The 115,343-nt window shown below is 59.7% G+C and carries 101 protein-coding genes and 2 pseudogenes (2 of these 103 cut by a window edge); 25 read left to right on the top strand and 78 right to left on the bottom strand.

Translation table 11 applies throughout. From position 1 onward, the window contains the following. The 12 genes from CIC07_RS05385 to CIC07_RS05330 all read right to left on the bottom strand — a co-directional run. Nucleotides 1–301, bottom strand: the 5' portion of a protein-coding gene (locus CIC07_RS05385) for an ABC transporter substrate-binding protein (RefSeq protein ID WP_076359737.1). 1,373 nt of this gene lie to the left of the window's left edge; 301 of the gene's 1,674 nt are visible here — the first part of the coding sequence; the start codon lies at nucleotides 299–301; its stop codon lies beyond the left edge, outside the window. A gap of 70 nt (nucleotides 302–371) precedes the next feature. Then, a complete protein-coding gene (locus tag CIC07_RS05380; RefSeq protein ID WP_076359884.1) occupies nucleotides 372–1,316 on the bottom strand; it encodes an ABC transporter ATP-binding protein in 945 nt (314 codons plus the stop codon). Nucleotides 1,317–1,366: 50 nt separating this feature from the next. After that, complete coding sequence (locus tag CIC07_RS05375; protein ID WP_094248345.1) at nucleotides 1,367–2,356, bottom strand: ABC transporter ATP-binding protein; 990 nt, start codon at nucleotides 2,354–2,356, stop codon at nucleotides 1,367–1,369. A gap of 482 nt (nucleotides 2,357–2,838) precedes the next feature. Beyond that, nucleotides 2,839–3,321, bottom strand: coding sequence for a hypothetical protein (locus tag CIC07_RS05370; RefSeq protein WP_076359733.1), 483 nt, complete (start codon nucleotides 3,319–3,321; stop codon nucleotides 2,839–2,841). A gap of 18 nt (nucleotides 3,322–3,339) precedes the next feature. After that, nucleotides 3,340–4,335 (bottom strand): Gfo/Idh/MocA family protein, encoded by a 996-nt coding sequence (locus tag CIC07_RS05365; protein WP_234993113.1) that lies wholly within the window; start codon nucleotides 4,333–4,335, stop codon nucleotides 3,340–3,342. Nucleotides 4,336–4,509: 174 nt separating this feature from the next. Further along, nucleotides 4,510–5,388, bottom strand: coding sequence for a hypothetical protein (locus tag CIC07_RS05360; RefSeq protein WP_076359731.1), 879 nt, complete (start codon nucleotides 5,386–5,388; stop codon nucleotides 4,510–4,512). Between the two features lie 24 nt (nucleotides 5,389–5,412). Further along, nucleotides 5,413–6,381 carry a TIGR03943 family putative permease subunit gene (locus CIC07_RS05355; RefSeq protein WP_076359729.1) on the bottom strand — a complete coding sequence of 323 codons (969 nt, stop codon included), beginning with the start codon at nucleotides 6,379–6,381 and terminating at the stop codon, nucleotides 5,413–5,415. A 14-nt stretch (nucleotides 6,382–6,395) separates the two neighbouring features. After that, nucleotides 6,396–7,589, bottom strand: coding sequence for a permease (locus CIC07_RS05350; RefSeq protein WP_076359727.1), 1,194 nt, complete (start codon nucleotides 7,587–7,589; stop codon nucleotides 6,396–6,398). Between the two features lie 20 nt (nucleotides 7,590–7,609). Then, on the bottom strand, nucleotides 7,610–8,827 hold the full coding sequence (locus CIC07_RS05345) for a HupE/UreJ family protein (protein WP_076359725.1): 1,218 nt from the start codon (nucleotides 8,825–8,827) through the stop codon (nucleotides 7,610–7,612). Nucleotides 8,828–8,911: 84 nt separating this feature from the next. Continuing rightward, the gene (locus CIC07_RS05340; protein ID WP_076359723.1) at nucleotides 8,912–16,891 is read right to left on the bottom strand and encodes an S-layer homology domain-containing protein; all 7,980 of its coding nucleotides are present in this window, start codon (nucleotides 16,889–16,891) and stop codon (nucleotides 8,912–8,914) included. 481 nt (nucleotides 16,892–17,372) lie between these two features. Continuing rightward, a complete protein-coding gene (locus tag CIC07_RS05335) occupies nucleotides 17,373–18,587 on the bottom strand; it encodes an MFS transporter (protein WP_076359721.1) in 1,215 nt (404 codons plus the stop codon). Continuing rightward, nucleotides 18,587–19,060, bottom strand: coding sequence for a MarR family winged helix-turn-helix transcriptional regulator (locus CIC07_RS05330; RefSeq protein ID WP_076359719.1), 474 nt, complete (start codon nucleotides 19,058–19,060; stop codon nucleotides 18,587–18,589). The genes CIC07_RS05335 and CIC07_RS05330 overlap by 1 nt, the downstream gene beginning before the upstream one ends. A gap of 152 nt (nucleotides 19,061–19,212) precedes the next feature. On the opposite strand from CIC07_RS05330, the gene CIC07_RS05325 reads away from it, so the two are divergent. Further along, complete coding sequence (locus CIC07_RS05325; RefSeq protein WP_076359880.1) at nucleotides 19,213–19,878, top strand: DUF2306 domain-containing protein; 666 nt, start codon at nucleotides 19,213–19,215, stop codon at nucleotides 19,876–19,878. 159 nt (nucleotides 19,879–20,037) lie between these two features. On the opposite strand, the gene CIC07_RS05320 is transcribed toward CIC07_RS05325, so the two are convergent. From CIC07_RS05320 to CIC07_RS05250, 15 genes are all read right to left on the bottom strand, one after another. Further along, entirely contained in the window at nucleotides 20,038–20,676 is a 639-nt protein-coding gene (locus CIC07_RS05320; RefSeq protein ID WP_076359717.1) for a ThuA domain-containing protein, read from the bottom strand. 43 nt (nucleotides 20,677–20,719) lie between these two features. Beyond that, the gene (locus CIC07_RS05315) at nucleotides 20,720–21,445 is read right to left on the bottom strand and encodes an SDR family oxidoreductase (RefSeq protein WP_076359715.1); all 726 of its coding nucleotides are present in this window, start codon (nucleotides 21,443–21,445) and stop codon (nucleotides 20,720–20,722) included. A 67-nt stretch (nucleotides 21,446–21,512) separates the two neighbouring features. Next, complete coding sequence (locus CIC07_RS05310) at nucleotides 21,513–22,307, bottom strand: alpha/beta hydrolase (protein WP_076359713.1); 795 nt, start codon at nucleotides 22,305–22,307, stop codon at nucleotides 21,513–21,515. A gap of 100 nt (nucleotides 22,308–22,407) precedes the next feature. Continuing rightward, a complete protein-coding gene (locus CIC07_RS05305) occupies nucleotides 22,408–23,286 on the bottom strand; it encodes a carbohydrate ABC transporter permease (protein WP_076359711.1) in 879 nt (292 codons plus the stop codon). Nucleotides 23,287–23,299: 13 nt separating this feature from the next. Continuing rightward, nucleotides 23,300–24,256, bottom strand: coding sequence for an ABC transporter permease (locus tag CIC07_RS05300; RefSeq protein WP_083688711.1), 957 nt, complete (start codon nucleotides 24,254–24,256; stop codon nucleotides 23,300–23,302). Nucleotides 24,257–24,280: 24 nt separating this feature from the next. Next, nucleotides 24,281–25,918 carry a type 2 periplasmic-binding domain-containing protein gene (locus tag CIC07_RS05295; RefSeq protein WP_076359709.1) on the bottom strand — a complete coding sequence of 546 codons (1,638 nt, stop codon included), beginning with the start codon at nucleotides 25,916–25,918 and terminating at the stop codon, nucleotides 24,281–24,283. A 547-nt stretch (nucleotides 25,919–26,465) separates the two neighbouring features. After that, nucleotides 26,466–27,425, bottom strand: a complete 960-nt coding sequence (locus tag CIC07_RS05290) for an alpha/beta fold hydrolase (RefSeq protein ID WP_076359707.1) — start codon at nucleotides 27,423–27,425, stop codon at nucleotides 26,466–26,468. A gap of 115 nt (nucleotides 27,426–27,540) precedes the next feature. After that, nucleotides 27,541–27,900 (bottom strand): YidH family protein, encoded by a 360-nt coding sequence (locus tag CIC07_RS05285; RefSeq protein ID WP_076359705.1) that lies wholly within the window; start codon nucleotides 27,898–27,900, stop codon nucleotides 27,541–27,543. 85 nt (nucleotides 27,901–27,985) lie between these two features. Continuing rightward, nucleotides 27,986–28,846: a hypothetical protein gene (locus CIC07_RS05280; protein WP_076359703.1), complete on the bottom strand. Its 861-nt coding sequence runs from the start codon at nucleotides 28,844–28,846 to the stop codon at nucleotides 27,986–27,988. A 128-nt stretch (nucleotides 28,847–28,974) separates the two neighbouring features. Further along, on the bottom strand, nucleotides 28,975–29,868 hold the full coding sequence (locus CIC07_RS05275; RefSeq protein ID WP_076359702.1) for a LysR substrate-binding domain-containing protein: 894 nt from the start codon (nucleotides 29,866–29,868) through the stop codon (nucleotides 28,975–28,977). A 76-nt stretch (nucleotides 29,869–29,944) separates the two neighbouring features. Next, complete coding sequence (locus CIC07_RS05270; RefSeq protein ID WP_076359700.1) at nucleotides 29,945–30,625, bottom strand: metallophosphoesterase; 681 nt, start codon at nucleotides 30,623–30,625, stop codon at nucleotides 29,945–29,947. 5 nt (nucleotides 30,626–30,630) lie between these two features. After that, complete coding sequence (locus CIC07_RS05265) at nucleotides 30,631–31,764, bottom strand: ABC transporter ATP-binding protein (RefSeq protein WP_076359698.1); 1,134 nt, start codon at nucleotides 31,762–31,764, stop codon at nucleotides 30,631–30,633. After that, nucleotides 31,761–33,452: an ABC transporter permease gene (locus CIC07_RS05260; protein WP_076359696.1), complete on the bottom strand. Its 1,692-nt coding sequence runs from the start codon at nucleotides 33,450–33,452 to the stop codon at nucleotides 31,761–31,763. Before CIC07_RS05260 ends, CIC07_RS05265 begins: the two co-directional genes overlap by 4 nt. Before the next feature lie 4 nt (nucleotides 33,453–33,456). Then, the gene (locus tag CIC07_RS05255; RefSeq protein WP_076359694.1) at nucleotides 33,457–34,575 is read right to left on the bottom strand and encodes an extracellular solute-binding protein; all 1,119 of its coding nucleotides are present in this window, start codon (nucleotides 34,573–34,575) and stop codon (nucleotides 33,457–33,459) included. Nucleotides 34,576–34,838: 263 nt separating this feature from the next. Further along, entirely contained in the window at nucleotides 34,839–35,753 is a 915-nt protein-coding gene (locus CIC07_RS05250; RefSeq protein ID WP_083688710.1) for a M15 family metallopeptidase, read from the bottom strand. Nucleotides 35,754–35,939: 186 nt separating this feature from the next. Here CIC07_RS05250 and CIC07_RS05245 point away from each other — a divergent pair, with 186 nt between their 5' ends. From CIC07_RS05245 to CIC07_RS05235, 3 genes are all read left to right on the top strand, one after another. After that, entirely contained in the window at nucleotides 35,940–36,425 is a 486-nt protein-coding gene (locus CIC07_RS05245; RefSeq protein WP_076359692.1) for a tetratricopeptide repeat protein, read from the top strand. A gap of 36 nt (nucleotides 36,426–36,461) precedes the next feature. Then, a complete protein-coding gene (locus tag CIC07_RS05240; protein ID WP_076359690.1) occupies nucleotides 36,462–36,872 on the top strand; it encodes a GNAT family N-acetyltransferase in 411 nt (136 codons plus the stop codon). 98 nt (nucleotides 36,873–36,970) lie between these two features. Beyond that, the gene (locus tag CIC07_RS05235; RefSeq protein ID WP_165895307.1) at nucleotides 36,971–37,123 is read left to right on the top strand and encodes a hypothetical protein; all 153 of its coding nucleotides are present in this window, start codon (nucleotides 36,971–36,973) and stop codon (nucleotides 37,121–37,123) included. Nucleotides 37,124–37,417: 294 nt separating this feature from the next. On the opposite strand, the gene CIC07_RS05230 is transcribed toward CIC07_RS05235, so the two are convergent. The 8 genes from CIC07_RS05230 to CIC07_RS05195 form a co-directional block, all read right to left on the bottom strand. Then, nucleotides 37,418–37,690 (bottom strand): TlpA family protein disulfide reductase, encoded by a 273-nt coding sequence (locus CIC07_RS05230; RefSeq protein WP_076359688.1) that lies wholly within the window; start codon nucleotides 37,688–37,690, stop codon nucleotides 37,418–37,420. 31 nt (nucleotides 37,691–37,721) lie between these two features. Next, on the bottom strand, nucleotides 37,722–38,054 hold the full coding sequence (locus CIC07_RS05225; protein WP_076359686.1) for a hypothetical protein: 333 nt from the start codon (nucleotides 38,052–38,054) through the stop codon (nucleotides 37,722–37,724). Nucleotides 38,055–38,548: 494 nt separating this feature from the next. After that, nucleotides 38,549–39,532: a 3-oxoacyl-[acyl-carrier-protein] synthase III C-terminal domain-containing protein gene (locus tag CIC07_RS05220; RefSeq protein WP_076359684.1), complete on the bottom strand. Its 984-nt coding sequence runs from the start codon at nucleotides 39,530–39,532 to the stop codon at nucleotides 38,549–38,551. 25 nt (nucleotides 39,533–39,557) lie between these two features. Beyond that, a complete protein-coding gene (locus CIC07_RS05215) occupies nucleotides 39,558–39,899 on the bottom strand; it encodes a hypothetical protein (protein ID WP_076359682.1) in 342 nt (113 codons plus the stop codon). 36 nt (nucleotides 39,900–39,935) lie between these two features. Beyond that, nucleotides 39,936–41,564: a thiamine pyrophosphate-binding protein gene (locus tag CIC07_RS05210; RefSeq protein WP_076359680.1), complete on the bottom strand. Its 1,629-nt coding sequence runs from the start codon at nucleotides 41,562–41,564 to the stop codon at nucleotides 39,936–39,938. A 180-nt stretch (nucleotides 41,565–41,744) separates the two neighbouring features. Beyond that, nucleotides 41,745–42,974, bottom strand: coding sequence for a methyl-accepting chemotaxis protein (locus CIC07_RS05205; RefSeq protein ID WP_157742020.1), 1,230 nt, complete (start codon nucleotides 42,972–42,974; stop codon nucleotides 41,745–41,747). Between the two features lie 301 nt (nucleotides 42,975–43,275). Continuing rightward, entirely contained in the window at nucleotides 43,276–44,226 is a 951-nt protein-coding gene (locus CIC07_RS05200) for an iron-hydroxamate ABC transporter substrate-binding protein (RefSeq protein ID WP_076359674.1), read from the bottom strand. 168 nt (nucleotides 44,227–44,394) lie between these two features. Next, entirely contained in the window at nucleotides 44,395–46,038 is a 1,644-nt protein-coding gene (locus CIC07_RS05195; protein WP_076359672.1) for a helix-turn-helix domain-containing protein, read from the bottom strand. A gap of 133 nt (nucleotides 46,039–46,171) precedes the next feature. Between CIC07_RS05195 and CIC07_RS05190 the strand changes: the two genes are divergently transcribed. Further along, entirely contained in the window at nucleotides 46,172–47,803 is a 1,632-nt protein-coding gene (locus CIC07_RS05190; RefSeq protein WP_076359670.1) for a sensor domain-containing diguanylate cyclase, read from the top strand. Between the two features lie 147 nt (nucleotides 47,804–47,950). Here the strand turns inward: CIC07_RS05190 and CIC07_RS05185 are convergent, their stop codons facing one another. The 6 genes from CIC07_RS05185 to CIC07_RS05160 all read right to left on the bottom strand — a co-directional run bounded on the left by CIC07_RS05185 (nucleotide 47,951) and on the right by CIC07_RS05160 (nucleotide 55,754). Beyond that, on the bottom strand, nucleotides 47,951–51,037 hold the full coding sequence (locus CIC07_RS05185; protein ID WP_165895297.1) for an S-layer homology domain-containing protein: 3,087 nt from the start codon (nucleotides 51,035–51,037) through the stop codon (nucleotides 47,951–47,953). A gap of 310 nt (nucleotides 51,038–51,347) precedes the next feature. After that, complete coding sequence (locus tag CIC07_RS05180) at nucleotides 51,348–52,667, bottom strand: ABC transporter permease (protein ID WP_076358842.1); 1,320 nt, start codon at nucleotides 52,665–52,667, stop codon at nucleotides 51,348–51,350. Further along, entirely contained in the window at nucleotides 52,660–53,562 is a 903-nt protein-coding gene (locus CIC07_RS05175) for an ABC transporter ATP-binding protein (RefSeq protein ID WP_076358841.1), read from the bottom strand. The genes CIC07_RS05180 and CIC07_RS05175 overlap by 8 nt, the downstream gene beginning before the upstream one ends. 49 nt (nucleotides 53,563–53,611) lie before the next feature. Continuing rightward, nucleotides 53,612–54,613, bottom strand: coding sequence for an ABC transporter ATP-binding protein (locus tag CIC07_RS05170; protein ID WP_234993043.1), 1,002 nt, complete (start codon nucleotides 54,611–54,613; stop codon nucleotides 53,612–53,614). After that, nucleotides 54,610–54,999 carry a GntR family transcriptional regulator gene (locus CIC07_RS05165; RefSeq protein WP_076358840.1) on the bottom strand — a complete coding sequence of 130 codons (390 nt, stop codon included), beginning with the start codon at nucleotides 54,997–54,999 and terminating at the stop codon, nucleotides 54,610–54,612. The genes CIC07_RS05170 and CIC07_RS05165 overlap by 4 nt, the downstream gene beginning before the upstream one ends. Nucleotides 55,000–55,037: 38 nt before the next feature. Further along, nucleotides 55,038–55,754 carry a hypothetical protein gene (locus tag CIC07_RS05160; RefSeq protein ID WP_076358839.1) on the bottom strand — a complete coding sequence of 239 codons (717 nt, stop codon included), beginning with the start codon at nucleotides 55,752–55,754 and terminating at the stop codon, nucleotides 55,038–55,040. Between the two features lie 235 nt (nucleotides 55,755–55,989). Here CIC07_RS05160 and CIC07_RS05155 point away from each other — a divergent pair, with 235 nt between their 5' ends. After that, entirely contained in the window at nucleotides 55,990–57,651 is a 1,662-nt protein-coding gene (locus tag CIC07_RS05155) for an alpha-keto acid decarboxylase family protein (protein WP_076358838.1), read from the top strand. Between the two features lie 150 nt (nucleotides 57,652–57,801). Here the strand turns inward: CIC07_RS05155 and CIC07_RS05150 are convergent, their stop codons facing one another. From CIC07_RS05150 to coxB, 7 genes are all read right to left on the bottom strand, one after another. After that, entirely contained in the window at nucleotides 57,802–58,761 is a 960-nt protein-coding gene (locus CIC07_RS05150) for a carbohydrate kinase family protein (protein ID WP_076358837.1), read from the bottom strand. Between the two features lie 24 nt (nucleotides 58,762–58,785). Continuing rightward, complete coding sequence (locus CIC07_RS05145; protein WP_076358836.1) at nucleotides 58,786–59,250, bottom strand: DUF420 domain-containing protein; 465 nt, start codon at nucleotides 59,248–59,250, stop codon at nucleotides 58,786–58,788. Between the two features lie 48 nt (nucleotides 59,251–59,298). After that, entirely contained in the window at nucleotides 59,299–60,204 is a 906-nt protein-coding gene (ctaG, locus tag CIC07_RS05140; protein ID WP_076358835.1) for a cytochrome c oxidase assembly factor CtaG, read from the bottom strand. 239 nt (nucleotides 60,205–60,443) lie between these two features. Further along, the gene (locus CIC07_RS05135; RefSeq protein ID WP_076358834.1) at nucleotides 60,444–60,761 is read right to left on the bottom strand and encodes a cytochrome C oxidase subunit IV family protein; all 318 of its coding nucleotides are present in this window, start codon (nucleotides 60,759–60,761) and stop codon (nucleotides 60,444–60,446) included. Nucleotides 60,762–60,764: 3 nt separating this feature from the next. Continuing rightward, complete coding sequence (locus CIC07_RS05130; RefSeq protein ID WP_076358833.1) at nucleotides 60,765–61,385, bottom strand: cytochrome (ubi)quinol oxidase subunit III; 621 nt, start codon at nucleotides 61,383–61,385, stop codon at nucleotides 60,765–60,767. Further along, nucleotides 61,382–63,271: a cytochrome c oxidase subunit I gene (ctaD, locus tag CIC07_RS05125; protein ID WP_076358832.1), complete on the bottom strand. Its 1,890-nt coding sequence runs from the start codon at nucleotides 63,269–63,271 to the stop codon at nucleotides 61,382–61,384. Before ctaD ends, CIC07_RS05130 begins: the two co-directional genes overlap by 4 nt. A 34-nt stretch (nucleotides 63,272–63,305) precedes the next feature. After that, entirely contained in the window at nucleotides 63,306–64,346 is a 1,041-nt protein-coding gene (gene coxB, locus CIC07_RS05120; protein ID WP_076358831.1) for a cytochrome c oxidase subunit II, read from the bottom strand. A gap of 456 nt (nucleotides 64,347–64,802) precedes the next feature. On the opposite strand from coxB, the gene CIC07_RS05115 reads away from it, so the two are divergent. Continuing rightward, on the top strand, nucleotides 64,803–65,618 hold the full coding sequence (locus tag CIC07_RS05115; protein ID WP_069202510.1) for a YhcN/YlaJ family sporulation lipoprotein: 816 nt from the start codon (nucleotides 64,803–64,805) through the stop codon (nucleotides 65,616–65,618). Between the two features lie 37 nt (nucleotides 65,619–65,655). Here the strand turns inward: CIC07_RS05115 and CIC07_RS05110 are convergent, their stop codons facing one another. Further along, nucleotides 65,656–66,519, bottom strand: a complete 864-nt coding sequence (locus CIC07_RS05110; RefSeq protein WP_076358830.1) for a DUF421 domain-containing protein — start codon at nucleotides 66,517–66,519, stop codon at nucleotides 65,656–65,658. Nucleotides 66,520–66,690: 171 nt separating this feature from the next. On the opposite strand from CIC07_RS05110, the gene CIC07_RS05105 reads away from it, so the two are divergent. The 4 genes from CIC07_RS05105 (at nucleotide 66,691) to CIC07_RS05090 (ending at nucleotide 70,080) form a co-directional block, all read left to right on the top strand. Next, entirely contained in the window at nucleotides 66,691–67,464 is a 774-nt protein-coding gene (locus CIC07_RS05105; protein ID WP_076358829.1) for an ABC transporter permease, read from the top strand. Beyond that, the gene (locus CIC07_RS05100; protein ID WP_076358828.1) at nucleotides 67,461–68,270 is read left to right on the top strand and encodes an ABC transporter permease; all 810 of its coding nucleotides are present in this window, start codon (nucleotides 67,461–67,463) and stop codon (nucleotides 68,268–68,270) included. Before CIC07_RS05105 ends, CIC07_RS05100 begins: the two co-directional genes overlap by 4 nt. Before the next feature lie 16 nt (nucleotides 68,271–68,286). Continuing rightward, complete coding sequence (locus CIC07_RS05095) at nucleotides 68,287–69,327, top strand: ABC transporter ATP-binding protein (protein WP_076358827.1); 1,041 nt, start codon at nucleotides 68,287–68,289, stop codon at nucleotides 69,325–69,327. A 264-nt stretch (nucleotides 69,328–69,591) separates the two neighbouring features. Beyond that, nucleotides 69,592–70,080 carry a C40 family peptidase gene (locus CIC07_RS05090; RefSeq protein ID WP_076358826.1) on the top strand — a complete coding sequence of 163 codons (489 nt, stop codon included), beginning with the start codon at nucleotides 69,592–69,594 and terminating at the stop codon, nucleotides 70,078–70,080. Between the two features lie 199 nt (nucleotides 70,081–70,279). Here CIC07_RS05090 and CIC07_RS05085 read toward each other — a convergent pair whose 3' ends face one another. From CIC07_RS05085 to CIC07_RS05040, 10 genes and pseudogenes are all read right to left on the bottom strand, one after another. Beyond that, nucleotides 70,280–71,077 (bottom strand): alpha/beta hydrolase, encoded by a 798-nt coding sequence (locus tag CIC07_RS05085; protein WP_076358825.1) that lies wholly within the window; start codon nucleotides 71,075–71,077, stop codon nucleotides 70,280–70,282. Between the two features lie 26 nt (nucleotides 71,078–71,103). After that, nucleotides 71,104–71,865, bottom strand: a complete 762-nt coding sequence (locus CIC07_RS05080) for a sulfite exporter TauE/SafE family protein (protein WP_076358824.1) — start codon at nucleotides 71,863–71,865, stop codon at nucleotides 71,104–71,106. Between the two features lie 176 nt (nucleotides 71,866–72,041). After that, nucleotides 72,042–72,680 (bottom strand): annotated as a pseudogene (locus CIC07_RS05075) (amino acid ABC transporter permease); the annotation flags it as partial. Between the two features lie 18 nt (nucleotides 72,681–72,698). After that, a complete protein-coding gene (locus tag CIC07_RS05070; protein ID WP_076358822.1) occupies nucleotides 72,699–73,352 on the bottom strand; it encodes an amino acid ABC transporter permease in 654 nt (217 codons plus the stop codon). A gap of 4 nt (nucleotides 73,353–73,356) precedes the next feature. Beyond that, the gene (locus CIC07_RS05065) at nucleotides 73,357–74,214 is read right to left on the bottom strand and encodes a transporter substrate-binding domain-containing protein (RefSeq protein ID WP_076358821.1); all 858 of its coding nucleotides are present in this window, start codon (nucleotides 74,212–74,214) and stop codon (nucleotides 73,357–73,359) included. A 28-nt stretch (nucleotides 74,215–74,242) separates the two neighbouring features. Then, a complete protein-coding gene (locus CIC07_RS05060; protein ID WP_049869078.1) occupies nucleotides 74,243–74,971 on the bottom strand; it encodes an amino acid ABC transporter ATP-binding protein in 729 nt (242 codons plus the stop codon). Nucleotides 74,972–75,225: 254 nt separating this feature from the next. After that, complete coding sequence (locus CIC07_RS05055; protein ID WP_083688559.1) at nucleotides 75,226–75,549, bottom strand: thioredoxin family protein; 324 nt, start codon at nucleotides 75,547–75,549, stop codon at nucleotides 75,226–75,228. A 34-nt stretch (nucleotides 75,550–75,583) separates the two neighbouring features. Next, nucleotides 75,584–76,069, bottom strand: a complete 486-nt coding sequence (locus CIC07_RS05050) for a DUF4385 domain-containing protein (RefSeq protein ID WP_076358820.1) — start codon at nucleotides 76,067–76,069, stop codon at nucleotides 75,584–75,586. Continuing rightward, nucleotides 76,041–76,760 (bottom strand): TrkA C-terminal domain-containing protein, encoded by a 720-nt coding sequence (locus CIC07_RS05045; RefSeq protein ID WP_076358819.1) that lies wholly within the window; start codon nucleotides 76,758–76,760, stop codon nucleotides 76,041–76,043. Before CIC07_RS05045 ends, CIC07_RS05050 begins: the two co-directional genes overlap by 29 nt. Before the next feature lie 118 nt (nucleotides 76,761–76,878). Next, complete coding sequence (locus tag CIC07_RS05040) at nucleotides 76,879–77,496, bottom strand: TVP38/TMEM64 family protein (RefSeq protein ID WP_076358818.1); 618 nt, start codon at nucleotides 77,494–77,496, stop codon at nucleotides 76,879–76,881. 153 nt (nucleotides 77,497–77,649) lie between these two features. Between CIC07_RS05040 and CIC07_RS05035 the strand changes: the two genes are divergently transcribed. Beyond that, entirely contained in the window at nucleotides 77,650–78,786 is a 1,137-nt protein-coding gene (locus CIC07_RS05035; protein WP_076358817.1) for a zinc-dependent alcohol dehydrogenase, read from the top strand. A gap of 85 nt (nucleotides 78,787–78,871) precedes the next feature. On the opposite strand, the gene CIC07_RS05030 is transcribed toward CIC07_RS05035, so the two are convergent. Next, nucleotides 78,872–79,372, bottom strand: a complete 501-nt coding sequence (locus CIC07_RS05030; RefSeq protein ID WP_083688557.1) for a GNAT family N-acetyltransferase — start codon at nucleotides 79,370–79,372, stop codon at nucleotides 78,872–78,874. Nucleotides 79,373–79,555: 183 nt separating this feature from the next. On the opposite strand from CIC07_RS05030, the gene CIC07_RS05025 reads away from it, so the two are divergent. Then, on the top strand, nucleotides 79,556–80,380 hold the full coding sequence (locus CIC07_RS05025) for an alpha/beta fold hydrolase (RefSeq protein ID WP_076358816.1): 825 nt from the start codon (nucleotides 79,556–79,558) through the stop codon (nucleotides 80,378–80,380). A 193-nt stretch (nucleotides 80,381–80,573) separates the two neighbouring features. Here the strand turns inward: CIC07_RS05025 and CIC07_RS05020 are convergent, their stop codons facing one another. The 3 genes from CIC07_RS05020 to CIC07_RS05010 all read right to left on the bottom strand — a co-directional run bounded on the left by CIC07_RS05020 (nucleotide 80,574) and on the right by CIC07_RS05010 (nucleotide 84,780). After that, nucleotides 80,574–81,446 carry an SDR family oxidoreductase gene (locus tag CIC07_RS05020; RefSeq protein WP_076358815.1) on the bottom strand — a complete coding sequence of 291 codons (873 nt, stop codon included), beginning with the start codon at nucleotides 81,444–81,446 and terminating at the stop codon, nucleotides 80,574–80,576. A gap of 317 nt (nucleotides 81,447–81,763) precedes the next feature. After that, nucleotides 81,764–83,041 (bottom strand): GIY-YIG nuclease family protein, encoded by a 1,278-nt coding sequence (locus tag CIC07_RS25315; RefSeq protein WP_234993042.1) that lies wholly within the window; start codon nucleotides 83,039–83,041, stop codon nucleotides 81,764–81,766. A gap of 788 nt (nucleotides 83,042–83,829) precedes the next feature. Beyond that, complete coding sequence (locus CIC07_RS05010) at nucleotides 83,830–84,780, bottom strand: NAD(P)/FAD-dependent oxidoreductase (RefSeq protein ID WP_076358814.1); 951 nt, start codon at nucleotides 84,778–84,780, stop codon at nucleotides 83,830–83,832. 261 nt (nucleotides 84,781–85,041) lie between these two features. Here CIC07_RS05010 and CIC07_RS05005 point away from each other — a divergent pair, with 261 nt between their 5' ends. Continuing rightward, nucleotides 85,042–86,256 (top strand): MFS transporter, encoded by a 1,215-nt coding sequence (locus CIC07_RS05005; RefSeq protein WP_076358813.1) that lies wholly within the window; start codon nucleotides 85,042–85,044, stop codon nucleotides 86,254–86,256. 255 nt (nucleotides 86,257–86,511) lie between these two features. On the opposite strand, the gene CIC07_RS05000 is transcribed toward CIC07_RS05005, so the two are convergent. From CIC07_RS05000 to CIC07_RS04950, 11 genes and pseudogenes are all read right to left on the bottom strand, one after another. Then, nucleotides 86,512–87,291, bottom strand: coding sequence for a Cof-type HAD-IIB family hydrolase (locus tag CIC07_RS05000; RefSeq protein ID WP_076358812.1), 780 nt, complete (start codon nucleotides 87,289–87,291; stop codon nucleotides 86,512–86,514). 46 nt (nucleotides 87,292–87,337) lie between these two features. After that, nucleotides 87,338–87,742: an acyl-CoA thioesterase gene (locus CIC07_RS04995; RefSeq protein ID WP_076358880.1), complete on the bottom strand. Its 405-nt coding sequence runs from the start codon at nucleotides 87,740–87,742 to the stop codon at nucleotides 87,338–87,340. Nucleotides 87,743–87,840: 98 nt separating this feature from the next. Then, the gene (locus CIC07_RS04990) at nucleotides 87,841–88,029 is read right to left on the bottom strand and encodes a hypothetical protein (protein ID WP_021881857.1); all 189 of its coding nucleotides are present in this window, start codon (nucleotides 88,027–88,029) and stop codon (nucleotides 87,841–87,843) included. Next, entirely contained in the window at nucleotides 88,026–89,180 is a 1,155-nt protein-coding gene (locus tag CIC07_RS04985; protein WP_076358811.1) for a DUF4062 domain-containing protein, read from the bottom strand. The genes CIC07_RS04990 and CIC07_RS04985 overlap by 4 nt, the downstream gene beginning before the upstream one ends. Before the next feature lie 440 nt (nucleotides 89,181–89,620). Continuing rightward, nucleotides 89,621–90,922: a multidrug effflux MFS transporter gene (locus CIC07_RS04980; RefSeq protein WP_234993041.1), complete on the bottom strand. Its 1,302-nt coding sequence runs from the start codon at nucleotides 90,920–90,922 to the stop codon at nucleotides 89,621–89,623. Between the two features lie 421 nt (nucleotides 90,923–91,343). Continuing rightward, nucleotides 91,344–92,693 carry an outer membrane protein assembly factor BamB family protein gene (locus CIC07_RS04975; protein ID WP_076358808.1) on the bottom strand — a complete coding sequence of 450 codons (1,350 nt, stop codon included), beginning with the start codon at nucleotides 92,691–92,693 and terminating at the stop codon, nucleotides 91,344–91,346. 168 nt (nucleotides 92,694–92,861) lie between these two features. After that, the gene (locus CIC07_RS04970; protein ID WP_094248456.1) at nucleotides 92,862–93,533 is read right to left on the bottom strand and encodes an HAD family hydrolase; all 672 of its coding nucleotides are present in this window, start codon (nucleotides 93,531–93,533) and stop codon (nucleotides 92,862–92,864) included. A gap of 199 nt (nucleotides 93,534–93,732) precedes the next feature. After that, a pseudogene (locus CIC07_RS04965) lies at nucleotides 93,733–94,809 on the bottom strand (ABC transporter substrate-binding protein). Then, nucleotides 94,806–95,591, bottom strand: coding sequence for an ABC transporter permease (locus CIC07_RS04960; RefSeq protein WP_076358877.1), 786 nt, complete (start codon nucleotides 95,589–95,591; stop codon nucleotides 94,806–94,808). The pseudogene CIC07_RS04965 and the gene CIC07_RS04960 overlap by 4 nt, the downstream one beginning before the upstream one ends. Nucleotides 95,592–95,653: 62 nt before the next feature. Further along, on the bottom strand, nucleotides 95,654–96,454 hold the full coding sequence (locus tag CIC07_RS04955) for an ABC transporter permease (RefSeq protein ID WP_076358806.1): 801 nt from the start codon (nucleotides 96,452–96,454) through the stop codon (nucleotides 95,654–95,656). Continuing rightward, the gene (locus tag CIC07_RS04950) at nucleotides 96,454–97,689 is read right to left on the bottom strand and encodes an ABC transporter ATP-binding protein (RefSeq protein ID WP_094248341.1); all 1,236 of its coding nucleotides are present in this window, start codon (nucleotides 97,687–97,689) and stop codon (nucleotides 96,454–96,456) included. The genes CIC07_RS04955 and CIC07_RS04950 overlap by 1 nt, the downstream gene beginning before the upstream one ends. Before the next feature lie 379 nt (nucleotides 97,690–98,068). Here CIC07_RS04950 and CIC07_RS04945 point away from each other — a divergent pair, with 379 nt between their 5' ends. Further along, nucleotides 98,069–99,922 carry a C40 family peptidase gene (locus CIC07_RS04945; RefSeq protein WP_076358805.1) on the top strand — a complete coding sequence of 618 codons (1,854 nt, stop codon included), beginning with the start codon at nucleotides 98,069–98,071 and terminating at the stop codon, nucleotides 99,920–99,922. Nucleotides 99,923–100,129: 207 nt separating this feature from the next. Next, on the top strand, nucleotides 100,130–101,491 hold the full coding sequence (locus CIC07_RS04940; protein ID WP_076358804.1) for a hypothetical protein: 1,362 nt from the start codon (nucleotides 100,130–100,132) through the stop codon (nucleotides 101,489–101,491). 13 nt (nucleotides 101,492–101,504) lie between these two features. Here CIC07_RS04940 and CIC07_RS04935 read toward each other — a convergent pair whose 3' ends face one another. Beyond that, the gene (locus tag CIC07_RS04935; protein WP_076358803.1) at nucleotides 101,505–102,101 is read right to left on the bottom strand and encodes a hypothetical protein; all 597 of its coding nucleotides are present in this window, start codon (nucleotides 102,099–102,101) and stop codon (nucleotides 101,505–101,507) included. 132 nt (nucleotides 102,102–102,233) lie between these two features. Between CIC07_RS04935 and CIC07_RS04930 the strand changes: the two genes are divergently transcribed. Both CIC07_RS04930 and CIC07_RS04925 read left to right on the top strand, forming a co-directional pair. Continuing rightward, complete coding sequence (locus CIC07_RS04930; RefSeq protein WP_076358802.1) at nucleotides 102,234–103,205, top strand: aldo/keto reductase; 972 nt, start codon at nucleotides 102,234–102,236, stop codon at nucleotides 103,203–103,205. Between the two features lie 133 nt (nucleotides 103,206–103,338). Continuing rightward, nucleotides 103,339–103,761 carry a DoxX family protein gene (locus CIC07_RS04925; RefSeq protein ID WP_234993040.1) on the top strand — a complete coding sequence of 141 codons (423 nt, stop codon included), beginning with the start codon at nucleotides 103,339–103,341 and terminating at the stop codon, nucleotides 103,759–103,761. A gap of 157 nt (nucleotides 103,762–103,918) precedes the next feature. Here CIC07_RS04925 and CIC07_RS04920 read toward each other — a convergent pair whose 3' ends face one another. Further along, a complete protein-coding gene (locus CIC07_RS04920; protein WP_076358875.1) occupies nucleotides 103,919–105,358 on the bottom strand; it encodes an MDR family MFS transporter in 1,440 nt (479 codons plus the stop codon). A gap of 258 nt (nucleotides 105,359–105,616) precedes the next feature. Here CIC07_RS04920 and CIC07_RS04915 point away from each other — a divergent pair, with 258 nt between their 5' ends. Then, the gene (locus tag CIC07_RS04915; protein WP_076358801.1) at nucleotides 105,617–106,234 is read left to right on the top strand and encodes a TetR/AcrR family transcriptional regulator; all 618 of its coding nucleotides are present in this window, start codon (nucleotides 105,617–105,619) and stop codon (nucleotides 106,232–106,234) included. 331 nt (nucleotides 106,235–106,565) lie between these two features. Then, a complete protein-coding gene (locus tag CIC07_RS04910; protein WP_076358800.1) occupies nucleotides 106,566–107,216 on the top strand; it encodes a transcriptional regulator in 651 nt (216 codons plus the stop codon). A 906-nt stretch (nucleotides 107,217–108,122) separates the two neighbouring features. On the opposite strand, the gene rbsK is transcribed toward CIC07_RS04910, so the two are convergent. Further along, nucleotides 108,123–109,097 (bottom strand): ribokinase, encoded by a 975-nt coding sequence (gene rbsK, locus CIC07_RS04905; protein ID WP_076358799.1) that lies wholly within the window; start codon nucleotides 109,095–109,097, stop codon nucleotides 108,123–108,125. A 202-nt stretch (nucleotides 109,098–109,299) separates the two neighbouring features. Between rbsK and CIC07_RS04900 the strand changes: the two genes are divergently transcribed. The 5 genes from CIC07_RS04900 to CIC07_RS04880 all read left to right on the top strand — a co-directional run bounded on the left by CIC07_RS04900 (nucleotide 109,300) and on the right by CIC07_RS04880 (nucleotide 115,083). Then, nucleotides 109,300–111,000, top strand: coding sequence for a M3 family oligoendopeptidase (locus CIC07_RS04900; protein ID WP_076358798.1), 1,701 nt, complete (start codon nucleotides 109,300–109,302; stop codon nucleotides 110,998–111,000). Nucleotides 111,001–111,137: 137 nt separating this feature from the next. Next, nucleotides 111,138–111,521, top strand: a complete 384-nt coding sequence (locus CIC07_RS04895; protein WP_076358797.1) for a hypothetical protein — start codon at nucleotides 111,138–111,140, stop codon at nucleotides 111,519–111,521. Between the two features lie 243 nt (nucleotides 111,522–111,764). After that, a complete protein-coding gene (locus CIC07_RS04890) occupies nucleotides 111,765–112,256 on the top strand; it encodes a cation:proton antiporter regulatory subunit (RefSeq protein ID WP_048748754.1) in 492 nt (163 codons plus the stop codon). A gap of 2 nt (nucleotides 112,257–112,258) precedes the next feature. After that, nucleotides 112,259–113,491: a cation:proton antiporter gene (locus CIC07_RS04885; RefSeq protein ID WP_076358796.1), complete on the top strand. Its 1,233-nt coding sequence runs from the start codon at nucleotides 112,259–112,261 to the stop codon at nucleotides 113,489–113,491. A 263-nt stretch (nucleotides 113,492–113,754) separates the two neighbouring features. Then, nucleotides 113,755–115,083 (top strand): GNAT family N-acetyltransferase, encoded by a 1,329-nt coding sequence (locus CIC07_RS04880; protein WP_076358795.1) that lies wholly within the window; start codon nucleotides 113,755–113,757, stop codon nucleotides 115,081–115,083. 105 nt (nucleotides 115,084–115,188) lie between these two features. Here CIC07_RS04880 and CIC07_RS04875 read toward each other — a convergent pair whose 3' ends face one another. After that, nucleotides 115,189–115,343, bottom strand: the final stretch of a protein-coding gene (locus CIC07_RS04875; protein WP_076358794.1) for an ornithine--oxo-acid transaminase. Its footprint extends 1,057 nt past the window's final position; 155 of the gene's 1,212 nt are visible here — the last part of the coding sequence; its start codon lies off the right edge, out of view; its stop codon occupies nucleotides 115,189–115,191.

Here is a 115,343-nt window from a genome sequence, read left to right as displayed (position 1 = left end):
CGGTCGTACCCGGCTTGTAGTCGAGCAGGCCTTCGAAAATCTGCTGCGTAACCTTGAGGGATTCGCCATCGGTTACGATGGACGCGTCGAGAGCGGCGGAATCGCCGCCGCGGGCGGTGATCAGCGTATCCTGCGTGGTGGCGGAGGAATCCGCCGGAGTTCCGCTCGGAGCGGGGCTGCCGGTGCTCGATGCGGTATTGCTGCCGCTGCTGCCGTTGTTGCCGTTGTTGCCGCTGCAGCCTGCCAGGGCGAGGACGGACGCCAGGACGAGCGCCGCTCCGGGTTTATACCATTTGTTCAACTAATTCTCCTCCTCTTGATCTCTCTTTTTCGGAATCCCTATGGCTTTTTGAATCTATGATTGAAATCCGTTACGGCTCCATGGAGACGTACAGATGACAAGCTGTCCTATGGCCTTCCGACGTCTGCTGAAGCGCCGGCCGCTGCTGCCTGCATATGTCCATGACGTGCGGACAGCGGGTGTTGAAGACGCAGCCCTGCGGGACATTGGCCGGACTCGGGACCTCGCCCTGCAGGATGATCCTCTCGCTGGCCGCATTGGGATCCGGCTTCGGCACGGCGGACAGCAGCGCCTGCGTATAGGGATGCTTGGGATCCCGGTAAAGGGAATGCTTGTCCGCCAGCTCCACGATCCTCCCCAGATACATGACCGCGACCCGGTCGCAAAAATGCTTCACCACGCTGAGATCGTGAGCGATGAACACATAGGTCAGACCGAACTCTTCCTTGAGATCCTGCATCAGGTTGAGGATTTGAGACTGGATCGACACATCCAGCGCCGATACCGGCTCATCCGCGACGATCAGCTTCGGCTGCAGCATGAGCGCCCGCGCGATCGCGATCCGCTGCCGCTGTCCGCCGGAGAACTGATGAGGGAACCGGTCCAGCTGCCAGGAGCTGAGGCCTACCGTCTCCATCACCCGCTCCACCTTGCTGCGGCGCTCCTCGGCGTTCCCGATGCCGTGCACGATCAGCGGCTCCTCGAGAATCTTGCGGACCTTGTGGCGCGGATTGAGAGAGGCGAACGGATCCTGGAAAATCATCCCCATGTCCCTGCGGATCTCTCTCATGCGGCTGTCGGAAAACTCCGTCACGTTGTGGCCGTCGAACATGACCTCGCCGCCGGTCGGCTCGATGAGCCTCAGTAGCGAGCGGCCCGTCGTCGACTTGCCGCAGCCGCTTTCGCCGACGATGCCGAACGATTCGCCTTTCTTCACCTGAAAGCTGACGTCGTCGACCGCTTTGACCTGCCCGACCTCGCGCTGGAACAGCCCTTTGCGGATCGGGAAATACATCTTGAGGGAGCGGACCTCCAGCAGGCAGTCCTCATGTAATTGGTTCGGGCTCAATTCGCCACCTCCTCGATCGCATTCAGCCAACAGCGGGAGCGGTGGCCCGGGCTTGTCGTCGACACGAGCTCCGGAAGGTGACGCAGGCACTTGTCCATCACATGCTCGCAGCGCGCCGCGAAACGGCAGCCTTCCTTGACCGTGCCCGGCTTCGGCACGTTGTCGGGGATCGAATAGAGCCGCTTCACGTCCTCCTCGATCTTCGGAATGGAACGGATCAGCCCCTGCGTGTAGGGATGCCGCGGCTTCTCGAATATCTCGCGCACCGTTCCTTCCTCTACGACCTTGCCGGCGTACATGACGACGACCCGGTGGCATACTTCGGCGACGACGCCCAGATCATGCGTGATCATCATGATCGCCGTCCCGGTCTCTTCATTGAGCTTTTTCATGAGATCCAGAATCTGCGCCTGGATCGTCACGTCCAGCGCCGTCGTCGGCTCGTCGGCGATCAGCAGCTCCGGCTCGCAGCAGAGGGCGATCGCGATCATGACCCGCTGCCGCATGCCGCCGGACAGCTGATGCGGGTAGCCCCTTAGAATCGTCTCCGCCCTGGCGATGCCGACCTTCTTCAGCATTTCCAGCGCTTGCGAGTACGCTTCCTTGCGGCTCATGCTGCGGTGGACCCTCAGCGTCTCGACGATCTGATCCCCGATCGTAAGCAGCGGGTTCAGGGATGTCATCGGCTCCTGGAAGATCATCGAGATCTCGTCGCCGCGGATCTGCTTCATCCGCTTCTCCTTGGCCTGGACGAGGTCCTCGCCCTTGAACAGGATCGATCCTCCGGCGTATTTGCCGGGCGGCTGCGGAATCAGCCGCATGACCGACAGGGAGGTGACGCTTTTGCCGCAGCCCGACTCTCCGACCACGCCTACGATCTCGCCTTTGTGTATGAGCAGATCCATGCCGTCGACCGCGGGAATCTCGCCCTGGTCCGTTACGAAATGAGTGCGCAAATCCCTTATCTCCAGCAGCGTCGAACCCATGCGCCCGGTCTCCTTTTCATTCTATTTCTCGCTTTAATGCATTAATGTATTATTATTCAAAAGCAAATACCCACTATTTTCCTGAAGACTGCCGAATGCTTGATTTAATATCCATCGAAAATAAACACCGATTGTTCTGGCAATTCCAATAATTAGATGCAAACTTAGTTAACACAGATTGTAATACAGAGATGTGCGGTTCGTAAATACGAATTAAAAATAAATTTTCTCACATAAAAATTTAAATGGAAACGTTGCCAAAAAGGAGACGCCGCCACAAGGCAGCACCTCCTTCCATTTACAGGTTATTGGTGGCACTTTATCTAACTTCATTTCCAGGAGGGAAAGAATTTGTTTTCCAGAAAATTGGGAGTCTGGAGAAATGGATACATATTCAATCCTCATGCATGTGGAAGAAAATTTTTCTTTTCATCGATTTTTTCATGCCCGCCGAACTCTACCGGGATGAATAGGGCTGAGCCCTAATTCAATATTCGCCCGCTTAGCCAAATCGCGGCAGCGAGCACCAGGACCGGTGAAGCCAGCGCAGCCGCCAGCTTGCCCGGACTTGCCTGCCAATTGTGCAGATGCAGGTCCATTCCGGCCAACAGCGCTCCGGCGAGGCATCCCAGCAGCCCCTGCATCCATGCCGCGCCGCCGGAGGCTGGCAGCAGCAGCATGCCGAGCCCTGCGCCGCATGCCATATGGAGAAGAAGATACGGCTTCTTTTTTCCCGGCAGCCATGTCCTGCACAACCACTCCAGAAAGAAGGAGACCGGCGTGCCGCATACAGCCAGGACCGTCCCTCCATACAGAAGGAACAGGAAGACCCATCCCGCCAGCTCGAATCCCCCCGCCGCCTCTACTCCGTATACCGGAACGAGCAGGCTGAGCGATGCTGCAAGCAGCGTGGCCGCATAAGCGGATAGAAGCTTGCGGAAAACCGCGCCGATTACGGCATTCATCCCGCCTGCTCCTTGCTTTTAAAAGCCGCCATGCTCCAGCCCCCATTGGACGCGAATCGCGTCCAGCGTCCCCATGATCTCCACGCTTTCCTTCAAGGGCATGATATCGCTGGCTGTCCGGCAGCGGCGGATGCAATCCATCGCTTCAATCGCCTGGTAGGCATGTCCGGAAAAACCGCGGTTGTCCTCGGCGATCAGAGGCTCCTGTCCGTCGATATGGAGCTCCGCCCGGCGGGTCCACAGAAATCCCGGAATATGGATGCGGCCCTTCGTGCCGTAAATCCAGGCATCGTTGTTCATGCCCAGACGGATAGACGCATGCAGGGAAGCGGCCGCTCCTCCCTCGTAATCGAACAGGAGCGAGAACCTCTCGTCTACGCCCGTTTCTCCGATATCGACCGTGCTTTGAATCCGCGAAGGCTGCGCTCCGAAAACGAGGGAAGCGAAGGAAACCGGGTATATGCCGGCATCCAGCAGAGCGCCTCCGCCAAGCTGCTTGTTCAGCAGCCTGCCTTCCGGGTTCCAGCCCGCGTCGAATCCGAATTCAGCCTTGAGCAGCTTGATCTCGCCGATTGCGCCGTCGGCCAGCCACTTCCGGACGGCGGCAATCGGAGGCAGGAAGCGGGTCCACATGGCCTCCATGACGAAAAGCCCTTTGCCAGCAGCGGCTGCCTCGATCTCCTGCGCCTCGTCCGCGTTCATCGTGAACGGCTTCTCGCACAGCACATGCTTGCCGCCCGCCAGGCATTCCAGCACATTTTCCTTGTGTACGGGATGGATCGTGCCGATGTAGACGATGTCGACTTCCGGATCGGCGGCAAGACCGGCTGCGCCGCCATGCGTGCGGGGGATGCCGTGTTTCTCCGCAAAAGACTTCGTCTTCTCCGGATCGCGGCCCGCCACCGCCGTTACGACGGCACCGGGAGCATGCGCCAAATCCCTTGCGAAGCCTCCCGACATGCCGCCCGGTCCCATGATGCCCCAACGAATCGTGCTTGCTGCTCCTTCGCTCACTCGGCTTCATCCTCTCTGTTATCCAGCTCTTCATACGGTTTGTTCGACATGGGCACCTATTGTCCTCCACGACAGGCCAAATGAAGCCGCAGCGCCGCGGCATGCGCTGGACGGCTTCCGAGCACGCCGAAACCGCAAAAAAACCGGCATCCGCAGCAGCGGATACCGGTTCGCTCAGTTTTTTTCATCGGCGATCCGGAAGAGAGCGCCTACGCCCTTGTCGCCGAAACGCCCGCCCTTGACGGTCAAGGAATAGCTTCCGGGCTGGGGATTGTTGAGAACGATGACGTTCTCTCCTTGGCTCAGGGCGATTCCGGCGCCGAGGCTGCCCGCATCGAGCGTAAGTCCGCTGCCCGCGTCGGCCTTCACGACCACGATCGCCTTGATCATGGCCCCCCGCTTGAAATCCACCCTCTGCGGGGTGATTCCTGCCGCGCTGACGACGATCTGCGCTTCCTGCAGATCGTTGTCCGAATCGTAGCTGGCCGCAGCGGCCGCCTGCCTGCCGTATTGGCCGACGGGAATGGCGCTGCCCAGCACAAGCAGCAGGACGCAGGACAAGGCGGCAATACAACACCAGACAGCAGCCGCGCTCCTTTGCGAAGCCGGTTTTGCCGCCTGCGGCGAACGCCTATTCGCTTGCGGCTCCGGCTTGCGGCTCTCGCCGAACCGCAGCAGGCCGAACATCAGCACGATGAAGGCCACATCGATGACATACATCGCCTTGCCCGTCGAATAAGCGGTCATGCCTGCAGCGATGCCGATGCACGAGCCTGCGACGGAAGCGCCGGCCCAAGCCAGCGCCTCGGCTCCTCCAGAGCGGCGCTTCATCAGAGCCGCGCCTGCGGCCGCGAACAAGGCTGCGGCGGCGAGCGGCACTCCCAGGCCGTAGCCGACTGCCTGTACGGCTGCCGCTCCCATAGCCGCCCCTGCGGTCAAAGCGAGTCCGGAAACGGCAAGCCGGCGGAACGGCGTCCCTTCGGCCGACGAAGCCAGAATTCCGTACAGGGACACGAATACGATAAGAGCCAAGCTTCCCCACTCCAGCAGCATGACGCCACCTCCTGTTCTGATCCTCTATAGCTTGGCGGCAAAGCCCGAGTCCGGGTACACATAGGGAACCGCGGAGGGCTTCGCTTCCTTCGCTTCCGTCACGACGATCTGGATGACCTGCTGACCCTGGTATTCCGTGCGGGCTACCGTTCCGGTCACGCTGACCCAGCTGTTGTCCTTGAATTGGGAAGCGGAGTCGTTGACGGCAATAATCCCGTAAGGCATCATATCCGCCGCGCAGTGGATCATCGCCATCCTTCCGACGATGAACTGGGAATCCGTCAATCCCTCCTGACGGTATACGAAGCCGGTCATTGTGATCGTCTTGCCCTCGAAGCGGTCCGGGAACATATTGAGCGCATTGAGCGATTCGATGAACCAGGTGTCGCCCATCGCGATCTCAGGCTTGGCGTACAGCCATTCCGCCAGCTTGGCGTAATCCTTGTTGTAGAGATCGGTATGGAAGCCGGCCGCGCCAGCCGCGCTTTGGCCTGGCGCCTGAACGTCCCTGCCGCCCGATGCCGGGGCATGGGCCAGATTGATGCCTTTGGAATCGGCCAGCGATCCCGCCAGTGAAGTGTTCGGAAGCGCAAAACCGAGCAGCAGCGGCAGCAGGAACAGGCCGTACAGCATCGCTTGCCTCGCGCTTCCGGCTGGCGCGGCATGGCTGTGCCCGGCATGGCCATGGCTGTGGTCATGGCTGTGCCCGGCATGGCCATGGCTGTGGTCATGGCTGTGGTCATGCGGACCCGGATGCCCGCAAGCGCAGGCAAGATGCCTCGACCTTCCCGGAGCCACGCACAGGTACAGCTGCAGCATCCCCCCCGCCGCAAGCCCGTAAGCCGACAGCCTGGCGTACATTCTCAGGGACGGGGATACGTACAACAGCATCTCGCCCGTCCAGTCCAGCCGCAGCAGGAACGCGCCGAATCCGAGCAGGATCAGCCCCTTTATCCACTGGTCAGCTTTCATTCCATCCCATTTCAACCGCATGGCGGCGTTCCTCCTTAGTGTAGCAGCGTCATATCCAGAACGAGTGCGGCGGCGAAGACAAGAACGGCGGCGAACGCGCACAGTCCGAGCACGAAGCGGGTCCGGAAGACGGCAAGCATCATGAGCATGACCTTGAGGTTCATCATCGGTCCGAACACCATGAACGCGATCAGCGATCCGCCGGTGAAGGAGGCCGAGAACGACTGGGCGATGAAGGCATCCGACGTGGAACAGAGAGAGAGCAGGAAACCGAGCGCCATCATGGAGACGCTGCCGGCCGCGCTCCCACCGCCCAGCGAGGCCAGGTCGGATTGAGCCACGAACGTCATGAGCAGAGCGACGAGAAACGAACCGAACACGATATATCTGCCCATGTCGAAAAACTCGCTGACGGCATGTCCTGCCGCTTCAAAGCCTCTGTTGCGGCCGGGAACCGGCGTCAGCACCCGGAAGGGGGACGGCGGAGCGGCCGCTTCCGACTGGCTTGCGGAATGGAGGCCGGCCGCCATCGGCAAGCTTGCCGATGGCGGGCTTGCCGCCTGGGACAAGCTTGCCGCCGGCTGCCGGGAAGCGCGCCCGCGATTTTTGTCCGCAGGCTTGACCCCTGCCGCTGCTCCCGTCGGGGAGGCCGCCACTGCGTCCTCGCCGCGAAGAGCCTGCCCGCTGACGAAGCGATGGACCGCGAGCCCTGCCGCGATGGCGACCGCGAAAGCGAGGCCCATGCGGATCCAGGCGATCTCCGGATGGCTACGGAATGCGGCGAGCGTCGACCAGAGGACGATCGGATTGAGGATCGGTCCCGCCAGAATGAATGCCGTCGCCGCATGAAGCGGCATGCCCTTGCGGATCAGCCTGCGGATAGCCGGCACCATCCCGCATTCGCAGATCGGCACGATGATGCCGAGCAGGCTTGCCGCAAGCACGGCGAGCAGCGGGTTTTTCGGGATGGCTCTCCGGATGATCCGGTCGGGCACGAACACCTGCAGCAGGGCGGAGACGACGACGCCGATCAGGATGAAGGGCAGCGCCTCGATGAGAAGGCTGAGGAACATCGTCTTGAACAGCTGGAGCTTGCCGTCCGTGCCGCTGCCCCCTTCCTCTCCGGCGAAAAGGTAGAGCAGCGTAACAGCCCCGAGCAGAAACAGCGCCAGTAGCGAGGCATTGGACTTGGGCTTGGCAGCTTCATTGGCTGCGGCAGACGGCTGCATGGCGTTTCCTCCTTGTGGGCTTATAGGGACAGCACGCGCTCGGCAAGCCAAATGCCTCCGAACAGCAATGCGGCGGCCGAACCCGCCAGCATGACCTTGCGGTCATGCCTGGAGCGGCGAAGCAGCAGCAGGAGCGGCAGCAGCACGGCGACGATGGCCAGCTGCACGGCTTCGATGCCGAGATTGAAGCTGACGAGGTTGACCGCGAGCTGGTTGGACGGAATGTTCATGCCTTTGAGAATATCGGCAAAGCCCATCCCGTGCACAAGTCCGAAGAAGAACGTCAGGACCCATCTGCGGCTGACTTTTTTGCGGATGATATTTTCGACCGCCACATAGCAGATGCTGAGCGCGATCAAAGGCTCCACGATCCAGCCGGGAACATCGATCCAGCCGAGCACCGTCAAGGTGAGCGTCAGGCTGTGGGCAACGGTGAAGGCGGTGATCGTAGCCGCATACTGCTTGAACGACTGCCTGGCGATGAGCAGCGAGAACAGGAACAGCAGATGGTCGTAGCCGCCGAGGATATGATGGACGCCAAGACTGAAGAAGGACTTCCACCCGGAGAAAGGAGAGGCTCCGCCGTCAGAGATCTTGTCCGCTGTCCCTTGGGACTCCGACCCGGCTTGGCCGCCGTCCGCCTGCGGCGCGGATCCGTCGTCTGCGGACGGATGGTCGGGAAGGGAGGCGTAATCCGCTTCCGTCAGAAGAAGAGTCCATGAGCGGTCGCTGCCGGACAGCGCGGAGGTGCTCGTCTGCTTGCCGTACTTAATTGTTGCGAGGTTGACGTAGTTGGACTTGGCATCGTTCAAATACAGCTGATCGTCGAGGGAGGCCGGCTGTCCCGAGACGGGAGCCGGGTAGGAGGCGCGGTAGACCGCTTGGGTTCCGCTTCCTTTCCTGTCCAGGGTTATGGCGGCGGGAGCAGCCGGCTTCTGCGCTTCTCCGGCTATTTTCAGCGTGATTTTGCTCTCGAGCACTTCCCCGAGCCGGGCCTTGACGCTCTCGAATTCGGGTTCATCCAGCATGCCGTTCTTGTCTTCGTCCCCGCCCGCCAATTCCATGACGGACAGCTCGTCGATGGCGTAGGTGAACGCAATCTCCGTCTTGCTCAGCTCCAAGGTCGTGTAGCTGGCGCTGTACGCATGGGCGGATACGCCGCGGACGGATGCCAGGCTGACCAGCAGCAGGCCGATCAGGGCAAGTGAAAGGCGGCGCCGCCGATGGGCTCTCTTCATGTCGGTTCAACTCCCGGATTCATGGTGTGAATGCAAGAAATGCGATGCTCTTCAGGGAAGAGCATCGCAGATCAAAAGCAATCGCTACTTCAACATCAGGTTGTAGAGAAGCTGTGCGGCTTCCGCACGCGTCGAGATTCCCTTCGGCACAAATTGTCCCGAGGCTCTTCCTTGGATCAGGCCGAGCGATGCCGCCTGCTTGACCGGCAAGGCCGCCCATGGCGCAACCTTAGCCATATCGGTGAATCCAGCACCGGCTTGCGGAGACGGATTCGCAGCCGCTCCATGGAGGAGCTCGTAGGCCTTGAGCAGCATCGAGACCATCTCCTCCCGGGTAATGAGGCCGTTCGGATCGAATACAGCCGGGCTTCGCCCGGAAATGATGCCTGCGGCATAGGCTTTTCCAACCGCATCGGCATACCAGGCGGAGCTCGAAACATCCTTGAACGCCGTCTCCTTCGCCGCTTCGAGCTTGAGGGCGTTCACGAGCAGCGAAGCGAACTCCGCACGCGTGATGGAACGTTTCGGCTCGAAGGCCGAGCTGCTCGTTCCTTTGACGATTCCCTTGGCCGCAAGCTCGGAAATCAAGTCATGCGCCCAATAGGACGGGGCCACGTCAGCGAACGATTTCTTCACTTCAAGCACGGCATATTTGCTGAAATGCTTGATTTGAGCGGTGATTTCACCGTTCTCCGTCTTGCCGCCGACGTACTCCAGCTTGCCGTCGTCCGCTACATAGTAGATTCCGTACAGCTTGCTTCCATCGGTGGCGGCAAGCTTGAAGCGCAGCGTGACCGGCACGCTGAAGCTCGACAATACGGCCGCTTCGCCGCCCGCCGTCCAAACCGAGAGGGTGAACTCATACATGTCGCTCAGAGCCTTGACGTCGGCGGCGGAGCTTGCCCCGGCTTTTGCCGCAAGGGCTGCTGCTTCCGCGCCGCTGAGCTTGTTCATTTTCAAGGAAAGGTAAGCCGTCTGGCTGTCCGACACCTTGATCTTGCTTTCAAGCTGCTTGAGCAGCTCGATCGGAATCACGAGCTCGAATGCCTGTCCGGCTCCTTCAATCGTAAGGCCGTTCGCCTTCAGCTTGGAGGATGCATCCGCTGGAAGCCTGATCTCGGTCGTATCCGGATCGACCTGTACGACAGTCGTGCCGGATGCCAGCTGTTCAGGCTTGACAACGATGATGCCGTCAGGCACAGGGCTTGCCGTCGGCGCAGGCGTTGCCGATGGCGTCGCTGACGGTTTCGGCGTTGGCGTTGGTGCCGGTGTTGGTGTCGCTCCCGGTGTCGGCGTCGGTTTTGCCGTCGGTGCCGGCGTCTCTGTTGTCGGAGGCTCCGTCGTTGGCGGCTCCGTCGTCGGAGGCTCCGTCGTTGGCGGCTCCGTCGTTGGAGGCTCCGTCGTCGGCGGCTCCGTCGTTGGCGGCTCCGTCGTCGGCGGCTCCGTCGTCGGCGGCTCCGTCGTTGGCGGCTCCGTCGTCGCCGCATTGACCTTGACCATAGCCGTAGCTGTAAAACCGCCATCGTAAGTCGTAGCCGTTACTGTCGCTTCACCGGCTTTGCGGGCTAGAACGATGCCGTCGTTCACTTCCGCGACCTGATTGTCGCTGGATGTCCATGACACTCCCTGATCCGATGCATCCGCAGGATTGAGGATGGCATGAAGGGTGGATGTATCCCCTTCCGTCAGCTCCAGGACGCTCGGGTCCAGCGTGATGCCTGTGACCGGCTGAACGATTTCGACTTCGGTCTCGGCGGACAGTTCCGAATCAACCGAGCGCGCGCTGATGACAACCTTGCCCGCTTTGAGTCCGGTTACGACTCCGTACGTAACCGTTGCTATCGTCTCATCCGCCGAGGACCATTGCAGATCCTTGTTGGTCGCTTGGACAGGAACGAAGTTCACGACGAGCTTGCCTGTTTCTCCCGCCCTGATCTTCAAGCCCGGATTTGCGAAATGAATTTCGACCAGCGGCACCGATTCCACTTTCTTCAATTCCTTGGTGTCGCGCACCCGAATGCGGTCGCCCTCGGAATATCGGCCGGACAAGCCGGCAGCTTCAAGGTAGTCGCCCGGAGCGAGATCCGGAACGGGACCGCTTTGGGTCGCGATGTATCCGTCTACGAAGACGAGCACCGGACCGCTGCCGTCATCGATGATGAAGGAATTCGCATCCGGCTTGGACAGCACCTTGCCGGTCACCTTCACGAGCTGGCCCTGGTAGCTGTCCGACACGGACTCCGCCGTTCCGACAGCCTTGGGCTCAATCGGCTCGCCGCTTGAAACCTTGACGACGCTCTGCGCGAAGGTTCCATATTCAAGCTCGGTATTGTTCTCGAATATCTTGACATGCCCGTATACCCGGACCTTGTCTCCGACAGCCAGCGAGCCCGCCGGAACGTCGTTGAAGGCCATGATGCCGCCGGTGGCGTCCTGGACATAAAACGCGTCGAAGAATACTCCCGCTGCGGTCGTAACGGTGCCCTCGACCATAATCGGCGTCTCTTCCGGCAGCGTTCTTGCCGCACCGATCGGAATCGCCTTCGTCTCGAGACCCGCAAGCCAGTTCATGACGGATATGGAGAGCGGCGCATTGCCTTTCGCATTGTACGTCTCATCCATCTGCTTGTCGTTGAACACGTTCATGCCCGATACGACGATCCGGCCTTTGCCGATCTGCTCGGAGGCGATGAGCGGGAGGCTGGAGCCCCCGGTCACATTCGTCAATGCCGGACCGTTCTTGCCGTTCGACGTCTGCTGGTTGTAGATGACGGTGTCGCTCTTGATGCTGCTCGTATCCTGGAAGGTCGTCTCGTTGCCGCGGACAAGGACCGTGACTCCGTTGCCGTCCGTCAGAGCCTCTTTGCCGGCCTTGGCCAAGCTCGAGCCGCTATAGTAATCCAGCGTCGAGATGAAGTCCGTCAGATAATTGCTTACCGGCGCCGGATGCGCGCGGACAGAGAAGTTCGACGTGAGCGGATTGCTCCAGAAGTTGCCCTCCGGCGTCTCGTCGAACACCCCGTCGTTGTTCACCCTGACGACGGAGCTGATTCCGGCCAGGACATCGTTCAGGCTCTGGTTCGAGCCGCCGTAGTTGCTCTTCTCGGACAGCCAGACCGATCCGCCGCCGCTTACGTAGCGGTTGATGGCGGCAATCTCCGAGCTGCTGTAAGCGGAAGCCGGGTGGGAAATGTACAGGACGGCCGCATCCTTGAGCACCGCATCGGTGATCGCGGCTGCATTTTCCGCTACTGTGTAGCCCTGCTGCCTCATTTTCACCGAGAACAGCTTCATGTTGTCCTTGTAGGTGCCTGCGTCCTTGGTCGTGTTCTCGTTGTTCTTGGACGCGTCGATCAGGATCGTCTTGCCGAGCGGAGCCTTGATGGAGAAGATCTGCTCGTACTTGTTCTCTCCCAGATCCCTGTCCGTCGACGAGAGGACGACGATGATCTTGTGCTCCCCGGCGACCGGGCTGCCCCAGACGACGCTGGCCGTCGTGGATGCATTGGTCGCAAGCGAGTCGATGCCCGCCTCGCCGATCAGGTGGGCGGCATCCGCCTGGTCATAATAGAACTTCGCCGTGATGTTCTTCACGTCGACCGTGCCCAGGTTGCTGATTCCAGCCTGCAGGTTCGCGGCATAACCTCCGATGATGGCTCCGTCCGTCGTCGAGACGCTGTTGACCTTGACGGCTACCGGCTCGATCGGGGTCCAGATCGGGGAGGAGTAGATGCGGTCTCCGTCCTTCTGGGTTACCCGGACGACGAACCATTGCTGGCCGCCGACGACGTTGATCGTTTTCGGCTTCCAGTTGTAATCGGTCGTGTCGGATGTCGGCGTATAGGTTTCGAGCACGCGGCCGCCGTTCGTGACCAGCTCGATCTTGGCGATATTGTCATTGGACTGCGATTTCAGATAGCTGAATTTCGGATCCTCTTTTTTCTCGAGCAGCGGATCGCTTACCTTGATGTCGAAGTTGAGCGATTTCGTATCGGTCGTGGAGCCCATATACCAGCCGCTTGCGGATACATCCAGCTTGGCGCTCGGGTCCTCCGTGAAGTAGACGCGCATCTTCTTCATCGCATCGAGCAGCGATTCCTGGCTCAAATCCTTGGAGACGATGACCGTCCGCTGCTTGGTCTGGCCCCAGGTCGCATCATGGTTGTCCTCGCCGTACGTCGGCGCGACATGCCATCCGATATCCAGCGCGCTGAAGAACTTGTTCTCCGCATTCGCATACGAGTAGTTGCCGGACCCGTTGCCCACTTCGAGCATCGTGAACAGCTTGTCTACTTTTTTGTCGTAAGGAATGAAGTTGTTGAAGGCGTTGGAGCCCATGGCCGGATGGTTGAACTGAGCGACGATGTCGTCATAGCTCACGATCCAGGCGTAATAGTTTTGCAGGCTCTGGTATTTGCCGCCGCTGACGACACGGTCGATGAAGTTCGTCGTCCCGAAGACGTTGGAATGGCCCCACGTCGTTGCCGTCATCTCAAACGCTGGGAATACGACGAACTTGCCGTCCTTGGTGTACTGGGTCGCCAGATCCTTGGTCAGCTGCCAGTCCGAACCGCCGGTGCGCTCCGGCATGCCGTTGTGGTCGACCGTATCCTTGCCTACCTGCGAGGCGTCGATATCATGGGAATGGTCGGAGAAGGCGAAGAAATCATACCCGTACTTCTCGGCGGCTTTGAGCGCGTCTTCCGGCGCACCCGCCGCGTCATGAGAAATATTCGTATGGTTGTGCGTCGTGCCGTAGTAGTGGTTGCCGCCCGTAAAGCGCTCCGCAACCCGGAACGACCAGCTTGCTTCCGAAGGATTGCCCAGCTTGTCCTTGGCCGTCACGCGCACAGCATGGACGCCTTGGACGAGATCGTCGTCGGGAGTCAGCGCGAGCTTGATCGATCCCTCGGTGAGGGCCGCTTTGGCCGTAAGGTCTTTGCCGTCGATGGCGATCGTCAGGGAAGACAGGTCCACGCCGTTCGGATCCTCAAGCTCCACGGACACAAGCGGATGCATCGTCTCGACTTCCTCGTTCTCGCCCGGAACCGGATTGAAGAACGCCGGACCGTCCGTATCCGTTCCGACTTCGACCGCGAAAGGCTTATCTGCGCTTCCCGCTGAAGTCGTCTCCCCTCCTCCAGCCGCTTCCATATAGTATTGGAAGCTGTCCGAGGGAACGTTCTCCTTGGCGATCCGGCCGTTGTAGTTGAAGCCGTCGGCCGTGTTCAGTTGGACCGGCGTGAAGGCCTGGCCCTCCGCCGCGCGATAGAATACCGTCACCGACTCCGCGTATTTGGCGGAAGCCTTGAACGTGACGTCGACTCCGGTGTAAGCCTTCAGCAAAGGCGTGTGCTGAAGCTGCAGATCGCCGCGGACGTCCGCCGCGCTGCGGGGCATGAGGTAATAGCCGCTCGTATAAGGAGAGCCTGCCTTGCTCTGGCCCACGATGCCGGTGAAGGAGTAGGTTTCGCCCAGCTCCACCGTCGTTCCGGTCATGTCGATGCCGGATTGGGCCAGGATGCGGACGATCGACGCATTGCCTTCGCCGTCGACGACCGTGACGTTGTAGTCCGGACCGGTTGCCGGGATGTTCGATACTTTGGCTTTGATGCGGACGAGCTTGCCCTCGAGCGGCTCAGCTGCTGCGAAGGAGCCGAGGTCCGACGAACGGACCAGCTCGGCGCCGGGAAGCGTGCCGCTTCCTTGGTCCGTCATCGATACGGGCACGAATGCGGAGGTGCCCGCCGCGAAGACCAGATAACCGCTGAGCTTCACCTTTTGTCCCGGCACGATCGGGAATGCCGGCGTATCCTTGCCGATGACATTGATGCCGCCGGTGGCATCCTGGATGTAGAAGCTTGTATTTTCGGATCCCAGCGCCTTGTTGGCCGTCGTCACCGTTCCTTCGATCGCCGTGCGGTACCCGATATGAAGCGGGAGCCCCTTGGCATCGACTGTGCGCGCCGTGCCGATCGGGAGAACGGCGGCGCTTTGATCCGCCGAATCCAGGCGGGTGTAGGCGCTAGTGCCTGTCGCGCTTGCAAACGCGACATATACCGTGGAAGCCGGGCTCGGCAGGCTCACCGTGAACGAGCCGTCAGCCGAGCTTGAAGCTTGTCCCGCTGCGGCCAGGTCGCCGCCGTTCAGCGTGTAGACGCTGACAGCCGCAGATGCCGGCACCGAACCAGCCGATCCTTGGACCGACGAGGCCGAGAGGGTCAGCTTGGAGGCGGCCGGAGCTGCCATCCATTTGGAGTTGCGGATGGCGATTTCCTCCGAGGCCGAGCCGATCGGCACGTTCATGACGAAATCGTTGGCGTTGTTTCGGGTCCAGTATCCATTGCCGAGGCCGATCGCGGATCGAGGGTCGGAGCCCGCGTCCGTCTTGCGGAGGACCGTGCCGCTGCCTACGTTGGACGTGAAGAACGGCGTTCCCCAGCTCGGGGTTTTGATTTCAAAGCTCTTATTGGTGCCGTTGCCGTAAGCGACCAGATCCACCAGATCGCTGTCCGTATCGCCCGAGACGGCCGTCGTCTTCTGGGCCAGGGCGAGAATGCCGCCCGTGGAGCCGCTCGGATTGAGCGACGACGTCTGATCGGCATCGACGGGAAGAGCAGCTCCGGTCGCCCCCGTACTGCCGACTACGAGATAATAGCCATGGGCCTTGATCGTGCCTGTCAGCTTCGTAATCGTACCGAATGCCGACGAGGTGGCCCCTCCGTACATCAGCGCCCATTGGCTGTTGAAGCTGATGTCCTTGTCGGTCGTATTGTACAGCTCGAAAAATTTCGTCTTGTAGAAGGCGCCCCCGTTGCCGCCGTTCAGGTAAGCCTGGCTGATGACGACGTCGCCCGGCTTGTAGCCGAGCGCGCCGCCGGAGCCTTGAATCGCGGCTGTGGCAGCGTCGCTCTTCAGCTTGCCCTGCTCCTTGGCCGCGACGAGCACCTTCGTCTTGGAGGATGGATTGGACAGAGTCATGGCGAAGGAGCCGTCCTGGCCTGCCGTTGCCGTACCCGCCTGCGTGCCGTCCTCGAACGCCGCTGTTACGGCGGAGCCGCCCGCCACCGAGCCTGCGGCTCCCGTGAGCGTCGTCGGATTGGCGAAGATGAGCTTGGCGGCATCAGGCGTCGCCGACTTGGCGACCGATACTGCCGTCTTGGCGCTTTCCTGCTTGCCGTTTTCCTGGGCGGTCACCCATACTTTGCTCTTGCCGTCCGCTGTATCGACCGCCGTGCCAAAGGAGCCGTCCCCGGCAGCCTGCAGCTTGATCTGAGGAGTCGATGCCGCTTCATTGTAGTATACATAGACATACGAAGTTACAGGTACCGAACCGGGAGCGCCGGTCAGAATGCCTGCATCCGTCAAGCTGATTCCAGAGACGGAAGGCGCAGCCGTGACCGGAACGCCGGGATCCCCGCCGGAGCCGATCGGCGTGCCGGTGACATTGACGGCCGCGATCTGGCTTGTTCCGGACGAACCGATGACGGAATCCGCTTTTATAGCCGCATTCGAAGTAACCGTCCACCGAAGAAAAAGCTGATCTTTGTCGGCTGCTTCTGATGGCAGGGAAACGCTTAAAAGGCCTTTGGCCCAATCGGTTGTCAGCGTCGAGCTGCCCTGCGGAACGTTTTCCCATGTGGTGCTGTCAACGCTATATTGAAGCTGAAAATCTCTTGGTCCGGTATTGGACCCTTTTTGATAGTACGACAGGGCTATGCCGGCATACCCCTTCGTGCTGATTGTTGTCTGCCAATAATTACCCTGAGCCCAACCACTGGCAGAAGCCACATTTTTGATATCGCCCGACGGTCCACTGGCTATGCTCGTGCCAATGGAAGCCCCCGTCACCGTGATCGGGTTGCTGTTCTGCGGAAGACCGCCGTTGCCAACCGGAATGATATAAGGAGTGCTGGAACTTATCGTCCCCGGCCAATAAGCCAGCGTAACGGCGTCCGCCGCGGCGGCCCGCCCGATCCATCCCGTCGGGACGGCCAAAGAAATCACCATCAGGACAGCAAGCGATCTCGCGAACCATTGACGCAGTTCTCTTGATATTCGCATTCGACTTTCCTCCATTTCGTTATTCAAGCCAGTGATTCCAATATGTAGATGAAAGAAAATTCGTCCAGGCTCCTCCTTATTTCCGAACATTGAACATTTGTAAAATATGAAATGGACGTTTTTTCATCGATAAATCCACTATAAAAGACCTATGTTTCTTTGTAAATAAGTTCTTTAGGACGAAAATATTTATATTGTGTAAAGAAATTTGTCGAACCGCGGTTAACAAATGGGAGCGTATGTCAAGGAAAGGATTCTAAATTTTCTGATTTCAACAAAAATAGAACACAGGTTGCTTTGCCGCGACGGATCAGGACCGAAAAAAATTTGCCCTGTTCGCTTCTCTCCAGCATCTTGATAGCGGAAAGACAAGCATGCTGTCGCCAAAATACGGACATCGGAACCTAAAAAAACCGGCTCCGGAGAGCCGGCCGGTTCAGGGTGTTGTGCCGGTCGGATTCATTTCCGTCTAAAACGACGGCTATTTTGCTGCAGCCGCCGATGCGGCGCTCTTCTTCGAGGCCGTCCAGTAGATGAGATAGACGACGAGGAAAAGGCCCATGACTCCAGCCGAAAAACGATACATCGCCGCATAGCCGAGCGCAGATGCAGCCGCCCCAAGCACCATCGAGCCGCATGCGACGCCGAAATCGGTGGAATTATAAAACAGGCTGTTCGCCGAGGCATGCCGCTCGCGGGGAGTCGAGCGCAGCATCCATGCTTGCGCCGATGGCTGTATGGAACCGAAGCCGAGTCCGTACAGCAGAGCCGACACGATCAGCAGCCCCATATGCTGGGAGTAGGACAGGAGAGTCAAGCTCGCCATGAGGACGACGGCGCCGGGAATAAGAACGACGGCTGGCCCGTGCCGGTCGAACAGCCTCCCCGAGATCGGCCGCACAAGCAGCACGGTCACCGCATTGAACAGGAAGAACAAGCCTACGTTCGCCAGATGGCGCTCCTCGCCGAAGAGAACGATGTAGCTGAGCACGGATCCGTATGTGACGGCCATGAGCGCATTGAGCGCGGCCGGCATCCAGATGCTTCCGGAGCGGCGCTGGGCGGCCGAAGAATCTGCAGCTGCGGACAGCCCAGGCTTGGCCGCGGACGGCAGGGGCGGGATCGCCCGGAGAACCAGCAGCAGCGGAATGATGAGCAGCGCGGCAGCGCCTCCGGTCAGCGAAAGCGATTCGAATCCGAAGGAGCCCATGATGGACAACCCGATCATCGGGCCGAGCGACATCGCGATGCTGGTGGACAGTCCGAAATAACCGACGCCCTCGCCAAGCCGGGACGGGGGAATGATCTGCGTCACGATCGTCGGCAGCACCGTGCTCGCCATGCCGAATCCGATTCCGAACAGCACCCGCAGCAGCAGCAGCATTCCGATGCCGGCAGCTTCGCCGTAGAGAGCGGTCGATGCTGCGGCCAGACCGAGGCCGAAGAACAGAATCGTGTTTCGGCCTACGCGCCGCAGCAGCCATGCCGTACCGAAGCGGGAGGCGATCGCCGCCAGGGCGAACAGGCTCGTCACCAGGCTGATGACGAAGGAGCCTGGATCGAACCGGTCTTTCACATAGGACGGCAAAGGCGAGAGCAGCATTTGAAGGCTGAGGAACAGCAGGAAAGCTCCAAGCGTAAGAACAATAAAAGAGCGGGTCCATAATCGGCCCGCGTTGCCGGCATCATTCGTCATCAGGTTACCTCCAGTTGTGAATTCGCGTTGCGGATAAGCTGACGGATCAAGCGGCGCAGCATCTCCTGCTCCTCGATCCGCATCCCTGCCGTAATCCCGGCAACCGCCTCAGCCTCTACGGTAACCGTCTCGTCGATGAGACGGCGGCCTGCATCGCTCGCATGGATCCTCAAGGAACGGCGATCCCTGTCGTCCGGACGCCTCTCGATCAGGCCCTTGGCTTCGAGATTGTCCAGAATCCGCGTCGTCGTCGGCTTATCCTTGGCGGACCAATCGGCCAGCTCCTTTTGGATCAGCCCTTCCCGCTCGCACACGCGGAACAGCATCGACCACTGCTCGCTCGTAATCTCCCAGGGCTTCAGCCGCTGCTGCAGGAGCAGGCTGATTCTGCGATAAGCGACCCCCATCAGAAAGCCGACGGACTGATCCAATTGTCCTGCTTCTTCCTTATCGTTGAATACCGGGTCCGACATATTAAGCCTCCGCTTCGCAAAAGTAGTTGTTACGACAACTATATGCCCGTTATTCGTTTCTGTCAATCTGTAGTCTTTCATTTCGAATGCCGATTATTCATGGTAAAATGAAGGCATCCAGCTTGCAGCAAGCCATTCCGGGAGATGCTTCCTTGTCCAGAACAAAGGTGAAAATCAGCTGGGGACCCGTCCTGCTTGCCGCCATCGCCGCTTGCGTCATCGGATATTCCCTGCTCAAAAATTACGTCTTCGATCCCCGCGCCGACTTTTTCCTTGGCGTCAAAACCGGCCTGAATCAGGTCGTGCCTGTGCCGGCCTGGCTGGGAGCCATGCGCGTGCATGTCGCTTTCGCCTGTCTGGCGGCAGCCTCGGGAGCTCTCAATTTCTCTTCCCGGCTGCGCCGCCGCAGCGTCAGGCTGCATCGCGCCAACGGCTATGCCTACCTGATCTCGATTCTGGCCGTATCCCTGACCTCGGGCTACCTTGCGCCTTACGCGACCGGAGGAAAATGGGCAAGCATTCCGTTCAACCTGCTCAACATCGCCTGGCCCGCGCTGGCCGTCATCTCCATCCGCCATGCCCGACAAGGCCGGTACATGGCGCACCGGGAGTGGATGCTGCGCAGCTATGTCTTCTGCTTCACCAATTCCTGCATCCATTTCTTCGCTTTCGTTCTCTATCGCGGAGCAGGTGTTCCCTACGAGGCCAGCTACATCGCCGGCGTATATGCCGCCATCGCTTTTCTTGCGGCGGCTGCGGAGCTGTTCATCCGGCTCCGGCGCTCCTACGCCGACGGCGGCGCCTTGCCCGGAGCCTAGCGAATCGAAAAAGCCGGAACGCCCCGCGGGCGCTCCGGCTTTTTCGATTCTATTTCCAATTGCATCCCGCCGCGCGGATCGGCCGAGTTCCTTCCCCTCTTATTCCTCTTGTCCGCTTGGCGCAAAATCAGCTTGTGAACGCGCTCATCCATGTGAGGGTCATGCTCTTGCGGCCCATGCCGCCGCCTGGGCGATCAGCCTGCGGTATTCCGGGTGCAGGAACGACTGCCGATGATGTCCGGGCATCAAATAGACGACCTTGCCAAGGCCGAATTCATGCGCCCACGCGGCTGGCCAGCCGCTCCCCTCATGGCTGTATTCCATCAGGATTTGGGCAGGACCGATCGGATCCATCGTGAAGCGGTAAGGCTCCTCGTCCATCGTAAATGCCCGGATTCCCTGCATGACGGGATGAGCCTCCGCATCCTGCTTCACCGAAAACGCCAAAGGACCGTAATCGGGGTGGCCGGTGAAATGGGCGCCGATCAGCTGGGCCAGCTCGGGGTCCGCCTGCAGCGAGATGCCGTTATGGACGACAAGCAGCCCCCCTCCCCCGCTGACGTACCTCAGCAGCGCCGCCACTTGTCCGCGGGACTTCTTCACCCGCCAGAGATCGGAATAGGAGATCAGCAGGTCATAGCCTGCCAGCCCTTCCGTCGACAGACAGCCGTAATCCTCCGTCGCCTCCACCTGCATATCCTTCAACACTCCGCGCAGCTCCTGCTCAGCCGGCTCCAGCGGATGATAGGCCGCATGGGTCTGATCGCCGAGCAGCAGCGCCTTTGCCGATCCGGTCATGGGGTCGCCTCCCGTGCTTTTTTGCCGGACATCCCCGGCTCCATCAAGTCCAGCTCATCTCGCGCCCGGCATAATCCCGAAAATCAGGGTGCTTGCGCTCTTCAGGATCTTCGAGATAACGCTGGATCGTGCCTGCGATCTGCTCCGCCGCCTCCGCCGTCGTGAGATCGCCTTCCGTGCTGAGGACTCCGCCCATGTAACTCTTCATCCATCCCGGGTGAAGCACAAGCACCTTGCCTCCATGTCCCTTGAGCTCGTTATGGACGATGTTGGACTGGATGTTGAGAGCCGCCTTGGACATGCAATATCCGTACCAGCCTTCGCGCCAGGCTTGATTGATCTGGCCGGCCTCCGATGAAATGTTCACCACAAGCTTGTCCGCTCCCTTCAGCAGCAGGCCGCTCAGCGCCTGGACGACGCGCAGCGGACCGACCGCGTTGACAGCGTACATCCGGTTCAGATGCTCGTAATGGATGTCGCCGAAAATGGACCCTTCCTTGTCGCCGCTGATGCCGGCATTGTTGACGATCAGGTCGAGGCTCTCCGTCTTCCCGGATACGGCCGCTGCGGCCTTCTCTACGCTGGCGGGATCCGAGACGTCCAATTCCAGGACATGAAGACGGTCCCTCCGTCCTTCCGGAACGCCGTCCAGCGCCCCCCAATCCGGCATATACCGTCCGGCGAATACCGTGTATCCCCTTTCAAGAAGCTCCAGCGTCAGATCGAAGCCGAGCCCTCTGTCCGCTCCGGTTACAAAGGCATGTTTCATTTTCGCATTCCTCCTTGTCCCTTCATCTTACCTGCGTCGGGCGGACAGCGCCATCCATAATATTCCTCTACCGCCGCAGCGGCAGCCAGTCCAGCACATCCCGGATCGCCGCGTCCCAGTAGCTCCATTCATGGCCGGCATCCGCCGTCTCCACATAGGTCAGATCGATGCGGCCCTCGAACTGGCGGCGGAAATCGCGGTTCAGCCCGATATTGAAGTCGCTCGTCCCGCAGCCTTGGTAAAACCTCGGCAACCGCGCCCCCGCAGCCAGATGCTGTTCCAGCACATGGGCCAAGTCGTCCGGACTGCCGTCGTACTCCTCCGCCGAGCCGAACGTCAGCATCGCCATCCGCAGCACAGCTGCGCTGGCGATCGGCGACTCCCCGGTGAGCCGTGTCCGCTGGCTGAGGCTGCCGGACAGACTCGCCACGGCGGCGAACCGCTCCGGACAACGGATGCCGAGCTTGAAGGCGCCGTATCCGCCCATCGACAAGCCGGCAGCGAACGTATCCTCCCTCCGGTCCGACAGGCGGAAAAGGCTGCCCGCCACTGCCGGCAGCTCCTCGGACAGGAAAGCAAAATAAGGCAGTCCCATTTTCTGGTCGGAATAAAAGCTCAAATGGACCGAAGGCATGATGACGGCAATGCCCTTCTCCTGCGCGTAACGCTCGATCGAGGTGAACCGCTGCCAGTTCGTATGGTTGTCCGTCGCTCCATGCAGCAGATAGAGCACGGGATAGGGAGGGCCCTGCTCCAGCACGCCCTTCGTCCCGATCGACGAAACGCGCTGCGGAAGGACAGCGGTGAATGAGCTGGATAAGCTCAGCGTTTCGGAGAAAAATTCGATTTGGGCCAGCGGCATGCGCTTCGCCTCCTTTGCTTAATAGGGTCGGTTCGCGGCTGCATCTCCTCGAAACGAAACCAGCCCCCGGCCAAAAGCTCCAGGGGCGGGTCCGTCGTCGTCAGCCTTTCACGGAGCCGATCAAGGCCCCTTTCACGAAATGCTTTTGCAGGAAAGGATACACAGCCAGAATCGGAGCGCTCGACACGAGGATGGACGCCATCTTGACGGTGAACGGATTGACCTGCTGCTGGACGGCGACCGAGATTCCGGCCTGGGAGATCGCCTGCGACGTGTTGCTGATCAGGTCCTTGAGCACCATTTGCAGCTGCCACATGTCCTTCTCCGTCGCATACAGCACGGAGGAGAAGAAGTCGTTCCAGTAGCCGACTGCGATGAACAGGCCGACCGTCGCCAGCACCGGCTTGGAGAGCGGCAGCACGATCTGGAAGAACACCGTCAGGTCGTTCGCCCCGTCGATCTTGGCCGCCTCCTCCAGCTCGTCGGGAATGCCCCGGAAAAAGCTGATCATGACGAAAATGTTCCAGGCGCCGATCGCGCCGGGCAGGATGAACGCGCCGTACGAGTCGATCAGGCCGAGCATCTTGACGAGCAGGTAAGAGGGCACCAGTCCGCCGCTGAACAGCATCGTGAACAGGATGAGCAGGGAGAAGAACTTGCCGCCGCGCAGCCGCTTCTTGGAGACGGCGTAAGCCATCCCCGCGGAGAAGAACGTGCCGACGAGCGTGCCGGCGACCGTCGTGATGATCGTCACCTTGAAGCCGGACAGGATCGAGACATTCTGGAACACAGCCTGGTATGCGGTCGACGAGAAGCCGGCAGGCAGGAGGAACAGGCCGCCGCTCGCCGTCAGATCCGGATCGCTGACCGAAGCCATGACCATGTACCAGAACGGATAGATCATCAGCGCCATCAGCAGGATGAAAAAGATGATGTTGGCGGCATTGAAGGCGCGTTCGCCTCTCGATATCGGCGTCATGGCCGATTCCTCCTTACCACAGGCCTTCCTGGCCGCTTTTTTTGACGATCGTGTTCACGCTCAGAATCAAGGCCATCGCGACCGCCGACTTGAACAGTCCCGCCGCCGTCGCATAGCTGTAGTTCGCTTCCTGGATGCCGACCCGGTACACGTACGTGTCGATAATGTCGGCGACATCGTAGACGAGCGGGCTGTACAGGAGGAAAATCTGCTGGAAGCCGGCCTCCAGAATGTTCGCGAGGCTCAGGATGAGCAGGATGAGGATGACCGGGCGGATCGCCGGCAGCGTGACATGCCAGGTCTGCTTGAGCTTGCCGGCGCCGTCGATGCGGGCCGCCTCGTACAGATCCGCGTTGACGCCGGCGATTGCAGCCAGGTAGATGATCGTGCCCCAGCCGATCTCCTTGTAGACGTCGCTGATGACGAGTACGGAGCGGAAGTACCGCACGTCGCCGAGGAAGTCGATCGGCCTGCCGCCGAAGTTCTGGATGATCGTATTGATCAGGCCGTCGACCGGATTGAGGAACGTGATGAGGATGCCCGAGAAAATGACCCAGGAGATGAAATGCGGCAAATAGACGACCGATTGGGCGAAGCGCTTGAACAGCTTGCTCCGCAGCTCGTTCAGCAGCAGCGCCAGCACGATCGGCAGCGTGAAGGAAGCGGCCAGCTTGTAGAGGCTGATGACGATCGTGTTGCCCAGGATCTCCCCGAAGTCCGGGGAATGGAACAGGCGGGTGAACTGGTCGAAGCCGACCCATTCGCTGCCGGAGATGCCTTTGTAGATGTTGTACTCCTGGAACGCGATGACGACGCCGTACATGGGCATGTACTTGAACACCAGCACCAGCAGCAGGCCCGGCAGCAGCAGCAGGTACAGATAGCGGTCCCGCGCGATATCCTTCAGCAGCGAGCCGCGGGCCGCCCGCGTCCGCTCGCCGGCCAAGACGGCCGGTTTCGTAACAGCCATGAGGCGCTCCTCCTTCCGTGCGGGTTATTTATACGGCGTGATGTTCTCTTCATACCATTTGTCGTACTCGACGCGCTCGGCCTGCTCCTTGTCGAACATTCCCGCCGCTTCCTCGTCGACCTTCTTGCCGCCTAGCTTCTCGTACTGGGCCGGCCACTTGTCGAAGGCATCCAGCGGCGTCTTGCCGGTGATGATGCCCCAGAACAGCTCGTCGCGCACCTTCTTGATGTCAGCCGAGTAGCGGTCCCACTCCGGACGCTCGATTGCCTTGAAGACGACGATCTTGTCGCGCATCGGCTGGGAGGTGGCGATCTTGTCCTCGAACATCTTGGTCACCTCCGGCGTGTTCTTGATGTTCGCCGCGTCCTTGCGCTGGATATACCAGCCGAAGTTGCCGAGTCCGAGCTTGCTTCCTTCCTCCGGCTGGATCGTCGGCGTGAAGATGCCGCTCTCCATCTTGTACTGCTCGCCTTCGTTGCCGAAGGTGATCTTCTTGAACACTTCCGGCGTCGCCATCGTGTTCAGCACCTGGACGGCGCTGTCCACGTCCGTCGCGTCCGTCACGACCAGATAGCACCAGCCGATGCCGGGATCGGGCAGGTCGGAGCTGAAGCCGTCCGGACCTTTCATCGGAGGGACGGAGATGTATTCGCCCGTCGGATTGAGCTTCTTGAAGCTCATGTTGACGGAGTTGCCCGGGTTGAAGTAGTCGACCCAGCGGTAGAACGAGCCGACCTTGCCGGAGGCGTAGATGTCGTTGACCTTGTTGTCGTCGTTGTTGGCGCTCGTCGTCATGCGCGGATCCATGACGCCTTCCTTGTACAGCTTGTTGAGCAGCCCCAGCACATCCTTGACCTTCGGATCCAGCGCCCCGAACCGGATGGAGCCGTCCGGCTGCTTGACGAAGTTCTCGACGTCGAGACCGTACGCGTAGAAGAAAGGAGCCAGCGACCGGTAGTAGTTGTCGCCGGAGATGCCGTACGTATCCTTCTTGCCGTTGCCGTCGGGATCGCCGTTCGCGAATGCCCGGATGACCTCGACATATTCGTCCAGCGTCGTCGGCACCTGCAGCCCCAGCTTGTCGAGCCAGTCCTTGCGCAGAATCGTCGTCATGTAGCTCGCCTCCGGCACGTCGCCGGGAATGCGGAAGATCTTGCCGCTCTTGTCCCAGTGGTAGAACAGCGTGTCCTTGCGGTAGTAATCCAGAATTTGCTTGCCGTATTTCTGCAGGGAAGGAGTCACGTCCTGCGCGATGCCCGCATCGACCCATTTCGCATATTCCTTCGTGTCGCCCGTCCACAGGATGCCGGGACGGGTGTCCTTGGCGCTCATGAGCAGGTTGATCTTCGTGTTCAGCTCGGACCAGTCCGGCAGGAAGACCGGCTGCACGTCGACCGGCCGCCCCATGCTTTTCGCGAGCTCTTCCTCCAGAGCCTTCTCCGCCCAGGAATCCGGGGTTTTGGGACCGGCCATGAGCGCCATCTTGATCTTGTACGGCTCCTTGGAGGCTTCCTTCGCGCCGCTCCCCTCGTTCGAAGCCGCGGTGTCGGCCGCTCCGCCGTTGCCGGCTGCGGAATTGCTGGTTCCGTTCCCGCCGGAGCAGGCCGTCGTGAGCACGGCCATGGCCAGAGAGACCGAGAGAAGCATTGTCGTTCGTTTCATGCCTTTTTCCCCCATTTGGATGTGATGTCTTGCCCTTGCAACACAATCGGTCCGAACCAGCCGGCGGAAGATTTATCCTTCGCTGGATATGAACACGCTTTCAATTACAGGATGATTATAAGCCGTCTCCATTCTTCTTGTAAACAACAAATTTAAATTTTATATAAAATGTTTCATTTTGTTAATATTGCGATTTTGTTTCATGATTGACTAGATTCCCGCTGCATCGTGGCGGATGGAGCGGATTGAAATGCCCGCTACAGGAAGCTGTTTTTGAGACAGACCGATTCGATTTCCGAATAAACAATCAAGATTTATATATAAAAGTTGAAAATGTTTCCGAACGAGGCCGCATTGCATGCAAAAAAAGCCGCATCGGATCAAAGATCACCATGCGGCTGCATTGGGGCTGCTCTCGTTCGTTTTTCTCGCAGGCCCTTCTTGCAGGGTGCAGAAAAATGCCTGCGGCAAAGCCGGGTCCTGGGGGACATCCCGCTTGGGCGGCGATCCGAAGATAGGCCTTCCGCCGCCTCCTGTCGTTCTCGCCTTACAGCTTCAGCATGAACTGCACGATGTCGTCATGCAGGCCAGGCAGTCCCTCATGTCCGTAATCCGGGTAGATCTCCAGAGACTTGGGCGAGGCGATCTTGTTGTAGGCGGCGAACTGGGTCGACGGCGGGCAGATGGAGTCCATCAGGCCGACGCCGAGCAGCACCTCGGCGGTGATGCGGGAGGCGAGATGCTGGATGTCGATATAGCCCAGGCGGGTGAAGATCTCCTCCTCGCGCCGATGCCGGGGATCGAAACGGCGGAAGTAGCCCCGCAGCTCCTCGTACGCGTCCTTGGCCTGATCCATCTCCCACACCCGCTGATAGTCGCTCAGGAACGGATAGACCGGAGCGGCGCGCTTGATGCGCGGCTCCAAAGCGGCGCAGGCGATCGTCAAGGCTCCGCCCTGCGACCAGCCGGTCGCGCCGACGCGCTCCGGATCCACCTCGGGCATGCCCATCGCGATGCCGGCCAGCTGGGCGGTGTCGAGGAAGATGTGCCGGAACAGCAGGTCATCCGGCTCGCCGTCGAGACCGCGGATGATATGCCCTTGCAGCGTGTTGCCCTTCACCCCGCCGACATCCTCCGAGGAGCCTCCTTGGCCGCGGACATCCAGGGAGAAGAAGGAGAAGCCGAGAGCGGCATAGCCCAGCTTATCCATCCAATCCCCCGAATGGCCGGAATAGCCGTGGAAATGAAGCAGCGCCGGATGCGGCTGCGGGATGTTTTTGGGACGCACGTATTTGGCGTGGATGCGCGCTCCCTTCACCCCGGTGAAATACAGGTCGAAGCATTCCGCATGCGGCACCTGGAACGCTGCCGGCACCAGCTCCACTTGAGGATCAATCGCTTTCATCTCTGCCAGCGCGCGCTCCCAATAGGCGTCAAAATCGGCCGGGCGCGGATTGCGCCCCTCGTATCGGCGCAGCTCCTCGAGCGGCATGTCGAGCATCGGCATCGTCGAAAACCTCTTTCGTTTGGTTAGTTAGGCGGCCAAAACCGTCATTCCTTTCCTTTTATCACGGCATGCCGGACCCGTCAACCCTCGCCTTGGGCGCCTTGCTCCGCCGTTCTCACAAAACCATCATGAAGACGAGAACGATCAGCAGCAGGCTGATCAGCCCGAGCGTGACGGAGACGATCCAGACGAGTAGGACGGGAGAGCGGAACCGCTCCTCGTTGATCCCTCTGCGCTTCTGGAAATAATCCCTGGCAGCCAGCAGCAGGACGACGGCTCCCATGATGACCGAGCCGATGCCGCCGGCGGAAGCGACGAGCCGGCCCGAACGGCCGAGCACCTCCGTCTGAAGCACAAGTCCCGCGGCGATGAAGCCGAGGCCGATCATCGCGATGCTCGTTCTCACCCAGGCGAGAAAAGTCCGTTCGTTGGCCAGATGCTGCTGGGTATACTTCGCTTCCTGCTCCATCGTCATCCCTCCTTTCTCCCATCATACCCCGGACTGGGGAGCGCAAAAAGGCCTTCCCGCAGGAAGGCCTTGAAATCCGCGGCTCAGCCGACTAGTAGCGCTCCAGAATGAGCTGGGTCTTGAGCGAGTCCTGGGGCACGAGCCAGCCCTTGCCCTGCACGAAGGCAATCAGCTTGTCCCGCTCGGCGGCAGCCTCGGCCGCGTCGTCCGTCTTGAAGGAGACTTCCACGATCGTCTCCGTCCCTGTGCCGGAAGCATTCCGGATCGGCCAGATTTCCAGATCCGTCTCCAGCCCGTCGAAGGCGCCCGTATATTTGCTCACGGCTACAGGCCCATGGGCCCTTGCCGCCGACAGCGTCCCTTTGCCCCAGCCGGACGAGCTCCAATTGTCCAGCTTGCCGGGGATTTCATCCACGGCCATGCCGAGGGCCTTGCTTTCCGCCGGAAGAGCCGTGCCGCTGTAGCCGGAAGCGCTCTTCTTTTTCTCGGTCGAGATGCTCAGCGTCTGCTTGCTGTAGGTCCAGTCGATCTCGGCCTCGTAATTGTCGTCCGAAGAAGTGAAGCCCTCCTGCCTGGCCTGCTCCAGCGCCGCGCCGATATTGCCGTTCACGATGGGATAACGCTTCTTGTAGCTGATCTCGAAGTTCGATTTGTCGGCCTTCTTGCGGAAGCGGACATCCCATCCCTTCGCGTTCAGCTCCAGCGCCCCGGTGTCGAAATACTCCACGCCGATGCTCTGTGCGGAACCGAGCCCGAAGGCGCCGGCCAGCGAAGAAGAAGGCTTGCCGTCGCTGCCGAGCGCGGCTGAAGGACTGAGCAGCAGCTTCACTTCGTAGCCCGGCACCATGACGGAGCTTGCCGCCTGGGCCCGCTCGCCCGCTTGAACGCCGATTGTCGTCATCAAGCCCCCCGCCAATACCGCCGCAGCCGCTTTTTTCCATATGCTTTTCATCTCATCCGCTCCTCTGCCTGATTTTGCCTTCCGGCTTCTTTACTGTAGCCCCGGCTTGTCCCGGCAACATCAAGAGGATTCGGAGCCTGCGTTAAATCCGGCACTAAAAGTTGAATGCCGCTCAAGGTTTATTGAATGAGGCTCCAGCCGGCGAGCAGCTCCATCATGCTCTGCAGCTGGCCGGACGGATGGCGGTCGCGGTTGCTGGCATAGCTGACCGTGCGCCGGTAGCGGAATTCCGGAATCGGCCTCGCCAGCAGCAAGCCTCTGGCGACCTCTCCCTCGACAGCGAGCCCGGATACGAACGATACATGTCCGCCCTGGATGACCGCCTGCTTGATCGCTTCCAGCGAATCCAGCTCCAGATGCTGCTCCAGCCGGATGCCGTGCTGCTCCAGCCACCGGTCCGTCAGCTCGCGCGTGCTGGAATGCCGGCCGTGCAGGACGAAGTCTGCCGTTGACAGGAGGCCGGGCGTGAGCTCGGAGCTTGCCGCCAGGTAATGGTCCGGAGCATGCGCCAGCACCAGCTCGTCGTCGCAGAGCTCGCGCACATCCAGCATCGGCAGGCGGAACGGCTCCGCCGACAGGACGCCGAGATCGATCTCGTGGCTCAGCAGCATTTCCTTGATGACGGAGGAAGGCTTCACCGCCAGCGTGACCGTCACCTTGGGATGGCGGGCGGCGAACTCCTTGAGCAGGCGCGGCAGCATATAGGTCGCCGGAACATAGCTGGCTCCGATGCGGAGGGTCCCCCTCCCCGGAGTGCCGTATTCCTGGGCTGTCCGCCTGGCCTCCGCGGCGAGGCTGTTGATTTTGCCGGCATAATGCAGCAAGGCGCGCCCCGCCTCCGTCAGGATCACCTTGTCCATCCGCGGCTCGAACAGCTTCACTCCGTATTCCTGCTCCAGCGACTTCATATGGTAGGTGACCGTCGGCTGCTTGAGGCCCAGCACCTCGGCCACCGCGGTTACTTTGCGATGCTTGTCGAGCAGCTCGACGATCTGGAATTTCAGAAGGTTCATCCTCTTGTCCCGCCTTCCTCATTCTCGTTGATAAGAGATCCTTCCGGCCGGTCCTTCTGCCTGGCGCGCCCTCATGTCAGCCCCAGGAGCGCATCCGGATGCCGGCATGCTTTCCATCGGGACGAGTCGGACAGGAATAATCCTTCCGTCCGGTCAGATCGACGAGCGTGAGCCGCTGCCCGTGCTTGGCTCCGGTATCGATGCCGAGCTTGCCGGGGCCGTGCCACAGCTCGCCCGGCTGCGCACCGATCTTGTGCGTCGGCGTATGGCCGAACACGACCAGAGCGGGCGGCGGCGATGCGCCGCCTGCCTCCTCTGTCCCGGAGACCTGCATGGGCGACGCGTCGGCCGCGCCCCAGAACTCCTCCCGGATGCCGATCAGATCACGCTCCGCCTGCCGCTCCAGGGGCACTCCGGGCCGGATGCCGGCATGCACGAACAGCCAGCCTTCCTCCTCCGCATGCAGCGGAAGGCGCTTCAGAAAGCTCAGCTGCGCGGTGCTTGCGGCATCAAGGGCGTCGCGGCTCTCCAGCTCGCGCTCCAGATGCCGCTCCATGTTGCCGGCCAGCGCGACGGCGCCGCCGGCCGTCCATTCCATGACGTCGTTCAGAGAGCTCCATGTATGGGGCTCGTAATCGATATAATCGCCCAGCAGATAAAGCCTGTCCCTGCCCGGCTCGTATGCGGCCGCTTCCAGCAGCGAGCGGGCCTCGGCGGCAAAGCCGTGGATGTCGGATATGGTCAGTATTCGGGACATGATGTCTATTTGGCCTCCTGCTGTGGGTAAAGATACAGATCGTTCGGGGATATCGTCAGCCTGCCCTCGACTCCGGCTGCAAGCTGCCGATGATGCAGGAACGTCAGCGGCTGTCCGTCCGCCGTACGGGCCAGCACTCTCCAGCCCTTGCCTTCGAAAACGCTGTGCACGACATGCACGGGCAGGCGGTTCATCTCCATGCCCGGCTCCATGGAAGCCGCAGCCTCGGCAGCGGCCCCATGGCCCGATGCCGAGCCGTCCTGCGGCAGGAAGTCCGCCGCATCGGGCCGGAAGAGCAGCTGCGCGGGCCCTTCGGCGCCTTGCGTTCCCGCAGCTCCCGGCCACACTCCGGTCAGCTCCGCTCCGCCGGCGGCTGCCCTTCCGCCGCTCCGGCCCATGACCTGCAGCCGGTTGCCCGCGCCGAGCAGCTTGGCCGCCGAGGCGGAAGCCGGAAGGCGCCAGCATTGCTGCGGCGTGCCGGTCTGGTCGATGGCGCCCTCGCGCATGATGACCAGGCGGTCGGCCATGGAGAACGCTTCTTCCGGGTCATGGGTGACATGGAAGACGGTCGTCCCCAGCTTCTTGAACAGGTACGCCATCTCCGTGCGCATCTCGACGCGCAGCTGCATGTCGAGGTTCGAGAGCGGCTCGTCCAGCAGCATCAGATCCGGCCTGGTCGCGAGCGCCCGCGCGATGGCGACGCGCTGCTGCTGGCCGCCGGAGAGCTGGGGCGGCAGGCGCTGCTCCAGTCCCTCCAGCCTCAGCAGAGCGGCCAGCTCGGCCACGGAGGCTTTGATTCCGGCCTGATCCTGCTTGCTGCGGCGCATGCCGTAGGCGATATTTTCGAACACCGTCATATGGGGCCACAGGGCGTAATCCTGGAACACCATGTTGATGCCGCGCTTCTCCGGCGCAAGCATGGAGGTCCGGGAGGCGGCCACCTTGCCGCGCAGCAGAATCTCGCCCCGGTCCGGCTGCTGGAGGCCGGCGATCAGCTGCAGCAGCGTCGACTTGCCGCAGCCGGACGGACCGAGCACGCTGATGATTTCCCCTGCCTGCACGGTCAGGTCTACGCTCCCGAGCACCTCCTGCTTGCCGTACGATTTGCCTACTTGCCTGATCTCGAGTATCGATGTCATGAAGTCGTTCTCCTTGAGCGTCGGCGCGTCCCCCGTGCCAGCAGGTCCACGCTCAGAATGATCAGGACGACCAGCCCGGCTCCCGTCAGCGTCGCCGCCGACGCGTAGCCGAACCGGAGGTCCTCGAAGGCTTTGTTGATGACGACCGGCAGCGTCATGTAGTTGGGCGGATAGAGCACGGAGGACAGCGCCAGGTCGAACACGCTGGAGCCGAACGCCGTCAGTCCGGCCGACAGGAGCGCGCCCTTCACGAGCGGCGCCAGCACTGTGCGCAGCCGGCGGAAGAAACCCGCCCCCTGCAGCTGCGCCGCCGCCAGCAGACGCTCCGGCACCTGCGCCATCGCCCCCGCCATGATGCGGGTAATGACCGGGATCGCCCCGGCCACGCCGCCTAGCGCCAGAATCCACGGCGTGCCGTATAGAAGCAGGCCGATAGGCTGCAGCCAGGCCTGGTTCCAGATGAAGATGTAGCCGATGCCGAGCACGATGCCGGGCACCGCCAGCGAGACGAGAGACAGGACGTCGATCGTTTTCTTCAGCTTGAAGCGGGTATAGTTCAGCACATACGCCGTCAGGAAGCCGACGGCAAGCCCTATCGCCGCCGCTGCCAGCGCGATTTCCAGGGAATGGGCCAGCCCTTGCGCCAGGCGGCCGTCGTCATGGAGCAGGGCGCGGTAATGCTCCAGCGTGAACCCGCCGCTGCTGGAGTCGCCCTGCAGCGACATGAGCAGATTGGACCCCAGCGGAATGCCGATGGCAGCCGCGAGGAAAGCCGAATTGCCCAGCGCCAGCAGGAGGCGGCCTTTCGCCGGACGGCGAGGCTCCGACTTGACCGCGCGGGAGGAGAGGAAGTCGAAGCGCGACTTGCGCATCGCATACAGCTGGACGCTCATGGCCAGAGCGATCAGCAGCACGAGGTAGAACGACAGCGCCCCCGCCATGTCGAAGCGGATCGGCGATGTGTACAGCGCGGAATAGATGGAATAAGGCAAAGTCGGGAAGCGGAACACCGCCGCGATGGAAGCCGGAAGGCCGAAATCTCCGACCGTGTCCATGAACACCAGCATCGCTCCCGAGCAGATGGCCGGCAGCAGCAGCGGCAGCTCCACGGTGCGCAGCACCGTCCAAGGGGACGCGCCCGACAGCCGGGCCGCATCGCTCAGCCTCTCGACCCTCCATTCCAGCGCCGCCTTCACCGTCAGATAAGCGAGCGGGAATTTGCTCAGCGTCATGACGGCGATCAGCCCGGCAGGCTGGAACACCATGGAGGTCACTCCGTTCCAGCCCAGCCACTGGGAAGCGAGTCCGTCCGGAGCCGCGAACATGACCCATCCCTGCGCCAGGATGAAGGATGGGGTGATGAGCAGCAGCCAGACCGACACGTCCAGCAGCCTGGCCGTCGGGAACGCCCAGCGGGAACGGGCAAAGGCCAGCGCTCCGCCGAGGAGCGTGGCCAGAACCGTCGTGCCCAGGCCCAGCAGGACCGAGTTCTTGAGCGAGGCGTACCACAGCGGCCGTCTGAAGATGTCGAGCAGCAGGGAGAGGTCGCCGAGCTTCAGGGTGCCGAAGAAAATGCCGGGAAACAGCACCTGGATGACGACCGCGAGCAGCGGCAGCAGAATGAGGACGAACAGGACGGCCAGCATCAGCCAGCCCGTCCTGTTGCCTTGACTCGGTATGAACCTCATCTCTTTACTTCACCGCTTTGTCGGCGAACCACTGCTTGATCTCGCCTTCATGCTCCCCGGCCCACGCCGCTTCGGCCACGACGAGCTTGGCATCCGCCGCGCGGTCGGCCTTGGGTTCCACGCCTTTGGCGGATGGCTGGAAGTAGCTCTCCTCGCCCTTGTCGATCAGCTCCTGCTGCGTCTTCGGATCGAGCAGGAACTCGACGAACGCCTTGGCCGCTTCCAGATGCTTCGTCTCCTTCTGGATGGCGGCGACGCGGACCGATGCCGGAGCGCCTTCCGCCGGCCAGACGATGTCGACCGGCTCTCCCTTGTTCTTCAGCGCGTAGGCGTTGCTCTCCTGAAGGGCGGCCGCTTTGATTTCGCCGCCGGTCAGCGCCTTGGCGACGTTCGGATTTTTCGGATACACATGCATGCCGTTTTTGAACAGGCTGTCGAAGTACCCCTTCGCGGCGTCCATGCCTTGGTTCTGGAAAAACCACGAGACGAACGGATAGGCAGGCGCGGCGACGGCAGGGTCGGCCATGCCGAGCGTATTCTTGAACTTCGCGTCGGCCAGATCGGCCCATGTCTTCGGAGCCGTATCCTTCGTGAAGGCTTTCGTGTTGTAGGCGATGACGGCGGCGGCGTGGGCTCCGGTCGGATAGTAGGCTCCGCTCGCCGGAACGAGTCCGCTGGCGAAGTCCGTCAGGTTGCCGATGTCGGCCGGCGTCCAGCCCTCCAGCAGGCGGCCGGATTTGCCGAGCTGGTCGATCATCGGCATGGAATCCATCCAGACGACATCCCAATGCGGGTTGCCCTTCTCCGCTTCGATGCGGGATGCGAGCTCCGCTCCGTTGCCGGATACGAGCTCCAGCTTGTAGCCGGTCGCCTGCTCGAACATCGGCTGGATGATCTCGTCGAAGTCGTTCAGGTAGACGACGAGAGGCTCGTCCGATTTGGCAGGCTCCGTTGATGCCGGCGGAGCGGTTGAAGCTTCCGTGTTGGCGGCCGGAGCCTGTCCTTCTGCAGCCGGACCGGCTGCATTCTGGGACGCATTCTGAGCTCCGCATGCGGATAAGGCAAGGGAGAGCGACAGGGCGAGAAGGGCGGTAGCGCGCTTGCGGCGGACAATGGTTGTCATCGAACATCCTCCTGATCAATGTCTTGATGCACTAAGCATATAAGACCTGTGTCAGGGAACCGTCAACGGCAAGATAAGGTTTCATTAAATAAATTCTATAAAATTGGATGGGATCATAGAATTTTTTGATTTCCCGAACATAAAAAAAGCGATCCCCATCCGGCTTGTCAAGCCGGATGGGGATCGCTTCGTTTCCACTGCGCCAGCTACTGCGTGAAAAGAATGCCTGCGGAGTCGGGAAAATCGCCGCATCGAACCTCTCGTCACTCGATGTCAAAATCGAAATATTTTTTGGGAAACGGCTCCTTTTCGAGCGTATAATGCCACCATTCCTTGCTGTAGGGGTGGAAGCCGCGCTTCTCCATCGCTTTTTTGAGAACGGCCCGGTTAGCCGCTTGCAGGGCTCCGATCTGCTGCGTGCCATGGCTCGAGATTTCCCCGAAAAAATCGAAAGGACTGCCCATGTCGGTCGGCTTGCCTGTCTTCAGGCTGAAGGTCGTGAGATCGATCGTGCTGCCCCTGGAATGCCCCGAACGGGAGGATACGAAACCAAGCTTGAACACGTCGGCCTTGTCCACTTCGGGATAAAAGACGTCCTTCATGGCGGTATCGTCCGCATCCCTGGACCAGGACATGAACTGCTGGACAGCCTTGACCGGGCGGTAGGCATCGTAGACAAGCAGTCCGAGTCCTTCCGCGGCAAGATCGTCGCTTACCCCCTTCAACGCTTTGGCCGCCTGCCCGGACAAGATGGCGTACGGCGCCTTGTAGCCGTCCAGCCTTCTTCCCACGAAATTGTAGTCGGTGTAATAGCGGATGTCGGATTTGAGCGTCGGGATGACTTCATCCAAGTAAACGAAGCCCTCCGGGAGCCGATGCTTCTTCTCTGCCACTGGCTTCACTCCTTGCTTGGCGGGCGCGGCCTTGCCGACGGGGGAAGGCCGCGGGCCGGCAATCGTCGGCTGCGGCGCACTCGAATCCGCCGGGGCAGCAGCCGCCGTGGCCGGAGTACGAGCCGCTGCCGCCTCACGCCCGGCTTCGACGGCTCCGTTGTCCTGCCCCGCGAGGCTGGCGACGCCGGAATCCACGGCATCGGCCGGAGCGGCGCAAGCCGTCAGCTGGATGGCCAGACATGCGGCCGGCAAGCATGCCAGCAGCTTCTTTCCTTTCGAATGCATGGAGCTCCTCCTCTGTCTTCTTTCCCGTACGATGCACGGCTGCGCTCTTTCTTCGCCGAATTCGCATACACCGATTGTATACGACTCTATCGAAAATGTAACGTCCCGATCCTTCGCGCAAGCTTGGTTCCCGTCAAGGCAAGCCCTATAATAGCAGAGAGGAAACTGACCAAGGAGAGATGCCGCATGCCTGATGATTGGGATAAACGGGTGGCGCTGCTATGGGGCTCCGCAGACGTCTTGAGCGGAGAGGAATTCGTCGCCCGAATGGAACGGCTCGCTTCCGAGCTTCCCGAGGACAATCCTGAAGCGGCCTTCGAACGCGCCGCCTCCCTGGAGCAGGCCGGGCAGTCCAATCTGGCCGTGCCGCTATACCGGCGCGCCCTTTCGAGAGGATTGAAGGGAGAGCGCAGGAGGCTTGCCGTCATTCAGCTCGCAAGCCTGCTGCGCGGCATCGGAGCGCTGCCGGAGGCGATTGCCCTGCTCTCTACCGAGCAGCGGCGCGGGTCCGATCATCTGGACGACGCCGTCCAGGCTTTCCTGGCCCTATGCCTGGCCGAAGCCGGCGAAGAGCGCCAGGCGGCGTCGATTGCGCTCGCCGCGCTCGCCGGCCATCTGCCCCGGTATCGGCACAAGATAGAATCCTCCGCCAAAGATCTGCTTAAGGGCTGATCCGGATCTACGAAAAATTGAAAGGGGAAATGAACCCTGAATCCATCCGTCCACCATGCAGCTCCCGCCCCGGAAGAATACATCCGCCTCCGAAAGGCCGCAGGATTGAGCGCCAAAAGTCCGGAAGGAGCTGCGATCGGACTCCGGAACTCGATCTATTGCGTATCTCTCCGGCATGAAGACCGGCTGATCGGAATGGGCCGGATCATCGGCGACGGCGGCTGTTTCTATCAGATTGTCGACATCGCGGTAGATCCGGCTTATCAAGGGATAGGACTCGGCAAGCTCGTGATGGCCCATTTGACGGAGTATCTGGATAGCCATGCGCCGAAGGGCTCCTATGTAAGCCTCATTGCCGATGTTCCGGCGGACCGCTTGTACAAGCAATATGGCTTTGATTATACGGAGCCCGCTTCCGTCGGCATGTACAGGAAGTACTCCCTGTAATGCGAAGGCTCGTTCCCAGCCTGCCGCTTCAGGCTGGGAGTAGAACCGATTGATCAGGGATGCATACACTAGGATAAATGGCCTAGGGAGGGACAGAAATGAACCGGCTTGCCCAGATCGATGATGCTAAATACACCCTGATCGGCAGATTGTTTACACTGGGAGGATCCGTTTTTTTCTTTATCGGATCTCTGATTGTCGCCATTCTGGCGTACAAATCATACCAGGACCTTCTCCAGCCCCAAGCCTGAACAAAGCCGCCCCCGAATAATGTTCATGCGGGCTTGATCCCTCCCTGCAAGCTCTTAGAAGAGAAGAGAAGAGAAGCAGCCCCTCTAATCAGGTCGATTAGAGGGGCTTCCGCTTCGCTTCATGGACGGGACAAGCGCTTGACCGCTGCAAGAGCTTCCTTCATCGAGCCCTATTTCCGAGGAAATAAGATCTCGATGGTTCAGCCGGAATCAGCCGGCATCCTCAACGGTTTCGATTCTCTTCACGGCTTCTTCGGCAAGCATGAAATTCCTCCGACTTGAAACCTGCGGTTTTTATCGAGATAAATAGGCTTCAAGCAAGCCCTCCACTTCCGTTTTTTCCAAAGGACCATAAATAAAATGCTTCCGCCCGTCTTGATCGACCAGTATCGTCGTCGGAATGGACTTAAGCTTGAAATACTCCTCCGCCTCGCCTTTTTCATCAAAATAAACCGGCGTTTTCATCTTCATTTCCAGCTGGAAGTTGACGGCTTCATAGACCGTATCCTGCTGCGTTGCATGGACGGCCAACACAAGAACAGCTGCCAGCAAGCCGCCCTGAAGCATGCGCTGCCGCTTCCCTCGGCCTCCGTCTGCGCTACTTCTTGAGAATGAGCTCAGCCGCATACTCGTCTCCGTTAACCTTTTTGATTTCCTTCAGCACAAAAACGGTATTCATCAGCTTAATTTCATCACCGGGCTGGTAGCGCTTATTCCGCTCGTCTTCAACGAGCACGAGGGAATCGATTGCAGCAGAGGTTTTGTTTTCTTCGTACGTCCACTTGACCTTCCCGTTCTCCGAAACGCCCGGCAGCGGAACCAAGATACGGGCAGGCAGCGTCGATTGCCATGGGTTCAAGCGCCATAACGCGGCGGCAGCAAGCAGGACCACAACTGCCCCTGCTATGCCTGACTTCCAATTTAAGTTCAAGTTTCATCCTCCTGTGCAAAAAAAGGTGACCGCCGCTGGAATTCCGTTTCCCCCTTCAGAGGTGCCGTCTTCATCATCAAACCTTATTTCCCCTCTTTTTCCTGATAACTTGCAGCTGGCGGAACGTCTGTATCCATGGCTTTGACTGAACCGCTGCTGACTGCCGGGACTACTCCGGAAAAGCTTGATTTCTTTCCTTCATAGTCGTAGGTTCCTTCAAAAACATAGACCGGCTGTCTTATCGAGAACGACGTTTTTTGCGTCCTCCGAGATATTTTGGACACCTTTGGACGTCTGCAGGTCTTGAGCGGCCTCTCGGATTGATTTAGGTTCTCATTTCTTTTATTTGGAATTCAAATCCATTTTATGCTATCAATCTTTTTCGTTCATGGAAATAGTAAAAAAATACTACTTCCTATTTATAAGAAAAATTCAAAAAAGCCGTCCCCCTGCCTTTCGGCAAGGAGACAGCTTTTCAAAACAAGAATAACGAATCAGTATTCCATCAGCATGGCCACGTTCTGCCATCCTGCGCCGACCGTCCAGAACACCAGATAGTCGCCGCGCTTGACCTTGCCGTCCCGCAAAGCGTCATGCAGGGCAAGGAACGGGCTGTTGCTGGCGGTATAACCGTACTTGTCCCCGACATAAGCGACCTTGGAGCCGTCGATGCCGAGCCGCTCCGAGACCAGCTTCACGTTGCCGACGGAAAATTGGGAGAACAGGTAGGCGCCGACCTCCGAACTCCGGATGCCGTTGCTGTCCATCAGCTCGCGCAGCGTATCCACCGCGGAATCGACGCATACGGAGTCGTCGAACGGAGTGAATCTGACCTGAGCCTCGGCAGCTTCTCCACGGTACAGGTTCGACAGTCCGCCAGCAGGGAACAGGGAATTGTCGATGACCGCCGTGTCCGTCTGATAGAGCGAATCGATGAAGCCGCCGCTTCCCTCCTGCGCTTCCAGGATGACGGCAGCCGCGGAATCGGCGAAGTTGGAATGGTATACCGGCTCCTGCGGGCTGTGGACGGAGAAATGATCCGCTCCGACGACGAGCGCCCGCTTGATGCGGGGATTGCTCAGCATCGTGCGGCTTGCCTGCTCGACCGCCACCAGCATGCCTGCGCAGTTCGCGTTGATGTCGTAACACATCGTCTGCTTGTTGCCGCCAAGTCCGCTATGGAGCTTGAGGGCGTTGCTCGGAAGCAGATACTCCGGCGTCTGGGAGGAGAAGAGGATGAGATCGAGGTCCTCGGCCGCGCATCCGGCGGCGGCCAGCGCCTTGCGGGATGCCTCCAGCGCCATCGTGTACGTATTCTCGTCCGGGCTGTCGATGACAAAACGCTTGTCGCGGCCAAGCGCCTTCAGCAAGCCCGACACTTCGACGCCGGACTGGCGGAAGCGCTCGATATAGTACTCATTGTCCACTTCATGGGAAGGATGATAGATCTCCAGACTGCGGATTCGGACGGCTGTCATTGGCTTTGCCTCCTCTGGATCGGAATTAGACTTCGGTGATTTCGCAGTTTTCCAGGCCGACTCCGCGCGCGACGCGTCCGAGCTGCATTTTGAGCACCGGATTTTTGGCGAGCAGGAGAGAGACTTTCTTGAAGCCGTCTTCCTTGTACAGCGCGAAGCAGCCTTCGAGAATCGGCAGCGAGCTCGGAGCCGATACATTGAGCAGCGTGCAGTCGATGCGAATTTCATATTCCGACGTATCGATCGTCGCGATCGTGGCTTTGTACGCCTCTACGGAATTCATGCCGTCCTCCGGAGAGAACGTTCCCTCTACCTGCGCGTTGAAAACCTTGTTCGTGCGATCCAGATCAATATTGAAGCTACCCATTTCTGCATCCTTCTTTCTTGGCTGGTTTGGTTGATATCAGTTGACGACCAGTGCTTTGAGCCGGTCCAGAATCGGAGCCGGCTCGGTTCCGTCCGTAATGACCTCGATGAGGCAAGGTCCATCCAGGCCTTCGAGGAAGGACGGAATCGCCGCCATCTCCTCGATGCTTTCCACCGACATGGACCGGACCCCGGCAGCTTCCATCATGGCTGCGATGGAGATGCGCTCCTGCTTGTAATCCGGGATGGAACGGCTGAAGAGGAACTGCTGGCCTCTTTCCACATAAGACAGCATCGCGTTGTTGATGACGAAGTAAACGACGGGAATCCGGTATTCCTTGGCGGTCAGAATATCCATTCCGTTCATGAAGAAGCATCCATCCCCTGCGACGACGGCGACCGGCCGGGAAGGATCGGCGAGAGCCAATCCGGGCGCTCCCGAGATGGCCGAGCCCATCGCCCCGTAATCGAGGTTGATCTCGAAGTCTCCCCCGTCCGGGACATGGATGTACTTCAGCGCGAAGTTGGTGAACTCCCCGATATCGCATACATAGCGGGTGTCCGACGGCATGGTGTCCTTCAGGTTTTCCAGGAACAGCCGCAGAGACATGCCGGTATGGTTGAGCTCATAAGGCGCGTTGACGGGCTCCTCCCGAATGTACCGGGAGGAGGACGCCTGAACGGCGTTCAGGAGGCAAGGAAGAACCTCCTTCAGATCGCCGCGTACGGCCGCATCCGTTCGGAACACTTTGCCGAGCTCGGAGGGATCGCGGTCCACGTGGATGAGCTTCCGTCCGGCGACAAGCACGTCGTTGAAGTTGCAGGTCGAGGCTTCCCCGAGGCTGCTGCCCAGCACTAGAACGCAGTCGGGCTCGGCCGAATTCACATACCGGCTCGCCGCCTCCGTGCTGGAGAACCCGTAGTTGCCCAGATTCAAAGGAAAATCTCCCGAAACGATTCCCTTTCCCGCCGGCGTCGTGATTACAGGCCACTGCAGCTTCTCGCTGAGCTGCCTGATGCCGTCGCCGAAGCCGCGGCCGCCGCGGCCGACCATGATCAGGCCCTTGCGCGCGGAGCGGATCAGCGCGGCGGCATGCTCCAGCGAGGCAGGGTCCGGCAGAGGAGCAGCGAACTCGGCTGCAGCCGGCGCTTCGGGAATAGGCATGTCCAGATCCAAGCGCTGGATGTCGATAGGGATGCACAGGTACACCGGGCCGCAAGGAGGAGTCAGAGCGATCCGTACCGCCTTGTCCAGCTCCGCCAGCACATCCTGCTCGCGCAGCACTGTCGCGCTGTATTTGGTGACACCCTTCACCATCTGTTCGCCGTCGAGCTCTTGGATCGCTCCTTTGCCCATCTGCCAGCGGTTGATGCCGCCGGCGATGACCAGCATCGGGGCTTTGGCCCGCTTCGCGTCCGCAATGCCGTTCATCATGTTGCTGACGCCCACCGCTCCCGCTCCGGCGCATACGGACAGCCTTCCCGAGGTGCTGGAATAACGGGCCGCCGTATAGGCCGATCCCGCCTCGTTCTTCGCGATGACGGGCTTGATGCCGACGTCGATGAGCGAATCGTAGATCGGTCCGATGATGCCGGCCGGAATTCCAAACAGATGCTCGACTCCTGCAGACTTCAAATAGCGCAGCATGGCTTCTGCGAGTTTCATCGAATCCACTCTCCGATTCTATATATCTTCTCTGTAAAAGGCGGCTGGGCGTTCCGTTTCGCGGCTTGCGCCGAAGCATGCTCGGGCAGGCTTCCGATGGAGGCCGGGATCGCCGGACCGGCGCCCCCTTGCTCTTCCATGAAAGGAACGGCCTTCTCCGGCAAGGGTTGAATCATTCCATCATCTGTTTTCTTCATGATCAGCCTCATGGCGGGATGCTTCTTCTTGGATGGCCAGCACCTGCTGCCTCAACAAGCGTGCCGAATCGAGCGACTGCGTCATGGCGTCCAGCTGCTCCTCCGCGCACATGGCGATTTCCTTGGAGCCGGCCAGCGCCACCTCCGTGCTCTCCGACGTTCCGCGGACGGAGGTCAAAATCTCTTCCGTGCTAGCGTTGATCTGCTGCGTGACGCTGGATATTTCCTGAACCTTTTCGGATACGCTCCCCGTCAGGCCGACGATCTCATGGAATGCCTGCCCGGCCGAGTTCACGCTGCTCACCCCGGACTGCAGCTCCACGTTGAAACGGGTCATCGCCTCGGAGGAACGCCGGAAGTAGCTTCGAATATCCGCAGCCGTCTTGGCGATATCCCTGGCCGAAGAGGAGGACTGCTCGGCCAGCTGCCGAATCTCGCTGGCGACGACCGAGAAGCCCCTGCCGAATTCGCCCGCATGGGCAGCCTCGATCGCCGCATTCAGGGAAAGCAGATTGATCTGGCTGGAAATCTGGCTCACGACGTGAGCGATCTTCTCGATCTCCTCGTTCAAGCCGCTCATTCCCGACAACGCTTCGGACGAAGCCGCGGCATGCTCGGACACAATGTTCATCTGGGAGACCGCATTGTCGATGACCGCGGCTCCCTGGTCGGCTGTCTCCGCCACGACGGCGGTCTCCTCGGCAAGAGACATCGAGGAGTCCGCGATATGCTCCATCCCCTTCGTGACTTCCTCCAGCATGGCCATATTGTTTCTGGATTCCACTGCAATGGACTCGTTGCCGAGCGAGATCTGCTCGATGGAAGCCGTTATTCCTTCCACCAGATCTTTGCAGAATTCATTGTCCCGGACGAGCGATCCGGAAGCGACAGCCGCTTCCTTGGCCAAGGACAGGATGCGCTCCGTGCTCGGGGACTGCTCCTGCTCCTGTGCAGGAGCCGCAGCCTCAGCCTCGCCTGCCGCCGGCTCCAGGCCGAAGCGGCGGCGAATCTTCGGCAAGAGCGCTGCCAAGGCAGCCGCTCCCGCAAGAACCAGGACAAAGGTCAGCATTCCGCCCCATGCGGCGCTGCGGCCGCTTGCGCCCGCAAGCGACAGCACGGCGAAATGGACGATACCCGATGCCGCTCCGATCAGCGCGGCCGATCCGGCAAACGCAAGCGCCAGAGGCCTTCCGGCCGTAAACGGATTGTTCATGATCATGCCCGCTTTCTCTACTGACTATGGTTGCCTGTTTGCTCCCCGCCTGAATGCTAGGTTGCTTGTTGAGCTTTCGTTGATGATGACGCTCCTTTCCGCTCCCGGCGGATCGACTGCAAACATTACACATATCGGAATATAACGATGCATTCTTTAACTTTCATGGCAAATTTGAACGATTTTTGTCGAAATCTGCTCTTTTTCCATGCCGCCGCCCGAATTCCCCATGCGGAGCCGAATCAAAAAAAACCGGCCGAGAGGGCCGGTTCGGAACTCGGATTCATGGGTGCCGCCGAGCTTAGCCGAGAAAATGCTTGATGAAAAAGTCCAGCTGGTATTCCATGCTCAGAGGATCGTTGAAGTAGAACGCTTTTGCGTCGGCTTCAAAGACATGCTGATTTTGGACAGCGGGAATGTTCTTGTACGTTTCCGTCGTTTGGAACGAATTGTCTTCATCGGCGTTTTTGCTGAAAATGACATAGTCGCCGGCATAATCGCTCAAGACTTCATTCGATACGGCGAAGTAACCGTCCTTGCTCGTCGCTTCCTCGACCTTGTCCGGCATATGCAGGCCGAATTGCTGATAGAGGATTTCGGTTCCGCGGCCAAAATTGTCTCCATATACATAGAGCTGCTTGTTGAACGTCTCGATGACCGAGACCGTCGCATCGGCGCCGATCTTCGCCTTGATCTCTTCTCCGGCTTTCTTCGTGCGGGCGTCGAAGTCGTCTACCCAGGCTTGGGCTTCCTTTTCTTTATTCAGCAGCTTGCCGATTTCCAGCTGCTGCTGCTTGAAGTCGACTTTTCCGTACGTAAAGGTGACCGTAGGGGCAATTTCCTTGAATTTATGGATGTTTTTAATATCGGAGAGCCCGATGATCAGATCCGGATTCAGCTCCACGATCTTTTCGAGGCTTTCCTCGTCTACAGCTTCCACCCCGTCCAGCTTGCCGGCGAAATTCGGGTTGTCCATGGACATCTGGTCCACTCCGACCAGCGGCACGCCGAGAATCATGACGTTGCCCGTCAGGAACCGGGTAAGCACGACGACGCGCTGCGGATGAGTCGGAACCTCGACAGGTCCGCTCTCGGACTGATAAGTAAAGGTTGCCGCTTCCGATGCGGGCGACGCTGCGGGAGCCGGGGAACTCTCGTTGCCGGCAGGCGCGTTGTCGTTGGCTTGATTGCTGCCGCAAGCGCTCAGCAGAAGGACGAAGGCAAGGACAGATAGAACGGAAAGCTTTTTCATGACATGACTCTCTCCCTTTAGATGCGGTCTCTATGCAGCCGAGCAATGATTATGAAAATCATTCTCATTTACATGAGTTATTATAGAGATGCATCGCTTGTTGAGCCATGCCTTTTTGTTGGGAAATGGGCTTGGACTATTGATTGCCGGGAAGGAAACCAGCTTGGACTATTGATTGCCCCCAAAAAGCGCCTCCGCCCGCTGAAGCTGCAATCGAATCGAAACGGGATTGTACGGCACCCAGTCGTCCTTCTCGAGAAAGTGAATGTCATTGCGGCGCACAGCGGAAAGCTCCCCCCAATAAGTTGAGCCCAGCACCGCTTCGGAATGCGCTGTCGACCCTTTGACATCCGGAAACACGATGACTAGGACCCGGTCGCCCGCATAGTCCGCAAGCTGCGGGATTTCAATAGGGATGGAATGGAATTGTTCCCCGAGCCGATCCATCTCCTGCTTGATTTTGGCGGGCGGCTGCAGACCGAGCGAGCCGTAGAGGACATATCCGACATTGCGTGCTCCATATATGAGCAGTTGATCCGGCTTGATCACCACAATCGTGACCGTCCCGCCCGCCGCTCCGCTATGCTGTATCCGTGCACGGGCTGCCAGTTCCTCCTCCTCGAATTCAGCCAGCCACCGCTCCGCCTGCCCGGTTCTCTTGATCACTTGGGCGATAAGACGGAGATGCTCCTTCCACCCGACTCCCATCCATGGAATCTCCGCGATCGGGGCGGCGACACGCAGCTGCGCGGCATGCAGCCCATGCTCGTCCAGATGGCGGCTGTCCGCAAGGATCAGCTCGATGTCATGGGCGAGCAAAGCCGGCCTCACCTGCTCGACGGGGCTGTCCGCATGAATGAACGTCATGTCTTGCGGCGGCTGAACCCCTTCCGCATTCACATATTCGCTGTTGTCGGATATGAGGACGGACGGCTCCAGCCCGAGCAGCAGCAGATGGCTGGCATAAGGAGTCATCATGACGGCCACGCGCCGAAAAGGCATCCGGTTGTAGGCCGAGGGCGGCATTCCCGTCTGCTGCTTGAAGCGGCGGCTGAAGTAGAACTCGTCCTTGTAGCCGACCTTGAGCGCGATCTCTCTCAGCGTGCCCGAGCCGCTCAGAAGCAGCTCCTTGGCCCGATGAACGCGAAGGCGCGACAGGTAATCATTGAAGGAGAAGCCGGTCAGCTGCTTGAACAGAATGGAATAATGGGATGGGCTCACTCCGGCGATTTCGGCTAAGGCGTCCCGCGTCATCTTGTCGCTGAATTTATTTTCCAAATACGCCAAGCTGCGTTCCATGGAAGGCTGCAGGCTTGCCGCCTCCTTGGATTCCAGCAGCTCGGCAAGCCCGAGAACGAGCTCGTGGAAGATGATCTGATTGCGGACATGGCGGCCTTCGCTCTCCGGAGAGCGATGGACGTACAGCTCCTCCACAAGGGCAGCCATCTCCGGCTCATAAGGAAAGAAGTGAAGCTCTGAATTAGAGGCGATCCCGCTTTTGCGCATCATTTCCCCTGCCGGCCGCTTCTGCTCCCTGAAGCCGATGGAGAGGGAGTAGGCATGGAGCGGCTGCAGACGGTCCGCGATCAGAGCGGCCTCGCTGCCTGGCGGAAGAAGGATGACGCTCCCCTCCGCGATCTCGCCGCTGCGATCTCCGGCCTTGAAGACGCCTTTGCCGCCGGCGATGGATACCAGCACGGCTGAGCTTTCCTCGAGCGGCAGCTTCGCGCTGCCATAGAGCGATTGGATGCTGCCGAATGCATATAAAGGAAAACGGGACTCCACCCATTCCGGGACCGCAGCTTTGCTCACATCCGATGCCTCCGTTTCAAAAAGATATTAAGCCCTATCGATTCTATTATGCATGGCTATCATGTCCATTGCACCTAACCGATATAAAGGTTGAGAAGATGATACAAGCCAAGAAAGGAATCGAATCCACCCGATGTCTTACTCTCTACGATCTATTTTCGCTGTCTTGCTCGCAGCTGTCGTTATTTTGCTGACCGGAGCTCTGAGCTGGTCGATCGGCAGCAAAACAACCGTTGAAATCGAATCCCAGATCGGCCAATCCTTATCGGAAACTTCCTATCAGATGGCGGATAAAATGGATTCCTTCATGTGGTCCCGCTCGGGCGAGCTGGATGTGCTGAGCAAGCTGGAAGCTTTGCAGCATCCCGGCTCTCCGAATCAGATCCGCGCATTGCTGGACCAGCTGAAGCTGAGCCTGCCATCCTTTACGTGGGTTGGCTATATGGACCCGAAGGGAACGGTCATCGCTTCCACCGACGGGATTTTGACAGGCACCAGCATCGCTAAGCGTCCTGTATTCCAGGAAGGGATAAAAGGAAAATTCATCGGGGACGTCCATGAGGCGGTCCTGCTGGGCAAGCTTCTGCCGAATCCGACGGGAGAGCCGATGCAGTTCGTCGATATCAGCCTGCCGATCTACGACAAGGCCTTGAACGTACAGGGAGTTCTTGCCGCCCATCTCAGCTGGGCTTGGGCGCGCGAGATCGAAGCTTCCGTTTTGCAGCCCCTGAAAGAGCACAAAGAAAATGTGGATATTCTGGTCGTAAGCCGGAACAACGACACGGTTCTCATCGGCCCCTCCGCCATGGTGGGCAAGCCGCTTGTCCTGGACAGCCTGGCGAAAGCCCAAGCCGGCCAGAACGGCTATTCCAAGGAGCGCTGGAGCGACGGGAAAAGCTATTTGACGGGATACGCGCTTGGAGACGGCTACCAGGACTACAAGGGACTTGGCTGGACCGTCATCGTCAGGCAGCCGATCGACATCGCATTCGCTCCCGTAGACGGCATCCGGCATTTCATTATTGGAATCGGCGTCATAACCGCGCTCTTGTTTGCGATCGCCGGCTGGTTCACCGCCGGCATGGCCTCCCGCCCGTTGAGACGGATTACGGTTGCCGCCGAGGGTCTGCTCCGGGGCGAGCCATCGGCCATCCCGATCCATAAGGGAATCCGGGACATCGAAATACTGTCGAAAACCCTCCATCGCCTGGTCACGGACCTGACGAAGACCGAGCTGGCGCTGGATGAGATGGAAAATCAGGCCCATCAGGACAAGCTTACGGGACTTCCCAACCGCCGCGCGCTGGATTCGTATCTGGACCATGCGGTCGCCGCCGCCCGCAGCGGCAAGGTTCTGACCTTCCTCTATCTGGATTTGGACGGCTTCAAATCCGTCAACGACAAGTACGGCCATCAAGTCGGCGATCAGCTCCTGCAGCTGACGGCGGCTAGAATCCGCTCCTGCATGCGTGCGGGAGAGCTTGCGGTCCGTCTGGGAGGCGACGAATTCCTGGCCGTGTTCTATACGTCCGCTAGCGATTCCGAGGCCGGCGGTTCAGCTCTGGCGAACCGGATCATCCAGGCCATCAATGAGCCCTTGGCGATTGAAGGCCATTCCATTGGAATCGGCTGCAGCGTAGGTGCAGCCCGATGGCCGGATGACGACCCGGACCCGATCTCGGTCATCCGCAAAGCCGACGAGGCTTTGTATCGCTCGAAGCGCGAAGGCAAGAACAGGGTGACCTTCGCGGGCAAGGATGCCTAGCCTATTGAAAACATAGAGAGAAGCCGCATACCGATCGGTATGCGGCTTCTCTCTATGTTTCTGTCCTGCAGCCGAGCTCCGTGCTGAATAGATGAAGAGCAGGATCATGCCGCCTGCTCCTTCATCCTGTTATTCTGCCATTAGACTCTAGTTGCCGAAGAATTGATCTTTGTCTCTTCCCGAAACCGTAATTGTTTTGTCGGGAGAGTTCAAGACGAGCTTGAATTGATTCTCGTTTACTTTTACGGCGGTAACGGCTACCGATGCCGCGTTCAGCTGATTATTCAGATCACTGACCAAGGCAGCCATGTCGGCATAATTCCAATCCAGCATTATCGTTGCCGTTGCTGCGCCGTCGCTGATGCTGAACGTACGGTTTTTGGAGCTGTCCTCGTCCGTCCCGGTGTGATGATTGTTTGGGAAGAAGAAGGACCAATCCGCTCCGCCCAGCGTAATCGAAGCGGAAGATCCGGTTTGGAAGGTAGTGATGAAGAAGGTGTCTTCAAACCCCATCCCGCCTAAGGTCCGATGGCCTAGATCGATTCCATGCGCATTGCAGTAGTCTTGGATAAAGCTGTCTACCGCCGAGCCCATCACCTGTCCTGTAGTGAATCCGTTCAACGGAATGTTCCAGGTGAGGTCAACCGGAATGGTGATCGTCCCGTCGCTTATCGTGAAGTGCTTCGGGTTCGCTTGGAAATTTGTTGACGTTATCGTTTTGCTTTCTCCCCTGGCTTGAGCAGCATAAACGGTCCCGAAATCAAAAGTGGTCAACACTTTGCTTGTAAGGGTCTCAAGCCCAGCAATAACCGCTTCTGCTTCCGTCAAGCGGCTGATGTCCCCTGCAAGCGTCTTCTGGGTCGCGGTCAGAGCTTCATAGGCCGTGCGTGCTTGAGCCACAGCTGCTTTGTCCGCCAAAGTGACGGCTTCTTTTGCCGGCAAGGCGGCGATTTGCGCTTTCACCAGATCCGCCGCTGCCTGATCCGCTACCGCTTGCGCTTCCAGCGCCGCAATAACCGCCTCCGCCTCCGTCAGGCGGCTGATCTCCCCTGCAAGCGTCTTCTGGGCTGTTGATAAAGCTTCATAGGCCGTACGTGCTTGAGCCACAGCTGCTTTGTCCGCCAGTGTGACGGCTTCTTTTGCCGGCAAGGCGGCGATTTGCGCTTTCACCGCATCGGCCGCTGCTTGATCCGCTGCCGCTTGCGCTTCCAGCGCCGCGATTACTGCCTCTGCTTCCGTCAGGCGGCTGATGTCTCCTGCAAGCGTCTTCTGGGTCGCGGTCAGAGCTTCATAGGCCGTACGTGCTTGAGCCACAGCTGCTTTGTCCGCCAGTGTGACGGCTTCTTTTGCCGGCAAGGCGGCGATTTGCGCTTTCACTGCATCGGCCGCTGCCTGATCCGCTGCCGCTTGCGCTTCCAGCGCCGCAATAACCGCCTCCGCCTCCGTCAGGCGGCTGATCTCCCCTGCAAGCGTCTTCTGGGCTGTTGATAAAGCTTCATAGGCCGTACGTGCTTGAGCCACAGCTGCTTTGTCCGCCAAAGTGACGGCTTCTTTTGCCGGCAAGGCGGCGATTTGCGCTTTCACCAGATCCGCCGCTGCCTGATCCGCTGCCGCTTGCGCTTCCAGCGCCGCGATAACCGCCTCTGCTTCCGTCAGGCGGCTGATGTCTCCTGCAAGCGTCTTCTGGGTCGCGGTCAGAGCTTCATAGGCCGTGCGTGCTTGAGCCACAGCTGCTTTGTCCGCCAAAGTGACGGCTTCTTTTGCCGGCAAGGCGGCGATTTGCGCTTTCACCGCATCGGCCGCTGCCTGATCCGCTGCCGCTTGCGCTTCCAGCGCCGCGATAACCGCCTCTGCTTCCGTCAGGCGGCTGATGTCTCCTGCAAGCGTCTTCTGGGTCGCGGTCAGAGCTTCATAGGCCGTACGTGCTTGAGCCACAGCTGCTTTGTCCGCCAGTGTGACGGCTTCTTTTGCCGGCAAGGCGGCGATTTGCGCTTTCACCGCATCGGCCGCTGCCTGATCCGCTGCCGCTTGCGCTTCCAGCGCCGCGATAACCGCCTCTGCTTCCGTCAGGCGGCTGATGTCTCCTGCAAGCGTCTTCTGGGTCGCGGTCAGAGCTTCATAGGCCGTACGTGCTTGAGCCACAGCTGCTTTGTCCGCCAGTGTGACGGCTTCTTTTGCCGGCAAGGCGGCGATTTGCGCTTTCACCGCATCGGCCGCTGCCTGATCCGCTGCCGCTTGCGCTTCCAGCGCCGCGATAACCGCCTCTGCTTCCGTCAGGCGGCTGATGTCTCCTGCAAGCGTCTTCTGGGCTGCCGATAAAGCGTCATAGGCCGTACGTGCTTGAGCCACAGCTGCTTTGTCCGCCAGTGTGACGGCTTCTTTTGCCGGCAAGGCGGCGATTTGCGCTTTCACCGCATCGGCCGCCGCCTGATCCGCCGGATCTGGTGTTGGCGTCGGTGTCGGTGCTGGCGTCGGTGTCGGTGTCGGTGCTGGTGTCGGTGCTGGCGTTGGTGTCGGCGTCGGCGTTGGTGCCGGCGTCGGCGTCGGCGTCGGTGTCGGCGTCGGCGTCGGTGTCGGCGTCGGTGTCGGCGTCGCGGATGGCTTGGTTTGTTCATCCAATCGGGTCAGAAACTTGGAAGTGACCAGAGCTGCATCCTGACGGCTCGCTACACTGAGCGGCCTGAAGGTGTTGTCGGGGTTTCCCGTTATAAGGCTCCGCTCAACGGCAGCGCCAACCGCATCTTTGGCCCAGCTGGAAATGGAAGCCGCATCAGAGAACGTTAAATTTTGGCCTTTTCCGCTGCTGTCCACACCTAACGCGTTGATAAAAACAACCGCCATCTGCTCACGGGTGAGGCTCAGGTTGGCGCCAAAGGTTCCATCGCCCATGCCTTTAAACAGACCTGCTTTTACCGCTGCTTCTACGGCAGCAAAAGCATAGTTGCCGTTCGGAACGTCTTTGAAGGTAGCCGCTGATGGAAGATTGCCCGTATCCAGCTTGAGAGCCTTTGACAGTATGATGGCAAAGTCCTGTCGCTCTATATTGCCTGTCGGATCGAATTTGCCTTCACCAATACCGCTGATGATCCCCATTTCGGCAAGCTTAGTGATGGCGTCTTTGGCATAGCTGCCTGAAATATCGGTCAAAGATTCTTGTGCGGAAGCATGGGGCACCAGGACGCTGAGCAGCGCGGCCGTCGCCAAGATGGACAATGATTTGGCTTTAAAACTCATGTTTATCTTTTCTCCTTGATTGATTTATTTTCTAAGTAGACCCTTCTTCTTGAGAGAGGGAGCAAAGGGCACTGAAGCTATCGTATTTATCGGCAAATCTCTCCACTCAAGTTAAATTAATTTTATTTGAATATGTAGAGCTATCTCTCTCTTTTTCATTAAATAGCTTTTGGGCTTATTTGCATAGCCTTTTCATAACGGACCTGTACGAAGGACGGCACAAGATCTCATCATGGTGGAAATCGAACAGCAGAAAAACCGGCCGCATAGGCCGGTTTAGATTCTGGAAGCTCATCTTGGTTGTCAAGCTCTAGATTTTATAAGCCTTCATCGCTTTGCGCAGCTCCTTGATGCTCGGCCGCTTGCCGTAGAGCAGAACGCCGGTGCGGTAGATCTTGGCGGACAGCCAGCCGAACACGTAGATGCTGACCAGCATGATGCCGAGCGAGACGAGCACCTCCCATGTCGCCACATGGCCTACGCCCACTCTCAGAACCATGACATAGGGCGAGAAGAACGGGATGAACGAAGCGGCCTTGACCAGCATGCTGTCGGGATTCGCCAGATTGAAGATGCCCAGATAGAACCCGGCGAGCGATACGAAGGTGAGCGGCATGACCGCCTGGCCGAGATCCTCGGTACGGCTGACCAGGGAGCCGACAGCCGCGTACAGCGTTGCGAACAGGAAGTAGCCGGTCAGGTAGAACAAGAGAGCGAAGAGGAGAAGGTCGGGACTGACGTCGCTGAGATGGATATCCAGATTGCCGAGCGCTTCCCGGTTGGTCGGGAGCTGGATGTTGATGAGGACTGCCGCCACGTAGATCGCGATCTGGAGCAGGCCGACCAGGAACATGCCGAATATTTTGCCGAACATGCTGTTCAGCGGAGACACGCTCGTGATCAGCACTTCCATGATGCGGGAGCTCTTCTCGGTCGTCACTTCGCTCGCGATGACCTGGCCCGTCGCCATGATCGACATGAAGAGCAGGAACAGGACCGCATAGACCATGCCCATATTGACGCCCTGCTGGGAAGCCGTGCGGCCGGCATCCTCGGCGGTTCCGTCCGCCGATATCTGCAGCGCCTTCACGTCGACCGGCGCATACAGCAGCGTCTTCTGCTCAGCCGTAAGTCCGGCGGCATTCGCCTTGACGATCTGCAGCGCGGTTTTCAATTCTTCGACCGAGGAAGTGTCGAGCAGCTTCTCGGATTTGAAAAGAGCGGAATAGAAGCCGGTCTCCTTGTTCGGCTCAAGCAGCATGTAGCCGCTGATCTTCCCGTCGGTCAAGGCTTTCTTGAGAGCGGCTTCCGCCGTGGCCGCGCTCGTTCCTCCATCGATCTTCTCCAGCCTCAGCTTCTGCTGGCCTGCCGGCTGGGAGTCGAAATATTCCTTGACCCAATCGCCGACGAGAGTCGGGGTCGCGCTGCTTTGGGCCAGGTCGCTCTGCATGGAGGCGTACCCGATCGTTTTCGGGCTGTCCGAGCCGCCGGATTTGAACAGCGAGATGATGTAGGGAAGGTTGATGGCCAGAGATAGAATAAGGACCAGGATGAGCGTCGTGATGAGGAAGGCTTTGCCTTTGACCTTGTTGCGGAACGTAAAGCCGGTGACCGTCCAGAACTCATTCATGATTTTCACCTACCGTTTTAATAAAGATTTCATTCAAAGTCGGTTCCATGATCTCGAAGCGGGTGACGTCGCTCTGCTGCATCGCATGCCGCAGAACCGCGCGCCCGGAAGCCTCGTCCGCGATCCGCAGCTCATAGGCATGCTCATGGCGCTTCACGCCGATGACGCCGGGCAGCTCCTCCAGTCCGGCGATCTCTCCGTCTGCCGCCAGCATGACTCTCTCCTTCGGAAAACGGTTCTTGATCTCCTTGAGGCTGCCCTTGAGCACCTCGTTCGAGCGATGCAGAATCGTAATGTTGCGGCAGAGCTCCTCGACATGCTCCATCCGGTGCGTCGAGAACAGAATGGATGCTCCCTGGTCGCGGAGCTCCTTGACGGTCGATTTCAGCAGCTCGACATTGACCGGATCGAGCCCGCTGAACGCCTCGTCGAGAATCATCAGCTTCGGCCTATGGATGATCGTCGCGATGAACTGGATCTTCTGCTGGTTGCCCTTGGACAGCTCTTCCACGCGCTTGTCATAATACTCCGGCACGCCGAAGCGCTCCAGCCACATCTTGAGGCTTTTGTCGGCGTCGGCCGCCGACATTCCCTTCAGGCGGGCAAGGTAGACCAGCTGCTCGCTGACCTTGACCTTCGGATAGAGGCCCCGCTCCTCCGGCAGGTAGCCGATGTCCCTGAGCTGCTGCTTCGTGTACGGCTTGCCGTTGTACAGGATCCGGCCTTCGTCGGGAAAAATCAGCCCGAGCACCATCCTCATCGTCGTCGTTTTGCCCGCGCCGTTGGCGCCGAGCAAGCCGTAGATCTCTCCTCTGTCCACCTCCAGGCTGATGCCGTTGACGGCGGTTTTGTCTGCATATTGCTTGACGACTCGTTCCACAATGAGCGGTTTCACTTCTTGTTTCCCCCTGTTCGTCTAATCTTATCTTCTTTGCGAGGTCCTCTTATTTCTTGTGCCGGATCAGATGGTCCAAAATATCGTCCAGCTCCAGAGCTTTCTGGCCGCTGACCGGATAGCCCTGACGGCGGCACCATTGCTCCGCCTCCCATGCGCGGGAGGTGACGATGCGGCAGGTGCCTCCTCCAGTCTCCTCGATCCGGACGATTCCCGGCATCTCAGCGGCGGCGCGGGCTGCGGCGGCCGGCGAACCGCCTTCCGGCGCCGATATATAGAACGTATGCCACGATCCGAGCAGTTCATCCTTCTCGTACATGCCGATGATGATGCCGGAGTCCATGATCGCGATATAGTCGGCCAGCCGCTTCACCTCGTCGATGATATGCGTAGCCATGACGATGGTCCGGCTGCCTCCGTCCATATACCGGTGAAGCTCGTCGACCATCGTGCGCCAGGCCAGCGGATCCAGGCCCGATGAGGGCTCGTCGAGCAGCAGCAGCTCCGGGCCATGCGCCATGGCGAGAGCCAGCTCGTATTTGCGGCGCATGCCCTTGGACATTTTCCCCAAGCGCAGCGAAGGATCCACCCCGAATTGCCTCAGCATTCTCTCGAATTCGTTGCGATCCCATCCGGGATACCACTGACGGACGAAGTCCGCCTTGGCCGTGCCCCGCAGCCTGCCGTCGAGTTTGTCGTCTTCTTCCGGGACGTAGCCGATCCTGCGCTTGAGCTCCGTATCGTCCGTTCCTTTGCCGACCGGTTCGCCCAGCATCGTGATCTCCCCTGCATCGGGGCGAACCTGGTCGAGCAGCAGCCGGAAGGTGGAGCTTTTGCCGCAGCCGTTGGGACCGACAATCGCGGTTACATAGCCTGCCGGAAGCTCCAGATCCAGGGGACCCAGCCGGAACCGGCTGCGGTTCAGCAGCACGCCCGAGAAGCTTGCGGCAGGCATGCTTCCAACGACGTCCGGCTGCGTTCCTCTTTCCGCGGTCTCCTTCGCATTCTGAACAGCTGCACTCACCCGGTTTTCCTCCGATCGGTTCGTCATGTCATCCTCCTCCGCTCCAGCTCTTCGCGCAGCATGCTCTCCAGCTCGGCACGGCCGAGGCCTGCGCTTGCTCCGGCGTCCACCGCAGCCGAGATGGCCGCCTCCACCGCCTCCAGCCGCTGCTTGGCGCCGGCTTCGACATCGACCTTGGCGACGAAGGTGCCCGTTCCCTGCTTCGTACGGAGCAAGCCCTCCGCCTCCAAGTCCTGATAGACCCTGCGGATCGTGATGAGGCTGCACTGCAAATTCTGCGCAAGCTCGCGGTTGGAGGGCAGCAGCGTATTCTCCTCCAGCTGGCCGCTCATGATCAGCGTCCTGAGCTGGGATTCAATCTGGTGGTACAGCGGCTCGGCGCTATGCTCGTTGATATGAATGGGTAGCCGCACGGCTGCACCCCCTTAAGTTGAAAACATCCACGGCGGGGCTATCCCAGCAGGCTGCGGCGGCTGAGCCGCCAGGCCATCAGCCTGATCGTGCCGGCGAAGCTGATCGCGGCTGCCGCCAGCATGATGATCGCCCAGATCCAATTTCCCTCTTGCACGGCTTGCAATTGGTGGTTGACCAGCGCAATGCGGTTGAAGGACAACAGGATGGCGACGCCTAGAATGAGAACCACGATGATAAAGCAGTACATGAGGTAGGCTTTGCCTCCAAGCCCCATTTCCATCAAGGCATAAAGGCTGCCGACGGCGATTCCGTAGCCGTACCATTGCAGGCCGAAGTTCAAAAATTGCAGCGGAGTCAGAAATTCATGATAAACAAGGACATATTGGACTCCGAAGTAGATCAGCAGCGTGGGCGTAAATATCGTGGCCATCGTCAGAAGGCGGCCGAGGGCGATCTGCCGGTAGCTGATCGGCAGCAGCCGGATCCGCGCGATCTTGCGCGCGACCTTGGCCTGCTTCCAGTTGCCGATGGTCGTCATGTTCATGAAGAATCCCAGGACCGGTATGATGGCCAGCATGATGAAGTCGATCACCCATGCGAACGAATCGGCTTGCCCGCCCTCCCGAAGCTGCATGATCAGCGGAGTCGTCGTCACGATGAAATAAAAGAGCATCGCGATATTGAACAGCCACCCGAACCCGATCGACATCCAGTCGTATTTGACTAACAGCTTGGCGCCTTGCCAGGTGCTCAAGAGCGTTCCTCCTCTCCACACCGCGTTTGAACAGTGTGCATACTGTGTATATCTTTATATACACTATACACACCGTTTCCAGTTTTAGTCAATGCCTAGAATGGGAACCGGATTTGCATCTCCATGCTTCAAACTCCAAATCAGGCTCCATCCCGCTTGGCTGCCATTCAGCCACATACAAAACCATCAGGATGACAAACTAACCTTTATCCAGCCTATAGGGGAGGAATAGCGTTTGAATCAGCCAACATTAGGGGCGTTCCTGTTCAGCTGCCTGAGCCGAGCCGGAATATCCGACGTATTCGGCGTTCCAGGGGATTATAATTTCAGCATTCTGGACGAGCTTGGCCGCCATCCGGAGCTGGGCTTCATCGGCTGCAGGAACGAGCTGAACGCCGGATATGCCGCCGACGCTTTTGCACGCTTGAAGGGCATATCCGCTCTGCTCACCACCTTCGGGGTCGGCGAGCTCAGCGCCTGCAACGCCATCGCCGGCTCCAACAGCGAATCCATTCCGGTCGTGCACATCGTCGGGGCTCCGCCTTCTATGGACCAGTCGGCTCATAAACTCATGCATCATTCCCTGATGGACGGAAATTTCGATTCGTTCCGGAAGGTCTATGAATCGTTGACCGCCTATGCGGTTGCCATCACCCTGGAAAACGCCTCGCATGAAATCCCTAAAGCTCTGCACATTGCCCAGACTCAAAAAAAGCCGGTGTATCTGACCATTCCCGACGATCTGATAACCAAGCCGATTCAGGCGCATGCGGAATCTTGGCCCGCTCCGGCAACAACTCCTTCCTCTCTCGCAGAGGCATCGGCCCATGCGGGCCGTCTGCTGAAGGGGAGCAGCCGCACGGTGCTGCTGACCGATGTGAAGGTGCTGCGGTACGGCTTGGAGAATGCGGTACGGCTTCTGGCGGAAAAGCTCCATCTTCCCGCAGCGTCCATGGTGTACGGCAAAGGCTCGTTCGACGAGACCCATCCCAGCTATATCGGCATATACTCCGCTGGATGCGGCGAGGAATCCGTCCGTCAAGCCGTCGAAAATGCGGATTGCGTCATCGCCGTCGGCCTGGTCTGGGCCGACACCAACACGGCCAGCTTCACGGCCAAGCTGGACTTTGCAAAGACGATTCAGATCAACCCAGACAACGTCCGGATCGGATCGGCCATGTATGCGGGCATCCAAGCCAGGGATATGATGGATGCTCTCATGCAGCTCCAGACCGTACAGGCCGCTCCCGTTCCCGCACCGGCCTTCCCTTATGATCTTCCGCAGGGACAGCCGGATGATGACTTGGCGGCGGCCAATTACTATCCGCTGTTCCAGCAATTCATCCAGGAAGGCGATGTCGTCGTCGTGGAGACCGGCACCTTGTTCGACGGGATGTCCCAGTTGAGGCTGCCCCGAAACGTCACCTACGTGGCGCAGGGGGGCTGGCAAGCCATCGGTTATGCCACTCCGGCCGCCTTCGGAGCCTGCATCGCCGCGCCGGACCGGAGGGTGCTGCTGTTCACAGGCGACGGCTCCATCCATCTGACGGCGCAGGAGATAAGCTCCATGCTGGAGCATCAATGCAAGCCGATCCTGTTCATCCTGAACAACGGCCTGTACGTTGTGGAAAATTATTTGAATGTCAACGCGGTCAATCCCGGTTATAACGTCATTCCCAAGTGGGACTTCCCCAAGCTGCCGGAAGCATTCGGAGGCGACGCCTTCACCGCGACCGCCAGAACCGTCGCCGAGCTCCGCGAGGCCATGCGGCAGGCGGAATCGGAATGCCGTTCCCGGCTGTGCATGATCGAGCTCATTCCCGGCAATCCCATGGATGCTCCGCCATTCCTTGTGAAAACCAGAGCCATTCTCGAAGCGCAAAAAAAGAGCCGTTGATCAAAAAAAAAAACCAGACTGTCCGGACAAACTCCGGACAGTCTGGTTTTGTTGCAGGCAGGGAAGACGCCAGGATAATCCCGGCGCTTCAATATAAGCTTGAGGCCTCTTCCTGCTTCCTGCTCAACTATAGAGCCTCACGGCCATCCTTCATTCCGCTGCAAGCAGGTTGTCGACTTCCTCGACCGTCGGCAGCGCAGCGATCGCGCCGGCGCGCGTCGTCGTGATCGCTGCGGCTGCATTGGCGAAGGCGAGCAGCTCTCTCGCCGTCTGCGCCTCGATGCCGCCGAGAAAGTCCGACTGGCGCTGGACGCCGTACAGCAGCGAGCCGATGAAGGCATCTCCCGCGCCGGTCGTGTCGATGACGCTTACGGCATGGCCTGGAACGTCGACGCGGAAGTCCTTGGACAGCCACGTCGCTCCCGCCGGACCGCGGGTATAGATGACATGCCTGACATCGCCGGCGAACAGGGACTTCAGCGCCTCTTTCTCGTCGGAGATGCCGGTGATGAACGCCAGCTCCTCGTCCGAGATCTTCACGAGATGAGCCAGCGGAAGGAATTCCAGAATGGCCTGACGGCATTGTTCCGGGCTGTTCCACAGCGGCAGCCGCACATTGGGATCAAAGCTGACGATTCCACCGGCTTCGCGGCATTTGGAGATTGCTTCCGCATGCGCGTATTTGACCGGAGCCTCGATGAGGTCCACCGAGCAGAAATGCAGAAGATCTCCCGGCTCGAACCAATCTCCGATCTCGTCCTTCTCCAGCAGCATGTCCGCGCTCGGATTGCGGTAAAAGCTGAAATCCCGGTTGCCGTCCGCCTTCAGGCTGACGAAAGCCATCGCGGTATTCGCTTCCCGCGTCCTGAGCACCCTGGTGACGTCCACCCCGGCTTCCGCAAGCGTCTCGACCAGAAAATCGCCGAAGGCATCCTCGCCAAGCTTGCCGATGAATGCGCTGCTGCCGCCAAGCCGCGACACGGCGCTGGCGACATTGGCAGGAGCCCCTCCCGCCGCTCGGCTGAATCCGCCGACCGCCTTCAGCTCGACGCCTCTCTGCTCCGGAATCCAATCAATAAGGGCTTCCCCAATCGTAAATACCGTCGACATCCGTATCCTCCTCGATCATACGGCTTACCAGCCGAAAATAACGTGAAATACCGGCTTCGTGTGCCCGCCCGGATACATGAGGTACAGCAAAATGTAAACGGCGGTTCCCGTTATGGCCGTAATGAACCAGATGACCGACGTGAAGCGTCCGATCCGCCGGTGCCGGGCGAACTTCTGCTTATAGCCGAGCACGATCGTCGTAATGCCGAAGACGGCGGCCACCGTGGCGAGAACAATGTGGAACAGCAGGAACACGAGATAGTACGGCTTGAGGCTGTCCGGACCGCCCCAGTCGGTGTTGCCGATAACGAGCGTTCTGGATGAATAGATGATGAAGAAGATCAGGGCGGCGACCGCCCCGGCAAGCATCATTTTTTTGTGCGATTCCAGGCGGCGCTTGATGGCCAGATTCCAGCCGATCGCGACCAGAATCGCGCTCAGTACGATGAAAAAGGTGCTGATGGTCGGAAAAATCGTGTACTTGTCCAAGCTGATCCCCACTCCAATCCGAAAATGACCGCGAAGCAATCGCGAGGTTTATACCGTTCCCGCCGGTCCCGTTCCGCGCAGGTCGCCATCCGACTCCGCATTTTCCTGACGGTACCATTGCGAGAAAATGTAAGCCAGAATGCAGCCGTACATGATTTCCTGAACCAGCTTCATCAGGATGCCGCCCAGCTGCTGATCCTCTGCGGGAGCCATCAGATTGAAGAAGGCCGGACCCTGGAACTGGCTGAGCAGCTGCTGGGTGTTGCCGGCGACGCAGTAATTCATCGCCTTCGCCCATACGTTCGGATCGTTGTAGACGGCATACATCGGCTCGCCTGCGAAAATGATGAGCGCGCAGGCCGGAGTCAGCAGCACGCCGCTGGCGAATACGTACGCCATCTTGCGCAAGCCGTTGAGCCGGCTCCATTCCGGCACCGGGCAGGTGATCTGCCACCACATCATCATCGCTGTGACGAGCAGCACGAAATAGTAGAACTCATGCAGCAAATAGTTGGTCATGATGTAATCATGCGCCGCAGGAATGTGGTAGAAGGAGAACAGCACATTGAACAGCACCAGCGTGAAGATCGGGTTCATGGACGCGCTGAACCGCTTCCAGAAAGCTCTGCCGAATGTGAATCTCCATACATAAGCGGGAATGCCCAAAATGATGAGCGGCGGAGCGATCAGATAGGAAATGGACATATTGGCCATATGGAAGGTGAACATGAGGTGGCCAAGAAGATTCATCGGTCCGCCTTGGGCTATGTACAGCAGCACGATACCCGAGACGGCCATGACCTGCTGCCCTGGCGTTGCCCGCCGTTCTTCAGGGAAATGCTTCAGCCTCCATGGGCCGATGACATAGAAATATCCGATCAGCAAAGCGATCGTCAGAAACAGCAGCCAGGGACTCCAGAGAGCGCGGAAGCTGAAATATTCAAGTCCGAGCATGAAGCGGTCTCCTTTCTTTCGGCCGCGCTTGCGGCCCGCTGCATCCGGCCATGAGCAGCATGGCAGCGGACGCGGATAAGCTAAGCTTACTTGATTGGGGTCGTCAAAGCAAAAGGCGATATTGAGAACTTCTTCCTAGTCGGTCGCCGGACGCAAGGAGCGTTCCAGAGAGGTTGGAAACGACAAAAGAGGAGGTCGGTTAAGACTCTCCCCTTTCGTTCTGGTATAGAGGGACCGGCTTACCACCAGGTCCAGAATTCCGCCATGATGACGATCGTGAATACGACGAACACGCCGGAAAGGATGCCTACGATCGGGAACAGATGTCCCCGGTCCTTCATGTGCATCCAGAAGCCCATCTGGATGATGACCTGCATGATCGCCATGATGATGAGCAGGATGTAGATGAAGGAGGTGTTGATCTCGCCGCCGATGACGGTGGCGAAGGCAACGAGCGTAAGCAGCATCGAGAAGATGTAGGCGACGATATGCTTCTTGGGACCTTCGTGCTTGTGGCGCTTGGCCGGTTCTTCGGAATGGGTCGTATGGTTGGCCATTCGTTACCCCACCTTTCCCATCAAATAAACGACGGTGAAGATGAAAACCCAAACGACGTCGATAAAGTGCCAGTACATGCCGGCGACATATACCTTCGGCGCGGTGACGACCGTCAGGCCCTTGCGGTAAATCTGGCCGATCAGCAGCGAGATCCACACGACGCCGAGAGCGACGTGGGCTCCGTGGAAGCCGACCAGCGTATAGAAGGAAGAACTGAAGGCGCTCGTGCTGAACTGATGGCCTTCATGCGTGTACTCGATGAACTCGTAGACCTCGAGGCCGAGGAAGGCAAGGCCGAGCACGACGGTAACGATGAGCCAGTTCTGCATCGCCTTCACTTGGCCGCGGTGCATCGCCTGGATGGCGAACACGCTCGTCAAGCTGGATGTCAGCAGGATGACGGTCGCAATCGCCACCGTAGCCAGCTTGAACAGCTCTTGAGAAGTCGGGTTGCCGTCGCCGACCTGATCGCGAAGCGCCAGGAAGGCGGAGAAGAGGGTGCCGAACAGCACCGTCTCTCCTCCAAGGAACAGCCAGAATCCGAGAACCTTGTTGCGTCCTTCGAGGGTCGCGCGTTCCGGTTCATGAGGCAGCTTGCCGTCTAGATGCGAATGTGCGCTCATGCCTTAACCCCCTTGCCCGTAATTTCTTCCGGCTCGATGTGGAAGCCGTGATCGTCCTTGAGCGAGCGGACGACCATGCATCCCAGCGTGATCGCGAGGCCAAGGCCAGCTACGATATGGTTGCCGAAGATGTTGGAGACAAATGCATTGTTCCAGTCGTTCTTCGCGTACAGGAACCCGAAGCCGGCGATGAACAGGCCGACGGACATCAGGAACGGAAGGATCGATGGGCTCGGCATATGAATCGGGCCGATCGGCTCCGCAGGCGACATGCCTTCGTTGCCGTCCATCTTCTCTTTCCACAGCGCGTCGTATCCGCGGACGAGCGGAGTCTGGGCGAAGTTGTATTCAGGAGCCGGGGACGGAATCGACCATTCCAGCGTGCGGCCGTCTTCCCACGGATCGTTGCCTGCGTTTTTCGGCTTGGCAGCCGTAACGATGATGTTGATGATGAAGAAGATCGTGCCGAGGCCCATCAGGAAGGCGCCGATCGTACTGATCAGGTTCATCGTGTTGAAGCCCATTCCGTCCAGGTACGTCCAGATCCGGCGCGGCATGCCCATGAGGCCGAGGAAATGCTGCACGAAGAACGTCAGATGGAAGCCGATGAAGAAGGTCCAGAACGTCAGCTTGCCGATGAACTCGTTCAGCGCGCGGCCGAACATCTTCGGCCACCAGTAGTGCAGGCCGGCGAACAGGCCGAGCACGAGGCCGCCGACGATGACGTAGTGGAAGTGGGCTACGACGAAGTAGCTGTCATGGTACTGGAAGTCGGCCGGAGCCGCGGCCAGCATGACGCCGGTCACGCCGCCCATGACGAACGTCGGAACGAAGCCGACGGCGAACAGGTTGGCGGAGGTGAAGCGGATCGAGCCGCCCCACATCGTGAAGATCCAGTTGAAGATCTTGATTCCGGTCGGAACCGCGATCAGCATCGTTGCGATGGAGAACAGCGCGTTCGCTACCGGTCCCAAGCCTACCGTGAACATATGGTGGGCCCAGACCATGAAGCCGAGGAAGCCGATCAGGACGGTGGCGAACACCATCGAGCTGTAGCCGAACAGCCGCTTGCGCGAGAAGGTGCTGATGACTTCGGAGATGACCCCGAAAGCCGGGAGAATCAGGATGTAAACCTCCGGGTGACCGAAGATCCAGAAGATATGCTCCCATAGGACGGTATTGCCGCCGCCCGCCACTTCGAAGAAATTCGCTTCGAACAGCCGGTCGAACATGAGCGCGACCAGGCCGACGGTAAGGGCCGGGAAGGCGAACAGGATCAGGGCTGAGGTGATGAATGCCGTCCAGGTGAACATCGGCATTCTCATGAAGCTCATGCCCGGAGCGCGCATGTTGATGATCGTGACCAGGAAGTTGATGCCGCCGATCAGGGTGCCGATACCGGCGATCTGAAGGCCGAGAACGTAGAAGTCGACGCCTTTGTCTACATTATATGTAGGGCTTGCGAGAGGGACGTAGGATGTCCAGCCCGCATCCGGAACGGTGCCGGCCAGCCAGCTGATGTTGAGCAGCAGGCCGCCGAAGAAGAACGTCCAGAAGCCGAGGGAGTTGACGAACGGGAAGGCGACGTCGCGCGCGCCGATCTGCAGCGGCACGATGGCGTTCATGAGCGCGAAGATGACGGGCATCGCCGCGAGGAAGATCATCGTCGTGCCGTGCATCGTCAGCAGCTCGTTGTACGTGTCCGCGCCGACGAAGTTGTTGAGCGGCTTCCAAAGCTGAACCCGGATCAGCAGCGCCTCGAGGCCGCCGATCAGGAAGAAGAATCCGCCGGCAATCAAATACAGGATGCCGATTTTTTTGTGGTCCACAGTCGTCAGCCAGTCCATGAGACCGGTATGGCGCTTGACCGGATGTGCGTGAGCCAAGGCTGGTACCCCCTTCAATACCGATAGGTGAATGCTACTTCTGCTTGTATTCGGACAGATACTTGGCGATGCCGTCGATCTGTTCCTTAGTCAGGTCAACCTTCGGCATGGAGTTGCCCGGCTTAACCGCTTGCGGATCGGAGATCCACCGTTTCAGGTTGTCGTAAGTCGAGCCTTCGTTTTTATACTTCGGATCGTCCGTGTTGACCAGGATGCCGCCGATCGTTTCACGGTCGCCGATGTTGGTCAGGTTCGGATACAGCTGCAGGCCTTTGTCGCCTACCGCGTGGCAGGTGAGGCACTGCTTCTGGAACACGTCGCTGATGGCCGCATCGGCCGGCAGCTGTCCAGGCTCCTTCATTCCCGCTACCCAGCGGTCGAAGGAATCGTTGCTGACGGACTTCACCTTGAAGTCCATGAGAGCATGGGAAGGCCCGCACAGCTCGGCGCATTTGCCGAGGTACACTCCGTCATGCTTGGAGCTGAAGTACATTTTATTGACGTTGCTTCCCGGGTTCGTATCGATCTTGCCGGCAAGCGATGGAATCCAGAACGAGTGGATGACGTCCGCTGATTTGGCGGAGATGGAAATCGTCTTGCCGGTCGGAATCATCAGTTCCTGAGCGGTCTTGATGCCGTACTGAGGGTATTCGAACTCCCACCAGTATTGATGGCCGGTCACGATGACCTGTACGGCGTTGTCGTCCTTGGAATAGTCCTTGGCCAGGCCGAATACCGACTGGACCGTAGGGACGCCAAGAATCAGAAGGAGAACGATCGGAATGACGGTCCAGATGATCTCGAGCTTGTGGTTGCCTTCCACTTGCACCGGGACCTTGTTGTCTCCGGGACGACGGCGGAATTTAACGATTACATAGAAGGATAGTGCGAAAACAACCACGATGACGAGCACCATGATCGTGATGGTGAGCTTCATCAGATTGAATTGTTCGAGCGCCACCGGACCCTGCGGCCTCAGCGTGGACAAGTCGGCCCGTCCGCATGCCGATAGGAACAGAGCCATTCCTGCGAGCAACGGCAGGAGACGTCGTGCAAGATGCCACCGTTTCATCATTCATCAACCCCACTTTTGACGTTTTCGGCATTTGCCCAAGCAAAAACGGAGAACCGCCGGAAGGCAGTCATCCGTTTACGGAACGATTGTAGGAGTTGGAAAACCACCCGGATTCATCCGGTGAAACGCTTTCTCTTCCTTATGTACGTCTTGAGGCAAATGCTTCATGCACAGCTTTAAAAATGGCAACTCCTGCATGTCAATTACTTTATTAAATATAAAGTTGAAGCCCCTAATTGTCAATGTTCCACAGAGAGTTCACAAATTGTTCTCAAAGCTGTCAAAAAGAGCTTCGGACACCGAGAAAGGCTTCCAATTCATGGTTTGCGCGCCTGTCCACCTTATCATTGTTCACCAAACCCATGGTCAATTATGTATAGGTCCGGGACCGCATATTTACCCCTCCGCGGCGAATCCTAAAGGCACTCGCCACAAACGAAAGGGGAGGCTCACTTCATGAGACAGCCATCACGGGTACTTGCTTCCGCCCTGATCTTATCCTTGCTGCTCGGCGGCTGCAGCTACAAGCAGCATGTCCAGAACAGCGACCAGAATTACGGCACGCGCCAGAAGAACGATCCCAAAATGCAAGGAAGCCGGATGTACGGAACGCTCGGCACCGACTCCACCCAGCACCATAACCGCTTCTTCGAATACAGCTCGCAGCTCTCGCGCGACGTCACCCGCCTCAACGGAATCGGACAGGCTATCGTCATGCTGACCGACAAGAACGCCTATGTGGGCATCGTGCTCGACGGAACGGCAACCCATGCGGTCCGCAGCGGCAGCAAGGTCATCCGCGAGCAGAACAACGGCGGCTGGATGGAGGGCGTCTACAACCATCAGACCGGCAGCGACAAATGGGACAACCGCCAGCTTGTCACGCCCTACAATTCGTATTTCTCCGTCAACGACCACAACGAGCTGTCGAGCAAGCTGAAGCAGACGATCGCCGTGCGTGTCCGCAAGCTTGCGCCCGCCGTCCAGGAGGTCCACATTACGGCCAATCGCGATCTGGTCAACCAGTTCGTCGAGTATTCCCGCGAATCCTGGGCCGGCAGCGATCTGAGCCCTTATGTGGAGCCGTTCAACATTTTGGTGCAGAAGCATTTTGCCGGCGGCAACGAAATGCCCGTGCCTCTGCAGATCATCAAGCAGAAGGCCGACAAGAACGGCGGCAAGGCGATCATCGGCAAATACAGCGGCTCCGATCCGGAGACCGGAAGCTTCGGCAATCCCGGCGACGCCGGAGGCGCCAGCCAGAATCGCTGACAAGCTTCTATATAATATAGAAACAACACGGGGAGCGTCACTTCAGCTCCGGCTGCGCGAGGCGGATGACTTGATCCAGCTGGCGCGATCCGGACAGAAGGGCCTCCCTTTCTTCGTCGGTGCGGGCGAAGTGGCCGAACTGGTCCAGATCCGCCTTGGCCTGCTGCAGCGTTGCGAGCAGCTGCTGCCTCGGCGTCAGGCTGTTCGGCTCGAGCGAGCCATCGAGAGATCCTGTTTGCACGGTCAGCTGTTTTTTGGCGTCGACCTGCGCCAGGAACACGTTTTCCGGCTTCACCTTGAGCTTGGACAGCTCATGGCGCAGCCAATCCTCGTCCAGCCCCGTCTCCTGCAGCGGCTCCTGCAGCACTTGACCGTCCATCATGACGGTTTGCGTCTCCGGCTCCCTCGACATTTTCCAGCCGAGCATGGATGGCGTCAGCGGCTGGTTTTCCTTTTTGAGCAGCGCGTTGATTTCTCCGCTTTTCTCCATCACGGCAAATTCGATCTCGGAAACCTTGAATATGCTCTTCTTCCGCAGCTGTTCAAGAAGCTCGTCGAGCGTCAGCTTCTCCTTGAACAAGTTCTTTTCGAGAATGGAGCCGTTTTTGATGAGCACGGTTCCTTTTCCGTCGACGATTCCGCCGATCGCCCTGCTCTTCATGGTGGCATATTCCATGCCGACAGAAATAAGCGCCCATGTTCCGATGGCGACAAATCCCAAGTACCACTGCGTCTCCGTGTCCATGGAGATGTAGCCGGCAATATTGCCGATGGATATGCCCGTAATGTACTCGAACAGAGACAGCTGGGAGATTTGGCGCTTGCCCAGCAGCTTCGCTACGATAAACATGACCACCACCGAGCTGAGCGTGCGCAGCATGATTTCCAGCCATTGCGGCATTGTTGGACTCCTCCCTTCCGTATCTTTCCTATGATGTCCAGAGAATACGGAAAAATGCGTCAAAAAGGGATTGCGCCGGAAGCATGAGATGGGATATGATGTTCTTCCGCTCTCTTGCGCATTTCACCTTATTTGGAAGATATGCCATTATCTGAAGAATCGAGGTGCCTCATGCTTTTCTATGCGCTATCGCGCGCCAGCTTCAACCGCAACCTTCAATACCGCGCATCCCATCTGCTTCACAACGTTGCCAGCGCCATGTTCGGCTTCATTTACCTGTCGATATGGACGGGGATCGGCGAGACCAAGGATCTCGGCATCTACGGGCTCTCCGGGCTAGTCTCCTACGTAGCCCTCAACCAGTGCCTCCTATGGGTGACGTCCTTCACCTCCAACGGCCTCGGAATTCCGCAGCTCGTACGTACCGGGGCGATCGCGACCGAGCTCGTCAGGCCGGTGCACTTGTTCTACCAGCTCATGTGCAGGGAATGGGGACAGATCGCATACCAGGCTATGTACAAAAGCTTGCCGATCTACATCGTGTACCTGTTCGCCGTACCGCTGCGGCTCCCTGCCCTGTCCGCTGCGGCCGCCTCGGCCGCTGCCGTAGTCTGCGCCGCCTACCTCTCCATCTGCGTCCAATATCTCATCGGCGCGGCCGCTCTCTGGACAACGGAATCCTCCTGGTTCCAGTGGCTGAACTACGCTTTCTCGACACTTCTGTCCGGCTTCCTGATCCCGATCGAATGGCTTCCGGGCTGGATGGGTCGGATCAGCCGCTGGTCCTTCTACCCGAGCCTCAGCTACATACCAAGCCGGATTTATCTGGGTTATGACGGCATCGCCGCGATTTGCCCGTCGCTGATCTGGTGCGTTGTGCTCACTCTCGTCTGTCTCGCTGTCACCGGCTTCATGCGGCGCAAGGTGGAGGTGCAGGGCGGATGAACCGAGCCGAATGGAGCCGATTCGCAACGATGTACCGTCTTCTGATCCGCTCCAGCTTCCGGAGCCGGATGCAGTATTCGTTCAACTTCTGGGTCGGCATCGCCGCCTCCGCAATGATCAATGCGGTAGAGTTCGCCCTTCTTGCCGTCGTGCTGAACCGGTTCGGCACGATCCAGGGCTGGAGCATCGCGGAATCAGGCTATCTGTACGCCGTGCTCACCTTGTCCAAAGCGCTGTACCGCAGCTTCGCCTCCGATGTCCATCACCTCGAGAAGTATCTCGTCAGCGGCGATCTCGACGGGCTGCTGCTGCGTCCGGCTCCCGTCCTCCTCATCCTGATGGCTCAGAACTTCTCGCCGAGATTCGGCGAGATGCTGCTCGGCGTCTCCATGCTCACCATCTCGCTCGGAGCGATCTTCGAGGGCAGGCCCGGCCTTTGGACCGCAATCCCGCTGACGGCCGCCGCCATCGCGGCAGGAGCCGTCCTCATGTTCGGCATCGGGCTGCTCACAGCCTCGGCCGGATTCTGGCTGACCCGCATCGAAGCTCTTCAGGTGCTGACCGAGGACGCCGCGCGCACCGCCGCCCAATATCCGCTCACCATTTATCCCGGCTGGCTGCAAGGGCTGCTTACCGGTCTCATTCCGGTCGCCTTCATCAATTATATGCCCGCCCTCTACATCATCCGCGGCACCCATGGAGCCTGGACGCTCGGACTCAGCGTCGGCGTAGCGGCAGCGATGCTCCTCCTGTCCCTGCAAATGTGGAAATTCGGCCTGTCGCGCTATCAGAGCACCGGCTCGTGACGAAAGGAGAATGAACATGATCGAAGCGATCGGACTCACCAAGGAATTCCGGGTGCCGGATCCGGAAGCATCGGGCAAACGGCTCGGCTTGTTCCGCCGGCGGTCCATGCCGAAGCAGGCCGTATCGGATATGAGCTTCTCGATTGCCGAAGGCGAATTCGCCGGATTCATCGGCCCGAACGGAGCCGGCAAATCGACGACCATCAAAATGCTTTCGGGAATCCTGCATCCCACCCAAGGAGAAGTCCTGCTGGGGGGAATCAATCCACACCGCAAGCGCAAGGAAGCCGCGCGCACGCTCGGCGTGCTGTTCGGGCAGCGCACCCAGCTATGGTGGGACTTGCCGCTGCGCGATTCCTACGATATCCTGGCGGCTATGTACGGCTTGACCCCGCAGCGGAAAAGAAGCCGGATCGAAGAGCTAGAGAACTTGCTGCGCCTGTCGGGTTTCATGGACACGCCGGTCCGCAAGCTGTCGCTCGGCCAGCGGATGAGAGGCGATCTGGCGGCGGCGATGCTGCATGAGCCGTCCATCCTCATCCTGGATGAACCGACGATCGGCCTCGATGCCGCGTCCAAGCGGGACATCCGTTCTCTCCTGCGCGATATCAATGAGAGGATGCGGACGACCATCCTGCTGACGACCCATGATATGGACGATATCGAGCAGCTGTGCAGCCGGGTGCTCGTCATCAGCAGCGGCAAGCTCGACTATGACGGCGGCATCGCGCAGCTGCGGGCACGCATCGGGCTGCCCGCTGTCATGGAAGTGACCTTCCGGCAGGCGGAGAGCGCCGCGGCCGCGGCCGCGCAGCTTCGAAGCCTGTGCGAAAGCGCCCCTGCGGCGGCAGGCGGACTCCCCTGTCCCGAGCCGCCTTCCCCGGCCGCGGCCGGCATCCGCTTGAAATCCCTTGAAGACCGCACGCTCGTCCTTGAATGCGACCTGGAGACGTCAAGCAGCGTCCAGGTGCTTCGGGAGCTTGAAAAATTCGGCGAGCTGGAGGATATCCGGATGAGGGAACCGGAATTCGAGGATGTCGTCCATAAGCTGTACTAGCGCGGAAGGAAAGGATGAAAAGGCGCCAGGCAGGCCGGAAACCGGTCTGCCTGGCGCCTTTTCGGGCTTAAAACCAGCTGAAGGCAGGCTTAAACCGATATGAGAGGTTTCTCATTTTTTTCTCACAAAAGGGGGAGAAGCCGCATGAAGCCTAGTTCTTAGGTCTCAGAGGAAAGGGTTGGCAGCTTTCAGCTGTGTTATGGTGTTTATGCGGAATTGATCAGCCGCTCCAATACTTCCACAAGAAGAGAGGAATCATACATCATGACATTCAACTTCAACCAACTTACAAAAAAAATCGCAGCTGCTGCGCTTGCACTTAGCATCGCCATTTCCGGAGGCGCCCTCCTGTCGGCACCGAAAGCGGAGGCGGCAACCGCGTCGGCTTCCTCGAAAGCCACGACCGTCATCAATGCCGCCAAAGCGCAGATGGGCACTCCTTACAAATTCGGCGCTTCCACCAGCACGACCAAATACTTCGACTGCTCCAGCCTGATGAAGTACGCCTACAAAAAAGCAGGCATCACGCTTCCGCGCACGTCCAAAGCGCAATCCAAGGTCGGCAAATACGTCTCCAAGAGCAACCTCAAGCCCGGGGATCTCGTCTTCTTCTACTCCCCTGTAACGCATGTCGGCATGTACATCGGCGGCGGCAAAATCGTCCACACGTACGGCAAGCCGGGCGTCACGACCGATACCATCAACTCCGGCTGGTGGAAAGACCACTACAACACGGCTCGCCGCGTCCTCTAGGACAAGCTGGGCCGCTGCCGGATCGATTTGGCTCCCTTCGGGGAGCTTTTTTCGTCTTCACCGAGGAAATGCATCGGGATTACGATGCGGCAGAAGCGGCCTGCCGGTTGACTTCCGCTATGTTACCTTTGACGCATCCTCGAGCTCTACGGTTGCAGGCAATCCGTGGAAACCGGCCGCCCACGAAAAAAACGCGCTCCTACGAGCGCGCTTCGTCCCTGAGCGGGAGCCACGCCAGCACGCGCTGGATCGCCGCATCCCAATATCCCCATTCATGCTCGCCCGGTCCTTCCTCATAATGAAGCGGCAGGTCGAGACGGAGAGCATGCTCCTTGAACTCGACATTCTCTTCATATAAGAAGTCCTCGGTTCCGCAGCATTGATACAGCATCGGCCGCTGCTCCGCCGGGAGCGCCGCCGTCTGCTCGGCCAGATGGAACAGATCATTGATGCTGCCTGGAAGCTGCTCCTCCGGACCGAATATGTTCTCGATCTCCTGACGTGCCGTCACGTCCTGATCGTATCGGCGGCGGATGTCCATCGCGCCCGACAAGCTGGCGACGGCCGCGAAACGGTCCGGACGGGCAAGGCCGAGCTTCATCGCTCCGTATCCGCCCATAGACAGGCCCGCCGCAAAGCTGTCTTCCCGCTGTCTTGAGATCGGGAAGAACTGCGAGGCGAGCTCCGGCAGCTCCTCGCTTACGAATGTCCAGTACCGCCCGCCGCGATGCATGTCCGCGTAGAAGCCGCGCTGCACGGCCGGCATGACGACGGCGATTCCGAGTCCGGCCGCATACCGTTCGATGGATGTGCGCCTGAGCCAGATGGAATGGTCGTCCGACAGGCCATGGAGAAGGTACAGCACGGGGTAGCGCCCGCCTTCTCCCGCCTTTCCTTCCATCCCGATCTGACGGGTCGTCTGCTGCGGCAGGATTACGTTCATGGAACAGGACAAGCCGAGAACATCAGAGAAAAAGTCGCATTGGATAAGAGCCATTCGCAGGACTTCCCTTCATCATCAAATTAGCGGGATGCGAGATCCCAGATCTGCTTGAGAATCAAAAGCGAGCTGACGGAGATGAACAGCGGCCGGACGTACTTGGCTCCCTGACGGATGGCTAGCCGGGATCCGGCTAGCGAGCCGGCGACCATGAAGACGCCCATCGCAAGGCCGATTCTCCAATCGATACTTCCGAGGCATGCGAACGTAATGAGGCTGGCGATGTTGCTGCCGAAGTTGAGCACCTTGGCATTACCCGCCGCTCGGACGAAATCAAAGCCTGCCATCAGGAAGACGAAGATGAGGAACGATCCCGTTCCGGGTCCGAAAAAGCCGTCGTAGCCGCCGATTAGCAGGGCCGCGGCGGCCAGCAGCAGGCCCGCCCGGCGTGTCAGGCTGCCCCGGTAAACGCCTTCGCCTCCCCAGCTGCGCTTGAACAGCGTATAGACGGTGATGGCCAGCAGCAGCACGACGACAAGCGGCTTCAGCCAGGCCGATGGTACCGCTTGCAAGAGCAGCGTGCCGCATGCTGAGCCGATGAGCGTCAGCGGGAACAACCGCTTGACGACACTCATCTCCACCTTGCCGGAGCGCATGAACGCAAGCGTGCTCGTAAGCGAGCCCATCGTGCCGGCGAGCTTGTTCGTCCCGAGCGCCAGATGCGGCGGCAGCCCGGCCGTCAGCAGGACGGGCACGGAGACGAGGCCTCCGCCTCCGACGACAGAATCGACGAAGGCGGCCAGAAAACCCCCGGCCGCCACTAAAGCGAAGATGTCCCATGTCATGGATGTTTCGACCCCGTTTGTCATAAAGTGGACGGCAAGTGAGTCCATTGTAAAGCGAACGGGGCATGGATGTCCATGCCCCGTCGGGATGATTTAGGCTAGGCTTCTGCAGCTGCTTTGGTTCCCGCTCCCGGCCCCGCCTTCTTGCCGGCCGGCTTGCGGCGCGCTCCCTCGTTGACTTCCAATCGCTTGGAAAGCAGGGAGAGGCCGTAGTTGACGAGGAAGTAGAGGAGGGCGGCGAAGATCAGAACAGGGAATACCTGCTTAGGATCCTGGCCGGATACGATCGCTACATTATGCATGAGCTCCGGCAGCGTGATGATGACGGCAAGCGAAGTATCCTTGAGCAGGGAAATGAACTGGCTTACGAGCGGCGGAACCATCCGCCGCAGGCCGATCGGAAGAACGACGAGACGAAGGGTCTGGATGTAGCTCAATCCCGAGGATCGCGCCGCCTCGACAAGCCCCTTGTTCACTGACTTCAGACCGCTCCGCACGATCTCGCTGATCATGGCCGCTTCGAAAATGGAGAGGGCCACGACCGCCGCCCAGAAAATAGACAGCTTGATGCCGAATTCCGGCAGCGCGAATTTGGTGAAGAAAATGAGCAGGATAAGCGGAAGGTTCCGGATCGTTTCCACGACAATACCCGCAAGCGGGGATACGATGCGGATCCTGGCAAAACGGAGAATGCCGAGAAGCACGCCGAGAACGAAGCTCAGAACGATGGAAATCGCCGCCACTTCAAGCGTAAGCAAGAAGCCCTCCAGCAGAAATTTGAGATTATGGGGAGCAAGTGCTCCTGCGAAGTTCATGTGGCGTCCTCCCCTTTTTTAACCGGCTCGCGCCAGCTTGCGCTCCAGAACGCGCGTCGCGTAAGCCAGCGGGAAGGTCAGAATGAGGTAGAAAGCACCCGTGAACAGATAAGTCTCTACCGGTAGAAAAGTGTTGAGATTGACTTGATCGGCGAAATACATCAGATCCAGGCCCGCTACGACTCCTAGAATAGACGAGTTTTTCACCAGGTTCAGAAACTGGTTGCTGATCGGCGGAATGACGATCCGAACCGCCTGGGGAAGGATGACATGCCTCATCGCTTGGAGGTAGGTCAAGCCCGACGAGCGTGCAGCCTCCATCTGCCCAGCGGGAACGGATTGAATGCCCGCTCGGATGGCTTCGGCGATGAAGGAAGACGTATAAATCGTCAATCCGAGCGTACCGGCCTGGAAGCCGTCCAGCTGAATTCCCGCCGTAGGCAATCCCAGATAGAACAGATAAACGACCAGAAGCAGAGGAATATTGCGGAAGAATTCCACATAAGCCGTGCCGAAGCCGCGAAGAGCCGCAAAAGGCGAAATGCGGAACACGGCGATCAGCGTGCCGAGCACGAAGCTGCCTGCCAGCCCGAGCAGGCTGGCATAGATCGTATACTTGAATCCTTCGAGATAATCGTCCATGTTGTTGGTCAGTACCGAGAAGTCCAGCATAGGCCTACTCCGTCGGAGGCTTCTCGCCTATCCATTTTTCATAGATGGTGGCGTATTCGCCGCTGTCCTTCATTTCTTTCAGCGTTTCATTGACGAGAGCGAGCAGATCGGCGTTGCCTTTCTTGGCGGCGATGCCGTAAGGCTCATCCGTGAACGTGCCGCCTACGACCGTGTAGCCTGGATCCTGCTTGGCCATGCCGTACAGAATGGCGTTGTCGGTCGTGAGCGTATCGCCTTTGCCCGCCTTCAGAGCGGTGAAGGCTTCCTGGTAATTCTCGAACTGCAGCACTCGCAAGCCAGGGACCTTGTCTTCGATGTTTTTGATCGAAGTCGCGCCTTTGACGCCAAGGACCTTGGTGTCCTTCGTGACGTCCTTCAGGCCGGTGATCGGGCTTCCTTGCTTGACGAGCAGCGACTGGCCGGCTTTGAAGTACACGTCGGAGAAGTCGACCTGCTTCTTGCGCTCGTCGGTGATCGTCATCGTCGCGACGATGAGGTCGATGTCGCCGTTGTCGAGCATCTGGATGCGGGTCTTGCTCGTCACTTCCTTGAGCTCGATCTTGCTCTCGTCGCCGAAGATCTTCTTGGCGATCGCCTTGGAGATGTCGATGTCGAAGCCTTCGACGTTGCCGGAAGCCGTATCCTTGAGGCCGAACAGCTTCGTGTCGTATTTGACGCCGACGATGAGCTTGCCGCGGTCCTTGATATCCTTGATGACGCCCGTTGCTTCCGTTCCGCCTGCCGAGCCGTTGCTTGCGGAGCCGTCACCGTTATTGTCGTTCTTGGCTCCGCATCCGGAAACCACGAGGGCAACTGCCAGCAGCAGAGACGCGCCTGCGCCCCAAAGCCTGTTTTTCTTCATTGTCCGTTTCCCCTTTTCTTTGTCTGGTTTAGTGGTTGATGACCCGGCTCAGGAAATCGCGGGCGCGAGGCTGCTGCGGACGTTCGAAGAAGTCCGCCGGCTTCGCTTCCTCGACGATCCGTCCGCCGTCCATGAACACGACCCGGTCCGCCACTTCGCGGGCAAAGCCCATCTCATGGGTGACGACGACCATCGTCATGCCTTCCTTGGCGAGCAGCTTCATGACGCTGAGCACCTCTCCGATGACCTCGGGGTCAAGCGCCGAGGTCGGCTCGTCGAACAGCATGATCTTGGGCTTCATGGCCAGGCCTCTGGCAATGGCGACCCGCTGCTGCTGGCCGCCCGACAGCTCGGACGGGTACGAATCCGCCTTGTCCGGAATGCCGACCTTTTCGAGATACATCTTGGCGGTCTTGCGCGCCTCTTCCTTGCTTACGCCTCCGGCATTCACCGGAGCGAGCGTAATATTGTCGATGACCTTAAGATGCGGATACAGGTTGAAATGCTGGAAAACCATGCCGATGCGGCGGCGGAGAGCGTTGATGTCCGTCCCTTTGTCATGCACGGCCGCGCCGTCTACTTCCAGCACGCCGTCCGAGATGTCCTCCAGCCGGTTGATGCAGCGCAGAAGCGTGCTTTTGCCCGATCCGGAAGGCCCGATGATGACGACGACCTCGCCTTCGGCGATATCGAGGCTGATGTCCTGAAGGACATGAAAATTCCCGAAGTGCTTGTTGACCTGCCGGAAAGAAATCATGGCATACCTCCGTTCCGATGAAAGTAAGAAGAAAAAAGAAGAAGTCAGACGTCAGCCTCATCCTGCTAATCCTTTTTTTTCAATAAGATTATGTCAACTATCATAACTTAAAGACAGCTATTTTTGAACTGTATGTTGAAAATTTTCTCATCATGTCATAGAAAGCGATTGCAAAATCAAATAAACTCTTACTCATGAAAGATATTTTCTCATGAATAAGATAGATTCCAGCCCTTTAGACCCACGTTCTTCCATTAAGCTTCTATACCCGGTTTCTTCAGCTTCATAAACAGCGCTGCCGCCGATTGCATCGCATAGACGGTCTCGACCGGCTGGCCGTTCTCCAGAATGACAAGCGCGGGCACGCTTCGGATCCGCCATTTCTCGCGCAGCTTCGGAGCGAAGTTGATATTGATTTTGCTGACCGGCACTGTGCCGCCGATGGAAGCGGCAGCTTCCAGCAGCTTCTCCGCCACCCGGCACGTTCCGCATAGGGGGGTCGAAAAGAAAAGAGCCTCCCTGCGGTGGATGCGCCCAAGCGCGAGGAAGGTGTTTTCGTTCATTTCCGTCAAAGCCATCCGTTCTTTCCTGCCTTCCTTTGGGACAGAAAGCCTACCCTTCCTGCTCGTGATTGATTATATGCTCCTGCTTCATCCGAATATAATCCGGGTCTTTCTTGGCTGAATCCCAGGCTTCCTTGAAAACAGCTGCGGAACGGGCCTTCGTCTCGTCGATTTCCCGCGGCAATTCCTTTCCCGTCACCGGATCGTATTTGCGGCCGCTTCGATGATTGGCGTACCTTCTCGCTCTCGTATAACCCATCTGCAGAAATTTGCGCGCCATGTCCATGCCGGGAAATTCAGCTTTTTCCTTATAGCCTCGAAACAGCTCCAGAATTTTCCGGGAGGACTCCTCCGCGGCTTCGGGTGTTTTGAAGCGCCAAAATGGAAGAATCTCGCTCTTGTACGGCTCGATCATGAGCACGCCCTGCTCTCCCCTGCCGACGGTGTACAGCTCGGGCTGACGGCGGAAATCGATGGCAGCGTAATCCATTCCGTAGTCGAATTCCCTACCTTTCTCCCCCTTTTCCGCGGTCATCGGCACTCCTCCTTGGCGCGTCCTCGGAAGCCGAAACCGCCCGGCAAGAAGCCTGGATCGCTTCCTCCTCGCCATACAGCAGCACGAAGTCGCCGGCTTCGATCGGCGTCTCCCAACGGTCCTTGCGGATTTTGCGGCCGTCCCGCTTGATGGCCAGAGGGACGATCTCCTCTCCCTCGGGCAGAGCTTCCCTCAAGGTCAAGCCGAGCCATGGCGAATCCGCCGCGATCTGGACGCCCATGACGTCCTCCTGATGCAGGTCGTCCGCCAGCTCCTCCACCGGCAACGGAGCTCCTTCCGTATGGGATGGAACCCGGTTCGCGATCCAGTGGGCGACTCGCCGGTTGGCCGCAGGCACTCTCAGGAGCAGCCAGGCACAGGCGAGCAGCGCCGCCACAGACGCCAGCACGGACATATGGTCGTTCTCGGAGATGAGGCTGCTGATGACGGAGACCAGCACCGCGAGGGAGAAGGCGCCGAATAAAATGAGCGCCAGGCCGATCCTCCGTCGGACAGGATGGCGCAGGACGAGCTCGGATTCGGACGTCGTGAAGCCAGCCCCTGTCAGCATGGAAGCCGCCTGGAAGCTGGACTGGCTCGGCTCCATCCCGGTCATGACGAGCAGGATCGTGCTTAGTCGGAGCACCATCAGGATGATCAGCAAATAAAGCGCGATAAAGGCATAGCCCATGAACGTCGGCACCTTTCCTGTTCCCTTGTCAGGGAGCGCGCATCGATCCGGATCGCCGGCCGCTTCGTTCCCTTTACCCTTCTTCTACCCGCTGAGGGAAAGTCTCATTCATCCGTCTTCACGAACGCGACGCCAGACGCCTGTAGGCGATCAGGACCAGCCCGAGAAAGGCGATATACCCGACGGCCAGCGCGAAGATGCGGGAGGGATGGGTGGCAAGGCTTTGGCCGGCGTAAGCATAGATAAGCATGGCCGGCACCTTGCCGAGCGCCGAGGCCGCAGCGTACAGCGCGAACGGAATTCCCGCGACCGCGGCGTATGCGTTGACCGCATACTGAGGAATGACCGGAATCATCCTCGCGATCAGGATGGACAAGAAGGGATGCCGCTCCGTCATGCGCACGAAGCCGTCCAGCTGCCTGACCTTGCCCAGCCACTGGCGTCCCTTGTCCTGAAAAAAATAACGCAGCGCGCCGAACATCAGCAGCGCCGCCGTCCATGCCCCGAACAGGCTGATGAGTCCCCCCGCAAGCGGACCGTACATATAGCCGAGCGCGCCGATGACGATTCCGTAAGGAACGATCGGAAAGAAAGCGAAGCCTGCCGCCGCAAGAGCCATCAGCGCCGCCGGGGCGTCGCCGGCCTTCATCCAGGCGATGATCGGCTGATGATAGAAGTAGACGGCCGCCAGAACGGCGGCATATCCGGCTGCCGACAGCCATTTGAGTTTGTTCATCCCGACTCCCGCCTCCTTGTAGCTTCATTCTACATACAGTGCGGTTAGAAACTCAAATAAAGGGCTACACTATGCGCGGATTATCGCAGCCGCACCGCCAATCCGTCCTGCAGCAAAGCTTGCCGATAAAAGCGATAAAAGGAGCGCATGCGCATGAAAGCATTGACCTATCAGGGAAGACGCAAGGTCGAGGTCAAGGAAGTCAGAGATGCCAAGCTGCAAAAGAAGGACGACGTGCTCGTCCGGATCACGACAACGGCCATATGCGGCTCGGACCTGCATATTTTCAACGGCGAGATCCAGGGCATGTACGACGATTACGTCATCGGCCACGAACCGATGGGCATCGTGGAGGAAGTCGGCCCCGAGGTGACGAGCGTCAAGAAAGGCGACCGCGTCATCATTCCGTTCAACGTCAGCTGCGGTCAATGCTTCTTCTGCCAGAACCAGATGGAGAGCCAATGCGACAATTCCAACGACAACCACGATACAGGCGCCTACTTCGGCTACTCCGATACATATGGAGGGTTTCAGGGAGGGCAAGCCGAGCTGCTTCGCGTTCCTTACGGCAACTTCGTGCCCTTCAAAATTCCGGAGGACTCCGAGCTGACGGACGAGCAGGTCGTCTTCCTCTCCGACATCATTCCGACCGCCTACTGGGGCGTGGACAATGCCGGAGTGAAAAAAGGAGACACCGTCGTCATCCTCGGCTGCGGGCCGGTCGGCCTGCTGGCGCAGAAGTTCGCCTGGCTCAAGGGAGCTGGCCGCGTCATCGCCGTCGACCATATCAAATATCGGCTTGAGCACGCCCGCCGCACGAACAACGTAGAAACGATCAATTTCATGGAGACGGACAACACGGGCGCTTACATCAAGGAAATTACGAAGGGCGGAGCCGAGGTCGTCATCGACTGCGTCGGACTTGACGCGCAGAAGTCGACGCTCGAGAAGGTCGAGACGCTGCTCAAGCTGCAGGGCGGCTCGCTCAGCGCATTCGATCTCGCCGTCGAATCGGTCCGCAAGTTCGGCATGATCCAGCTCGTCGGCGTGTACGGCGCCACCTACAACATGTTCCCTCTCGGCCGCCTGTTCGAGCGGAACATCAATCTGCGCATGGGCCAAGCCCCCGTCATCCACTACATGCCCGAGCTGTACAAGCAGATCAAGGAAGGCGTGTTCGATCCGACGGATATCATCACCCATCGGCTGCCGCTCAGCGAGGCGGAGCATGGATACGATGTCTTCGATACCAAGAAGGAAGACTGCATCAAGGTCGTCTTGAAGCCGTAAGGGATAATTATTCCAACAAAGAGGCTGCCGGAGAAACCCTTCAACGTCGAAGGAGTTCCCCGGCAGCCTTTTTTCGGGCTTCGGCCTATCCGTTGTCCAAACGCTTCTCCATGCACAGGCTGGATTCGCAGCCGGCGTATTCTCCGAATGCCGGAATGACCTCGTAGCCGAACTTGCTGTACAGGCTGACCGCTTCCGGCTGCGCCTCCCCGGTCTCCAGCCGCATGACGGCATGTCCGGCCTCGGCTGCCTTGCGCTCCAGATAGGCCAGCATGCGGGAAGCGATGCCCAGCTTGCGGCAGTCCCTCTCCACGAAGAAGCGCTTGATCTCCGCATACGGAGCTTCCAGAGGCCGGAACGCCCCGCAGGCGACCGGACGGCTGCCGAGGTAGGCGACTGCGAATGTCGTCTTATCCGCCTTGGGACTGTCAAAATCAAGGCCGAAGATCTCATCGGCGGGATAACGCTCCAGCAGCTCCGCGTCGAGCCTGCCGATCAGCTCATGCAGATCCCGGTCCCGCTTGCCGACGATCACGATCTCGAATTTCTCTTCGCGGATGTTTGCCGCTTCCTGATCAGGGGCCATAGACGCCATTTCTCCTCCCACTCTCCTTGTCCATTCTCTATCTGATTCCAGTATAATCGTCAAGACCGGAATTTCCATAGGAACTCCTTCGGATGCCGGAAAGGGGCTGAACTTCTCTCATAAGAAGGAGAAGGCGGACATATCCTCTTAGTCCAGTCTTATTTGGTCCAAAGGAGGTCCAGCATGCCTTATATTGAAACCCGGGACGGCACCGCCCTCTATGTCCATGTCTCCGGCCCCTCCGAAGGCGTTCCCTTGCTGCTGGTGCACGGATGGCCTCTGAACCATCGGATCTTCGATGCCCAGCTGGCGCGCCTGCCCGCTCTCGGCTATCGCTGCATCGCACCGGATCTGAGAGGCTTCGGCCGTTCGGACGCCGCATGGAACGGTTATTCCCATGACCAGACCGCCGACGATTTGGAAGATATCAGACAGTCGCTCCGACTTGGACGATTCCTGCTGGCCGGCTTCTCCACCGGAGGAGGAGCCGCGATCCGGTATGCGGTCCGCCACGGCAGGCAGAAGCTGGCCGGACTCGCCCTTGTCTCCGCCGCCGTCTCCCTTGCCAAGAGCGCCGAGTGGCCCCATGGCTTGAATGCGGCTCAAACGAAGGATCTGATCGACAAAGCCAAGGCCGACCGGCCGGCCATGGTGACCGGGTATGCCAAACAGATGTTTTACCGCTACCACAGCCCCGAATTCATGAGCTGGTTCGCTTCTCTCGGGCTGGAAGCTTCGCTTGCCGGAACCGTCTCGGGGGCCGAGGCGGCTCTGGCCGAAGATTCGAGCGGGGAGCTGAACAGGCTGGCCGGGCTGCCTTCCGCCGTCTTTTACGGCGTTCACGACCGCATCGTCCCGCGAGCCGCCTCCGAGCAGCTCGCTGCCGCTCTGCCCGGAGCGGCAGCCTATCGGTTCGAAAAGAGCGGGCACGGCCTGCTGTTCGACGAGGCGGAGCTGTTCCAGCGAAGGCTCGAGGATTTCCTGGCGGCAGCCTGGCCGCAGGCATGAGCAGGCTGGAGGAGGATAAAGGCTCGAGCACCCATAAGGCTCGAGGACCTAGAAGGCTCGAGGACCTAGAAGGCTCGAGGACCGTGCAAGAGCGGCTTCGCTCGGCCAAACAAGGAAAAGGCAGCCGGTAGCTCCGGCTGCCTTTTCCTTGTTTGGATGAAGCCATCGGACAATTCGACCGGCATCCCGCAGCTCAGCGGACTACGGCTGCCGGAGGCTCGCCCCAGGCCAGGCCGGTCTGCTGCTGGCTCCACTGCCAGAGCCGCGCGGCCATTTCTTCGTCCAAAGCCTTGCGGGAAGGCTCGGCCGGCTTGCTTTTGATGTAGTACAAGCTTCCATCCTCTCCGCCCTCCTCCGACAGCGCCAGGTAAATGGCCGTAGAGGCGCCTGCCTCCGCCGTCTGGAAGAACGGGGTCAGCAGCTTGTAGACCGCCTTGCCGAAACCCGTCTCGCGGCTGACGCCCAGGCTGGTCGATACGGCCCCAGGATGGAGGGCATGCACGTGAATCCCTCGATCACCGAAGCGCTTCCTCAGCTCCAGCGCGAACAGCAGATTCGCGAGCTTGGACTGTGCATACCCCTTGACGACATTGAAGCCCTTCGTGAGATGCGGATCGGGAAAATGAATGCTGCCCGCCTTATGGGCGCCGGAGGAGACGATCACGATCCGCGAGCTCCCGGCTGCCAGGAGCGGTTCCATCAAGCCGTGGACGAGCGCGAAATGCCCCAGATGGTTCACGCCGATCATCCGCTCGAAGCCGTCCTCCGTCGTCTCCCGCTTCACGGTGACCACCCCGGCATTGTTCACGAGCACGTCCAGCCGGGAGTAGCGGGCACGGAAATCTTCGGCGAACCGGGAAATGCTGTCGAGGGAACCGAGATCGGCCGTCATCAGCATGATATCGCTCGATCCGCTGCGGCGGATGGCCTCCTCCCTCGCCTCCGCTCCTCGCCGAGCGTCGCGGCAAAGCATGACGACCTGCGCGCCCGATCGGGCAAGCTCGACGGTCGTAGCCAGACCCATCCCGGAATTCGCTCCGGTAACGAGCATCAACGGCTGCTGCATGGCTGCGCCTCCTCTCCTGAATAGCCTGAATCCGGTCTGGCCTGCACGATACGGATCGGTCTCCGCTCGCCGCCGGCTTCCATTCTTGGCATTTGCGTTCAAGCTATGTCCTATTACCCATGCGGAAGATGAAGCAAGCTTGAAATAGCAAGCTTCACTATCCGGGAGGCAAGCAATTTTCGAAGGCAGGCTTAATTATCCGAAGACAAGCTTCATTTGCGGTGGCAAACTTCCATGTCCGGGATGCCGGCTTTATTTGCGGCGGCAGCTTCAGCATCCGAGAAGCGGCTTCCCGAGGCACCTTCCATGTCCGGCTGTCAGCCGCCGCCTTTGCGATACTCGTAGTTCTCCTTGCACAGCTGCAGCAGCGCATGCTTCAATCCGCGCTTGGGCTGCGTAATGAGAAGCGGGCGGGCCCGGCCATCTCCGGGCATGCGGAGCGCCCTGCGAACCGCTCCTGGATCGGACACGGCATTGACGATGAGCTCGTCCGGCTTGGTGTTGTGCCGATAACGATGGATCAGGAAACGGTCGCAGGCCGCCTCGCCGTACCCGCGCTCCAGCTCGTGCAGCTGCAGGTCGCGGAGCATGCCCTCCTGCACCTTGGCGATCATGACGCCTTCCTCGCCGAAGTAGAGGACCTCCTGGTTCACATTCGTCTCGCGGTCGACGATCTGCTTGTCCGGCGTTTTCTCGAGGTTGCGGATATGGCCCAGCATATTCTGGGCTTTCTCGAACTTCAGCTGCTCGGCATATTCGCCCATCTGTCGGTACATCTGCGCGATCAGCGCCTCCTTGCTGCCGCTGAACAGCAGATCGGATACCTGCTTGACCTTCTCGCCGTACTCCTCCTCGCTGATATGCCCTTCGCAGATTCCGCTGCATTTGCCGATGTGGTAGAGCAGGCAGGCCCGCTTGGGCAGCTTGGTGCAGGAACGCAGCTTGTAGTGGTCGGCGACGAACTCCAGCAGCTCGTTGCGGAAGCGGGCGCTCGCGAACGGCCCGAAGCGCTTCGGCTCCAGTCCGGCATTCGCCGGACTGTTCTTGACAGCAGCCGAGGTTGTTGATGCTGTTGGAGCAGATGAAGCGGAATGGTTCCACCCTTTTCTGGATGCATTCGGAGCGTCCGGCTCGTTCAATGCGTTCGAGGTGTTCGATGCATTCCGATCTTTCGGCTGCAAGGAAAGGCATGCTTGGCTGGCCTCCTCTGCGGAAGAGGGTGCGCCCCCCTGCTCGCGGCGGTCGCGATAATAAACGTCCAGCCTTGGAATCCTTTCGGCGGTCAGCATTAGGTAGGCGTAGCCGCTGTTGTCCTTTTTCAGCGCTCGATTGTAGGGCGGCTTATGGATCTTGATCAGGTTGTTTTCCAGCAGCAGGCTCTCGGTTTCGTTGTTGACGAGCAGCACTTCGATGGAATCGATGAGGCCGACAAGCTCTCTCAGCCGCTTGCGTTTATGATGTGTATGAAAATAGGAACGCAGACGGCTCCTCAGCTTCTTGGACTTGCCGACATACAGCAGACGGCCCGATGCGTCGCGCATCAGGTAGCAGCCGGGCTTGTCGGGATAGTCCCCGGCCTTGAACTGGAACGGCATCGCCTGTCCTCCTCCGTTGTTCGGCGGCTCCAAACATTTGTTCTAGAGCCTCATTTTAACGCCGGCCTACGGAAAAAGGAAGATCATGAGCCATTCCGTCATATAAATGTAAAAAAATGGATGTTTGCGATCCGATTTGATACACTTTCACCGACAACGGATATACGGAGAAAGGGGTTTGTCCATGATTCGAAGAGCTCCCAGTGCCATCATAGAAAGAAAAGAAAGCTCCTCGTACGAACTGGTCTGGTGCCTCCACGGCATCGTCCGGATTTGCGATGCCCTTTGCGGCCGTCGCAGCAAACGGTTGAAAAGCTGGAAAGCCTCGCTCGGCGAAAGGCTGGATCGCAGCGGCCGTCTCGAGCGGAAGAACCGTCGCATTTAGACACTCAACCCGTCCACTGGGCGATATCACGAAGCTTCCTGACAAATATCGGCTATCTTTCTCGCAACCAAGTTCCGAATTTGGCTGATCGGAACGCTGATTTGCGTACTCTCACTTCGGGCATCGGATCCGGCCAAAAGGCCCCCGACAACATGCGCGCTCCGATTGTCGGACAACCTGCTCCATGTATGGGCATCCTAACGGCTGTTCTGGCCTTTTGTCTCCCATCCTCCAGCCAATAGGCCGCTTCGTCGCCTGGAGCCCTCTCATGACCACAAGCAGGGCTGGCGGATCGCGGGAAGCACAGCTTCCTGCCATTCGTCAGCCCTGTCTGAACCGGACGGGTTGCACGCCGCTGCTGCTGATAAGCGCAGCTGCAGCCCATGTCGCAGCACCCATCCTCCTATTTTCCCTGCTCGACCGCCGCCTCCAAAGGCCTCAGCGCCTTGCTCCCATCCTTTTCGATGAGGCTCTTGTGTATCCAGATCGCCGCCTGGCAGCCGTCGCCCATGGCGATGGAAGCCTGCTCCGAATGCGCAAGGACATCGCCTGCAGCCCACACATGCCGGACATTCGTCATCTTGGTGCGCGGATCCGCTTCGATATGGCGGTTGCCGTGCAGCGCGACGCCGAGCTGCGCCGCCAGTCCGGAACGCACCTCGTTGCCGCCGAAGGCGACGAATGCCTTGCCTCCCTCGATTTCCTTGCCCGACTCCAGGACGATTCCCTGCAGCTGCTCATCCCGGATGATCAGGCGGCGGATCGGCTCCTCCATGATTTCGACGCCCTTCTGCCGGAGCTTGTCCATGAGATTGGGAGCGACTTCCTGCTGCTCATGGTTCACATAGACCAGATCCTGCGTCCAATAAGTCAGGATATCCGCCATATGCGCTCCCGGATTTCCCGAGCCCATGACGATCGCTCTCCGGCCAGACAGCTCGTAGCCGTCGCAATCCGGGCAGACGTAGATGCTGATGCCGAGACAAGGAACCAGTCCCTCGAGCGGCGGCAGCCTGTCCATGACGCCTGTCGCCAGCAGCAGCCTCCGCCCCTCGTACCGCTCTCCGGCATCCGTCTCGATGACGAACGCTTCCGCTCCGTCCGCCTTCGCTGTGACGGCTTTTCCCTTGACGAACCTGACGCCGACCTTTTCCGCCTGCTCCTTGCCCGCCTTGCGCAGCTCCGGACCGCCGACCCCGTTCTTCCAGCCGATCAGATTCTGGTAACGAAGGCAGAAGTTCGATCTCCCGTTATCGGAATCGACGACCAGCACCTTATGGTTGTAGCGGCCCAGCTGAACCGCCGCGCTCAGTCCCGCAAGTCCGCCCCCGACAATGACGACATCGTATCGCATGACTCTTTTCCGTCTCCTTCCGGCATAGCTTTCTTCTGCTATTATTACCGAAACTCAGCTGAAGCTAATCGGCATACCCGGGATTGACCCTGCGCCCAACTTGCCTTTGAGGGTTGGATTCCGAGAGGGGGAGGAGTAGAATGGAAGATGACGGCAACGATCGGAGAACACCGCAAGCAACCGAGTTCGGGAATAATTTCGAACCCAATATAGGCTAGAACCAGGGTCCAGCCAGCCCCCAGAAAGGATTTGATACCCCTCATGGCGGATTCATTCTTATGGAAGCGCAACCTCCTTGTGTTGTGGACCGGCGTCTTTTTTTGCAGCACGGCCTACTCGATCTCCATCCCCTTCATCCCGATTTTCCTGCATAACGAGCTTGGCGTCTCGAGCCGGCTCACGCTCTGGTCCGGATTCGCCTTCGGCATCACGTTTCTCGCGAGCGCGCTGATCGCGCCCTACTGGGGCTCCCTCTCGGACAAATACGGCAGGCGGCCGATGCTCATCCGCTCCGGCTTCGCCCTTGCGGCCTTGTACATGCTCACCTTCTTCATCCACGATCCCTATCTGTTCCTCCTCCTTCGCATCGGCCAGGGCCTGCTCGCCGGATACGTGCCCGCGGCAATCGCGCTCGTGGCGACAAATACTCCGGAGGAGAAGACCGGCTACGCGCTCGGCATCATGGCGACCTCCGGCGCGACAGGCGGCATTCTAGGGCCGCTCATCGGCGGCATCGTCAGCCATTACATGGGCAACCGCGAAAGCTTCGTCTTTTCGGGCTGCATCGTGCTCGTCTCCGCGCTGATCGCCGTCTTTTTCGTCAAGGAGCAGAACTTCAACCGCAAGACGGTGCGCTCCTCGGTCCGCCAGGATCTGAAGGAAGCCTTCTCGAACCGCGTCTTCGTCACGATGCTGGGACTGGTCGCGCTGGGCACGTTCTCCGTCATGATCCTGGAGCCATTGCTGACCGTCTATGTAATCGAGCTTGGAGCGGGCAAGAGCGACGCCACGCTGCTCTCCGGCATCATCTTCTCCGCCGTCGGCATCGCGACGCTGATCGCGGCTCCCCAGTGGGGCAAGTTCGGCTCCCGGATCGGCTATACGAATGTGCTCGTCATCGGCCTGATGGGAGGCGGAATAGGCAATCTGCTGCAATTCTTCTCCAGCAGCTATGTCGGCTTCGGCGTGCTCCGCTTCTTTTACGGCCTCTGCTTCGCCGGTGTGTATCCGGCCCTGAACGCCATGATCGTGAAAGTGACGGAGCCGGAATTCCGCGGCCGCGCCTTCGGGCTGAACCAGTCCGCGACCCAGCTGGCGACGATGCTCGGCCCGATGATCGGAGGGCTGCTGGGCGGCTGGATTCCGATCCGATACGTGTTCGTCATCAACGGGCTCATGCTCGTCGGCGCAGCCATCCTCATCCGCACCCGGCATCTCGAGCGGCGGGTAACCCGGACGGCTCAAGCCCGCAGCTGACAAGACGGAATCAAAAAACCAGCCGTTGGACGGCTGGTTTTTTTGTGCATGGCATCGCCATGCCATTGGCGTGCATGGTATCGCTATGCCTTTTGCTACGCCAACTCATGCTTTGCTAGGCATCGCCGTTCATTCTTATGCTATGCATCCGTATTCATTCTCTCGACATGCATCGGGAGCTACGGTCCCTATGGACCAACCAGCTTGGCGCGAAGCGGTCCGCCTTCCGCCGATCCGATACATGCCTGCCGAAGCCTACAGCAGGCCGACAAGCTCCAGGCCATGCTTGATGCCGTCCTCGGCCACATCTTTCGTCACATGCTTGGCCGCCTTCTGCACGCTCTCGATCGCATTGCCCATCGCCACGCTGTTATGCACCAGCTGCAGCATCTCGATGTCGTTCAGCCCGTCGCCGAACGCGTAGACATCCTCCGGGCGGACACCCGCAAGCTTCACAAAAGCCTCGATGCCCTTGGCCTTGGAGCCGCCGAGCGGAAGCACGTCCATCGAGAACTGATGCCAGCGGATGAAGTCCAGCTCCGGGAACGTCTCCCGGTACTTCAGCTCGTCGCCGATCGTGCAGAAGAGCAGGCACTGGTAGATCTCGCGCCCGATGTAATACTCCTTGTCCCATTCCATGACCTTGTTCTTGAGCGCCAGCGAGCTCATGCTCTCGTCGATGTAGTCATGCTGCTCGATATTGGCCTTCATCGTCTCTTCGTTCATGTAGACGATCGGATGGTCATTGGCTGCGGCGGCCTCGGTAATCCGCTGCAAATATTCCGGACGGATCGGATTGCGCACGATCACCTCGCCCTTGCGGACCGCATACTGGCCGTTGTAGCTGATGAACGACTCGATGCCGAGCTCCTCGCGGATTTCCTTGAACATGAACGGTCCGCGTCCCGTCGCGATCGCCACCTCGTGGCCCGCTTCCTGGAGCAGCCGGACGGATTCCTTGGCGGAAGCCGGGATGTTCTTGTCATGGTCGAGCAGCGTTCCGTCGATATCGAAAAAGATCAGTTTGCCTGTCATGATGATTCCCCCTCTAGATTCCCTCTGTTGAAACGTTTCCTCGATCCTATGCGTCCGCGGCCTGAAGCGCCTCTCGCAGCCGATCGGGCAGCTCCCTGCTGCGCCGCTCGGCCGCATCCATGCAGACGCTCGTCACCTCGGCGTCGGCCCTCACGACTCCCGCCGCATCCGCGAGCTCCTGCTTCAGGACATAGCTGGTCCGGCCGGCCCGCAGCGGATGCGTGCGCACCGTCAGGCGGTCTCCCTGCACACATTCCCGCCTGTAGTTGATGTTCACGTTGACCGTCACCGTCTGGATGCCCATCTCCAGGAAGGCTGCGTAATCCAGTCCCGCTTGCTCGTACCAGTCTTCCCGTCCCCACTCCAGATACTCCAGGTACTTGGCGTTGTTCACATGCCCGTTCACATCGATCTCCGTCGACCGGACGATCAGTTCAAGCTCCGAAACCATCGCATGCGCCTCCATTTCCTGACTTGGCATCCTTGCGCAGTCGGCACATCCCGCGATGCAGCAAAAAATCCGCCACGGGGGACGGATTCATGCAACCGCTACCGCCGGGTCGCTTCCGCGAGCCTCGACCGGATCAGTCTGATATTTTGTTCGGCGGCTATTCTCTGCTGCAGGAGCAGGTCCTCCGAGGTTGCCGTTCCGGTGGCGAACAGGAGCGCGTCCCGGGGCTGAATGCCGTCCGCTTCGGATACTCGGCCGTTCTTGGATACCCATACACAGCTTTTCATTGCCGCATCCCTCCCAGAAATAAGCTCACCAGCCGGATCATCTGCGTGTTAGGCCCTATTATAGCATTATTCACGCTGTCTTTGTAGCGCATATAGCGGAGGTTGCTCCAGGACGGTCCCGCCGGAAAATGGAATGTCGCCACGTAAGGGCCGCTACGGACACAGTAAAAGAACTTTTGGCGGGCTTCCTTGTAGTATACGCCCTCGGCCCGGCTTCCCATGCCGTACGTGAGCGCGATATAGGAGCTTTGATCGTCCAGGGCGAACGCCCGCACCGCCGACGTCTGCCCCCAGCAGGCGACGAAGCGCAGCTCTCCGCCCTCATGCCGGTAGAGAGAAGCCCCGTTGCAGGCTTCATAATGTCCGACGGTCTCCCGGCTCCAGCTGCCATAGGCATGCTTCACCTGGCGGCCCTGCAGCCGCTGGCTGACCGTGCCCAGCCAGTCCGCCCAGCTGCCCGGAGGCTCCAGCCGGACTTGCGGCAGCAGCGCCGTCATCAGGTCGAAGCTTGTTCCGGCCTGCTCCAGCCGCAGGCTGTTGTCCATGATGGACGGCTCCAGCGGGAGCAGCAGCAGGCCGCGGCGCAGCAGATCGCTGAAGTAGCTCTTCCAGTCGATCGGAACCGCTGACGCCAGGTCCTCCACATAGATGCCGCGCTGGCGGAGGTCGTACAGGAGCAGCCAGACATAGGGATCGACATGGGCGTCCGCCTCCTCGCAGGTGCGGAGATAATCCAGCAGCCGGCCATTATCGGGATACTGGCCGGTCTCTTCGACCGAACGGTCGATATAGGCATCGAGCCGGTGAGCCACGGTGGCAAAAAAGCGGGCCTTCACCTGCGCGTCGGCCCAGACGAGCGCCGCGATTCCTTTGTCGAGCGCCGAGATCAGCTCCGAATGGGTCACCGTGATGCCCGAGACGGGATCGTAGGTCCCTGCCTTCGTTCCGATGAACAGCACATAGAGGTCGGACTCCCCGACCGCTTCCAGGCATTTTTCCACCGGGTTGAGATAGGAGGGCCACGGGCCCAGATTTTCTTCCCACATCAGCGGTTCATGGCCGAGGCTCTCCAGTTCCCGGAAAGCCGTCCGCCGCAGCGGCTTCAATCCGTCCTCGTTGACGGAGCTGATGAATACTTTGGTTTTGCCCATTTCGGCTTCCCTCCCGCGCGGCCAGGCTTGTTTCCTGATTGTACCATATGGAAAGGAGGGATCGAGGGACAAAAGGAGCAATCCGAGCGCAGTCTTCATGACAAAGCGGCTGGAGGATCCAACCCTGGCGCGGCACGGCTGCTTCCGGGAGACAAGAAAGACGGGCAAAAGGACAGAACCATGCCGCAGGATTCCATTGGAAATGGAAAAAAGGCCAGCCGGGACAACCGGCTTGCCTGAGCGATGAAGAATACGGTCCCGAAGGGATGCCGATATATTCGAACCGCAGCCAGAAGCGGATCGCCTCCAGCAAGGAGCCGACAAGCTCGGATGCGTACCTGGATCCACGCGGGGCCGTTGGGGTTCAAATATGGACGGAGGGCAGCCTCCGTCCAGCGTATATGCCCGCCCTGACCGGACGCGCTGGCCGGCGGCAGGCCTCAGCGGGTACGGCGGCGGCCTAGCAGCGTCGCCATCGCAAGCAGGGCCAGAGCTTCGGCGGCGGCGATGACAATCGCGAGCGGCAGGGCGCTGCCCTCGCCTCCGAGTCCCGACAGCGCCGAGAACGCCATTCCGGCGGCGAACTGCAGCATTCCGATCAGAGCGGATGCGCTGCCTGCGGCGCTGCCGGCATTTTGCATCGACAGAGACGTCGATGCCGTGCCGACGATGCCCACGCTCGACACGACGATGAACAGGGAGGCCATCACCGGAGCAAGGCCTCCTCCCAGCAGCACGGTCGCGAGCAGAGCGGCGCCGCCGCAGAGGGCGATCAGGACGCCGCTGCGGAACAGGCGCTCCGTGTTCATGCTCATTGCCAGCCTTCCGGTCAACTGGGAGGCGATGATGATTCCCGCTCCGTTGAGCGCGAAGATGAAGCTGTACTGGGATGGCGACACCCCGTACAGCTGCTGCAGCACGAAGGACGAGCCGGAGATGTATGCGAACATCGCTCCCGACACGAGGCTCATCGTCAGCACGAAGCCCATGAAGGAACGGTCCCTCAGGAAGAAGCCGAAGCTGCCGATCGTCTGCCTCAGCCCGCCCTTGGCGCGGCGCTGCGGAGCCAGCGTTTCCGGCAGCGCGAGCCATGCGGCCGCCAGCAGAATGATGCCGAGAATGGCGAGGAACACGAACGTCCCGCGCCAGCTGACGAAGCGCAGCAGCTGGCCGCCGAAGATCGGCGCCAGAATCGGGGCGGCGCCGTTGATCAGCATGAGCTGCGAGAAGAATCGCGTCATCTCCTTGCCGGAGTAGAGATCGCGCACGACCGCTCTGGCGATGACGATGCCGGCCGCTCCGGAGAGGCCCTGGATCAGCCGGCAGGCGAGCAGCATCGCGATGCTGCCGCTGAAGGCGCAGAGCAGCGAGGAAGCCGCATAGATGGCGAGAGCGACGAGCAGCGGTTTTTTGCGGCCCCGGGCGTCGCTGAGCGGACCGGCCAGCAGCTGCCCGGCAGCCAGGCCGAGCATGCAGAACGTCAGGCTGAGCTGCCCCAGCAGCTTGGTCCCGCCGAGCTCGGCCGTCATTTCCGGCAGCGCCGGCAAGTACATATCCAGCGAAAAGGGCCCGATCGCCGTGAGCGAGCCCAGCATGATCGCCAATCCCCAGCGGCGCGGCGCTGCGGAATCCGCTCCGGCGTCCGGCTGCCCGGCTGAGACCGCTGCCTGGCTGCCGGCCGGCTGTCGGGAAGAAGCTCCTTCTTGGCCCGGCTGCGGATGGTCTTCAGTGGTGGTCGGCAAGATGCATCCTCCTTGGATTCAGCCGCGGATGCGGAAAGGGAGCGATCCGCCCAATCCCGCCCGGCCGAAATACATCGAATTCACCTATCGTACCGCAAATCCCGCCTCCCGCCAATCTCTCATTTCGTTGAAGGAAGATATCTCTCCCTTGCACCGCAAGGCTCGGCTATGCCTATATTCTCAAGGCGCCTTCGCCATCCCGGACAAGATTCCATCCCGTTCATCCATCAACGGCTTGTCCATACGCCCGAACGAAACAGCTTCCGCCAGCTCCTCGACCTGCTTCCGGGATTAGAAAAAAACCCCCTCGGCCGGCCACAATTCCGCCGCCTTCTGAAGGCGGCAATGTGATCTTCCTCGGGGACTTCAGCCTATCGGCAGGCTCGAAGCTCATAACTTCAGCCTGAAGGGGCGGGACTTGCTACTTCAGCGCGCCAGGGATGCGGACGGCGATGAGCTTGCCGTCCGTCTGCACGATCAGGATCGAGCCGGTCCGGAGAGTAGGTCCGAACAGGCGGGATCCCGCATTCACCTTCAGGACGGGATCCGTCGTTTGGAGATTGAACGCATACAGGAAGCCGTCCGACTGGGCGGAGTAGACGCCGTTGCCGAACACCTCCGTGCGGACCGCAGGATTGTCTCCTGCCCAGGACACGGGATCTCCGTTGGCAGTCTTGAGCCCGCGCAGCGCTCCGCTGTCCCGGTCCACCAGGAACAGCCTGCCGGATGCCGGCTTGCCCGCCAGCTCCGTCCGCTCGCTGCGCTTGGCGTATGTCTTTGAAGGCTTCTGGCCCGGGACGTACCGGCTGAAGTCGAACTTCAGCACATTCGCGCCCGTATCCAGATAGAGGTCGCTTCCGTCCAGAAATGCCCTCTCTCCTCCGTATGGATAGGGAGGCTGGCCCGGCAGCTTGTAGCCGTATTCCCGGATTCCCTGCGACTTGCCCGTCCGCAGGTCGAGCACCGAGACCTTGAAGACGCGGTTCGGTGTCGCGTCCAGATCGGCATTGGGCAAGCCGTCCTTGACCGCATAGACCTTCCCGTCCTTCACGTCGAGCAGGCTGCTCGTAGAGTCCGCCTTCCACAGCAGCTTGCCCGTTCCCTTGTCCACGGCGTCCAGCTGGATCGATGTAATGGCCCCGGATACGACATAGGACATCAGCACGACCCCGTCATGCTCCTGGATTTCATAAGGCGCGTAGCTTGCCGACTTCTCCGTCTGCTTCCACAGCTTTTTGCCGTCGGAAGCCCGGAACGCCGTGACGACATTCCCAGTCGTCGCGTACACCGTATCGCCGCGCACGATAGGGGTGCGTCCTTCCTCTTGCCCGCCTGCGGACGATGTCCATTTGAGCTTGCCGGTTGCGGCATTCAGAGCGGCGATCTTGCCGTCCCGCTGCACGACATAGACGGAACTGCCTTCATACACGACAAAGGGTCGAAGTCCCGTTCCGTAACGGAACTTCTCTTTGCCGCTCTCGGCGCTGCGGGCAAGGAGCTTTCCGCCCATGACGGAATAGACGTTTCCTTTCTCCGCGACCGCATTGGTCGCGTACAGGAAGCCTTGCGGCCCCGGCTTGTCGATCGGGGCGGTCCAAAGAGGCTTGGCCAGCGGCGCGTTCAGCGCTGCCGGCGCGTAGCCCGGCGCGGACAGTACCGGCGCCTCGGCGCTTGCAGGAGCGGAGGGAATCGTCGCTCCGAGCAGCAGGGATACGCCAAGCAGCGCGGAAGACAGCCGCAGAGCGGAGTTTTTTCGGGTAGAAGTCAACATATGGGCATGCATCCTTTCCATCGTTGAAGGTAGTGGAGCAGGAATCCCGCCGGAATAACCGGCAGCGGTTCCTCCCCGTCTGGGGTTTACTCCCAGTCTCCTTTCTCTAGACGGAGCTTGCGGATAAAAGTTGCCTCGGGCTCCTGAATCCTCGACAAAAACGCGCTTCTATCTACGATGAGGGCCGAAGGGCTGCAAATCGAACAGCTCCGCCAGCTCCAGCAAATCATCGATGACGGCGTCGGCCTGCTTGAGCTCGTCTTCTTGAGCAAAGTCGAAGCGGCAGCCTACCGCCATGAGGCCGTTCTTTTTCGCGGCATTGTCGGACAGCCTGTCGCCGACGACGGCTGCCTGTTCGATGTCATGTTTCTTCAGGATATGGCCGACCAGGTCTCCCTTGTCTTGAGACGGGATGTGCTGGATGCTGAACGTTTCCGTGATCCAAGCGTCAAGCTTGTAATAGCTGACAATCGCGTTCAAATACTCGACCTGCCCGTTGCTTGCGATGAAGATCGGGCCGCCGGCCTGCTTCAATCGATCGAATATTTCGATCACGTGAGGATACAAGGCTCCTCGGCCGCCGGCAATGTTCGCGATCAGCTGCACATGAAAGTGATCGTTCGCCTTATGCCGGATGCCATCCGTATGGTCGGGCAATAGAGCTTTCCATACGACCGGCAGCGGAACCCCCATGATCTCGCGGTATTTCCCGATTGGAGCCGCGCCCGACCATTCGCCAAGCGATTTCAAGTAATCAAACGTATCCTGCAAGGAGATCTCTAAAATCTTGTCCGTTTGAAAAAGCGTTCCGTCCATGTCGAATATCAGTGCGATCGGCAATGCAGCTCTCTCCTCCATGCGTTTATATCCGAATTCCTTCCCTTGCTCCCTATCCTTCCACACGCCGCCCGCCCTTCCCTCTCTTCTGCGCGGCAAGCTCCGTCACGGAGAGGAGGAAAGAACAAAAAAACCTGTTCCGGCACGCCTGGAAGCCATGCGCGGGAACAGGTTTTTATTTGACGGATGCCCGGAACGCCCTTTACTTCCGGTGCATCTTGAACTCCAGGAACAGCTCGTTGTAATGCGAGAGCATGCGCTTGCCGAGGTTGTCGTACACCTCGAGCCGGCCCGTCAGCTCCTCCGGCGGATAGAAGCGCTCGTCCGAGGAGATTTCCTCGGGCAGGAGCGGAATCGCGTCCTTGTTCGGCGTGGAGTAGCCGACGTACTCGGCGTTCTGGGCGGCATTGGCCGGATCGAGCATGAAGTTCATGAACTTGTAGGCTCCGTCGAGATTGCGTGCCGTCCTCGGAATGACCATGTTGTCGAACCAGACGTTGGAGCCTTCCTTCGGAATGACGTAGTCGAGCTTGTCGTTCTCGTCCATGATTTCCGACGCATCGCCCGACCAGACGACTCCGGCGGCCGCTTCCTCGTTCGCGAGCAGCATCTTGATCTCGTCGCCGACGATCGCCTTCACGTTCGGCGTCAGCTTCTGCAGCTTGCGCAGCGCTTCCTGCAGATGCTCCTCCTTGCGGTCGTTGAGCGAATAGCCGAGGCTGTTGAGGCCGAAGCCCATCACCTCGCGCGCGCCGTCGACGAGCAGCAGGTTGTTCTTGAGGCGCGGATCCCACAGGTCGTCCCAGCTGTCGAACACGAGATCCTTGGGCGTCAGCTCCGGATTGTAGATGATGCCCACCGTTCCCCAGAAATAAGGGATGGAATAGTGGTTGTCCTTGTCGAAGCTTAGATTCAGGAAACGAGAATCGATATGCTTGAGATTGGGCAGCCGATCGTGGTCGATCGGCAGCAGCAGGTTCTCCTGCTTCATCTTGTCGATGGCGTACTCGGACGGGACCGCGACGTCGAACGTCGTGCCGCCCTGCTGCACCTTCGTCATCATCGCCTCGTTGGAGTCGAACGTCTGGTAGATGACGGTGATGCCTGTTTCCTTCTGGAATTTGGTCAGCAGGTCGGGATCGATGTAATCGCCCCAGTTTTAGATGGTCAGCGTATTGGACCCGGAATATCCCTGGCTGGAATTGAGGTAGGAAGCCAGGTACATGCAGCCGAGAGAGGCGACCAGAATGGCGGCGAAAGCCTGGATCAAGCCCTTCATCGCGATTCCCCCTCTCCCGCTCCGGCCATGACGCCGCCGCGCGACGCCGAGCCGGCTCTCGCCCCGCTCCGCCGGGTGATGAAGTAATACCCCGTGACGAGCAGGATCGTGAACAGGAAGATGAGCGTCGACAAGGCGTTGATCGACAGCGAGATGCCTTGGCGCGCCCTCGAGTAGATCTCGACCGAGAGCGTGGAGAAGCCGTTGCCGGTGACGAAGAACGTCACCGCGAAGTCGTCCAGCGAGTAGGTCAGCGCCATGAAGAAGCCGGCGAAGATGCCCGGACGGATGAACGGCAGCACGACGCCCGTAAGCACCTGCCAGCGGCTCGCGCCGAGATCGCGTGCGGCATCGATGAGCGTCGGGCTCATCTCCTGCAGCTTGGGCAGCACCATGAGCACGACGATCGGGACGCTGAAGGCGATATGCGACAGCAGCACGCTGAAGAAGCCGAGCCGGATGCCGATCATCGTGAACAGGATGAGGAACGAGGCGCCGATGATGACGTCGGGACTTACGATCAGCACGTTGTTGAAGCTGAGCAGCGTGTTCTTGTTCCGCCGCCGTCGCACCTCATAGATGGCGAGCGCGCCGACGATGCCGAGCACCGTCGACAGAAGGCCGGACAGCAGGGCGATGACGAGCGTGTTCAGCACGATGATCAGCAGCCGGGTATCGGCGAACACTTCCTTGTACCAATCCAGCGTGAACCCTTCGTAGCCGTGCATCGTGCCGCCGCTGTTGAAGGAGTAGAACGTCAGATAGAAGATCGGCGCGTACATGACCGCGAAGACCGCGATCAGATACAGATTGGACCATGGCCATTTTCTGGTGGCATTCACTTCTACCTTCTCACCTCCCGTTTACCGGCTGCGAACATGATCAGCACCATGACGATAATCAAAAACACCGCGATCGTGGAGCCCATGCCCCAGTCCTGCGTGACGAGAAAATGCTGCTCGATGGCCGTGCCGAGCGTAATGACGCGGTTGCCGGCGACAAGCCGCGTGATCATGAACAGCGACAGCGCCGGGATGAACACGGCCTGGCAGCCGGCCTTGACGCCGTCCAGCGTCAGCGGGAACACGACCCGGCGGAACGTCGTCCACGGCGATGCGCCGAGATCCCTCGCCGCGAACACGAGAGACGGATTCAGCTCTTCGAGCGAATTGAAGATCGGCAGGATCATGAACGGAATGAAGATGTAGACCGAGACGAACACGAAGCTGAAGTCGGTGAACAGAATTTGCTGCGCCCCGATGCCGAGCCACTCCAGCGAGCGGTTGACGGCGCCGTACGTCCCGAAGATGCCGAGGAACGCGTACACCTTGAGCAGCAGATTGATCCAGGTCGGCAAGATGATGAGCAGCAGCCACAGCTGCTTGTGCTTCGTCCGCGTCAGCAGCCAGGCGGCCGGGTAGGCGATCAGCAGCGAGAACAGCGTGATCAGGAACGCGTACCAGAACGAGCTCAGCGTCATCTTGAGGTAGACCGGCGTGAAGAAGCGGACGTAGTTGTCCAGCGTGAACGCGCCGTCGACATTGAAGAAGGACTTGTACAGCGTCAGCGCGATCGGCGCCGCCACGAACAGCAGAATCCACAGGACATAGGGAACGAGGAAGAAGTTGCGGTTGCGGACGGCCACTAGCTGTTCCCTCCGGGCCTGCCCGTCTCGATGGAAGCCGGCTCAGGCGCTCCCGAGCCCGGCTCGGCTCCTCCTCCGGCCGCGCCCGCGGCATCCGTGCCGCCGGCAGCTCCGCCCGCTTCGGCCGCCTCGCGCGTCCCGTCCGCGTCCTCGTACCCCTCCAGACGCCTGTCGAAGTCAGCCTCCGACTCTCCGAACCTCATGACGTGGATCGCCTCCGGCTCGAAATCAAGCCCGATGATCTCTCCGACGATCGCCTTGCGGGTCGAATGGACCATCCACTCGTTGCCGATGTCGTCGCGGCAGATGATCTCGTAATGCACCCCGCGGAACAGCTGGGTCTCGACGACGGCGCGCAGCTGGCCCTCGTCCGCCGGCTTCATCTCCAGATCCTCCGGACGCAGCACGACCTCGACCGGCTCTCCCCGGCGCAGGCCGCGGTCGACGCAGGTGAAGGCCTGTCCCGCGAACTCCACCTTGTAGTCCTCCAGCATGCGTCCCGGCACGATGTTGGATTCCCCGATGAAGTCGGCGACGAACCGGTTGATCGGCTCGTCGTAGATATCCGTCGGCGTGCCGCTCTGCTCGATGATCCCCTTGTTCAGGACAAAAATCTCGTCGGACATCGCCAGCGCTTCCTCCTGGTCATGCGTGACGAAGATGAACGTGATGCCGAGCCGCCGCTGCAGCTCGCGCAGCTCGTACTGCATCTCGTAGCGCAGCTTGAGGTCGAGCGCCGAGAGCGGCTCGTCGAGCAGCAGCACCTGCGGCTCGTTGACGATGGCGCGGGCGATCGCCACCCGCTGCCGCTGGCCGCCGGACATCTCCCGGATCTCGCGCTTGTCGTACCCCTCCAGGTTGACGAAGCGGAGAGCTTCCTTCACCTTGCGCTCGATCTCCGCTCCCTTGAGCTTGCGGATGCGCAGCCCGAAGGCGACGTTGTCGTAGACGTTGAGATGCGGGAACAGCGCATAGTCCTGAAAGACCGTATTGACCTGCCGCTTGTTGGCCGGGACCGAGTTGATGCTCTTGCCGTCCATGAGAATCTCCCCGGCCGTCGGCTCCATGAATCCGGCGATCAGCCGGAGAATGGTCGTCTTGCCGCAGCCTGACGGCCCCAGCAGCGTGTAGAACTTGCCCCGCTCGATGTCGAAGCTGACATCCTTCAGCACGGGAACGTCGTCATCGTACTGCTTGGTCACCCCGCGGAACGAGATGACCTTCGAATCGTTCATCGATGCTCCTCCTCTCCTGCGGCCTGAGCCGCGCCCGCCGGCGAATATCCGGTCCGCCGACGATCTTTATGCCTCATTATACCTGATTGCGCCCCTATTGGAATCATTCGGCGCTGCGGCGATCGGCAAAAAATTACGGTTCGAAAGACCCACAAAATACCTTCAATTCTTCCTGGCTGAGCCGTTGGGCCTTGGTTCCGATCCTTATCCTTCCATTTTCACGGATAATAAAGGCCTCAATATCTCGATAACTGGATATCGTTGTATATATGCCTTGCGCCCTAGGTCCGATTATCTCTAATCGCTATCCTGTTATAATACGGAAGGATTTGACGAAATTCGTCCTACATACACCAAGATTCAGTCAGGAGTGAGCCTATTGAGGCGAATCATTTGGACAGGTACGGCCATTGCCATGCTTGCAGCAGGGGGAGGGGCCGCATACGCGGTTCCGGGCAAGTCATCATATGAATCGGGAGCAAAAGCAGGACAAGAGACATCTCCCGTTGCCAGCGGGCAGGGACTGCGGTCTCAGCAGCCGGGCATCGAGAAACCGGAGACCCGGGGCACAGCCTATGCGGACGGTACCGCAGCCAAGGCTTCCGCAGGCATGCTCGGCGGCTCGCAAACGCCCGCAGTCTCGTCGGCTTCCGGCGCGGGCGGCAGCTCCGCTCCGGCGGCGCAGGGAACTCAAGCGGGCGGCAGCCCGCAAGCTGCATCGGCAGCAGGAAGCGCTGACCGCCAGCAAGCTGCGGGAGCAATCGCCGATTACGCCTTGGATCAGCTCGGCTCTCCCTATGCCTACGGAGGCGCGTCGCCAACGGGCTTCGACGCCTCAGGCTTCCTGTACTACATCTACCGCTACTCGGCCGCGGCCGTGACCTTGCCGCGCACGATCGCGGAGCAGTTCAAGCAGGGAGCCGACGTAGGCGGACAAAGCCTGCTTCTGCCGGGCGACGCCGTCTTTTTCCGCAGCGGCGCCGCGATCACTTTCGCCGGCATCTATATCGGCAACCGCGAGTTCGCCGCCGCCACGGTGGATGGAGTCAAGCTGTCGAGCCTCTCCTCGGCATACTGGCAGGAGCGCTACGCCGGCGCCCGCCGCATGACCGGGACGGGGACGGGCAGCGCTTCCTCCGGCTCAACCGGCAGCGGCAGCGGCTCCGAGAGCGGCCTGGCAGCTCCGGACAGCCCTTCCGGCACGCTGGCCGGCACGGCCTATTTCAGCGGCATCTCGAAGTTTTTGGCCGCAGCCAAGCCGGTGCTGTCCCAATCCGCCTACACCCGTCTGGAGGAGAAAGCCGAGCTTGGCCTGCAGCAGTATGAGCACGGCCTGTACGCCGACATGCTGGAGAGCCATCGGGACGTGGCCGATCTGATCGAAGCGCTGCCTGCCGCCGACCGGACCGCGATCGGGATCAAAGGCAGCGAGCTCTACGGTTCCACCCTTCCTGCCGGCCTTTACGACATCAGCGCCGCAGGAGAGCTGAAGCTGCATCCGGAGAGCGGATATAAAGTCACCTTGATGCAGCAGGCCGCCGCCGAGCAGCTATGGACCCAGGTGAAGGCCATGTATCCGAAAGCCTATCTGTCCCTCATCAGGCAGTTCCGGCTGGAAATCAAGCGGGGAGCCGTCTCCCGGACGGAAACGATCGGCAAGGCTCAGGTCCGGCTCGTCCTCGATCCTTCCGACCTGACCCCGGGAGCCAAGGAGCGCACCCGCTGGGCGCTCGCCCATGAGCTCGGACGCCTGGTCACCCAGCAAGGGCCGGCAGGCTCCGAGCTGGACCATCTGGGCTCGCCTTCCGCGGCTGCGGACGGAGCGGGCGGAATCGTCGGCTCGGCTTACGCGGGTCCCGCTCCGGGAAGCGGCCAATGGGCTTATTTCCGCAAGGACTCGCTGATGACCCGGTACTACAGCAAATTCTGGACGCCGGAAGTCGTGCGGGATGCGCGGGCCGGCAAGCCCATGACCGCCATCTACACGAAGCTGTTCTTCCGCGAGGCCAGCGCTTATCAGGCGGGAGAGGACATCGCCGACGCCTGGGCCGCGTTCATTCTGTACGACAAGCCGATCAAGCCCGTCGACCGGCGCGACGAGAAGGTTCTGTTCTTCTATTCCAGTCCCGAGCTCGCCGCTGTCCGCACCGAAGTCCGCAAAGGCATGGCTTTGGCCAAATCCTATCCCAAAACGACCACCTTCGCCGACCTCATCGGTCCGCGGACCTGGTAGAACCGAGGCAGTCCGGAATATCCCGGCTGCCTTCTTTTTGCGTATCCGCCCGATTTCACGTCCGGATCCGATGAAATCACCGAATGTCCCATTCCATGACCGGCTTGAAAACATATGTAAATAGAGAAGAAGAAGCGGCTGCGCGGCAGCCGCCCCTTGGAATGACCGGAAGCCAGATCCCATCCAAAGGAGTGACATCAAACGGGTATGAAACTGTCGGACGCCGTCATGAACTTGCTCGCCCGCCACGGAATCCGTCATCTGTTCCATGACCGTTCCGCCTTTTCTCCGGAGAAGGCATCCCTGCTCGCGGCTGCTGCCCGCTCCGGCATCGCCGCTGAAGGCATGCCGGATCTCGCCTTGGCCGAAGCTGCTGCCGAAGGCTGCTCCGCCGCAAGCGGACTGGCCGCGGCCGTCATCGGGACAAGCGCATCGCCAGGCGGCTCCGCTACGCTGCAATTGGTATTGAATATACAGCATGAACGTTCTTATGCATTGCCGCCGCATAGGGCTGCAGCCGATCGCGCGCTGCTTCCATTCCAGCCTGAGGACGGAGCCTCGTTCGACGACGACGCGCTTGCAGCCGGCCTGTACGACAAGATCGGCAAAGCGCTCTGCCTCGCCGCCCGCGCCCATTCTCTCCAGGCTTGCTTCCGCTTGGACGGGATCCGCCTGGAGCGGGACGCCGATTCCCTGCGGCTGCGGCCCTTCGAGGAATCGGATGAATACTGGGAGCTGCTCGCCTCGGAGCCCCCGATCCGCGATGCCGATCTCGATCGCCTGATCGATGGCCTGCGCTCGTCCAGGCGTCCGCTCCTGGCTGTCGGAGCGGACGTCCGACATTCGGGTGCCGCTGCCGAGCTCCGGCAGCTGCTTGATCTAACGGGCATTGCCGCCGCAGCGAGCTTGGGCGGGCTGGACTCGCTGCCCTCGGGCTCGCCGCTCAACCTCGGCCTTGCGGACGGCTGCCGTCACGCCAAGCCGGATCTGGTGCTGGCGCTGGGATGCTCCTCCGCCTCCTTCGGCCTTCTCCGCGATGCGGGAGGACGCCTTATCCGCGTGAATTATGGCAGCTGCAGCCACGGGAACCCGGAGGGCGCCCCCGAGTTCAACAGCGATCCCCGGCTGTTCCTGACCGCGCTGTGCTCCCGGCTCCAAGCGGCCGGCTTTTCCGACTCCGAAAAAGCGATCCGTCGCTGCAAGCCTCGGAGCTCTCGGCTTCCTGCTCCGGAAGCCCTGCAGCAGCCCGATCTGCTCGTTGTCCAGTCCCATCAGCCCGGTCTGGTGAAGCTGTTGAGCCCGTCGCCTCTACGCGGCGGCCAGCGGCTCATCCCGATTGCCGGCGGTCCGGAAAGGGCGGCTGCAGCCGCCCTCGGCGCGATGATCGCCCGGCCCGATCGGACGGCAGCGCTCATCGCGGACCGCCGCAGCCTGTCCGCCATTCCATCCGAGCTGCTGAAGCTGCTGGCCTCTGCCGGATCGGAGCGGCTGCCGAGGCCATTGCCAGGCAGCCGCATCCTGCTGCTCCCGCTTCGGAAGCCTGCGGCTCCAGGCCCATCTGTGCTATAATTCAGCCGCAAGCTCAGCGGCCTTCAAGTCCCTTCACGACGGAATCCAGATTTTCCTTGGACACCCCGTTCAGCTCCGGAAAGCCTTGACGCTCCAGGCTCACCGTCTTTCCGGCCTGAATCGGATATACGCCCTTCAGCAAGCCGAGCACCTGATAGCCGTCCTGCCCTTCCAGCTTCTGGAGGAAAACCAGGTAATCCGGCCCGGAGGCCCAAGCTCCGGGATAACGCTCGTTGGCCTCCGTCTGCGAAGGCGGCGGCAACGGCTCGATGCCCGTCGTAATGATTCGGACCGAGCTGCTGGACGGGCATTTGAGCATCCGCTCCACGGTGAACGGCTGGACAAAATTCACAAGCCTCCCCTGAGGAGCGGTGCGGTCGGTCAGAACCATCCGGTCGCTGTCCGAGAAGCGGCCGACGGCGATGCAGTCGGCTTGCTTGGCAAGCTGGGAAGCGCTGACGACCGTCGTATCGCCCACGACATCTTTGTCGAGACGGAATGGAGCCGCTGCGGCTCCGGCGACGGCAACAACAGCCAGCAGCAGCAGGGACGCCGCTGCCGGCGGTATCCGCCTTTTGCCGGCGGTTGATTTTCTCTTCCAGGCTTTCATCGTTCGCTGCACCTCGATTCACTCGGATTGCCGCTATTGCCGGCCTAGCGCTAGTATGGATTGGAAGCGCTGGAATATTCGCGGCCTCGGCCCGGCCGGGCCGCCCACCACCAGTCAAGGAGGAACATAACCATGGAATACCGGAAGCTAGGCGCAAGCGGGCTTCGCGTGTCGGCCATCGGCCTCGGCACGAACGCCTTCGGGAAGAGAGCCGATGAAGAGACCAGCATCTCGATCCTGCACAGCGCCTTCAGCAACGGCATCAATTTCATCGACACCGCCAACATCTACGCCGGCACCGAAAGCGAGCGGATCATCGGCAAAGCCATACAGGGCCGACGAGCCGACATCGTTCTGACGACAAAAGCCGGGCTTCCGAGAGGCGAAGGGCCGAACAGCCGCGGAGCGTCCCGCAGCCATCTCATGACGGAGCTCGAAGGAAGCTTGAGCAGGCTCGGAACGGACTACGTCGATCTGTACCAGATCCATACGTTCGATCCCGAAACGCCGCTGGAGGAAACGCTCCGCGCGCTCGACGACATGGTCCGCTCCGGCAAAGTCCGTTACATCGGAGCTTCCAACTATCAGGCTTGGGAGCTCATGAAGGCCATCGGCATCAGCGACCGTCTAGGGCTGAACCGCTACGTCTCGATTCAGACCAGCTACTCGCTTGCCGACCGCACGCCCGAGATCGAGCTGGTGCCTTTATGTCTGGACCAAGGCCTCGGCCTGATTCCCTACTTCCCGCTCGCAGGCGGAATCCTCACCGGCAAATACGCAGCTGGGGCCGATGCCCCGCCAGGCTCCCGGCTGGAGAGTGACCCGGCGTTCGGCCGCTTCATGAAGGGCGATTACATCGGCCTCGGCCAAGACGTATCCGAGCTGGCCGAGGAAGCCGGATGCGAGCCCGCCGCCCTGTCGATGCGCTGGCTGCTGGACAAGCCTGCCGTGGCGAGCGTCATCGCCGGCGCCACGAGCACCAGGCAGCTGGAGGCCAATCTGCGCAGCCTCGAGCTTGCGGCGGATCCAGCCATCAAGGACGAGCTGGAGCGGATCAGCCGCCCGTTCCGCTACGGCGAGCCATTTGCGAGCTACCGGCTGTAGAGCGTCGGCCTGCGGGCATGCAGGCCTCATGCCCCCTATTGATCACGGCATCATGAGAGGCGCTTCAAAGGGCACGGCTGGCGTGTATGAATGTACAGACACAGCCTATGAAAGCCCGAAAAGGAGATCTCCTATGCCCTCTCCATCCCCATCCCGCATCAAGCGAACGACTTGGCCTCGTCTGGCGGGCCTCATCCTGTTCGCTGTCTTCATGGTTTCAGCCTGCCTGTTTCATTTGCGCGAGCCGGAGGGCTTCGCCTCGATGCTGCCGGACCGGGTCCCTCTGCGCGTCCCGATTATTTATGCGACGGCGGTGCTGGAAGCGGCCATCGCCGTGCTGCTGCTCTTTCCGGCAACGCGCGGCTGGACCGGAATGGCGACTGCGCTGTATTTGATTCTCATCTTTCCAGCCAATATTTACGCGGCGGCCCAAGGAATTCCGTTCCCCGGAAGCGAGCACACCTCCTCCGCGGCTCTCTGGCTCCGCTTGCTTGCCCAGCCGCCGCTCATCTGGTGGGTGCTCTGGTGCTCGCGGCATCCGTCGCCCGGCAGATAACGGACCTCTCTCCGGCCTTCAAAGGTTTTGAAAAAGCAGAACGCCCTCCGGCCATGCCGGAAGGCGTTCTTTTTGCTGGATGGAGGATCGGGCAAGAGAAGATTGCGATGACGATCAAAGGGGGATCAGCCGTTGATGGCGGTCAGCCCCCGTCTGCTCAGTGGCCGCCCATCATCATTTGCGGTTCCGGATTCAGCTCGCTTCCGTCCGCTCCTTTTTGAGGCTTGGGCTTATTGAGCAGGAATCCGACCAGGACGCCGAGCACGGCGACCCAGATCAGGATCGCAAAGGTGTCCCCGTAGGAAGCTGTAAGAAGCTTATGCGGATCCTGGCCGAGCTCCGGCGCGTAATGCTTGATGCGGCTGGTCACGTAGGTGGACAGTCCCGCGATGGCGAGCGACGAGACGACCTGCTGCAGCGCCGCCGTCAGCGAGGTGACGCGTCCGACCAGATGAGCCGGAGCCGATTGGATGATATGCGTGTTGAGCGGCATCATCGAGATGCCCATGCCGGCTCCAAGCAGGACGAGCGGCAGGATCATGCCCGATACGCCGGTGTCGACGGTAATGCGGGAGAACAGGAAGGCTGCGCCCGTAATCAGGGTCAGCCCGCTGATGACGAGCGGACGAGCGCCGATGCGGTCGTACAGCCTGCCTCCGATCGGCATGAAGATGCCCGCAGCCAGCGCTTGCGGCAGCAAGACGAGGCCGGTTTCCAGAGGCGTATAGTTTTTCCCGGTCTGGAGGAACAGCGGAATCATGAAGATCGTGCCGAAGAGCGCGATCTGGGAAATCCACTGGACGATGACGCCCCGAGAGAAGTTGGCGGACTTGAACACCCGCAGCTCAAGCAGCGGATTGCGGCGGCGAAGCTCGACGATGATGAAAATGAGAAGCGATACGCCCCCGACAACAAGGCCGGTGATCGTCCGTGCGGAGCCCCAGTCGGTGCCGCCTTCGGATACGCCATAAGCGAGACCGGCGAAGGCAAGAGGCCCGAAGATCATGCCTTTGATATCGAGCTCCGGAACGCTTTGCCGGTCGATGGCAGGCAGCGTGCGCAGGCCGAGCAGGACGGCGATGACGCCGATCGGCAGGTTGATGAGGAAGATCCAGTGCCAGGATACGTCCTGAACGAGCCAGCCGGCTACGACCGGACCGAGCGCCGGAGCGAGCAGCATCGGAATGCCGATCATGCCCATTACGGCTCCGACCTTGCCTGGAGGAGCGATGCGGTAGGTGAATGCCATGGCGATCGGAGCGACCATGCCGCCGCCGAGCCCTTGCAGCACGCGGTAGATGATCAGCTGATCCACGGTCGTCGCCAAGGCGCAGAGGCCCGAGCCGACGGTGAACAAAATGACGGAGACGAGAAAGATGGTTTTGGCCCCGAAACGGTCGGACAGCCAGCCGGCGAGCGGAATGACGGCTGCCTGGGCAAGCGCGTAGCCGGTTACCGTCCACTGGACCAGAGTCAGCGAGGTGACGCCGAAATCTTGCTGCAGCTGGGGCAGCGCCACGTTCATCGCCGTCCCGTCCAAAATGACCATGAACATGCCGATGATGATGGCGACCAGCGGCACCATGATGGCGCGCATGGATACTTCCGCAGCTGCGGAAGGCGAGGCTTGAGGTTGGCTCGACACCGGTTTCCCACTCCTTGTTTCCACGGTTTCCGTGGTTTCTCTTTTTTTTGCGTTCATTGACCGTCTGCCAGCAAAAAGATACAATATGGACACTGAGCAACGATGCCCCGACTGACAGCGGACAATTGTCCGCGAATGAACGTATTGACTATAGCGGACAATTGTCCGGGTGTCAATACGGCTATTTTGCTATAGAAAGATGTGACGTTCATGTCTTCGATTTATAAGCGCAAGGAGTCCCAGGAACTTAGCGAGTCGATCCTTGAAACGGCCCGCGCCCTGTTCGCCGAGCACGGCGTCGACGCCGTGAGCATGCATCAGATCGCCAAGACGGCCGGCGTCGGCCAAGGCACGCTTTACCGCCGCTATTCGCAGAAGGGCGAGCTGTGCATGGAGCTGATGGAAGGTTATTTCGACCGCCTCCAGAAGGATGTCCTCCACTCTCTGACCGCAAACGCTTCCTTGGCGGTGAAGGAGAGAGCGACGCTCGTCATCCGCGAGCTTGTGCTGAATCTGATGAACAATATCCAATTGATGGAGACGATTTATGCCGCCATTTTCGCCGGGCGCAAATGCGAGAAGGAGATCTCGACCTTCTTCGAGTCTCCCCCTTACCAATTCCTGTTCGGGACGCTGCAGGGGCTTCTCCAGGAGGCTGTGGATACAGGGGCTGCCGCACCGGGAGTCTGCCCGCCCGTCAACGCCCATCTGCTCATCTCGACGCTCGCTCCGCAGTCGCTGAACCATCTCCGGGACCAGACCGGTTTTTCTCCGGAGGAGCTGGCGGCGGTCATCAACCGGACGATCGTCCTTCCGTTGTTCGTTTAGGTGGATGAGACGGTGATTCGGCTACAGGGTTGATTCGGCTGCAGGGATGATTTGTCTGCAGGGTTGATTTGAATTCAAGGTTGATTCGACTGCAGGGTTGATTCGACTCAGGGTTGATTCGACTCAGGGTTGATTCGACTCAGGGTTGATTCGGCATCAAGCTAGGGCTTTTCCCTTTTTCGCACTTCATTTTCATCCCCATATCGCCAGCCGGTCATGAGGAACATGCCGCCATTGGTCCGCAGCTTTGCTGCGGCCAGGGCGGCTTTTTTTCTGCCTCTTGGAGGGGCAGCATCCTACCTGTCAAACCAATCTCAAGGGAGTGATAGCTATGCAATCTTTATTCGAGACGGAATACGAGGCTTGGCTCAGCAAGAACATCCAGGAAGAAGAAAACCACCGCAGGAAGGAGCGTCTTGGAAGCGGGCTCGGACATGGCACCGTTGAATTTCTGCGGACGATATGGTTTCCTTCCGTCGGCCATTTTGAGCATTTGTATCCCGAGTGGGAGGTCAGGGATTTCTCCAACGGCTATCGGTACCTGGATTTGGCCTATAGACCCGGAAACGCCAAAGGCAGCATAGAAATCCAAGGTTACGGACCTCACGCAAGGGATTTGGACGTCAGGCGCTTCAAGGATCTCTGCCGACGCCACTGCCTGCTGGCGTTGGACGGGTGGATCTTCCTGCCGATCGCCTACCCGTCCATTGTGGACGAGCCCAAGCAATGCCAGCAGCTGGTCCTTGCCTTTATCGGCAAATTCGTAAGCACGGATTTGTCGGCCTCCCTTACGGCAGCCGAGGCTGAAGCTCTCCGCTATGCAAGGCGGATTCTGCGCCCATTCAGTCCGCTTGAATTTGCAGCCCATATCAAGGTCAGCGACAGGCACGCCAGGCGGATTCTCGCAAAGCTGGCCTCCTTGCAGCTGCTGAGAGCGGCGAGCGGCACAAAACGCATACGGTCCTATCAAATTTGGCTTTAAGGGAATTTGATCAAGAGATGGCAATTAAATAAAAAGGCAAGCTAGGTGCTCGTACGCTTCAACTACGATGGTTTAGGATGGGGTTTATAAATGCTGGTTAACTAAGCCATGCTCATGATCATCAAGCCTGATGGTCATAATGAAGGTTATTTTACGGTTAACCTTTGGCTCGTACGCTTCATTGATGTTTCAAGGCGGGGTTTGTTTTCCTTGTTAACTATTATGTGCTCGTACGCTTCATGTTGATGTTTCTTGGAGGGGAATGATCTGATTGGCCAACCAACTCAAGTCCTTGCGCTTCAAGGTCGTCGGTTCATGGCGGAGGTTGTTTTTCTGGTTGATTACCATATGCACGCGTACGTTAATGTCAATCGTTCATGGCGGGAATGATCTTGTTGGCTAACTAACTCATGCTTTGCGCTTCAAGGTCGTCGGTTCGTCGCGGTGGTTGTTTTGCTGGTTGACTACCATATGCGTGCGTACGTTCATGTCGATCGTTCATGGCGGCTGTTCCGAGTTGGATACAGGGCTAACTTAGGAGGCCAATAAGATGTTATGCCGTTCTATCGGACATACGATCCGTTATTTAGGCCATTATCACCGTTATAAAAAATTTAACGGACATCAAATCCGTTATTTAGAGTAGAAAGGCTGTTTTCAGCTCATTTCCGGCCAAATAGCGGATCCTATGTCCGATAAGTTAAAAATTAGTGGGTTTTTTCGAAAATAACGGATCGTATGTCCGATAAAAGTCCGGCAGCTGTTCCTGCATCGCGGACACGTCCTCAGACTTCAACTATGGTCTGCTTGCAGGCAGCAGTTTACGACGCCTTCAGTTGCAGCTGCTTCTGCCTGGGCAACTACAACCCAGCAGCAACCGCTCGCGCGCTCCGTGCTTGCCCTCGCCTAACGGGCGGAAGCAAGCGCCGCGTCCACTTCCGCGCGCGAAGGCAGCCCGTCCTGCGCTCCGAAGCGCGTGACCGACAGCGAGGCGGCCTGCACGGCGAATGCCAGCGCATCGCGCAGCTCGCCGTCATTCGGCGCGCTTCCGCCGCCAGCCGCAAGCTCCGCCAGCTTCACGCACAAGGCCGCGTTCAGCGTATCTCCGGCGCCGGTCGTGTCCACGACCTTCACCTTCGGGGCCGCCACGGTCACGAGCGTGCCGTCCTCGCCGAGGAAGGAGCAGCCTGCGCCGCCGCGCGTCAGGATGACACGGCTGCCGACCTCGCGCTGCCATACTCCGAGCGCTTCCGCGATGTCCGCCTCGCTGGCCGGCTCCTTGCCGGAGAGAGCCGCGAATTCCGTCTCGTTCGGCGTGACATAGTCCGCCAGGGCAAGCAGCTCGGCCGGCAGCTCCTGTGCCGGAGCCGGGTTGAGCACCGTCGCGACGCCTGCCGCGCGGGCGATTTCCAGCGAGCGGCGCACCGCTTCCAGCGGAACCTCCAGCTGTACGAGCAGCACATGGGACTGCTCGATCTGCTCCCGGTGCCGCTCCACCCACTCGCCGGTGCATTCCGCATTGGCTCCTGCGACGATGACGATGCAGTTGTCTTCCTTGGTATGGTATATCGAAGCAATTCCGGTCGGCGCCGATTCATGGATACCGATGGCTTCCGAATGCACGCCCATCTTCTGCATCTGCTCCAGCATCTGCCGTCCGAAAGCATCGTCGCCGACCCGGCCGATCATGCCGGTGCGGACCCCTAGCCTCGCCGCTCCCGCCGCCTGATTCGCTCCCTTGCCACCGGGCAGCGTGTGCAGCTCCCGGCCTGCAAGCGTTTCCCCTTCGACCGGCATCCGGTCCATGCTGATGACCAGGTCCATATTCAGGCTGCCCGCGACTGTAATCCGCGGCTCTTTCCCATTTGTGCGCAAGCTCATTTTCCGCTACCTCCACCAACGTTTTCGCTTGACCAACCATACCATATTTTCATCGATGGTTACAGCCGCAGCAAGCCGCTTTCCCTGCCGAACGCTCCCTCCCAGCCTTTTCGCTTAAATCCAAAAAAACCCTGATCTGCAGTTCCCGGTTCCGCTATAATAGAATGCAGTACATATCCTTTTATCCAAAGAGGTGGATTCCTTGGCAGTCAAATTCAGCGAATACCGTTACGAGCGCCCCGAGCGCGAGGCCGTCACCGGCCGTCTGAAGGAGCTGATCGCCGCGATCCGCAGCGCGTCAAGCTTCGAAGCCCAGGACGAGGCGATCGCCGCCTTCAACCAGAGCCGCAGCGATGTCGAGTCGATGTTCCAGCTGGTCTATATCCGCCATTCCGTCGATACGAACGATGAATTCTACAAAGCCGAGCAGGAATATGCGGATGAGCTCAGCCCGGTCCTCCAGGAATATATGACGGATTTCTACCGGGCGCTGACGGAATCCCCGTTCCGCCCGGAGCTGGAAGCCAAGTACGGCAAGCAGCTGCTTGATATCGCCGAGCTGTCGCTCAAGACGTTCAAGCCGGAGATCATCGAGGATCTGCAGCTGGAGAACAAGCTCAAGACCGAGTACGGCCAGCTGATCGCATCCGCCAAAATCCCGTTCGACGGCAAGGAGCTGACGCTTTCCCAGCTCATTCCGTATACCCAGTCCACCGACCGCGAGGTGCGCCGCAGCGCCAGCGAAGCCCGGTTCGGATTTTTTGCGGAAAAAGAGCCCGTCATCGACCGCATCTATGACGATCTGGTCAAAGTCCGCACGTCCATCGCCCGCAAGCTCGGCTACGAGAACTACGTCCAGCTCGGCTACGACCGCCTCGGACGGACCGACTACGACGCGGCGATGGTCGCCGGCTACCGCAGCCAGGTCCGCGAGCATATCGTCCCGGCCGTCATCAAGCTGCGCGAGCGCCAAGCCAAGCGGATCGGCGTGGATACGCTGCATTACTACGACGAGGACTTCAACTATTCCAGCGGCAACGCTACGCCCAAGGGCGATCCGGACTGGATCCTCGACAACGGCCGCCGCATGTACAAGGAGATGGCTCCGGAGCTCGACGAATTCTTCCAGTTCATGTCGGACCGCGAGCTGCTGGATCTATTGAGCAAAAAAGGCAAGGAAGGCGGAGGCTACTGCACGTATATAAGCGCCTACGAGTCTCCATTCATCTTTGCCAACTTCAACGGCACCTCGCATGACATCGACGTGCTGACCCATGAAGCAGGCCATGCGTTCCAGGTCTACATGAGCCGCGGCTTCGACATTCCCGAGTACCTCTGGCCGACGATGGAAGCGGCCGAGATCCACTCCATGAGCATGGAATTCCTCGCGTGGCCTTGGATGGAGCTGTTCTTCAAGGAAGATACGGACAAGTACCGCTTCAACCATCTCGATTCGGCGCTGTCGTTCATTCCGTACGGCGTTTCCGTGGATGAATTCCAGCATTTCGTCTATGAGCATCCGGAGGCGACGCCTGCCGAGCGCAAAGCCAAATGGCTGGAGATCGAGGAAATCTACCGTCCAGGACGGAGCTTCGACGGCAACGGCTACCTGGAGCGCGGTGGGTTCTGGCAGAAGCAGAGCCATATTTTCCATACGCCGTTCTACTACATCGACTACACGCTTGCCCAGCTGTGCGCGTTCCAATTCTGGAAGCGCTCCGGCGAGGACTTCCAGACCGCATGGCAGGATTACCTCGCGCTCTGCCGCCTCGGCGGAAGCAAATCCTTCACCGGCCTCGTAGCCAGCGCGGGACTGATCTCGCCGTTCGAGGACGGCGCCGTCACCAGCGTCATCGGCCAGATCAACGGCTGGCTGGACAGCATCGACGACAGCAAATTCTAGCCTTCCGGCTTCGATTCCGAAGCCTCGGAAGCAATGGCCGCTCCCCCGGATTGTCCGGCGGGAACCGGCCTTTTTTGCATTTTGGCGCTTTTTCGGCTTATAATTAGGGTAATGGACTGAAAAAGGGGGAAAAGATCATGGTGATGCACTCACGCTCGTTCTATCGATTGTTTTCATCGGTTTTTATCGTGCTCATCATGACTTTGTTCACTCCCACTCCCCCGATTGGCATCATTGAAGCAGCCGAGAGCTCTTCCGCCGCGACCGTCGTCCGCAGCCTGGAGACCGGCATCCACACTACCGTAAGATCCAGCGCCAGCGCGCGCAATGACGCCGCAGCCATCCTCAAGACCAAGCCGATGCCGAAGACCGCCAAAATTCCGGGAGCCTTCATGCTCCTGTTCCTGCTGTCTTTCTTCATCCCGCGCAAGTCCAGCTTTTCCCCGCGCATCGAGCGCAGACTCCTGTCCCAGAAGCTTCTTCCCGTCCTGAAAGGATCCATGGCGCCAAGCTGCTTGTAGAGTCATGACCGCTTCCCAACCTTCGTTCTGCTCCACGGTTTCCAGGGGCCTGTTTGCCGCTCCCTTGGCTATTTCAAGGGCTTGTTCAACGCTCCCTTGGCTTTTCCAAGGGCTTGTTCGGCGCTCCCTTGCGCTTTTTCCGTGCCGGTCCTTTCTTGAGCAGCCTTTGATTGGAAAGAGGTTATTTAGGCATTCTATAACCAGCAGACCATGAGACCTTTCATGAACAGGAGGGATTTCCTAATGGATATCCGTGAAACCTATCTGCCCGGAATCGGGCAAAAATTCGTACTGACTACAATCGGCGGCGACAAGCTTGTCATCGTCGTGCATGACGACGGCCGGCGGGAATGCTTCCGCTACACGGACGATTACGATGACAGCCTCCCCGTCTTCACGCTCGAAGACGACGAAGCCCGCATGATCGCCTCCATTCTGGGCGGCATGCAGTACAAGCCGCGCGCGGTGGAAAGCATCGAGATGGCGCTGGACGACCTCATCATCGAGTGGTACCGGGTCGAGCCGGGGTACCAATGCCGCAACAAGTCCATCGGCAGCCTCCAGGTCAGGCAGCGCTCCGGCGCGAGCATTCTTGCCGTCGTCGACCGGTCGGGCGGCAAGCACATCAATCCGGGACCCGAGCTGGTCCTGACCGAGGAGGCGCTGCTCATCGTCGCAGGCGAGCGCGGACAGCAGAAGGCGTTCCGGGACATCCTGAAGAACGGATGTGAGTGAGCATGGAGCATATCGTACTGGAAATCGGCTTGGCGATCGCTCTTGTCGCCATGGCGGGCATCCTTTCCGCCTGGCTTAAATTTTCGGTTATTCCTTTTTATATCCTCATCGGCATGGCCGTCGGGCCGCATGCCTTCCACTGGGGGCATTTCGATCTCCGCTTCATCCACAGCGGCGAGCTGATCGATTTCTTCGGCCGCATCGGCGTCCTGTTCCTGCTGCTGTACCTGGGACTCGAATTCTCGGTCGGAAGGCTGCTCAAATCCGGCAAGTCGATCGCCGTTGGCGGGAGCATCTACATCGGCATCAACTTCACCGTCGGCTTGCTGTTCGGCTTCCTCACCGGCCTTCCGCTTGCCGAGGTGCTGATCATCGCCGGAATCACGACCATTTCCTCGAGCGCCATCGTGGCCAAGGTTCTGGTCGATCTCAAGCGGACGGCCAACCCGGAGACGGAGATGATTCTCGGCATCATCATGTTCGAGGACGTCTTCCTCGCCGTCTATATCTCCATCGTCTCCGGGCTCGTGCTCAGCTCCTCCTCTTCGGTGGGAGGCGTAATCCTCTCGGCGCTCATCGCCCTGTTCTTCATGCTCGGCGTGCTGTTCGTCGGCCGCAAAATCGTGCCGCTGCTGAACAAATGGCTGGACATCCGCTCCAACGAGCTGTTCCTGCTCGTCGTCTTCGCGGCGCTGTTCATCATTGCCGGCTTCGCCGAAACGATCCATGTCGCGGAAGCGATCGGCGCCCTGCTCGTAGGGCTCGTGCTCGCGGAAACGAAGCATGCGCATCGGATCGAGAAGCTGATCCTGCCGTTCCGCGATTTCTTCGGCGCCCTGTTCTTCTTCGGCTTCGGCCTCACCATCGACCCGACCGCTCTTGGCGGAGCCGTCTGGATGGCTCTGATCGCCGTCGTCCTGACGCTCGCGGGCAACTTCGCCGCCGGCATGCTGGCCGGCCGCAGCGCCGGAATGCCGCCGTACGCATCGGCCAAGATCGGACTGACGATCGTGGCGCGCGGAGAGTTCTCGATCATCATGGCCAACCTGGCCATAGCCGGCGGCCTGTCGGGCATCATCCAGCCTTTCGCCGCGCTTTACGTCCTGATCCTGGCTATCCTGGGACCGCTGTTCACCAAGGAAAGCAAGCGCGTGTATGCGGTGCTGGATCCGATCTTCCGCTTCACGTCAAGAGCCGAGCGCCGCAAGCAGCAGCGCGCTCAGCAGCCGTCTTGACCGGTTTTTGAACGGCAGGCCTGCCAGGCCTGCCTTTTTCATTGGAGTAGGCTCATTTGCCGACCCGTCGAAAGGCATGGTATAAAAATAAAAAGACAGCAGATGCCTTTCGGCTTTAGAGTGGGCCGGATGCGTTTAAAAGGGTGTTGAAGGGCTCGAATCCGCACCGTCCTGCCCCTGGGCGACCAGGCCCGGACGAGACAGGACGGGAGCCGATCGTCCGGCACAGCCTGGAAATCTCCCTGCGGAAGGAAGTGCTCCATATGAAGCAACTGAAGCATCTGGACAAGCTGGAGCTCGCCGAGGCAGTGAAGCTCGCCGATCTCGTCTTCCGGGATCCCGGCCAGCGCTCGATGGGACAGTCGTTCCCCGCCATTTTCGACTCGGCTCTGGGCTTGTCCCTCGGCGTTGTCGAGGAAGGGAGCGTCGTTTCCTTCCTCGGCTTCGTGCCGCAGCAGCTCGCCGTCGGGGACGCCGTGCTCGACGCCTGCGCGCTCGGATCGGTATGCACCCACCCCGACTATCGCGGGCAAGGCCATGCCAGCGTGCTGCTCGGCGAAGCGTTCCATCAAGCCGAAGCCATCGGAGCCTCGCTCATGCTAATCTCCGGCACGCGCTCCCTATACCGCCGCAACGGCTGCCACGCCTTCGGCTCGATGCGCCGCTACAGGCTCGAAGCCGGCGTCCAGCCGCAAGCGGATGCGAGGGCGAGACCTCTGCGTTCCTCCGACTGGTTCCGTCTCCACTCGCTGTCGGACGCCAAGCCAGCCGCCTATCGGCGCAGCGTCGCTGAGCTGGCCGGCCAGCTTCAGAGCGCGGCAGTGGCGAGCATGTACGATTTCACGCACAGCACCTATGTCCTGGAGGAGGACGGAGAGCTGGCCGCGTACGCCGTCATCGCTTCCGGCCCTATCCCCGCCGGCTCGGACATGGAGCCGTTCGTCGTGGAATGGGGCGGGGACGATTCCAAGGCTCTGGCCGCGATGAGGGCCGCCATGGAGGAGATGCGGCTATCCTCCCTGCTGCTGTTCGTCGGCACCCATGAAACGCCGATGCAGCAGCTGCTGCAAGGCAGCCTGTATTCCACGAGCCACAACCAAGGGACGGTAAAAATCATCGACCTGCCGCTGCTGTGGCGGCAGCTGCGTCCCTATCTCGACAGCAGGCGGAGCGACGGGCAAGCCGCTCCCGCCGTGATGGAGCCTGTCCGCAGCCCCAGCGGCGAATTCGCGCTCCGGCTCGGAGACGGCGAGATACCGCTCTCCATGCGGGAGTGGACGGCGCTGCTGTTCGACGGGCCCGATGCCGAGCTGGACGACGGACCCGACGCGTTCGTCCGGCAATGTGCCGCCGCTGCGGAAGGAAATGCCGGGCCGGCGCGGTCCGCCAGCCGCTCCGGGACCGATGCCGGGCCGCCCCATGCCGCAACCCGCTCCGGGGAGGTTGCCGAAGCCGAGACGGCGGTCGCTGTCCAGACCCCGGCGGAGCCGGCGAGCGGTCCAAGGCTCCCTTTCACCCAAGAGCAGGTTCAGATGCTGAGGCCTTATTTCCCGATTCCGTTCCCCTACACGGCAGGCTTGAGCTATATCTAAGTCCGGAAAAGACAGCAGCCGCCCTCTCCCGCGCAAGATGCGGGCCGTGGGCGGCTGCTTCGTTATAGGTGTCGATATATATGCGTACGCAATCCGGACCGGAGCTCAGGGGGTCAATGCCAGCTCCAGCCGCTCCAGCGCCCAATCCAGCTCTGCGCGGGTTATCGTCAGCGGCGGGGCCAGCCGGATCGTGTTCTCATGCGTTTCCTTGCAGAGCAAGCCCATCTCCATCAGCCGCTCGCAATACGGCCTGGCTTCCG

It is taken from the genome of Paenibacillus sp. RUD330 (genome assembly GCF_002243345.2).
Classification (GTDB): Bacteria; Bacillota; Bacilli; order Paenibacillales; family Paenibacillaceae; genus Paenibacillus_O.
This window is presented reverse-complemented; position numbering and strand designations above follow the sequence as displayed.

Coding starts and splice junctions, on each gene's coding strand:
- CIC07_RS05380 (WP_076359884.1), bottom strand. CDS start 1,316: ATGTATTTCCCGATCCGCAAAGGGCTGTTCCAGCGCGAGGTCGGGCAG.
- CIC07_RS05375 (WP_094248345.1), bottom strand. CDS start 2,356: ATGGGTTCGACGCTGCTGGAGATAAGGGATTTGCGCACTCATTTCGTA.
- CIC07_RS05370 (WP_076359733.1), bottom strand. CDS start 3,321: ATGAATGCCGTAATCGGCGCGGTTTTCCGCAAGCTTCTATCCGCTTAT.
- CIC07_RS05360 (WP_076359731.1), bottom strand. CDS start 5,388: ATGCTGCTGGAGTGGGGAAGCTTGGCTCTTATCGTATTCGTGTCCCTG.
- CIC07_RS05355 (WP_076359729.1), bottom strand. CDS start 6,381: ATGCGGTTGAAATGGGATGGAATGAAAGCTGACCAGTGGATAAAGGGG.
- CIC07_RS05350 (WP_076359727.1), bottom strand. CDS start 7,589: ATGCAGCCGTCTGCCGCAGCCAATGAAGCTGCCAAGCCCAAGTCCAAT.
- CIC07_RS05345 (WP_076359725.1), bottom strand. CDS start 8,827: ATGAAGAGAGCCCATCGGCGGCGCCGCCTTTCACTTGCCCTGATCGGC.
- CIC07_RS05340 (WP_076359723.1), bottom strand. CDS start 16,891: ATGCGAATATCAAGAGAACTGCGTCAATGGTTCGCGAGATCGCTTGCT.
- CIC07_RS05335 (WP_076359721.1), bottom strand. CDS start 18,587: ATGACGAATGATGCCGGCAACGCGGGCCGATTATGGACCCGCTCTTTT.
- CIC07_RS05330 (WP_076359719.1), bottom strand. CDS start 19,060: ATGTCGGACCCGGTATTCAACGATAAGGAAGAAGCAGGACAATTGGAT.
- CIC07_RS05320 (WP_076359717.1), bottom strand. CDS start 20,676: ATGACCGGATCGGCAAAGGCGCTGCTGCTCGGCGATCAGACCCATGCG.
- CIC07_RS05315 (WP_076359715.1), bottom strand. CDS start 21,445: ATGAAACATGCCTTTGTAACCGGAGCGGACAGAGGGCTCGGCTTCGAT.
- CIC07_RS05310 (WP_076359713.1), bottom strand. CDS start 22,307: ATGCCGCTGGCCCAAATCGAATTTTTCTCCGAAACGCTGAGCTTATCC.
- CIC07_RS05305 (WP_076359711.1), bottom strand. CDS start 23,286: ATGACGCCGATATCGAGAGGCGAACGCGCCTTCAATGCCGCCAACATC.
- CIC07_RS05300 (WP_083688711.1), bottom strand. CDS start 24,256: ATGGCTGTTACGAAACCGGCCGTCTTGGCCGGCGAGCGGACGCGGGCG.
- CIC07_RS05295 (WP_076359709.1), bottom strand. CDS start 25,918: ATGAAACGAACGACAATGCTTCTCTCGGTCTCTCTGGCCATGGCCGTG.
- CIC07_RS05290 (WP_076359707.1), bottom strand. CDS start 27,425: ATGCCGATGCTCGACATGCCGCTCGAGGAGCTGCGCCGATACGAGGGG.
- CIC07_RS05285 (WP_076359705.1), bottom strand. CDS start 27,900: ATGACGATGGAGCAGGAAGCGAAGTATACCCAGCAGCATCTGGCCAAC.
- CIC07_RS05280 (WP_076359703.1), bottom strand. CDS start 28,846: ATGAAAAGCATATGGAAAAAAGCGGCTGCGGCGGTATTGGCGGGGGGC.
- CIC07_RS05275 (WP_076359702.1), bottom strand. CDS start 29,868: ATGAACCTTCTGAAATTCCAGATCGTCGAGCTGCTCGACAAGCATCGC.
- CIC07_RS05270 (WP_076359700.1), bottom strand. CDS start 30,625: ATGTCCCGAATACTGACCATATCCGACATCCACGGCTTTGCCGCCGAG.
- CIC07_RS05265 (WP_076359698.1), bottom strand. CDS start 31,764: ATGACATCGATACTCGAGATCAGGCAAGTAGGCAAATCGTACGGCAAG.
- CIC07_RS05260 (WP_076359696.1), bottom strand. CDS start 33,452: ATGAGGTTCATACCGAGTCAAGGCAACAGGACGGGCTGGCTGATGCTG.
- CIC07_RS05255 (WP_076359694.1), bottom strand. CDS start 34,575: ATGACAACCATTGTCCGCCGCAAGCGCGCTACCGCCCTTCTCGCCCTG.
- CIC07_RS05250 (WP_083688710.1), bottom strand. CDS start 35,753: ATGCATTCGAAAGGAAAGAAGCTGCTGGCATGCTTGCCGGCCGCATGT.
- CIC07_RS05245 (WP_076359692.1), top strand. CDS start 35,940: ATGCCTGATGATTGGGATAAACGGGTGGCGCTGCTATGGGGCTCCGCA.
- CIC07_RS05235 (WP_165895307.1), top strand. CDS start 36,971: ATGAACCGGCTTGCCCAGATCGATGATGCTAAATACACCCTGATCGGC.
- CIC07_RS05230 (WP_076359688.1), bottom strand. CDS start 37,690: ATGCTTCAGGGCGGCTTGCTGGCAGCTGTTCTTGTGTTGGCCGTCCAT.
- CIC07_RS05220 (WP_076359684.1), bottom strand. CDS start 39,532: ATGACAGCCGTCCGAATCCGCAGTCTGGAGATCTATCATCCTTCCCAT.
- CIC07_RS05215 (WP_076359682.1), bottom strand. CDS start 39,899: ATGGGTAGCTTCAATATTGATCTGGATCGCACGAACAAGGTTTTCAAC.
- CIC07_RS05210 (WP_076359680.1), bottom strand. CDS start 41,564: ATGAAACTCGCAGAAGCCATGCTGCGCTATTTGAAGTCTGCAGGAGTC.
- CIC07_RS05205 (WP_157742020.1), bottom strand. CDS start 42,974: ATGAACAATCCGTTTACGGCCGGAAGGCCTCTGGCGCTTGCGTTTGCC.
- CIC07_RS05200 (WP_076359674.1), bottom strand. CDS start 44,226: ATGAAAAAGCTTTCCGTTCTATCTGTCCTTGCCTTCGTCCTTCTGCTG.
- CIC07_RS05190 (WP_076359670.1), top strand. CDS start 46,172: ATGTCTTACTCTCTACGATCTATTTTCGCTGTCTTGCTCGCAGCTGTC.
- CIC07_RS05185 (WP_165895297.1), bottom strand. CDS start 51,037: ATGAGTTTTAAAGCCAAATCATTGTCCATCTTGGCGACGGCCGCGCTG.
- CIC07_RS05180 (WP_076358842.1), bottom strand. CDS start 52,667: ATGAATGAGTTCTGGACGGTCACCGGCTTTACGTTCCGCAACAAGGTC.
- CIC07_RS05170 (WP_234993043.1), bottom strand. CDS start 54,613: ATGACGAACCGATCGGAGGAAAACCGGGTGAGTGCAGCTGTTCAGAAT.
- CIC07_RS05150 (WP_076358837.1), bottom strand. CDS start 58,761: ATGTCGACGGTATTTACGATTGGGGAAGCCCTTATTGATTGGATTCCG.
- ctaG (WP_076358835.1), bottom strand. CDS start 60,204: ATGCTCGGACTTGAATATTTCAGCTTCCGCGCTCTCTGGAGTCCCTGG.
- CIC07_RS05135 (WP_076358834.1), bottom strand. CDS start 60,761: ATGGCCAACCATACGACCCATTCCGAAGAACCGGCCAAGCGCCACAAG.
- CIC07_RS05130 (WP_076358833.1), bottom strand. CDS start 61,385: ATGAGCGCACATTCGCATCTAGACGGCAAGCTGCCTCATGAACCGGAA.
- coxB (WP_076358831.1), bottom strand. CDS start 64,346: ATGATGAAACGGTGGCATCTTGCACGACGTCTCCTGCCGTTGCTCGCA.
- CIC07_RS05115 (WP_069202510.1), top strand. CDS start 64,803: ATGAGACAGCCATCACGGGTACTTGCTTCCGCCCTGATCTTATCCTTG.
- CIC07_RS05110 (WP_076358830.1), bottom strand. CDS start 66,519: ATGCCGCAATGGCTGGAAATCATGCTGCGCACGCTCAGCTCGGTGGTG.
- CIC07_RS05105 (WP_076358829.1), top strand. CDS start 66,691: ATGCTTTTCTATGCGCTATCGCGCGCCAGCTTCAACCGCAACCTTCAA.
- CIC07_RS05100 (WP_076358828.1), top strand. CDS start 67,461: ATGAACCGAGCCGAATGGAGCCGATTCGCAACGATGTACCGTCTTCTG.
- CIC07_RS05095 (WP_076358827.1), top strand. CDS start 68,287: ATGATCGAAGCGATCGGACTCACCAAGGAATTCCGGGTGCCGGATCCG.
- CIC07_RS05090 (WP_076358826.1), top strand. CDS start 69,592: ATGACATTCAACTTCAACCAACTTACAAAAAAAATCGCAGCTGCTGCG.
- CIC07_RS05085 (WP_076358825.1), bottom strand. CDS start 71,077: ATGGCTCTTATCCAATGCGACTTTTTCTCTGATGTTCTCGGCTTGTCC.
- CIC07_RS05080 (WP_076358824.1), bottom strand. CDS start 71,865: ATGACATGGGACATCTTCGCTTTAGTGGCGGCCGGGGGTTTTCTGGCC.
- CIC07_RS05070 (WP_076358822.1), bottom strand. CDS start 73,352: ATGCTGGACTTCTCGGTACTGACCAACAACATGGACGATTATCTCGAA.
- CIC07_RS05065 (WP_076358821.1), bottom strand. CDS start 74,214: ATGAAGAAAAACAGGCTTTGGGGCGCAGGCGCGTCTCTGCTGCTGGCA.
- CIC07_RS05060 (WP_049869078.1), bottom strand. CDS start 74,971: ATGATTTCTTTCCGGCAGGTCAACAAGCACTTCGGGAATTTTCATGTC.
- CIC07_RS05055 (WP_083688559.1), bottom strand. CDS start 75,549: ATGGCTTTGACGGAAATGAACGAAAACACCTTCCTCGCGCTTGGGCGC.
- CIC07_RS05050 (WP_076358820.1), bottom strand. CDS start 76,069: ATGACCGCGGAAAAGGGGGAGAAAGGTAGGGAATTCGACTACGGAATG.
- CIC07_RS05045 (WP_076358819.1), bottom strand. CDS start 76,760: ATGGGCTATGCCTTTATCGCGCTTTATTTGCTGATCATCCTGATGGTG.
- CIC07_RS05040 (WP_076358818.1), bottom strand. CDS start 77,496: ATGAACAAACTCAAATGGCTGTCGGCAGCCGGATATGCCGCCGTTCTG.
- CIC07_RS05035 (WP_076358817.1), top strand. CDS start 77,650: ATGAAAGCATTGACCTATCAGGGAAGACGCAAGGTCGAGGTCAAGGAA.
- CIC07_RS05030 (WP_083688557.1), bottom strand. CDS start 79,372: ATGGCCCCTGATCAGGAAGCGGCAAACATCCGCGAAGAGAAATTCGAG.
- CIC07_RS05025 (WP_076358816.1), top strand. CDS start 79,556: ATGCCTTATATTGAAACCCGGGACGGCACCGCCCTCTATGTCCATGTC.
- CIC07_RS05020 (WP_076358815.1), bottom strand. CDS start 81,446: ATGCAGCAGCCGTTGATGCTCGTTACCGGAGCGAATTCCGGGATGGGT.
- CIC07_RS25315 (WP_234993042.1), bottom strand. CDS start 83,041: ATGCCGTTCCAGTTCAAGGCCGGGGACTATCCCGACAAGCCCGGCTGC.
- CIC07_RS05010 (WP_076358814.1), bottom strand. CDS start 84,780: ATGCGATACGATGTCGTCATTGTCGGGGGCGGACTTGCGGGACTGAGC.
- CIC07_RS05005 (WP_076358813.1), top strand. CDS start 85,042: ATGGCGGATTCATTCTTATGGAAGCGCAACCTCCTTGTGTTGTGGACC.
- CIC07_RS05000 (WP_076358812.1), bottom strand. CDS start 87,291: ATGACAGGCAAACTGATCTTTTTCGATATCGACGGAACGCTGCTCGAC.
- CIC07_RS04995 (WP_076358880.1), bottom strand. CDS start 87,742: ATGGTTTCGGAGCTTGAACTGATCGTCCGGTCGACGGAGATCGATGTG.
- CIC07_RS04990 (WP_021881857.1), bottom strand. CDS start 88,029: ATGAAAAGCTGTGTATGGGTATCCAAGAACGGCCGAGTATCCGAAGCG.
- CIC07_RS04985 (WP_076358811.1), bottom strand. CDS start 89,180: ATGGGCAAAACCAAAGTATTCATCAGCTCCGTCAACGAGGACGGATTG.
- CIC07_RS04975 (WP_076358808.1), bottom strand. CDS start 92,693: ATGTTGACTTCTACCCGAAAAAACTCCGCTCTGCGGCTGTCTTCCGCG.
- CIC07_RS04960 (WP_076358877.1), bottom strand. CDS start 95,591: ATGTACGCGCCGATCTTCTATCTGACGTTCTACTCCTTCAACAGCGGC.
- CIC07_RS04950 (WP_094248341.1), bottom strand. CDS start 97,689: ATGAACGATTCGAAGGTCATCTCGTTCCGCGGGGTGACCAAGCAGTAC.
- CIC07_RS04940 (WP_076358804.1), top strand. CDS start 100,130: ATGAAACTGTCGGACGCCGTCATGAACTTGCTCGCCCGCCACGGAATC.
- CIC07_RS04935 (WP_076358803.1), bottom strand. CDS start 102,101: ATGAAAGCCTGGAAGAGAAAATCAACCGCCGGCAAAAGGCGGATACCG.
- CIC07_RS04930 (WP_076358802.1), top strand. CDS start 102,234: ATGGAATACCGGAAGCTAGGCGCAAGCGGGCTTCGCGTGTCGGCCATC.
- CIC07_RS04925 (WP_234993040.1), top strand. CDS start 103,339: ATGCCCTCTCCATCCCCATCCCGCATCAAGCGAACGACTTGGCCTCGT.
- CIC07_RS04920 (WP_076358875.1), bottom strand. CDS start 105,358: ATGCGCGCCATCATGGTGCCGCTGGTCGCCATCATCATCGGCATGTTC.
- CIC07_RS04915 (WP_076358801.1), top strand. CDS start 105,617: ATGTCTTCGATTTATAAGCGCAAGGAGTCCCAGGAACTTAGCGAGTCG.
- CIC07_RS04910 (WP_076358800.1), top strand. CDS start 106,566: ATGCAATCTTTATTCGAGACGGAATACGAGGCTTGGCTCAGCAAGAAC.
- rbsK (WP_076358799.1), bottom strand. CDS start 109,097: ATGAGCTTGCGCACAAATGGGAAAGAGCCGCGGATTACAGTCGCGGGC.
- CIC07_RS04895 (WP_076358797.1), top strand. CDS start 111,138: ATGGTGATGCACTCACGCTCGTTCTATCGATTGTTTTCATCGGTTTTT.
- CIC07_RS04890 (WP_048748754.1), top strand. CDS start 111,765: ATGGATATCCGTGAAACCTATCTGCCCGGAATCGGGCAAAAATTCGTA.
- CIC07_RS04885 (WP_076358796.1), top strand. CDS start 112,259: ATGGAGCATATCGTACTGGAAATCGGCTTGGCGATCGCTCTTGTCGCC.
- CIC07_RS04880 (WP_076358795.1), top strand. CDS start 113,755: ATGAAGCAACTGAAGCATCTGGACAAGCTGGAGCTCGCCGAGGCAGTG.